Source organism: Roseovarius sp., assembly GCF_027019125.1.
Classification (GTDB): domain Bacteria; phylum Pseudomonadota; class Alphaproteobacteria; order Rhodobacterales; family Rhodobacteraceae; genus Roseovarius.
The window spans coordinates 54,739-141,729 of sequence record NZ_JALUXE010000028.1; the positions used below are offsets into that span (position 1 = coordinate 54,739).

At 61.8% G+C, this 86,991-nt stretch carries 93 protein-coding genes and 2 pseudogenes (1 of these 95 only partly in view); 41 read left to right on the plus strand and 54 right to left on the minus strand.

Annotated elements, in window-relative coordinates:
• Window positions 1-595, plus strand: partial view of a DmsC/YnfH family molybdoenzyme membrane anchor subunit gene (locus MVC20_RS11765; protein WP_297541569.1) — the 3' portion only. It extends 278 nt beyond the left edge of the window; 595 of the gene's 873 nt are visible here — the last part of the coding sequence; its start codon lies beyond the left edge, outside the window; its stop codon occupies window positions 593-595.
• A gap of 18 nt (window positions 596-613) precedes the next feature.
• On the opposite strand, the gene MVC20_RS11770 is transcribed toward MVC20_RS11765, so the two are convergent.
• Both MVC20_RS11770 and MVC20_RS11775 read right to left on the minus strand, forming a co-directional pair.
• Window positions 614-1,195 (minus strand): DUF1523 family protein, encoded by a 582-nt coding sequence (locus MVC20_RS11770; protein WP_297541570.1) that lies wholly within the window; start codon window positions 1,193-1,195, stop codon window positions 614-616.
• An 11-nt stretch (window positions 1,196-1,206) separates the two neighbouring features.
• Window positions 1,207-1,473: a hypothetical protein gene (locus tag MVC20_RS11775; protein ID WP_037270428.1), complete on the minus strand. Its 267-nt coding sequence runs from the start codon at window positions 1,471-1,473 to the stop codon at window positions 1,207-1,209.
• 103 nt (window positions 1,474-1,576) lie between these two features.
• Between MVC20_RS11775 and MVC20_RS11780 the strand changes: the two genes are divergently transcribed.
• Both MVC20_RS11780 and MVC20_RS11785 read left to right on the plus strand, forming a co-directional pair.
• Entirely contained in the window at window positions 1,577-2,392 is an 816-nt protein-coding gene (locus MVC20_RS11780) for a cyclase family protein (protein ID WP_297541573.1), read from the plus strand.
• 106 nt (window positions 2,393-2,498) lie between these two features.
• Window positions 2,499-3,308 (plus strand): polyhydroxybutyrate depolymerase, encoded by an 810-nt coding sequence (locus MVC20_RS11785; protein ID WP_297541575.1) that lies wholly within the window; start codon window positions 2,499-2,501, stop codon window positions 3,306-3,308.
• Between the two features lie 77 nt (window positions 3,309-3,385).
• On the opposite strand, the gene MVC20_RS11790 is transcribed toward MVC20_RS11785, so the two are convergent.
• From MVC20_RS11790 to MVC20_RS11800, 3 genes are all read right to left on the minus strand, one after another.
• Window positions 3,386-3,628 (minus strand): hypothetical protein, encoded by a 243-nt coding sequence (locus MVC20_RS11790; protein ID WP_297541577.1) that lies wholly within the window; start codon window positions 3,626-3,628, stop codon window positions 3,386-3,388.
• Window positions 3,629-3,785: 157 nt separating this feature from the next.
• Window positions 3,786-4,664 carry a phosphotransferase gene (locus MVC20_RS11795; protein WP_297541579.1) on the minus strand — a complete coding sequence of 293 codons (879 nt, stop codon included), beginning with the start codon at window positions 4,662-4,664 and terminating at the stop codon, window positions 3,786-3,788.
• Window positions 4,665-4,797: 133 nt separating this feature from the next.
• A complete protein-coding gene (locus tag MVC20_RS11800) occupies window positions 4,798-5,757 on the minus strand; it encodes a DUF808 domain-containing protein (RefSeq protein WP_297541581.1) in 960 nt (319 codons plus the stop codon).
• A gap of 234 nt (window positions 5,758-5,991) precedes the next feature.
• Between MVC20_RS11800 and MVC20_RS11805 the strand changes: the two genes are divergently transcribed.
• From MVC20_RS11805 to MVC20_RS11825, 5 genes are all read left to right on the plus strand, one after another.
• On the plus strand, window positions 5,992-6,483 hold the full coding sequence (locus tag MVC20_RS11805; protein WP_297541583.1) for an Lrp/AsnC family transcriptional regulator: 492 nt from the start codon (window positions 5,992-5,994) through the stop codon (window positions 6,481-6,483).
• A 159-nt stretch (window positions 6,484-6,642) separates the two neighbouring features.
• On the plus strand, window positions 6,643-7,785 hold the full coding sequence (locus MVC20_RS11810; RefSeq protein WP_297541585.1) for a glycine cleavage T C-terminal barrel domain-containing protein: 1,143 nt from the start codon (window positions 6,643-6,645) through the stop codon (window positions 7,783-7,785).
• A 29-nt stretch (window positions 7,786-7,814) separates the two neighbouring features.
• Window positions 7,815-8,264 (plus strand): OsmC family protein, encoded by a 450-nt coding sequence (locus tag MVC20_RS11815; protein ID WP_037270146.1) that lies wholly within the window; start codon window positions 7,815-7,817, stop codon window positions 8,262-8,264.
• A 21-nt stretch (window positions 8,265-8,285) separates the two neighbouring features.
• A complete protein-coding gene (locus tag MVC20_RS11820) occupies window positions 8,286-9,086 on the plus strand; it encodes an enoyl-CoA hydratase (protein WP_297541587.1) in 801 nt (266 codons plus the stop codon).
• A gap of 3 nt (window positions 9,087-9,089) precedes the next feature.
• Window positions 9,090-10,736 (plus strand): acyl-CoA synthetase, encoded by a 1,647-nt coding sequence (locus MVC20_RS11825; protein WP_297541589.1) that lies wholly within the window; start codon window positions 9,090-9,092, stop codon window positions 10,734-10,736.
• Here MVC20_RS11825 and MVC20_RS11830 read toward each other — a convergent pair.
• From MVC20_RS11830 to MVC20_RS11865, 8 genes are all read right to left on the minus strand, one after another.
• Window positions 10,733-11,584: an ATP-binding cassette domain-containing protein gene (locus MVC20_RS11830; protein WP_297541591.1), complete on the minus strand. Its 852-nt coding sequence runs from the start codon at window positions 11,582-11,584 to the stop codon at window positions 10,733-10,735. The two genes, MVC20_RS11825 and MVC20_RS11830, sit on opposite strands and share 4 nt — an antisense overlap.
• Window positions 11,581-12,420, minus strand: a complete 840-nt coding sequence (locus MVC20_RS11835) for an ABC transporter ATP-binding protein (RefSeq protein WP_297541593.1) — start codon at window positions 12,418-12,420, stop codon at window positions 11,581-11,583. Before MVC20_RS11835 ends, MVC20_RS11830 begins: the two co-directional genes overlap by 4 nt.
• 4 nt (window positions 12,421-12,424) lie before the next feature.
• Window positions 12,425-13,342 (minus strand): ABC transporter permease subunit, encoded by a 918-nt coding sequence (locus tag MVC20_RS11840; protein WP_297541595.1) that lies wholly within the window; start codon window positions 13,340-13,342, stop codon window positions 12,425-12,427.
• The gene (locus tag MVC20_RS11845) at window positions 13,339-14,346 is read right to left on the minus strand and encodes an ABC transporter permease subunit (protein ID WP_297541597.1); all 1,008 of its coding nucleotides are present in this window, start codon (window positions 14,344-14,346) and stop codon (window positions 13,339-13,341) included. The genes MVC20_RS11840 and MVC20_RS11845 overlap by 4 nt, the downstream gene beginning before the upstream one ends.
• Before the next feature lie 71 nt (window positions 14,347-14,417).
• Window positions 14,418-15,962, minus strand: coding sequence for an ABC transporter substrate-binding protein (locus MVC20_RS11850; protein ID WP_297541743.1), 1,545 nt, complete (start codon window positions 15,960-15,962; stop codon window positions 14,418-14,420).
• A 127-nt stretch (window positions 15,963-16,089) separates the two neighbouring features.
• On the minus strand, window positions 16,090-16,713 hold the full coding sequence (locus MVC20_RS11855; RefSeq protein WP_297541599.1) for a helix-turn-helix domain-containing protein: 624 nt from the start codon (window positions 16,711-16,713) through the stop codon (window positions 16,090-16,092).
• Window positions 16,714-16,853: 140 nt separating this feature from the next.
• Window positions 16,854-17,972: a Xaa-Pro peptidase family protein gene (locus MVC20_RS11860; protein WP_297541601.1), complete on the minus strand. Its 1,119-nt coding sequence runs from the start codon at window positions 17,970-17,972 to the stop codon at window positions 16,854-16,856.
• 181 nt (window positions 17,973-18,153) lie between these two features.
• On the minus strand, window positions 18,154-19,143 hold the full coding sequence (locus tag MVC20_RS11865; protein WP_297541603.1) for a LacI family DNA-binding transcriptional regulator: 990 nt from the start codon (window positions 19,141-19,143) through the stop codon (window positions 18,154-18,156).
• A gap of 143 nt (window positions 19,144-19,286) precedes the next feature.
• Here MVC20_RS11865 and MVC20_RS11870 point away from each other — a divergent pair, with 143 nt between their 5' ends.
• From MVC20_RS11870 to MVC20_RS11890, 5 genes are all read left to right on the plus strand, one after another.
• Window positions 19,287-20,807: a tripartite tricarboxylate transporter permease gene (locus MVC20_RS11870; RefSeq protein ID WP_297541605.1), complete on the plus strand. Its 1,521-nt coding sequence runs from the start codon at window positions 19,287-19,289 to the stop codon at window positions 20,805-20,807.
• Window positions 20,804-21,259 (plus strand): tripartite tricarboxylate transporter TctB family protein, encoded by a 456-nt coding sequence (locus MVC20_RS11875; protein ID WP_297541607.1) that lies wholly within the window; start codon window positions 20,804-20,806, stop codon window positions 21,257-21,259. The genes MVC20_RS11870 and MVC20_RS11875 overlap by 4 nt, the downstream gene beginning before the upstream one ends.
• Before the next feature lie 48 nt (window positions 21,260-21,307).
• Entirely contained in the window at window positions 21,308-22,267 is a 960-nt protein-coding gene (locus tag MVC20_RS11880; protein ID WP_297541609.1) for a tripartite tricarboxylate transporter substrate binding protein, read from the plus strand.
• A gap of 72 nt (window positions 22,268-22,339) precedes the next feature.
• Window positions 22,340-23,749, plus strand: coding sequence for an aldehyde dehydrogenase family protein (locus MVC20_RS11885; RefSeq protein ID WP_297541611.1), 1,410 nt, complete (start codon window positions 22,340-22,342; stop codon window positions 23,747-23,749).
• Entirely contained in the window at window positions 23,746-25,263 is a 1,518-nt protein-coding gene (locus MVC20_RS11890; RefSeq protein ID WP_297541613.1) for an AMP-binding protein, read from the plus strand. The genes MVC20_RS11885 and MVC20_RS11890 overlap by 4 nt, the downstream gene beginning before the upstream one ends.
• A 29-nt stretch (window positions 25,264-25,292) precedes the next feature.
• Here MVC20_RS11890 and MVC20_RS11895 read toward each other — a convergent pair whose 3' ends face one another.
• From MVC20_RS11895 to MVC20_RS11925, 7 genes are all read right to left on the minus strand, one after another.
• Window positions 25,293-27,146, minus strand: coding sequence for a heavy metal translocating P-type ATPase (locus MVC20_RS11895; protein WP_297541615.1), 1,854 nt, complete (start codon window positions 27,144-27,146; stop codon window positions 25,293-25,295).
• Between the two features lie 123 nt (window positions 27,147-27,269).
• Window positions 27,270-28,067, minus strand: coding sequence for a phosphodiesterase (locus MVC20_RS11900; protein ID WP_297541617.1), 798 nt, complete (start codon window positions 28,065-28,067; stop codon window positions 27,270-27,272).
• A gap of 2 nt (window positions 28,068-28,069) precedes the next feature.
• Window positions 28,070-28,879, minus strand: a complete 810-nt coding sequence (locus MVC20_RS11905) for a carbohydrate ABC transporter permease (RefSeq protein ID WP_297541619.1) — start codon at window positions 28,877-28,879, stop codon at window positions 28,070-28,072.
• Window positions 28,876-29,769, minus strand: coding sequence for a sugar ABC transporter permease (locus MVC20_RS11910; protein ID WP_297541621.1), 894 nt, complete (start codon window positions 29,767-29,769; stop codon window positions 28,876-28,878). The genes MVC20_RS11905 and MVC20_RS11910 overlap by 4 nt, the downstream gene beginning before the upstream one ends.
• Window positions 29,770-29,843: 74 nt before the next feature.
• Window positions 29,844-31,100 (minus strand): ABC transporter substrate-binding protein, encoded by a 1,257-nt coding sequence (locus MVC20_RS11915; RefSeq protein WP_297541623.1) that lies wholly within the window; start codon window positions 31,098-31,100, stop codon window positions 29,844-29,846.
• Between the two features lie 42 nt (window positions 31,101-31,142).
• Window positions 31,143-32,177, minus strand: coding sequence for an ABC transporter ATP-binding protein (locus MVC20_RS11920; protein ID WP_297541625.1), 1,035 nt, complete (start codon window positions 32,175-32,177; stop codon window positions 31,143-31,145).
• Window positions 32,177-32,953, minus strand: a complete 777-nt coding sequence (locus MVC20_RS11925) for a DeoR/GlpR family DNA-binding transcription regulator (RefSeq protein WP_297541627.1) — start codon at window positions 32,951-32,953, stop codon at window positions 32,177-32,179. Before MVC20_RS11925 ends, MVC20_RS11920 begins: the two co-directional genes overlap by 1 nt.
• 298 nt (window positions 32,954-33,251) lie before the next feature.
• Between MVC20_RS11925 and MVC20_RS11930 the strand changes: the two genes are divergently transcribed.
• Window positions 33,252-34,136: an HAD-IIA family hydrolase gene (locus MVC20_RS11930; protein WP_297541629.1), complete on the plus strand. Its 885-nt coding sequence runs from the start codon at window positions 33,252-33,254 to the stop codon at window positions 34,134-34,136.
• A 39-nt stretch (window positions 34,137-34,175) separates the two neighbouring features.
• On the opposite strand, the gene MVC20_RS11935 is transcribed toward MVC20_RS11930, so the two are convergent.
• Both MVC20_RS11935 and MVC20_RS11940 read right to left on the minus strand, forming a co-directional pair.
• A complete protein-coding gene (locus MVC20_RS11935) occupies window positions 34,176-34,931 on the minus strand; it encodes a class II aldolase and adducin N-terminal domain-containing protein (protein ID WP_297541631.1) in 756 nt (251 codons plus the stop codon).
• Window positions 34,928-35,372 (minus strand): annotated as a pseudogene (locus tag MVC20_RS11940) (glyoxalase). Before MVC20_RS11940 ends, MVC20_RS11935 begins: the two are co-directional and overlap by 4 nt.
• Window positions 35,373-35,446: 74 nt before the next feature.
• Between MVC20_RS11940 and MVC20_RS11945 the strand changes: the two are divergent.
• Together MVC20_RS11945 and MVC20_RS11950 are read left to right on the plus strand one after the other, a co-directional pair.
• Window positions 35,447-36,910 (plus strand): AMP nucleosidase, encoded by a 1,464-nt coding sequence (locus MVC20_RS11945; RefSeq protein ID WP_297541633.1) that lies wholly within the window; start codon window positions 35,447-35,449, stop codon window positions 36,908-36,910.
• A gap of 132 nt (window positions 36,911-37,042) precedes the next feature.
• Complete coding sequence (locus MVC20_RS11950) at window positions 37,043-37,330, plus strand: HU family DNA-binding protein (RefSeq protein ID WP_037270194.1); 288 nt, start codon at window positions 37,043-37,045, stop codon at window positions 37,328-37,330.
• Between the two features lie 103 nt (window positions 37,331-37,433).
• Here MVC20_RS11950 and MVC20_RS11955 read toward each other — a convergent pair whose 3' ends face one another.
• On the minus strand, window positions 37,434-38,417 hold the full coding sequence (locus MVC20_RS11955; protein ID WP_297541635.1) for an NAD(P)H-quinone oxidoreductase: 984 nt from the start codon (window positions 38,415-38,417) through the stop codon (window positions 37,434-37,436).
• A 16-nt stretch (window positions 38,418-38,433) separates the two neighbouring features.
• Window positions 38,434-39,123, minus strand: a complete 690-nt coding sequence (locus tag MVC20_RS11960) for a COQ9 family protein (protein WP_297541637.1) — start codon at window positions 39,121-39,123, stop codon at window positions 38,434-38,436.
• 106 nt (window positions 39,124-39,229) lie between these two features.
• Between MVC20_RS11960 and rpsU the strand changes: the two genes are divergently transcribed.
• Window positions 39,230-39,436: a 30S ribosomal protein S21 gene (gene rpsU / locus MVC20_RS11965; RefSeq protein ID WP_008207378.1), complete on the plus strand. Its 207-nt coding sequence runs from the start codon at window positions 39,230-39,232 to the stop codon at window positions 39,434-39,436.
• A gap of 115 nt (window positions 39,437-39,551) precedes the next feature.
• Here the strand turns inward: rpsU and MVC20_RS11970 are convergent, their stop codons facing one another.
• The 8 genes from MVC20_RS11970 to MVC20_RS12005 form a co-directional block, all read right to left on the minus strand.
• Entirely contained in the window at window positions 39,552-39,740 is a 189-nt protein-coding gene (locus MVC20_RS11970) for a hypothetical protein (protein ID WP_297541639.1), read from the minus strand.
• A gap of 105 nt (window positions 39,741-39,845) precedes the next feature.
• Entirely contained in the window at window positions 39,846-40,565 is a 720-nt protein-coding gene (locus MVC20_RS11975; protein ID WP_297541642.1) for a gamma-glutamyl-gamma-aminobutyrate hydrolase family protein, read from the minus strand.
• The gene (locus MVC20_RS11980; protein ID WP_297541644.1) at window positions 40,562-41,515 is read right to left on the minus strand and encodes an amidoligase family protein; all 954 of its coding nucleotides are present in this window, start codon (window positions 41,513-41,515) and stop codon (window positions 40,562-40,564) included. Before MVC20_RS11980 ends, MVC20_RS11975 begins: the two co-directional genes overlap by 4 nt.
• A gap of 4 nt (window positions 41,516-41,519) precedes the next feature.
• A complete protein-coding gene (gene rlmN / locus MVC20_RS11985; RefSeq protein ID WP_297541646.1) occupies window positions 41,520-42,698 on the minus strand; it encodes a 23S rRNA (adenine(2503)-C(2))-methyltransferase RlmN in 1,179 nt (392 codons plus the stop codon).
• 115 nt (window positions 42,699-42,813) lie between these two features.
• Complete coding sequence (gene speB, locus MVC20_RS11990) at window positions 42,814-43,782, minus strand: agmatinase (RefSeq protein ID WP_297541648.1); 969 nt, start codon at window positions 43,780-43,782, stop codon at window positions 42,814-42,816.
• Complete coding sequence (locus tag MVC20_RS11995; RefSeq protein ID WP_297541650.1) at window positions 43,779-44,528, minus strand: NlpC/P60 family protein; 750 nt, start codon at window positions 44,526-44,528, stop codon at window positions 43,779-43,781. Before MVC20_RS11995 ends, speB begins: the two co-directional genes overlap by 4 nt.
• Window positions 44,525-45,904 (minus strand): leucyl aminopeptidase family protein, encoded by a 1,380-nt coding sequence (locus tag MVC20_RS12000; protein ID WP_297541652.1) that lies wholly within the window; start codon window positions 45,902-45,904, stop codon window positions 44,525-44,527. The genes MVC20_RS11995 and MVC20_RS12000 overlap by 4 nt, the downstream gene beginning before the upstream one ends.
• 79 nt (window positions 45,905-45,983) lie before the next feature.
• Entirely contained in the window at window positions 45,984-46,364 is a 381-nt protein-coding gene (locus MVC20_RS12005) for a hypothetical protein (RefSeq protein ID WP_297541654.1), read from the minus strand.
• A gap of 152 nt (window positions 46,365-46,516) precedes the next feature.
• Between MVC20_RS12005 and MVC20_RS12010 the strand changes: the two genes are divergently transcribed.
• Window positions 46,517-47,167 (plus strand): carbonic anhydrase, encoded by a 651-nt coding sequence (locus MVC20_RS12010; RefSeq protein WP_297541656.1) that lies wholly within the window; start codon window positions 46,517-46,519, stop codon window positions 47,165-47,167.
• A gap of 44 nt (window positions 47,168-47,211) precedes the next feature.
• Here the strand turns inward: MVC20_RS12010 and MVC20_RS12015 are convergent, their stop codons facing one another.
• The 10 genes from MVC20_RS12015 to MVC20_RS12060 form a co-directional block, all read right to left on the minus strand.
• The gene (locus tag MVC20_RS12015) at window positions 47,212-49,410 is read right to left on the minus strand and encodes a 3-hydroxyacyl-CoA dehydrogenase NAD-binding domain-containing protein (protein ID WP_297541658.1); all 2,199 of its coding nucleotides are present in this window, start codon (window positions 49,408-49,410) and stop codon (window positions 47,212-47,214) included.
• 3 nt (window positions 49,411-49,413) lie between these two features.
• A complete protein-coding gene (locus tag MVC20_RS12020) occupies window positions 49,414-49,893 on the minus strand; it encodes a cupin domain-containing protein (protein ID WP_297541660.1) in 480 nt (159 codons plus the stop codon).
• Entirely contained in the window at window positions 49,893-51,104 is a 1,212-nt protein-coding gene (locus MVC20_RS12025; RefSeq protein ID WP_297541662.1) for an acetyl-CoA C-acetyltransferase, read from the minus strand. The genes MVC20_RS12020 and MVC20_RS12025 overlap by 1 nt, the downstream gene beginning before the upstream one ends.
• Before the next feature lie 15 nt (window positions 51,105-51,119).
• The gene (locus MVC20_RS12030; RefSeq protein WP_297541664.1) at window positions 51,120-51,755 is read right to left on the minus strand and encodes a glutathione S-transferase; all 636 of its coding nucleotides are present in this window, start codon (window positions 51,753-51,755) and stop codon (window positions 51,120-51,122) included.
• Entirely contained in the window at window positions 51,752-51,991 is a 240-nt protein-coding gene (locus tag MVC20_RS12035) for a hypothetical protein (protein WP_297541666.1), read from the minus strand. Before MVC20_RS12035 ends, MVC20_RS12030 begins: the two co-directional genes overlap by 4 nt.
• Window positions 51,988-53,139: an acyl-CoA dehydrogenase family protein gene (locus MVC20_RS12040; RefSeq protein WP_297541668.1), complete on the minus strand. Its 1,152-nt coding sequence runs from the start codon at window positions 53,137-53,139 to the stop codon at window positions 51,988-51,990. The genes MVC20_RS12035 and MVC20_RS12040 overlap by 4 nt, the downstream gene beginning before the upstream one ends.
• Before the next feature lie 27 nt (window positions 53,140-53,166).
• Window positions 53,167-53,379 carry a hypothetical protein gene (locus tag MVC20_RS12045; RefSeq protein ID WP_037270221.1) on the minus strand — a complete coding sequence of 71 codons (213 nt, stop codon included), beginning with the start codon at window positions 53,377-53,379 and terminating at the stop codon, window positions 53,167-53,169.
• A gap of 27 nt (window positions 53,380-53,406) precedes the next feature.
• Window positions 53,407-55,185 (minus strand): acyl-CoA dehydrogenase C-terminal domain-containing protein, encoded by a 1,779-nt coding sequence (locus MVC20_RS12050; protein ID WP_297541671.1) that lies wholly within the window; start codon window positions 55,183-55,185, stop codon window positions 53,407-53,409.
• Between the two features lie 34 nt (window positions 55,186-55,219).
• Window positions 55,220-55,621 (minus strand): MerR family DNA-binding transcriptional regulator, encoded by a 402-nt coding sequence (locus tag MVC20_RS12055; protein ID WP_297541673.1) that lies wholly within the window; start codon window positions 55,619-55,621, stop codon window positions 55,220-55,222.
• Between the two features lie 171 nt (window positions 55,622-55,792).
• Window positions 55,793-56,161, minus strand: coding sequence for a MerR family DNA-binding transcriptional regulator (locus MVC20_RS12060; protein WP_037270440.1), 369 nt, complete (start codon window positions 56,159-56,161; stop codon window positions 55,793-55,795).
• A gap of 118 nt (window positions 56,162-56,279) precedes the next feature.
• Between MVC20_RS12060 and MVC20_RS12065 the strand changes: the two genes are divergently transcribed.
• From MVC20_RS12065 to MVC20_RS12090, 6 genes are all read left to right on the plus strand, one after another.
• The gene (locus MVC20_RS12065; RefSeq protein ID WP_297541676.1) at window positions 56,280-56,702 is read left to right on the plus strand and encodes a PaaI family thioesterase; all 423 of its coding nucleotides are present in this window, start codon (window positions 56,280-56,282) and stop codon (window positions 56,700-56,702) included.
• Window positions 56,702-57,211, plus strand: a complete 510-nt coding sequence (locus MVC20_RS12070) for a PaaI family thioesterase (RefSeq protein ID WP_297541678.1) — start codon at window positions 56,702-56,704, stop codon at window positions 57,209-57,211. Before MVC20_RS12065 ends, MVC20_RS12070 begins: the two co-directional genes overlap by 1 nt.
• Window positions 57,204-58,556, plus strand: coding sequence for an MATE family efflux transporter (locus MVC20_RS12075; RefSeq protein ID WP_297541680.1), 1,353 nt, complete (start codon window positions 57,204-57,206; stop codon window positions 58,554-58,556). The genes MVC20_RS12070 and MVC20_RS12075 overlap by 8 nt, the downstream gene beginning before the upstream one ends.
• Window positions 58,557-58,611: 55 nt before the next feature.
• On the plus strand, window positions 58,612-59,034 hold the full coding sequence (gene arfB / locus MVC20_RS12080) for an alternative ribosome rescue aminoacyl-tRNA hydrolase ArfB (RefSeq protein ID WP_297541682.1): 423 nt from the start codon (window positions 58,612-58,614) through the stop codon (window positions 59,032-59,034).
• A 93-nt stretch (window positions 59,035-59,127) separates the two neighbouring features.
• A complete protein-coding gene (locus MVC20_RS12085) occupies window positions 59,128-60,249 on the plus strand; it encodes a beta-ketoacyl-ACP synthase III (RefSeq protein WP_297541684.1) in 1,122 nt (373 codons plus the stop codon).
• A 113-nt stretch (window positions 60,250-60,362) separates the two neighbouring features.
• Window positions 60,363-60,821, plus strand: a complete 459-nt coding sequence (locus MVC20_RS12090; protein ID WP_297541686.1) for a phage regulatory CII family protein — start codon at window positions 60,363-60,365, stop codon at window positions 60,819-60,821.
• A gap of 16 nt (window positions 60,822-60,837) precedes the next feature.
• On the opposite strand, the gene MVC20_RS12095 is transcribed toward MVC20_RS12090, so the two are convergent.
• Together MVC20_RS12095 and MVC20_RS12100 are read right to left on the minus strand one after the other, a co-directional pair.
• The gene (locus MVC20_RS12095; RefSeq protein ID WP_297541688.1) at window positions 60,838-61,413 is read right to left on the minus strand and encodes a HupE/UreJ family protein; all 576 of its coding nucleotides are present in this window, start codon (window positions 61,411-61,413) and stop codon (window positions 60,838-60,840) included.
• Between the two features lie 139 nt (window positions 61,414-61,552).
• On the minus strand, window positions 61,553-62,950 hold the full coding sequence (locus MVC20_RS12100; RefSeq protein ID WP_297541691.1) for an aminotransferase class III-fold pyridoxal phosphate-dependent enzyme: 1,398 nt from the start codon (window positions 62,948-62,950) through the stop codon (window positions 61,553-61,555).
• A 425-nt stretch (window positions 62,951-63,375) separates the two neighbouring features.
• Between MVC20_RS12100 and MVC20_RS12105 the strand changes: the two genes are divergently transcribed.
• The 3 genes from MVC20_RS12105 (at window position 63,376) to MVC20_RS12115 (ending at window position 66,529) form a co-directional block, all read left to right on the plus strand.
• Window positions 63,376-64,374: an ABC transporter substrate-binding protein gene (locus MVC20_RS12105; protein ID WP_297541693.1), complete on the plus strand. Its 999-nt coding sequence runs from the start codon at window positions 63,376-63,378 to the stop codon at window positions 64,372-64,374.
• An 83-nt stretch (window positions 64,375-64,457) separates the two neighbouring features.
• Entirely contained in the window at window positions 64,458-65,267 is an 810-nt protein-coding gene (locus tag MVC20_RS12110; RefSeq protein ID WP_297541695.1) for an ABC transporter ATP-binding protein, read from the plus strand.
• Window positions 65,264-66,529, plus strand: coding sequence for an ABC transporter permease subunit (locus tag MVC20_RS12115; protein ID WP_297541697.1), 1,266 nt, complete (start codon window positions 65,264-65,266; stop codon window positions 66,527-66,529). Before MVC20_RS12110 ends, MVC20_RS12115 begins: the two co-directional genes overlap by 4 nt.
• 39 nt (window positions 66,530-66,568) lie before the next feature.
• On the opposite strand, the gene MVC20_RS12120 is transcribed toward MVC20_RS12115, so the two are convergent.
• The 4 genes from MVC20_RS12120 to MVC20_RS12135 all read right to left on the minus strand — a co-directional run bounded on the left by MVC20_RS12120 (window position 66,569) and on the right by MVC20_RS12135 (window position 68,864).
• The gene (locus tag MVC20_RS12120; RefSeq protein WP_297541700.1) at window positions 66,569-67,414 is read right to left on the minus strand and encodes a DUF1989 domain-containing protein; all 846 of its coding nucleotides are present in this window, start codon (window positions 67,412-67,414) and stop codon (window positions 66,569-66,571) included.
• Between the two features lies 1 nt (window position 67,415).
• Window positions 67,416-67,631 carry a hypothetical protein gene (locus tag MVC20_RS12125; protein WP_037270251.1) on the minus strand — a complete coding sequence of 72 codons (216 nt, stop codon included), beginning with the start codon at window positions 67,629-67,631 and terminating at the stop codon, window positions 67,416-67,418.
• A 4-nt stretch (window positions 67,632-67,635) separates the two neighbouring features.
• A complete protein-coding gene (locus MVC20_RS12130) occupies window positions 67,636-68,142 on the minus strand; it encodes a peroxidase-related enzyme (RefSeq protein ID WP_297541702.1) in 507 nt (168 codons plus the stop codon).
• Window positions 68,143-68,282: 140 nt separating this feature from the next.
• A complete protein-coding gene (locus MVC20_RS12135; protein WP_297541704.1) occupies window positions 68,283-68,864 on the minus strand; it encodes a DNA-3-methyladenine glycosylase I in 582 nt (193 codons plus the stop codon).
• A gap of 107 nt (window positions 68,865-68,971) precedes the next feature.
• On the opposite strand from MVC20_RS12135, the gene MVC20_RS12140 reads away from it, so the two are divergent.
• From MVC20_RS12140 to phbB, 3 genes are all read left to right on the plus strand, one after another.
• Window positions 68,972-69,808, plus strand: coding sequence for an EAL domain-containing protein (locus MVC20_RS12140; protein ID WP_297541705.1), 837 nt, complete (start codon window positions 68,972-68,974; stop codon window positions 69,806-69,808).
• A gap of 141 nt (window positions 69,809-69,949) precedes the next feature.
• Window positions 69,950-71,125, plus strand: coding sequence for an acetyl-CoA C-acetyltransferase (locus tag MVC20_RS12145; protein WP_297541706.1), 1,176 nt, complete (start codon window positions 69,950-69,952; stop codon window positions 71,123-71,125).
• 169 nt (window positions 71,126-71,294) lie between these two features.
• Window positions 71,295-72,017 carry an acetoacetyl-CoA reductase gene (gene phbB, locus MVC20_RS12150; protein WP_297541708.1) on the plus strand — a complete coding sequence of 241 codons (723 nt, stop codon included), beginning with the start codon at window positions 71,295-71,297 and terminating at the stop codon, window positions 72,015-72,017.
• Between the two features lie 45 nt (window positions 72,018-72,062).
• Here phbB and MVC20_RS12155 read toward each other — a convergent pair whose 3' ends face one another.
• Complete coding sequence (locus MVC20_RS12155; protein ID WP_297541710.1) at window positions 72,063-73,100, minus strand: LacI family DNA-binding transcriptional regulator; 1,038 nt, start codon at window positions 73,098-73,100, stop codon at window positions 72,063-72,065.
• A gap of 136 nt (window positions 73,101-73,236) precedes the next feature.
• On the opposite strand from MVC20_RS12155, the gene MVC20_RS12160 reads away from it, so the two are divergent.
• The 9 genes from MVC20_RS12160 (at window position 73,237) to MVC20_RS12200 (ending at window position 81,131) form a co-directional block, all read left to right on the plus strand.
• Window positions 73,237-73,416: a hypothetical protein gene (locus MVC20_RS12160; RefSeq protein WP_297541711.1), complete on the plus strand. Its 180-nt coding sequence runs from the start codon at window positions 73,237-73,239 to the stop codon at window positions 73,414-73,416.
• A 26-nt stretch (window positions 73,417-73,442) separates the two neighbouring features.
• Window positions 73,443-74,591 (plus strand): TRAP transporter substrate-binding protein, encoded by a 1,149-nt coding sequence (locus MVC20_RS12165; protein ID WP_297541713.1) that lies wholly within the window; start codon window positions 73,443-73,445, stop codon window positions 74,589-74,591.
• Window positions 74,592-74,697: 106 nt separating this feature from the next.
• Window positions 74,698-75,204 (plus strand): TRAP transporter small permease, encoded by a 507-nt coding sequence (locus MVC20_RS12170; RefSeq protein ID WP_297541715.1) that lies wholly within the window; start codon window positions 74,698-74,700, stop codon window positions 75,202-75,204.
• A gap of 12 nt (window positions 75,205-75,216) precedes the next feature.
• Entirely contained in the window at window positions 75,217-76,542 is a 1,326-nt protein-coding gene (locus tag MVC20_RS12175; protein ID WP_297541717.1) for a TRAP transporter large permease, read from the plus strand.
• 9 nt (window positions 76,543-76,551) lie between these two features.
• The gene (gene hisD, locus MVC20_RS12180; RefSeq protein WP_037270270.1) at window positions 76,552-77,859 is read left to right on the plus strand and encodes a histidinol dehydrogenase; all 1,308 of its coding nucleotides are present in this window, start codon (window positions 76,552-76,554) and stop codon (window positions 77,857-77,859) included.
• Window positions 77,852-78,610, plus strand: coding sequence for an SDR family oxidoreductase (locus MVC20_RS12185; RefSeq protein ID WP_297541719.1), 759 nt, complete (start codon window positions 77,852-77,854; stop codon window positions 78,608-78,610). Before hisD ends, MVC20_RS12185 begins: the two co-directional genes overlap by 8 nt.
• Window positions 78,607-79,590, plus strand: a complete 984-nt coding sequence (locus MVC20_RS12190; RefSeq protein ID WP_297541721.1) for an alcohol dehydrogenase catalytic domain-containing protein — start codon at window positions 78,607-78,609, stop codon at window positions 79,588-79,590. The genes MVC20_RS12185 and MVC20_RS12190 overlap by 4 nt, the downstream gene beginning before the upstream one ends.
• Window positions 79,591-79,605: 15 nt before the next feature.
• The gene (locus MVC20_RS12195; protein ID WP_297541723.1) at window positions 79,606-80,010 is read left to right on the plus strand and encodes a universal stress protein; all 405 of its coding nucleotides are present in this window, start codon (window positions 79,606-79,608) and stop codon (window positions 80,008-80,010) included.
• 8 nt (window positions 80,011-80,018) lie between these two features.
• On the plus strand, window positions 80,019-81,131 hold the full coding sequence (locus MVC20_RS12200) for an alpha-hydroxy acid oxidase (protein WP_297541725.1): 1,113 nt from the start codon (window positions 80,019-80,021) through the stop codon (window positions 81,129-81,131).
• Between the two features lie 17 nt (window positions 81,132-81,148).
• On the opposite strand, the gene MVC20_RS12205 is transcribed toward MVC20_RS12200, so the two are convergent.
• Both MVC20_RS12205 and MVC20_RS12210 read right to left on the minus strand, forming a co-directional pair.
• On the minus strand, window positions 81,149-82,273 hold the full coding sequence (locus MVC20_RS12205; protein WP_297541727.1) for a transporter: 1,125 nt from the start codon (window positions 82,271-82,273) through the stop codon (window positions 81,149-81,151).
• Window positions 82,274-82,597: 324 nt separating this feature from the next.
• A complete protein-coding gene (locus tag MVC20_RS12210; RefSeq protein ID WP_297541729.1) occupies window positions 82,598-83,026 on the minus strand; it encodes a hypothetical protein in 429 nt (142 codons plus the stop codon).
• A 398-nt stretch (window positions 83,027-83,424) separates the two neighbouring features.
• Between MVC20_RS12210 and MVC20_RS12215 the strand changes: the two genes are divergently transcribed.
• Entirely contained in the window at window positions 83,425-84,189 is a 765-nt protein-coding gene (locus tag MVC20_RS12215) for a Hint domain-containing protein (RefSeq protein ID WP_297541731.1), read from the plus strand.
• A 2-nt stretch (window positions 84,190-84,191) separates the two neighbouring features.
• Here the strand turns inward: MVC20_RS12215 and MVC20_RS12220 are convergent, their stop codons facing one another.
• A complete protein-coding gene (locus tag MVC20_RS12220) occupies window positions 84,192-84,692 on the minus strand; it encodes an Lrp/AsnC family transcriptional regulator (protein ID WP_297541733.1) in 501 nt (166 codons plus the stop codon).
• Window positions 84,693-84,892: 200 nt separating this feature from the next.
• Between MVC20_RS12220 and trxB the strand changes: the two genes are divergently transcribed.
• Complete coding sequence (trxB, locus tag MVC20_RS12225) at window positions 84,893-85,837, plus strand: thioredoxin-disulfide reductase (RefSeq protein ID WP_297541735.1); 945 nt, start codon at window positions 84,893-84,895, stop codon at window positions 85,835-85,837.
• A 45-nt stretch (window positions 85,838-85,882) separates the two neighbouring features.
• Here trxB and yghU read toward each other — a convergent pair whose 3' ends face one another.
• Window positions 85,883-86,746 carry a glutathione-dependent disulfide-bond oxidoreductase gene (gene yghU, locus MVC20_RS12230; RefSeq protein WP_297541737.1) on the minus strand — a complete coding sequence of 288 codons (864 nt, stop codon included), beginning with the start codon at window positions 86,744-86,746 and terminating at the stop codon, window positions 85,883-85,885.
• Window positions 86,747-86,862: 116 nt separating this feature from the next.
• A pseudogene (locus tag MVC20_RS12235) lies at window positions 86,863-86,991 on the minus strand (S-(hydroxymethyl)glutathione dehydrogenase); the annotation flags it as partial.

Here is an 86,991-nt window from a genome sequence, read left to right on the forward strand (position 1 = left end):
CGGCGCAGGTCTTGTATTCCTTGACGAACGTATGGCGCTTTTGGGCTGGTGTGGCGCAGCGCTCGCTCTTGGCACCGTGTTCACCACGTCGATGATCTATGCCCAACTGAAAACCGTGCCACGCTGGAGAACCCCCCTGACACCCGCGCTCTTGATTGCGATTTCACTGGCCGGCGGCGCGCTTTTGGCGGGGCAGGTCAGCGCGGCGCTGATCCTGATCCCGATCGCAGGGGTCCTGCAAATCCTGTGGTGGGTGCGCGGCGACGGGGCCTTTGCCGCCTCGGGCACGGATATGGCAACAGCAACGGGCCTTGGGCATATCGGCACGGTGCGCGCCTTTGAGCCACCCCATACCGGGCCCAACTACCTCTTGCGGGAATTGGTCTTTCAGGTTGGGCGCAAACACGCGCTGAAACTGCGCGGCATTGCCTTTGGTCTGGGCTATGCCGTGCCTGTCCTGCTCTTGCTTGTGCCCTTTAGCCATGCTCTGGCCTTGGTCGCTGTCCTCGCCCATGTCGCCGGGGTCGCGGCGTCACGCTGGCTGTTCTTTGCCGAGGCAGAGCATGTCGTGGGTCTCTACTACGGCAAGCGCTGAGGTCGAATGGGCGCGGTTTTAACCGCGCCCGACGCCCCATTCCGTGTCACCCTGTTCCTGGCGCCCGTTCCAGAACCGCCGCCAGCGAACCCGGATGGCCCAAGCTGATGCGGCGAGCAACAGGAGGATCACGATCTTGACCCAAGGGATGATCTGCACATCCGGCCCCGCGACCGGCCAGATGCTGACGGCATTGGGATAGATGGAAAAGAACTCGTTCCGCCAGCCATAATGGCGCACGACGACCCATTGGGCATTCTCGGCTGATTTCTTGGACATCATGTCCGAGGCTTCGGCCTGCAAATTCGAGGTGTCGAACTTGAAATAGGGCGGCCAGCCCCAGCCCGTATCCTCGTTGCGATAGATCATCGGCTTGTCATTGGCACGGAAGGTCTGGATGAAGAACACATCCCGTTCGGTCGCTGTCGGGTCCTCTCCGGTATCCGCATTCGACCAGAAGAGCGCATTATCCCCCGGATTGACCCGCTTTTCATAGGTATCCGTGATCCGCACCACATCATGCTGCGGCAGCGTGTAATGCAGAAATGCAATCACGCCGGTCCAGAACAGACCCCAGAATACCCATTTGACATAGACCATCATCGGCCCCCTTACATGAAGTTCGTCAGATATATGATGACCACCACTGTCACCACCGGAACGATATAGACCAGCCAGATCAGCCGCTTGCGCAGCGATTGCTCATATTGCGCCATACCGGTCTCTATATAGGTATTCCTGTCGCCGGGACGACCCGCCTCTTCCCAATCGCGCTCCATTTTCCGTCGCCGCACGGAACGCGAATACCAGGAGATCGCCAGATAGAGCACCGTCAGAGCGATCAATCCAAAAATCAGCAAGCGCATCAGCGCCACCATGGCATGTTCCTTGTTTTCAGGTTCCGACCAAAGCCGCCCCTTGCATAACGCAGAATCATGCTAGGCTGCACCCCATATGCACCGAAACCCGAAAGGACATGCCATGTGTGACGCCTGTATCATCAACGCGGTCAAGGACAGGATGCTGTCGCGCCGCGGCTTTTTCACCGCCGCGGCAGGAGTCGGGGCAGCGGCCGCATTGTCCCCTCTTGGCGGCACGCCCGCCATGGCGAATGGACATGCCAAGGTCGAGGACCTGACCCATACCTATGACGCGGATTTTCCCACCTATTTCGGCGCGCCCGGCATCTCGACAGAGCAGAATTTCAACTTTGCCGAAAACGGCTTCAACCTGATGACCCTGACGGTGAACGAGCACACTGGCACCCATGTGGATGCGCCGCTGCATTTCTCGGCGGATGGCGCATCGGTCGATGAAATCGCCGTGGGCGATCTGGTCGCGCCGCTCTGCGTGGTGGATATTGCCGCACGCGCGGCACAGGACGCCGACACGATGCTCACCCCTGACGATCTCAAGGCGTGGATTGCCACCCACGGCCCGATCCCCGACGGCGCCTGTGTGGCGCTGCATTCCGGTTGGGGTGCCAAAACCGGCACCGACGCCTTCCGCGGCTTTGATGGCGAGAAACAGCATTATCCCGGCTTTCACATCGAGGCGGCGCAGATGTTGATCGAGGAAACCGGTGCCCGCTCGATTGCCAGCGATACACTGTCGCTCGACCACGGCCCCTCGGCCGATTTCGCGACGCATTACGCCTGGTTGCCAACGGGCCGGTTCGGCATCGAATGTCTGGCCAATCTCGACAAGGTGCCCGCCGCCGGGGCGACCATCGTGATCGGCGCGCCCAAGCACCGCGGCGGCTCTGGCGGGCCCGCACGCATCTTTGCGTTGATCTGACCTGTGCGGCCCCGACATGGATCGTCGGGGCCAAACCTGACACCCTTGTGACATGACATTTCAGGCACGGTGCGTAGTCTGGTTTCAGTCACGTGTCGGAGATGCCATGCGTTCCCTGTTCTTCCTGCTGTGTTTTCTCTGTCCGGGGCTGCTGCACGCAATCGAGACAACCGAGGATCGCTGTCACGCCGAACTGCCCTGTCCCTTGGGGGACCGTTCCTATCACGTGCTAGAGCCTGATGGCTGGGATGGGTCGTCGCCCTTGCCGGTTCTATTGCATTTTCATGGGTGGATGCGGCAAGGCACGGTCGTGGTCAAACATCCCCGCGTCGCGGGTGCCACACGGCGACGCGGCGTGCTGTTACTGGCCCCCAATGGCGAGGGCAGAACGTGGAACTTCTGGACCTCCCAAACCGATGATGTGGCCTTTGCCGCCGCCGTGATCGAGGATGCCGCCAAACGCTATCCGATAGACCGCGCCCGCATCTTTGTCTCGGGCTATTCCTACGGATCCGCGATGGCTTGGCGTTATGTATGTGAGAACGGCAACGGCGTTTCCGCTCTGCTGGCGGTATCGGGCACCCTGCGCCAATCAGAACGCTGCCAACAGGCCCCTCAAGAGATTCGTCACGTGCACGGCACCTCAGATACCGTCATGGACTTTCCGTTCGGTCCGGAGGGCGAGACCACATGGCCTGTCAAACTCTGGCGGGACAGGCTGGGATGTGCAGAACCCGGCGAGGGGCGTGGAGACTGGAGCGCGACTGAACCGCTCAGCTTTCAGCGCATCACATGGGAGGACTGCACCGAAGGCCGCGTAGTGCTTGATGTGCACAGCCGTGGCCATTTCATCCCGCGCGGTTGGATCGCCAGGCAATTGGACGAGCTGCTGGCCTTGCCTCCGTCCTACCCTTGAAACAGCAAAAAACGGGCAATTCTGCCCGTTTTCTGTATTTCGCATGTTGATTGCCGCTGAAAACGGCGCGACCAATATCAGTTCGTGGTCGTCGTGGAGGACGAACCGTCGCCACCCGAAGCAGCAACTGCGCCAACAATGATTGCACCTGCAATAACAGCCACAGTGGTGCCAGTGGTCAGGCCCAAGCCGAGACCAGCGGCCTGACCCTGCGTCGACACGAAGGGGTCAGCATTGGTTTTTGCTTCTTCTGCCAGCACAGGAGCTGCAGCAGAGACTGCCAGAGCAGCAGCGGCGGCAAGCGTCGAAATCTTCTTCATTTTATTCTCCTATCCATTATGGACCATGACATCCCAAAAGGACTTAGGTCTGCTTATGCCATAGCTCAAGGCTCAATGGAACCCGAATTTTCGCCATGCGCCCATTCTCGCCGCCTAGAGATATAGTTGCAACGGCCTGATTAATTTTTATGCAATTTCAGAAGCATACGGCGCTCATTGCGGCGATTTCCGCCTCTGTTCCTTCGCCAGCAGCGCAATCACCGCGCGAATCGAGCCAGAGACAATAGGCCGCCATGCGCCAATGGTAGAATGCTGCAAGCGATTGGTAGCGCCGGGCAATCTCCGGATCGGGATAAGATGCCAGAAATCTCTGACGCTCGTTCTCCGACAACGGCGCACCGCGATAAGCCATTTGCATCGCCGGGGACAGAAACAGGGCGATATCCTCACACGGGTCGCCAATCGCCGGACATTGCCAGTCTATAAGCCGCCAATCCCCCGGGTTTCCAACGATATTTCCAGCAACGGGATCGCCGTGCAGCAAGCACTTTCGCCCGACAGGCGGAATCACCCCCGAGGGGCGAAAACTCAGAATGCGCTTGGCTTTGAGAGGGGGACAGTGGGACAGGATGTATTCTGTCTGGCGCACAAGCCCCTCACTCCCATCTGGCACCGCGCGCAAATTCCCCGGGCCTGCCATGCGATGGACCCGGTACAAAAGTGCGGCAATCTCTGACACGCCCGTCTGCCAGCTTTGACCGGGGACATGCTCATAGATCACGCAATGCCCCTCTGCGGTGGCAAAGTCATCCAACCACCTTGGGGCAAGGTTCTGATTTTCCAAATGCCGGAGACAGGTAACCTCTGCATTTGCATCATTGGGAAACAAGGGATTGTCCGAAACATTGCCAAAGAGCTTGACGACGATGGACAGGTCCTCGGCCTCGACTTTCCAGCTTTGGTTCGTGCGTCCGCCCAAGAGCCGTGTCCAGAGCGCATCGGACACGGCAAACCCGCGCCGCAATAGCGCGCCCTGCAACCCGAATTGCGTCGTCTCAGCCGAGTCTTGTCTCAAAAGCTCTCACCGTAAAACCAAGGAAGGTTGAACAAGGCTAGAAGGAAGCAGGTGATCCCACAAGACACGGCGTTCTGGGCACCTCGAGGGATCGAGACACCAGTGACCTGCTTTTGACGGACGTGCAACAGAGTCACGATTTCTCGGGAAAGAGCCAGTCGGAAACCGGAACAATTGCTCGGATGACAATCGGGATCAGCGCAAAACCAGCAATCAGGCCGAGAATACCGTCGAGCCCCGCCGTCACCGCCCAAGAGACAAGGCCGGGCATCGTGCCAGCCGCCTCTGCCGCCCATGTCGCGGCAAGCTTGATCTGCTCATACGGCAGATGCCAGCCAAGTTCATGCAGACCATGCACCAGAATGCTGCCTCCGACCCACAACATCGCAACCGTTCCGATGGCGCCGATTCCCGTCAATACACCCGGCATGGACCGGACAATACCCCGCCCGAACGCGCGCGTGGGGGAAAAACGCCCGGTCGTACTCAGATGCAGGCCGATGTCATCAGCCTTTACCAGTAGGGCAACGGCACCATAAACCAGCGCGGTGATGCCTATGGCAACCAGAGCCAGGGCCGTGGCCTGTATCCAAAAGGTGCCAATGTCGATCTGTGACAGGGCGATGGTCATGATCTCTGCGGACAAAATGAAATCGGTCTTGATTGCCCCTTTCACACGCTGCTCTTCAAGATGTGCCGCCTCAAGTGTTTCGGCCTCCTGCGGGCCGTGGTCCTTGTGTGGCACGATCAGATGCCAGACCTTCTCGGCACCCTCGAAGCACAGATAGGCCCCGCCGATCATCAATAGAGGCGTCAACACCCAAGGCAGGAACGCATGCAGCAAAAGCGCTGCAGGCAGCAGGATCACCAGCTTGTTGAAGAACGAGGCGCGCGCGATTTTCCAGACGATCGGCAACTCGCGCGCCGCAGGCAGGCCGGTGGCGTATTTCGGTGTGACAGCGGCATCGTCGATGATCACACCGGCGGCCTTGGTGCCGGCCTTGCTCGCCTGTGCAGCCACATCGTCGAGTTGCGACGCGGCCAGCTTGGCGATAGCGGCCACATCGTCGAATAGCGCCAGTAATCCGCTCATGACTTTCTCCGCATGTGGTTGGGCCGCCGGTTCCTGACCTCTACCAAGGAACAGGCCCGACATTCAACGATCACGCGCCAGACCGGGACCAGGGCAAGGCAATCCTCGTCGTTTTTGGCGAGAAAGATGTTGCAATAGGGCTAGGACGTGCGGATATGCGCGATACATTCGAATGGTGCGTGCAACGCGCTGCGCGATGACCCATCGCCATCTTGTGACAAAGGGTTCCAGGGGATGAAACGGCTCGGGCTTGATGCAACGGATATCCGCATTCTCAATGCGGTCCAACAGCATGGCCCCCTGAGCAAGACTCGGCTGGCTGAGATTGCCAATATCTCGCCGACCCCGTGTTGGGCACGTCTTGACCGTTTGAAAGCGGCGGGCTTTATCCGCGGGTATCACGCGGATATCGTGCTCGAGAAGATCTGCGATTTTACCGAGGTGGTCGTTACCGTCTCGCTCACACATCACCGCAAGGCGGATTTTGACCGGTTCGAGGGGTTCGTCCGCGGGCGCGACGAGATCACCGAATGTGTCGCCACCGGCGGCGGCATGGACTATGTGATGCGCGTCATCTGCCCCAGCCTTGCGCGGTTCCAGACCGTGATGGACGCCATGCTTGCCGGTGACTTGGGCATCGACCGCTACATGACCTACATCGCCACGCGGCGAGTCAAATCCGGTCAACCGAGTCTCGCGCTTCTCACGGCAAAAGACGGCAAGTGATCCAAACGACCGCGTAGTCTGTCCGCGATTGAAAATCAGCCTGTTCAGTCTGCGCGGATCGTTTTTTCAGACCAAATTCCGGTGCCGTTTGGCCCTAGAAGATCGCCAGTTTCAGACAGTCCGCCGCGGTGGCGTGACGGAACAGCAAGGGCGAAAACCATGATGCAAGCAGACGACTTCGGCTTTGGCACCCAGATCCGTAAATCCCCCTATTTCGACGCCACCGTGCGGTGGGGAGCCAAGGGATTTTCGGTTTACAATCATATGTATATCCCGCGTGACTTTGGTGATCCGGAGCAGAACTTCTGGACCCTCGTGAACGACGCCATCCTCTGCGACGTGGCCGTAGAGCGCCAGGTCGAGATCACCGGCCCCGACGCTGCACGCTTTGTCCAGATGCTGACGCCGCGCGACCTGTCGAAAATGGCCGTTGGCCAGTGCAAGTACATCCTGATCACCAATGCAGAGGGCGGCATTCTCAATGACCCGATCCTGCTGCGTCTGGCCGAGAACCACTTCTGGATTTCGCTGGCCGATAGCGACATCCTTCTTTGGGCGCAGGGTGTGGCGGTGCATTCCGGTATGGATGTGACCATCGGCGAACCGGACGTGTCCCCCCTGCAATTGCAAGGGCCGAAATCGGGCCTGATCATGCAAGAGCTCTTTGGCGAGAGCATCCTCGATCTGAAATACTACTGGATGCGCGAAGTCGAACTGGACGGGATGCCCTTGATCGTATCGCGCACTGGCTGGTCGAGCGAATTGGGCTATGAGATTTACCTGCGGGATAGCGCCCATGGCGATGCCCTGTGGGAACGGATCATGGCGGCAGGCCTGCCCTTTGGGCTCAAACCCGGCCATACCTCCTCGATCCGTCGCATCGAGGGTGGCATGCTGTCCTATCATGCCGATGCCGACATCAAGACGAACCCCTACGAGTTGGGTTTGGACCGTCTGGTCAATCTCGACATCGAGGCAGAGTTCATCGGCAAGGCCGCGCTGCGCCGCATCCGCGACGAGGGCCCCAGCCGCAAGCAGGTCGGCCTGATCATCGACGGCGCACCGCTCAAGGGGCCGAACACCACCTTCTGGGCGATCAATGTGTCGGGCGTGCAGGTCGGCAAAGTCACGTCAGCCGTCTACTCACCGCGTCTGGAGCGTAACATCGCATTGGCCATGGTCGCGGCAGAACATGCCAATATCGGTGCCAAGGTCGAGGTTGTGACCGGTAAGGGACCCGTGCGCGCCGTGATGGTGGAGCGCCCCTTCTACGACCCCAACAAGAAAATCGCCGCCGCCTGAGCGCGCCCAACCAAGACGAGTCCTGATCCATGTCCGACCTCGCAATCGAGCTGCATTGGCAGCGCGCCGAACCTGTGCTGCACACTGGCAAATACTCCAACGCCCATACCGTGCAGTTCAACAACCACCATGATGTGCAAGTGGATGCCGCCCCGGATTGGGGCGGTGATCCCGCCCACACCAATCCTGAGCAGGCGCTCGCCTCGGCGCTGTCCAGTTGCCACATGATGACCTTTCTTGCCCTTGCGGCCAAGGCCGGCTGGCCGGTCGCCAGCTATCACGACTATGCCGTGGCCCATCTGGGTAAGAACCCCAAGGGGCAAATGTCCGTCACACGGATTGATCTGCATCCGGTCGTGCGGTTCGACACCGGCTTTGCGGTTGAAGACGCGCAGCTGGCAGAAATGCAGGACCGCGCGCATCGCTACTGCTTTATCGCCAACACGCTCGCCGAGAGCGTGGAGATCAACATTCTCTGACCTCTGAAAGGACGAGACCCCGTGCCAAAAAGCGATATCCTTCTCTCTGAGCTCGACGGCGAAGGCATCCTGCGCCTGACGCTGAATGACGCAGGACGCCGCAACGCGCTGTCCGAGGCAATGCTGGCAGACCTGGGTCGCGCCTTTGCGGAGGCCGGGAATGATCCCGCGGTGCGGGTCATCGTTCTTGCCGCAAACGGGCCCGCGTTCTGCGCGGGCCATGACCTCAAGGAAATGACCGCGGGGCGGGCCGGAGCGGACCGGGGTCGCGCCTATTTCACCAGGATCATGGCGCTCTGTTCCGGCGTGATGCAGGCCATCGTGAACTGCCCCAAGCCGGTGATCGCCGAGGTTACGGGCATCGCCACCGCAGCAGGCTGTCAGTTGGTGGCAAGCTGCGATCTGGCGATTGCGGCGGATACGGCGCAGTTCAGCACGCCAGGGGTGCATATCGGCCTCTTCTGCTCGACCCCGATGGTGGCCCTGTCGCGCAACGTGGCGGGCAAACATGCGATGGAGATGCTGCTGACGGGCGATATGATCCCAGCCGCGCGTGCGGCGGAAATGGGGCTTATCAATCACGCCGTAGCACCTGATGATCTGCAGGCCGCCACGATGGCCATGGCCCGCAAGATTGCATCGAAATCAAGCATGACCCTCGCCACCGGCAAGCGCGCCTTTTACGCGCAACGCGAGATGACCCTGTCCGATGCCTATTCCTACGCCTCCGCCGTGATGGTGGACAATATGCTGGCGCGCGATGCCCAAGAGGGCATCGGTGCCTTTATCGAGAAACGCGCGCCCCAGTGGCAGGATGCCTGAGACATGAGCACGAACCCCTACAACACGGATCTTGATCGCAACCCCGCGAACCATCAGCCGCTGACGCCGCTGACGTTTCTCGAACGCGCGGCGACGGTTTTCCCGGATCACATCGCAATTGTGCATGGCTCCCTGCGCCGCAGCTATGCAGAGTTCTACCGGCGCTCGCGCCAGCTCGGCTCGGCGCTGAGCGCGCGGGGGATCGGGCGCGGGGATACCGTGTCGGTCATGCTGGCAAACACGCCCGCAATGCTGGAATGTCATTACGGCGTGCCGATGTGCGGCGCGGTGCTGCATTCGATCAACACACGGCTAGACGCGGGCATCATCGCGTTTCAACTCGATCACGCCATGTCACAGGTCGTGATCGTGGACCGCGAATTCATGCCCCTGATGCAAGAGGCGCTGTCGCTTGCAACAGCCACCCCGCTCCTCATCCAATATGATGATCCGGAGTTCGCGGCACCGGGCATCGCGCCCGAGGCAGAAGATTACGACGCCTTCTTGTCGACTGGCGATCCGGCCTATGACTGGCTGATGCCAGAGGATGAATGGGACGCGATTTCGATCAATTACACATCCGGCACCACAGGCGACCCCAAGGGTGTGGTCTCGCATCACCGGGGTGCGTATCTCTTGGCACAGGGCAATGCGCTGACCACCTCCATGGCCAAACATGCGGTCTATCTGTGGACCCTGCCGATGTTTCATTGCAACGGCTGGTGTTTCCCTTGGACGCTCTCGGCCATCATCGGCACGCATGTCTGCCTGCGCCAAGTGCGCGCCGAACCGATCTGGGAGGCGCTCGCCCAAGAGCGCGTGACGCATCTTTGCGGCGCGCCGATTGTGATGTCGCTGATGATTTCCGCCCCCCAGAGCGTCAAACGGGCGCTCGATCACAGAGTTCAATTCTTCACCGCCGCGGCACCGCCCCCGGAAAAGCTCTTGGCCGATATGAAGGAGGCAGGGTTCGACGTGACCCATCTCTACGGGCTGACCGAGACCTATGGCCCGGCGGTTGTCAATGACTGGCACGACGGTTGGTCTACCCTGTCATCTGCGGAACAAGCAAAGCTCAAGGCGCGCCAGGGTGTGCGATATCTGGCGCTCGAGGGTCTCGACGTGCTGGACCCCGAAACCATGGCCCCGGTGCCCCGCGACGGCGTGACCATGGGCGAGGTGATGTTTCGCGGCAATGTCGTGATGAAGGGCTATTTCCGCAACCCGAAAGCCACGCAAGAGGCCTTTGCCGGGGGCTGGTTCCATTCCGGAGATTTGGGCGTGCGGCATCCGGACGGATACATTCAACTCAAGGACCGCTCCAAGGATGTGATCATCTCGGGCGGCGAGAATATATCCTCTATCGAGGTGGAAGAAGCGCTCTATCGTCACCCGGCTGTGGCTGTGACGGCCGTGGTCGCCATGCCGCACGAGAAATGGGGCGAAACCCCTTGCGCCTTTGTCGAACTGGCCGAGGGGCAGGCGGCAGATTCGGAAACCCTGCGGGCCTGGTGCCGCGAGCATCTGGCCCCCTACAAGGTGCCGGGCCGCTTCGTGTTCACCACCATTCCCCGCACCTCGACGGGCAAGATCCAGAAGTTCCTGCTACGCACACGCGCAAGGGAACTGGCGGTGCCCGAAGTGGTCTAACCTGCCCGTGCCGCCTTGCGGCGTTCAACCCGCGCGCGGATAGCCGCGACATCGGTCACCGGTGTCGCGGCAAAGAGCGCACGGGTATAGGGGTGTTGCGGATCGGCAAAAAGCGCCTCACGGCTGCCCTGCTCGACCGCCTCACCCTTTGAGATCACCATCACCTCATCGGCAATATAGCGCACAACCGAAAGATCGTGGCTGACAAACACATAGGTCAGGTCGAACTCGTCTTGCAAATCGGCCAAGAGGTTGAGCACCTGCGCCTGCACCGAAAGATCGAGCGCCGAAACCGGCTCATCCAGCACAAGCAGCGAGGGGTTTAGCATCAGCGCGCGGGCAATCGCGATGCGCTGTCGCTGACCACCCGAGAACATATGCGGGTAGCGGTTGAAATGCTCGGGCTGCAAGCCGACCTTCCTGATCATCGCCTCGGCCCGGTCTCGCCTTTCCGAGGCGGGCATATCGGTGTTGATCACTAGGGGTTCCATCAGCACATTGCCGATCTTCTGGCGGGGATTGAGGCTTCCGTAGGGGTTCTGAAAAACCATCTGCACCTTGGAGCGCAGGGCAGGCCCAAGGCGTTTTCGAGAAAGATCGACTGTGTGGTCGTCAATCCGCAATTCTCCGCCCGACGGCGCGTCAATCAGCGCGATAATGCGCGCGAGGGTGGATTTACCGGAACCGCTCTCGCCAACGATGGCAAGGGTCTTGCCCTTGTCGACAGCAAAGTCGATGCCGTTGAGCGCGCGCACCTTGCCTGCGCGGGCAAAGAGACTGCCGGGCACCGCGTAATCCTGCACAATACCGCGACCTTCGACGACGGGGGCGATCGGACTTGCGGTCATCGGGCGACCTCCTGCGAGAAGAAGTCTGAAACGGTGGGCAGACGATCACCTGTTGCGTGCTCTGGCAGGGCCGAGAGCAGCGCGCGGGTATAGGGATGCTGAGGAGACTCGAACAGCGAGAGCACGTCGGCCTCTTCCATCTTCTTGCCTTGATACTGCACCACCACACGGTCGGCGGTTTCGGCCACCACGCCCATGTCATGGGTGATCAGGATCAGCGCCATGCCGAAATCCTCTTGCAGTTTCATCAAGAGATCGAGGATCTGTTTCTGGATGGTCACGTCGAGGGCCGTTGTCGGCTCATCCGCGATCAAAAGGCGCGGGTTCGAGGCGATTGCCATGGCGATCATCACCCGCTGGCATTGCCCGCCTGACATCTGGTGCGGATAGGCGTCGATCTTGGTCTCGGGGTTCGGGATGCCCACGGCGCGAAAGAGCTCCAGGGCCCGCGCACGCGCGTCCCTGCGCGACAACCCAAGGTTCAGGCGCAGCACCTCTTCGATCTGAAACCCCACGGTAAAAGACGGATTCAGCGAGGCGATAGGTTCCTGAAAGATCATGGTGATCTCGCGCCCGATGAGGTGACGCCGCTCTGCATCCGAGAGATTGGAGATGTCGCGCCCGTCATAGGTCATCTCATCAGCGGTAATTGTGGCGGTATCGGGCAATAGACCCATGACCGCCAGCATCGACACCGATTTGCCAGAGCCGGATTCCCCCACGATAGCCAGAACCTCGCCCCGGTCGACATGCACGTCGATCCCGTCAACGGCGGTAAAGCTGCCGGTTGCGGTGGCGAATTTGACGGTGAGGTTCTTGATGTTCAAAAGCGCCATATCGTCAACTCCGCTTCAGCTTGGGGTCGAGCGCATCACGCAGCCCGTCGCCCATCAGGTTGATCGCCAGCACCGAAATCAGAATGGCAAGACCGGGAAAGGTGACGACCCACCAAGCGCGCAGGATGAATTCGCGCGCTTCGGCCAGCATTGTCCCCCATTCCGGCGCGGGCGGTTGTGCCCCCATGCCGAGAAACCCGAGTGCAGCAGAATCGAGCACCGCCGAGGAAAACGACAATGTGGCCTGAACGATCAGCGGCCCAAGACAATTGGGCAGAATGGTCTTGAACATCAGGCGCAGGTTGCCCGCCCCCGCCACGCGGGCGGCAGTAACATATTCGCGCTTCATCTCGGACATCACGGCGGCACGGGTCAGACGGGCGAAATGCGGCTGATAGACGATGGCGATGGCGATCATCGCATTCGTCAGCCCCGGCCCCAGCACCGCCACCAGCACAAGGGCCAGAAGAAGCGAGGGGAAGGCCAGAATGACATCCATCATCCGCATGATCACATTGTCGATCCAGCCGCCAAAGAACCCCGCCAGCAACCCGATGATGATCCCCCCCACCAGCGCGACGGAAACCACGACAATACCGATAAAGAGCGAGTATTGCGCCCCAAAGATCAGGCGCGAGAGCATGTCGCGCCCGACCGCATCGGTTCCCAGCAGAAATTGCGCGCTGCCACCTTCGGCCCAGACCGGAGGCATCAACAAGGCCTCACGATATTGCGTCGTGGGATCATGCGGCGCGAGCACGGACGCGAACACAGCCGTCAGAACCAGCAGCACAAAGACCACCAGCCCGACCACAGCGCCGCGGTTCTGGCTGAAGTAGAACCAGAACTCGGCCAGCATGCGACGGCGGATCGCGGCATCGGACAGCTTCACCGGGGCGGCAAGGTTGGGTGTCTCGCTCATTTCACACGAATCCTCGGGTTGATCAGGCCATAAGTCAGATCGACCAACAGGTTGACGATCATCACGAGCGCCGCGATGAGCAGAAGGCCGGATTGCACAACCGGATAATCGCGCCGGGAAATGGAATCGATCATCCATTTGCCGATGCCGGGCCATGAAAAGATGGTCTCGGTCAGAATGGCACCGGCCATCAGCACCCCGATTTGCAGACCGATGGTCGTGACCACCGGCACCATCGCATTGCGCAGCGCGTGGATGCCGATCACGCGGTATTGCGGCATCCCCTTGGCGCGGGCGGTGCGGACGTAATCCTCGCCCATGACCTCAAGCATGGCAGAGCGGGTCTGACGGGCGATAACCGCAAGCGGAATCGTGGCCAAGACCAGAGATGGCAAGATGAGATGGCTCAGCGCCGAGGCAAATGCCCCCTTTTGCCCCGAAAGCAGGCTGTCGATCAGCATGAAGCCGGTGACATTGGGGAAATAGTACAGCAGGCTGATACGCCCCGACACAGGCGTCCAGCCGAGGATCCCTGAGAAAAAGATGATGAGAAGCAGCCCCCACCAGAAAATCGGCATGGAAAAACCCACGAGCGCGAGCGTCATGGAAATCTGGTCGAACCAGCTCCCGCGCTTGATGGCGGCAAACACGCCCACAGTCACGCCGATCACCGTGGCGATGATGATGGCGCACAGGCCCAGTTCGACAGTCGCGGGAAAGAGGGTCAGGAATTCATCCAGCACAGGTTTCTTGGTCACAAGCGAATTGCCCATGTCCCCCTGCAAGAGCCGCCCGAGAAAATCGAAATACTGCATCACGATGGGCTGATCATAGCCCAGTTGCGCGCTGAGTTCCGCATGCCGTTCGGGCGTCACACCCCGCTCGCCCGCCATCAAGAGCACCGGATCGCCGGGCAGGATGCGCACAAAGCTGAAGGCGATGATGGTGATCCCGATAAAGGTCGGGATCAGGTAAAGAAGCTTGGACAGGATGAATCGGATCATGCGCCGCTTTCCTTTGAAAACGCGCGAGGGCTGTGCCCCCGCGCGTCCGGTTTCAGATCAGACTGATCCGCTCATTCGGCAATGTCGACAGTCTCGAAGGTGAAGTCGCCCAAGGGGCTCATCACAAAGCCCGACACCTTGTTCGACATCGGCACATATTGGGTCGAATGCGCGATGGTGAACCACGGGGCCTGGTCCTTGAAGATCACCTGCGCCTGCTCATAGAGCGCGGTGCGTTCTGCCGGATCGGCGGTGATCTTGGCATCCTTCAGCAGCTTGGAAAAATCCTCGTTGCACCAGAACGCGCGGTTGGCACCGCCAGGCCCGGCGGAATCGCAGGACAGGAGCACCGACAGGAAATTGTCTGGATCGCCATTATCCCCGGTCCAGCCCAACATCACCGCGCCATCGCGCCCTGCTTCCATCGACTTTTGCAGATACTCGCCCCACTCATAGGACACGATCTCGACCTTGACGCCGACCTTGGACAGATCCTCTTGCATCAACTCGGCAGAGCGGCGGGCATTGGGCATGTAGGGACGCTGTACCGGCATCGCCCAGATTTTCATCGAGAGGTCGCTCACGCCCTCTTCCTCGAGAATCTTCTTGGAGGCTTCGGGATCATAGGGGTCGTCGACAATGGAGTCGTTATAGGACCACATGGTCGGCGGGATCGGGTTCTTGGCCGGGGCGGCCGCCCCCTGGAACACGGCATCGACGATGGCATTCTTGTTGATCGCCATGTTCAGCGCCTTGCGGACGCGGGCATTGTCGAACGGCGCGACTGTGGTGTTATAGGCAAGATACCCCACGTTCAGACCGGCCTGCTCATCCAGTTTGAGGTTGGGATCGGCTTTGATGGTCTCGATATCCGCTGGGGCCGGATAGGGCATCAGGTGGCATTCACCAGCCTTGAGCTTTTGCAGACGCACGGCGGCGTCCGGGGTGATGGCAAAGACCAGATCGTCGATGATCGCGCCTTCTCCCCAATAGTCGGCGTTCTTCGTGTAGCGGATCACCGCGTCTTTTTGATAGGCCACGAACTTGAACGGGCCGGTGCCAATGGGCAGGTTGTTCAGATCTTCCTTGGTCCCTGCGGCATCGAGCGCATCGGCATATTCCTTGGACACGATCGAGGCGAAGGGCATCGCGATATTGGCGAGGAAAGGCGCCTCGGGCTGGTTCAAGGTGAACTTGACCGTATAGTCGTCGATCTTCTCGATGGATTTGATCAGGTCAGGCATCGCCATGGAGGTGTAATACTCGTAGGTCACACCCGCGATATACTGATGCCACGGATGGTCGGCAGATCCTTGACGCTCGTAAGAGAAAATCACGTCATCAGCGTTGAAGTCGCGGGTGGGCGTGAACTTTTCGTTGGAGTGCCATTTGACACCCTCGCGCAGGTGGAAAGTGTATTCCGTACCGTCCTCAGACACGTCCCAGCCAGTCGCAAGGCCGGGCACGACCTCGGTCGTGCCTTTCTTGAACTCGGTCAGGCGGTTGTAGATCGGATGCGCCGAGGCATCGAACGTGCCGCCTGCGGTAAAGGGCGCAGGATCAAACCCCTCTGGCGAGGCTTCGGAGCAATAGACAAAGGTTTTGGCCTCGGACATCGTGGCAGTCAGCGCCAGTGCAGAAGCGCAGAGCAGTAGGTGTTTCACGTAAGGTCTCCTTGTTGGATTTGGTGAGGAATACGCCGGTTGTCCCGGCTGGTGCCCGAGCCGCATAGAGCGATGCTGATCAGGGGATGTCTGGTTTTAATGTGTCCGTGCCGGCGCGCGGCACATAGGACGAAGGGGTCGCGCCATGCAGCATCTTGCCGGTCCAGAGCAGTCGCGCCCAGGTGTCGCTGACGTTCGACCATGAATGGGGATGCTGGCCCAGATAATGCATGCTGTCCCCGGCACGGAGCAGAAACTGCTGCCCGTTGACCACTTGCAAAATCTCGCCGTCGAGCACGAAAATCAGCTCTTCACCGGAATGTTGCACGGTCTCGGACTCATACGCAGGCGGGACATTGAGAATGAACGACGTAAGTTCATGCCCCGGAAATTCCGCCCCGATCTGTTCATAGATGATCGAGGTGCCGGAAATCGAGAACTTCGGACGCGTGGCTGCGCGTGTCACGCTATCCGCCTGTCGTGGTGTGGCAATGAAATGGTCGATGCTGACATCAAGCGCGGCCGCAATCTCGGCCAGCGTGCCAAGGGTGGGCACCGCATTGTCGCGTTCGATCTGGCTGAGGTAGCTCACAGATACTCCACATACATTGCTGAGATCCTGCAAGGTCATCGACAAGAGTTGCCTGCGTTTTCTTATGCGACGCCCCAGGGCGAGTGGCGCGCCGGCAGGTGTATTGGTCATCGGCGTCCTTGGGTCAGAAGGCGTTTCTTGGGCCTAACCTCAGACGAATTGCAGAGCCATTGCAACAAAAATTTTTTCTTGTGAAAAAATTTTTGCCACCGAATCGGACCTATATGCTCGCATCCGATACGTGTTGTGATCTATTCTCCAGCCACCGGACGCACGATCAAATCGCGCGGCATGTTCGAGAATATCTCGGCCCCCTCGGGACGCAGGATCACGATCTCCTCAAGCCGCATGCCAAAACGCCCCTCCAGATAGATCCCCGGCTCAATGGAAAACACATTCCCGGCTTCAAGCCGCGTTTCGGATGTCGCCGTGATGTAGGGCGGCTCGTGAATGTCGATGCCAAGACCATGGCCGGTGCGATGCAGGAATCGGTCGCCATAGCCTGCGGCGGCAATCACATCGCGCGCGGCCTTGTCGACTTCGCGCGCCAAGGCTCCGGGCCGGGCCGCAGCAAGTGCTGCTTGAACGGCCTGATCGACCACGCTGAAAATCTCGGCATAGGTGGCATCCGGCGTGCCGAAATAGCCGCAACGCGTCATGTCTGAGGGGTAGCCATTCAAGCGGCAGCCGGTATCGAGCAACACGGGCATGTCGCGTTCCAGCCGCGTTGCGCCGGGCGTGTGATGCGGAAACGCCCCGGACGGGCCAAAACAGACAGAGCAGAATTCCAGCGTCGCGCCATTCGCGCCATAGAAATCCTGAATGATCTGAACCAGGTCGCGCTCGGTCATCCCCTCGCGAAGCGCATCAAACGCGGCCTGAACCGCCCGGTCATTGAGAAGATGCGCGGCCTTGATCGCTTCGAACTCGGCGGCGTCCTTGCAGGCGCGCAGAGCACCCACCGTATCTTGCGTAAAGCGCCGACGCGGGGCTTCAAGATGGTCCAGCAGCAAGAGCGCGAAATCCGTCCGCATGGTTTCATCAAGCACAACCGAGAGGCCGGGACGGTTTGCATTGCAGGCGCTCAGAATGTCCCGCAGAGCCGCATGCGGACCTTCGTCATCCCGCCACATATGAAACGGCCAATCGGTTGATTGCCGCGCCGAGGCGGAATTGAGCGAGGGCATGAGAAACCCGGCGTAATCCTGTGTGACCAGCAGCATCACGGGCCGTTCGTCGCCATGCGGATGCACCCCCGAGAGCCACGCCATATGGCTCGACGGTCCAAGGACCACCAGGTCAGAGCCAGTTGCCTCCATACGGGTGCGTAGGGCGGCGAGGCGGGATTGGGCAAGGGGAAAGGCGGTCATGATGGCTCCTGCCGGTTGAGAAGGTTAGCGCAAGGAGAGAGCCGGGCCCGAAGCGACGAATCATCCCTGATCTTCGCGACAGTAAAAGACAATCCGAGGGCTCACACCCTCCTCTTGGTATGGCGTATATCGGCTCGGAAATACGAACGCACGGCCTCTTCTCGGAGTGGCGGGAGGCATCTCATAGGGGGCGCGCAGTGCCGCGCACGATACATTCGAGCGGACAGCAGATACGGAAATGATCCTCGCTCGCCCCCGTGATAAGATCGGTAAACCGCTCTCCGGCAATCTCGCCGATACTGCGGGCGGGAATGCGGATCGTGGTCAGGCCCGGCTCCATCTCGGCGGAGCCTTTGAAGTCGCCGATACCGATCACCGAAATATCCTCGGGAACGCGCAGACCGCAGCTTTGCGCGCCATAGATCACCCCTTGGGCAATCACGTCATTGCCGCACAAGAGCGCGGTCGGGCGATGCGCCCGGCGCAAGAGATCCTGCGCCACCTGTTTGGCCTGCGCGATGCTATAGGAGGCCTCCCATTGCCAATCCGCAATCAGGGGGACGCCCGCAGCCGACAGCCGGTCCCGCGCGCCCCATAGGCGGGCACTGGCCCGGTCATTGCCATCCGGGCGCGGAAAGACCAGCCCGATGTCGCGATGTCCAAACCCAAGCAGATGATCGGCGGCAATGCGCCCCGCCTCGCGATTGTCCGCCCCGACACAAGGCAACAGCGAGTCGGGCGCATAATTCCAGAGCGCCATCGCGGGCGTGCCCTGCTGCTCCAACAACCGGAGGCTGGCGTCCGAATGTTCGAACCCGACCAACGCAATGCCATCCACCCGATGTTCCATCAGTTTGCGCATCATCGCATATTCGCGATCAAGGTCATATGAATGCGACGCGATGAGCAATGTAAAACCGGCCCGGTCGATGGAATCGGAAAAAGACTGGATCACTTCGGCAAAGATCGCATGGTCGATGGTCGGCACGATCAATCCGATGGTGGCATTACGCCGCCCATGCATCGACTGAGCGGCGCGATTGCGGATATACCCCAGCTTTTCGACCGCGCGGGTAATGCGTTTACGAGTGGCCGGGCTGACCAGACCGGGATGGTTGAAACTGCGCGACACCGTCGAAGGTGAAACCCGCGCGGCCTTTGCCACAGCCATGATATCGACCTTTTCATTCATTTTGTCAGACACTTAAACCACCATTCCATGGATTTTATGAAAACATTTGCATTACTATTTTCATCACTTACCGTTAGACTTCAACCGGCGGTATTGCCCGGAACCGCAACGGGAGGTGCGCGTTGGAGTTCATCTACTACTTCGGAGAGGTCTTTACGCCGATATCCTTCATGCTGCTTGTGGGCGGCACCATCGGCGGGCTGATCCTGGGGGCAACCCCCGGTCTCTCGCCGACCATGGCGGTGGCGCTGCTCATTCCGTTCACCTTTCGGCTTGAGCCTGCGCATGGCCTGATCCTGCTCGGGGCGGCCTATACCTCGACCGTTGCAGGCGGCGCAGTCAGCGCGATCCTGCTCAAGATACCAGGGGCACCTGCCAATATCGCAACCACGCTGGACGGGCATACGATGGCCACGCAGGGACGTGGCGCGGAAGCGTTGCAACTTTCCTTTCTGTCCTCGGCAGCCGGGGGCGTCTTTGGCGTTCTGCTGTTGATATTTCTCACGCCGATGCTGGCAAAATGGGCGCTGGCCTTCGGGCCGTCGCATCTCTTCTGGCTGGCCATTCTGGGTGTGACGGTGATTGGCACGCTGGACACCAACTCTGTAGTCAAGGGTCTGCTCTCGGGCTGCATGGGGATGTGGCTGGCCACCATTGGGTTTGACGACATCATGGGCGCGCAACGCTTTATCGTGCATCCGTCGCTGGCGGGGGGGATCAGCATCGTGCCTGCCTTGATTGGCCTTTTTGCAATCCCGCAAGTGCTCGCGATGTTCGCGCGCGGACGTCAGCCGGTGGGCAGTGATGTGATCGCAGTGCAAAAACACCCCATCGGCAAGGCGATGCGCGAGATGACCCGTCGCTGGCGTGCGCTCGGCATCGGCACCGCCATTGGTTCCATCATCGGCCTCATTCCGGGCATCGGGGGACAGATTGCCGGGCTCGTCGCCTATGATCAGGCCAAGAAATTCAGCTCCGAGCGTCAGAATTTCGGCAAGGGCCATTCCGAGGGCGTGATTGCCGCGGAAAGTGCCAACAACGCCATGGTCGGCCCCTCTCTGGTGCCCCTGCTTACGCTTTCAGTGCCCGGCAGCCCGACGGCGGCGGTTCTCCTGGGCGGCCTGCTGATCCACGGAATCTTTCCGGGGAGTGACCTTTTTGACAACCACCCGGATGTCGCCTGGACCTTCATCAACTCGATGCTGATCGGGCAGGTGTTGATGTGCATCTTTGGCCTTTACGTGGCGGGCCTTGCCGCGCGCGTGGCACAGGTGCCGCAATATGTGATGGCTGCGGTGGTTCTGGGGCTGGCTGTATTTGGCTCGTACTCTGTCCAGAACTCGATGGGCGATGTCTATGTGATGGCCGCATTGGGCATCGGCATGTTCTTTCTGGAACGGTTCGGCTTTACCGCCGCACCGCTCGTGCTGGGTCTTATCCTTGGGCCGATCGCCGAGGCCAATTTTACCCAAGGCTCGATGATCGCCGACGCCACCGATGGGCGGTTCAGCTATTTCTTCGGCGGCACGCTGAATATCGTGCTGATCCTTATCGTGATCGCCTCTGTCGCCTATTTGGCCTGGATGGAAGTTCTGCAACGTCGTCAGGATCGGGCCGATCAGGCCAATGAGGCCAAGGCATGAGACAGTGGCAGCATATCATCCCATCCGGCGCCATTGCCGCACTTGGCCTTTGGGTCTGCTATGTCAGCTTTACCCAGAAACCGACGCAGGCTTTTCTATTTCCCCGGCTGATTTCCAGTGTCTTTGTCATTCTGGCACTCTGGACCTTTGGCCGGGCGCTCTTGGGCCTTTCGCGTGCCGGCACCGGGATCGGCAGAACGATGTTTCTGAATATCCTGCCGGGGCTGCTGGTGGCGGCTGTCTATATCTTCTGGGCGGCAGAGGCGCTCGGGTTCTATAGCGGAAGCGCCCTCGCCTTTTTCACGCTGCTCAGCCTCTACGATCCCGCGTCCCACGGCGAAGTCAAAAGTTGGGTCCGCCGGATCGTGATCACGGCCGGGTTCATCCTCGTGATGTATCTGCTCTTTGCCAAGCTGCTCAGCGTTTTCACACCGCGTGGCCTGTTTTTCTAAAACTGCCGGAACAATCCGGACATTCAAAAACCAAGGGAGGAAAAGACCATGACCAAGATACTCAAAGGGCTGGCGACGGCCCTATTGCTCGCGGCGGCCCCAGCTGCGGCGCAGGACTATCCGGACCGCCCCGTGATGATGATGGTCAGCTACGGCGCGGGTGGGGCCACCGATTTTCAGGCACGGATCGTGACCATGACCGCCGGAAACGAGGATGCGCTTGGCCAGCCCATCGCCATCATCAACAAGCCCGGCGCCGGCGGGCGCGTTGGCTGGAACTGGCTGGCCACACAGGCCGAGGCGGATGGCTACACCCTGGGTGCCTACAACATTCCCCATTTCATCGCGCAATCAATCGAAGGTGGTGTCGAATACAGCGTGGATAGCTTTGAGCCGATTGCCAATTGGGGCGCGGACCCAGCAGTCTTCATCGTCGGTGCCGACAGCCCGTTCAACTCGATGCAGGATGTGGTGAACTGGGCCAAGGAGAATCCCGGAAAACTGACCTTTTCCGGCGCCGGTCTTTTCGTGGGCCATCATATCGCGGCCCTGCAGCTCGAAGCTGCCGCAGATGTCAAACTTGCCTATATCCCCAACAACTCAGGCGGGGCGGGTGCCATGAAGGCCGTGATCGCCGGAGAGGTCATGGGCGGTGTCAACAACCTGTCAGACGCTTATCGCGCCGCGAATGCGGGCAGCGTCAAGATTCTGGGTGTGTTCGATACCGAGCGCAGCAGCTTCCTGCCCGATGTGCCCACCTTGCAGGAGGCCGGGTATGACATTGACAACGCCAGCGTGAATTACCGTGGCATCATGGTCCCCAAAGGCACGCCCCAAGAGATCATCGACAAGCTGGCAGCCGTGATGCCCGCCATGTTCGGCAATCCCAGTGTCATCAAACAGATGGAGGCAGGCGGATCGCCGATCAAGATCATGACGCGGGACGAAGTGATCGAGATGTGGGCCGCCCGCCAGAAAACCCTGGAGAAGCTTTTGGCAGGGCTTTGATCCTGCAGCAAAGCCCGCATCGGCAGGGCAGCCCCGGGCATGCCCTGCGACCAACCCGACAAGGAACACCACATGAGCGTTGAAGGTGATATCGCCGCCGTCGAAGACGTGATGGCCAAGGCGCGAGCCGCACAACGGGCCTACGAGACTGGCGGGTCGCAAGAACTCTATGATCGCACCGCAGAGGCTGTGGCCTGGGCCATCATGGAGCCTGCCCGCAACCGCGCCCTGGCGGAGCTCTCGGTGGCCACCACCGGCATCGGCAATGTGCCCGACAAGATCACCAAGAACCACCGCAAGACGCTCGGGCTGATGCGCGACATCGCCGGGGCCAAGACCTTTGGTGTCATCCGCGACGATCCCGCAACCGGCATCACTGAAATCGCCCGCCCGATCGGGGTCATCGGTGCCGTGGTGCCCTCGACCAACCCGGGGGCAACCCCGGCCAACAACATCATCAACGCCCTCAAATGCGGCAATGCCATCGTGCTTTCGCCCTCACCCAAGGGGGTGCCCACCTGTGAGCGATTGCTAGAGCATATCCACGCCGAATTTGCCAAGATCGGAGCAAATCCCGATCTGGTGCAAATGGTGCCCGCGCCCGGATCCAAGGCCAAGACGCAGCGCATGCTGGAATTGTCCGACCTGGTGGTTGTGACCGGCAGTCAGGACAACGTGCGCCGCGCCTATACCTGCGGCACACCCGCGATTGGCGTGGGCGCAGGCAATGTCACCGTGATCGTGGACGAAACCGCCGATCTGGCCGCCGCTGCCGCCAAGATCGCAGCGTCCAAGACCTTTGACAACGCGACGTCCTGCTCATCGGAAAATGCGGTTGTCGTGGTGGATGCTGTCTATGAAGATTTTGTCGCGGCATTGGCTCGTGAAGGCGGCGCACTGGTTCCCGAGGCGGACTCAGCCGATCTCGTGGCACGACTTTGGCCCGACGGCCATCTCAATCGCGCAGTGATCGCACAGGATGCGCCGCGCATGATCGAGGCGCTTGGCCTCTTGGGGAAAGTGCCCCAGGCGACGCGCTTTGTAGCGGTCGAAACGCGGGGGATCGGGCCAGAGCATCCGCTTTCAGGTGAAAAACTGAGCCTTGTTCTGGCGCTCTACCGCGCCGCGGACTTCACGGATGCAACCAGGATCGTTGCACGCATCCTCAGCCATCAGGGGGCAGGTCATTCCATAGGCCTGCACAGCACCGACGATGCCCGCGCGCGCCACCTTGGGGCCACGCTCCCGACCTGCCGGGTGATCGTCAATCAGGCGCATTGCTTTGCGACAGGTGGCGCCTTTAACAACGGCATGCCCTTTTCCCTCTCGATGGGATGCGGCAGTTGGGGGGGCAACTCCATAGACGACAATCTCAACTGGCGGCATTTCCTGCAAACCACCAAGATCGTTCGGGAAATTCCACCGCGAGAGCCCACGCTCGACGAGATTTTCGGCGAGTATTGGCAGGTGGCCGGACGATGAAGCTCCGCCGCGACACGCCCCCCGAAGGCACACTGCGGGACTGGGTCGATGCCCGCGCCGAGGCCGGTGGCATGGCGCTGTCCTTTCCAGATGAAGGCACGGCGCTGGATTGGCCCGGTTTGCGCAGCCGCGCACGGGCGATCGCTGCCCTTTTGACAGCACGGGGGATCGCCAAAGGGGAAAGTGTCGCCATCCTGCACCCTAACGGGCAGGCGGCGATCGAGGCGATTTATGGAACGCTCTACGGTGGCTTTCGCGCCACGATGATCAATCTCGTCGCCGGGGCAGAGGCGATTGGCTACGCGCTCGACCATTCAGGGGCGCGGGTGGCGCTTGTTCATCCGACCCAAAAGAGCGTCTTCGATAACGTAAACCCCGATGGGCGCATTGCCATGGTGGACATGGCCGAGACCGCGCCAGAAGCCGTCCTGCATCCCGTAACCCCGGATGACCATGCTTTGCTGATGTATACCTCGGGCACAACGGGGCGCCCCAAGGGGGTTGTGCACACCCAAGCCAGCCTTTTGGCCGGGGGGTGGACCACGACCATCGCCCATGACCTCACACCCGAAGATACGGGGCTTTGTGTCTTGCCCGTCTATCATATCAACGGACTTTGTGTGTCGGTCATGGGCTCGCTCGTGTCAGGGGGGCAGTTGGCCATGTGCGCGCGGTTCTCTGCACGCCGGTTCTGGGCGCAGGCTTCTGAAACAAGGGCCACTTGGTTTTCGGTCGTGCCGACCATCGTATCGCATCTGTTGCATGGGGAAACTGGACCAGACCCAGAGACCCGCAGACGGCTCCGGTTCGGGCGCTCCGCTTCCTCCCCTCTGCCGGTCGAGGTGCATACGGCGTTCGAGGCCCGGTTCGATGTGCCCATCGTCGAGACGATGGGCCTTACAGAGACTGCGGCGCAGATCCTCTCGAACCCACTTCCGCCCGGCCGGCGCAAGATTGGCTCTCCGGGTATCGCCTATGGCAATCTGGCCGAGGTGGCAGGGCCGGATATGCGCCCGCTACCTCCGGGGGAAGAGGGCGAAATCATCGTCAAAGGCCCAAACGTCATGCTGGAATATCTGCGGAATCCCGAGGCCACGCGCGACAGCTTCACACCGGATGGCTGGCTGCGCACCGGCGATCTGGGACGCAAGGATGCAGAGGGCTATTTCTTTGTCACGGGGCGCCTCAAGGAACTGATCATAAAGGGCGGCGAGAATATCGCGCCGCGTGAAATCGACGAAGTGCTCTACGCGCATCCCGATGTGGTCGAGGCGGCGGCCTTCTCTTGTCCTTGCCCGCGCTACGGCGAGCGGGTCGAGGCGGCAGTCGTCCCAAGACCGGGCTCGACACTGACGGCCGAGACCCTTTTGACGCTCTGCAAGGACCGTCTCGGGACGTTCAAAAGCCCGGATCACATCCATTTTCTAGACGAGTTGCCCAAAGGGCCGTCGGGCAAAATTCAGCGTGTCAGACTCAAGAGCCTGCTGGCTGGGGACCTGGAACGCAATTCCTGACGACATTCTGAGATTTGGATGAGAAACGATCACACACGCAGCGCGTCACTGGGGGAGATACGCAAAGCGCGCAGAGCATTCAGAATGACGGCAACGTCAATCACCTCTTGCAAGAGGGCACCCTCAACCGGGCTGAGGTAGCCATAGGCAGCAGCGATCATGCCCACCACCGAAAGACCGATCCCGACGACAACGCTTTCAACCGCGATCCGGCGTGCCGCATGGGCAATCTCGATCCCCGACCCCAGCCGGTCGATATGGTCCACCAAAAGCACCACATCCGCCGCCTCGGCAGATGCGGCGGCCCCCCGCGCGCCCATGGCAACACCGACATCGGCAGCACTGAGAGCCGGCGCATCATTCACGCCGTCTCCCACCATCATCACCGGACCGCGCTTGCGTTCGGAAAGAACAAGCAGCACCTTTTGATCCGGCGTAAGACCGGCCCGTACCCCATCAAGGCCCAACCCCTCCGTCACGCGTTCTGCAACATCGGCGCGGTCGCCGGTCGCAAGCAGGATACGGCGCACCCCTTCGCGCCTCAGCCCGTTCAGCATCGCGCCGGCGCCGTCGCGCAGCGGGTCGGACATCACCAGATGTCCTGCCATTTGACCGTCAATTGCGACGGCAACCAAAACCGATCCGGCGGCCATGCCGGACGCATCGCCAGACACGCGCCCGACACGCCCCGCGACAAAGCCGTCCCCCCCAACGATGACGGATCGCCCGTCGACGCGGCCCACCACCCCCTCACCGGGCAGTTCCACCACCTCTGAGGGCACGGGCAAGCGCAGACCTTCTGCTTTTGCCGCCGCAACGACGGCTTGCGCCACGGGATGCTTCGAGGCCTGATCAAGGGCTGCGGCCATGCGCAGGATGTCTTGCTCGCTCGTGTCACCGTAACAGGCGATGGACACGATTTTTGGCCGACCATCCGTCAAGGTGCCCGTCTTGTCGAGGATCAAGGTATGAATGCGCGCCATCGTCTCCAGCGGTCCCGCTCCCTTGATGAGCACGCCGAAATGGGCGGCGCGCGAGAGGCCAGCCACCAATGCCACCGGAACAGCCAGGATCAAGGGACAGGGCGTGGCCACAACCAGCACCGCGACCGCGCGGATCGGATCGCCCGTGAACCACCACGCAGCAAAGGCGATGCTGACCGTCACCGCGAGAAAACCGAGAGACCACTTGTCAGCCAGCCGGGACATGGGCGCCTTGGACGCCTGCGCCTCGGCGACCAGCCTGACAATTCCGGCATAAGTGCTGTCCTTGGCCGGGCGCAGCGCCGTGAGGTCAAACGCCTCGCCCGCATTGGTGGCCCCGCTCATCGCCTCGGCCCCGCGCATCAGGCGCACCGGAAGGGATTCACCCGTCAGCGCCGACGTGTCGACAAAACCGGTCTCCGAGGCCAGAGTTCCATCAACCGGCACCACGTCACCTTGCCGGATCAGCAACCGATCGCCCGGTGCGATTTCGTCAATGGGAATATCCTCGAGCCCGTTGTCGCGATGCCGCGTCGCGGTTCGCGGCACGCGAGACAGTAGCGCATGCATCTCTCGCCGCGCGCGGCCCTCGGCGAAGCTTTCAAGAAAGGTGCCCCCCGAATACATCACCGCGACCACCGCCGCTGCAAGAGTTTCGCCAAACGCAAGCGCCGCCGTCATGGAGAGCGCCGCAACGATATCGAGGCCCACCTCGCCCCGGCTGAGGCTGCGCAGAATCTCGATCACAAGCGATGCAAGCGCGGGCACGACCCCGGCAATCCAGACAAGGTTTGCGATGCGGGCCTGATCCGCAAGATAGAAGGCAAGTCCAATGACAAGACCGGCTACCGCCAGCAACAGCAGCGCGGTCTTGAGGCGGTCCGATCCGGTTTGTTCCATGCGACCTCGTTCTCCCCGGCGACGCACCCACCTTGCGTAGCCCGCATGATCACTCAGGTCATTGAGACCGTCCAGCCCGAGTTTTACAGCAGGAAAGCTGCGGCTCCAGAAAGGACGACGCGCTCAGAACGCGAAAGGCCCATCCCCATAGCGCAATGGCAGTTCGGTCCAGACCCCACCCACCCCCGTGTCGATCACGGCGCATCCCGTTGGTCCCGTCAGAAACCCGACCGGTGCCTCTTTGCGCACGTCCAGCGCAAAGGCACTGCAACAGGACGGGGCGGTCACGACCGGATGTCGCCCCAAAAGACCATGATAGACACCATGCACATGCCCGGCCAACACCCGGACCGGCGCATCGTGTTGATCCAACACCGAACGTAAAGCGTCAGGGTTCTCAAGACCGATGGCATCCATGAAACCTATGCCGGTTCGCAGCGGCGGGTGATGCAGAGCAACAAGCGTCTGCCTGCGTCCCGCCGCGGACAAGGCCTCGGACAAGAGCACGAGACTTTCATCGCGCAGAGCACCGCCGCCCTGACCCTCGATCAACGTATCAAGGCCGATAACGCGCGTGTCTCCGATATCCGCGACCCAGTCGATCTGGCCTGTTGGCCTTATCTCTGGCAGGTCGGAAAACGCAGCCCTGAACGCTTCTCGTTCATCGTGATTGCCCGGCACCACCAGCAATCTCTGCCCCAGTCGCCCGAGTTGCTCGCGTGCAACTCTGTAACTCTCGGCGCTGCCATCATCACTGATGTCGCCGGTCACAAGGACGGCATCCACGGGTCCGATGGCTTCAAGCCGGTGAATGAGCGTGTCTACAGCCCCCCGAAAAAGACGGGCAGTGTCGAGTTGACCCGAGACCAGCAGACCCTCTGGCACAATATGAAGGTCGGTCAGGTGAAGAAACCGCGCCATGTTTACTTGATCCCCGCGCGCAAGAAGGCCTGTACGAACTGTCTTTGAAAGACAAGGAAGGCGACCAGCAATGGTGCAACTGACATGATCGTTGCCGCCGAAATCACGCTGATGTTCACGCCGTTCTCGGGCGCGCCAAAGATCGAAAGCCCCACTGTGAGCGGTCGGGTATCCGGCGAATTGGTGACAATCAACGGCCATAGGAAGTTGTTCCAATGGGTCGAAACCGATACCAGCGCATAGGCCAGATATGTGGGCCGCGCGAGCGGCACATAGACCCGCCACAGGATACCGAACCAGCCGCAACCCTCGACGCGCGCCGCCTCGTGCAGTTCGATCGGCACGCCCTTGAACGCCTGACGCATGAGGAAAATGCCAAAAGCAGATGCCATATAGGGCATGCCCACCCCAAGGATCGTATCGAACAGCCCGAGACGCGAAATCATCACGTAATTCTCGACAATCAAAACTTCGGGCAGAATGAAAAGCTGCATCAACACCAGAAGAAACACGATGTCACGCCCCGGAAAGCGCACCTGCGCAAAGGCAAAACCCGCCAGCGTTGTCACGAAGAATTGCCCGATCAGGATGACCGTCACCAAGAGGAAGGTGTTGAGAAAATACCGCAGCCAAGGCGCACCGGCCCAAGCGGTGCGGAAATTGTCCAAGGTCCAAGGCGCGGCAATGTTGAAGTTCACCGCATCTGACGTGGTGTGAAACGCCGCCCAGACGGCGAAGACCAGCGGCGAGATCCAGATCACCGCCAGCAGCAGCGCGCCAAAGGTTTCGATATGTCGCGTAAGGCCGCTCATTGGTAATGGGTCCGCTTGTCAAGGATGGTGAACTTGACGCCCGCCACCACGCCCAGCACCAGCAGGATCAGGATCGTCATCGCCGCCGCCTGCGGCGCGTCGAAGAACGCAAAGGCCATTTCCCAGATGTAGTAGAGGATAAGCTTCGAGGCGTCGTTCGGCCCGCCCTTTGTCAGGATGAAGAGGTGATCAATCAGTTTGACCGAGTTGATCAGCGCGTTGACCATGATGAAGAGCGTGGTCGGCATCAGGAGCGGCAGCACGATCCGGCGCGTGTAGGTCAGGCGGCTTGCCCCTTCGATATCGGCAGCCTCCTTGAGGTCCTCTGGAATGGTCTGAAGCGCGGCGAGATAGAAGATCATGAAAAACCCCGCCTCTTTCCAGATCGTCACGATGATCACGGCCCAAAGGGCCGTTTCCGGCTGGCCAAGCCAATTGACAGAGGGCAGCCCAAAGAGGGCCCCGATCTGATCCAGAACCCCCAATCCCGGCGTGTAAAAGAACAGCCAGAGATTAGCAGCGGCGATCATCGGCAGCACGGTGGGCGTGAAATAGGCGGTCCGGACAAAACCGCGCGCCGGGATCTTGGAATTGGCCCACAGGGCCATGCCAAGGGCAATCGCGATGGAAACGGGGATCGTGGCGCCCGCATAGATCAGGTTGTTCGTGACCACCTTCCAAAAGGTCGGATCGGTGAAGAGATCCGCGTAGTTTTCCGTGCCAACGAATTCGCTGGGTTTGCGCCGCGTTTCCCGGCTGAAAAGGCTGGTCCAGAGAGTCGCCAGCGACGGGTAAAAGGCAAAGGCCGTCAGCAAAATCGCGGCAGGGGATAGCAGAAGCCATCCGTAAATCGCCTGTCTGCGGCGTTCGATATTCACATGCTGCGCCATGTTCGGCCTTTTTAGCGGTCAATGTCGACGCCGGACCACGCCCGACGCCGACAAAAGGGACGTCCGATCAGAATTTACCGGTAGTCTTTCAACAGCCGCTCGGCGGCCTCCTGCGCCTCGGCCAGGGCATCGGCCGGCGCCTTGCTGCCCGTCAAGGCCGCCTGAATGGCGTTGTTGAGGCCATCGCGCACGCGCGCCGTCTCGAAGGTCGAGAATTCAGCGACGGCGTTTTCAAGCTGGTTGCGCGCGACAAGAGCCGGCGGGAACTCTGCTGTATAGGCCTTGAGCGCTTCGGTGTCATAGGAGGCCGGAGAGACGCCCATGTAACCGGTGGCAATCGACCATTCTGCGGCCTGTTCGGGCGCGGTCATGAACTCGATCAGCTTGAGCGCTGCAGCCCGCTCTTCTTCAGTCGTGTCCTGAAAGACATAGAAATTGCCCCCACCGGTGGGCGAGCCGGGCCGCACATTCGCCGGAAGCACAGACACCCCGAAATCAAAGCTGGCTTCTTTCTTGACCGCCGTCAGGTTGCCGGTCGAATGCCACATCATTGCCGTCTGACCTTCGAGAAAGGCCTGACGCAGCGTGCCCCATTCCACCGTCCCTTCGGGCATGATGCCATGCTCGGTCGAGAGCGATTTCCAGAATTCCAAGGTCTCGACAACCGCGGGGTCGTCGAAATAGGTCTCCAGCCCGTCACTGGACATCAGTTCCTTGCCATTCTGAATGGCGAGCGCCTGGAACATCCAATAGGGATAGCCGGTCGAGGGGATCATCAGACCATAGGTGCCATCTTTGGTCAGAGCCTTACCCATGCTCACCATCTCGTCCCAGGTGGCCGGGGGCGCCTCGGGATCAAGACCTGCGGCACGGAACATATCCTTGTTGTAATAGGCCACGATGGTCGAACGCTGGAACGGGATACCCCATGTCTTGCCCTCGATCCGGCCGTTGGCCATCAATGCGGGATAAAAGCTGTCGAGCCAGCCTTGGTCCACACCTTCGATATCCTCAAAGGCGACAATCTTTTCCTGCTCGATCAGGTCATAGGCGTCGATGGAAAACAGCACCGCCAATTGCGCGGGCTCACCCGAGGCCATGGCCGAAAGCGCGCGCACGCGCGTGTCATCGTAATTGCCCGAATAGATCGCGTTGACCTTGATATCCGGGTTGGCCTCTTCGAATTTGGCGACGATACCATCCACGACCTCGGTCAGCGCACCGCCAACCGCAATCGGGTAATACATCGTCAACTCGGTCTGCGCCGCGACCGGAGCGGCGGTCAGAGCGGCCAGGGCACTTGCTAACGTCATGTTTCTGATAGTGTTCATGATTTTCTCCCAGGAATTATACATGGTCGTTCAAACGTGACATCAAACCGTCACGCCATTCGGATGCCGAAGCCTGTTTCCCTCTGCGTCGAAGAAATGCAGGTCCTCATCGGCAAAATCTATTTCGAGGTTCTCGCCCGCCGGAATGTGTCGCAGGCCCGGCATCGAAATCGTAAGCCCGCGCGCGCCCGGATGCGTCAGACCCACAAAGGTCTCCGATCCCAGGAACTCACACTCTGAAACCCGGCATTTCAGCCGCCCCTTGCCAGCCTCAGCCAAGCGTAGGCTCTCGGCGCGCAGGCCGATCATGGTCGCGCGTTCGAAACCCGGCAGCATCGCACTGTCGATCAGCGCCATCGGCGGTGCGCCGACGAACTCCGCGACAAAGGTATTGGCTGGGCGGTAATAGAGATCCTCGGGCGCGCCGGATTGCTGGATGCGCCCATCCCTCATCAGCACGACATGATCGGCCATGCTCATGGCTTCGGTCTGATCATGGGTCACATAGACAACGGTGATGCCCAGATCGAGTTGCAGCTTCTTGATGTCCTTGCGCACAGACGCGCGCAGCTTGGCATCGAGGTTCGACAGTGGCTCATCCATCAGGCAAAGCGGTTGGTTCGCCACGATAGCACGGGCAAGGGCCACGCGCTGTCGCTGCCCGCCCGATAATGCGCCCGGCTTGCGTGCCTCGTACCCCAAAAGCCCGGTAATCTCGAGCGCGCGCTTGAGCTTCTCGCGCCGCTCGGCGGCCGGCACGCGGCGCACTTTGAGGCCAAACACCACGTTCTCGGCAACGCTCAGATGCGGAAAGAGCGCGTAGGATTGAAACACCATCGACAGATTGCGCTCTGACGGCGCGGCTGTGGTCACGTCCTTGCCGTCGATGATGATCCGCCCCTCGTCCGGCAACTCCAACCCCGACAGCAGCCGCAGCGTGGTCGATTTCCCGCACCCGGACGGACCAAGCAGCGCAACAAACGACCCACGCGGGATGGACAGGGAAACGCCCTCGACACCAAGCTGCCCATTCCAGCGCTTGGCGACATTCTGCACCTCGACGAACGTATCAGGCATCACTCGGCATCCTCTGCAAAGGTGATGCGGTCGCCAAGTTGCTCGACCAGCCCGTCAAACGGCGCGGCTGGCGGACGGTCGCATATGATGTGGTCGATCCGTGCGATATTGCCGCCAACGGCAGGGGCAAGGCGCCCGAACTTGCTGTGGTCGATCACAAGGATGGATTTCCGCGCGTTCTGCCACATGCGGTGGGTGGCGCGCACTTCGGCCTGATGAAATTCCAGCAACTCGCCCTCCGCTCCGATTCCCGCCGTTCCAAAGAGGGCGAATTCAGCGCGATAGCGATCAAAGAACTCGACCACCTCCTCGCCCACGAAATCGCGGTCCGGCAGGCGAAGCTCGCCACCCGGAAGGATGATGCGGTTGGAAATCTCTTCACTCAGCGCCATCGCCGCGCTGAGATTGTTGGTGACGATGGTCAGTTCCTTCTTGCGATGCAGCGCCCGCGCCACGCTGAGAACGGTCGATCCGATAGAGATGAAAACGGTGGAACCATTCGGGATCAGCGCCGCCGCGGCATTGGCAATCGCGCGCTTGCCCACGAGATTCGTACCGGCCCGCTGATCGAACGGTGTGTTGCGCCGCCCCTCGGCCAGCTCGATACGCCCGTGCGACCGTTGCAGCGTGTCGCCATCGCAGAGGATATCGAGATCGCGCCGGATCGTCTGCATCGACACGCCAAACATCTCGGCAAGCGCGCCCACGCTCACCCCTCCCTGTTCCTGAACGACCTGTTGAATGAGGTCGTGTCGCCTGCTTTTCTTGGACGCCATTTCAGCCCCGTTAGTTTTGGTCGATTGTTGGACACGAAATGCAACAAAGCAACATTTTTCTACTCGAATCGCTTGCCGATTTTCGCCAACCCTTGCGCCATCTGATAAGAATCCTCTGTCCCGGTGGGGTTTTCCGTTGCGCCCCCTGCTATCGCGGATATGTGACAGAGGTATGAAATGTCGCTTTGTTGTTTTGACTTTAATTTTTTTACTTACGTTGTAAGTTTTCCCCAAGCTGGAGGTCGCTCCAGCGCTGCGGCACACGCAGTTTGACCAAGCCAAGGGACCAGCCAAGCCGATGGATACTGCCGCAACCGTTTTCGACCGCTACGAGGCTGTGCGCCATCGCCTGCCTTCGGCCAGCCCTCCGGCCAGCACATCGCAAATCGCATCGCTGCACGATATTGCGGCCCATGCCGATGCCTTTGTCTTTGACGCCTACGGTGTGCTGAATATCGGCGAGGCGGCAATTCCCGGTGCCGCGCAACGTCTGCGGGAATTGCGCGAAATCGGGTGTCAGATTCGCATTCTCTCCAACGCGGCCAGCTACACCCATGCCGGGGCCGTGACCAAGTTTCAGAAACTGGGCATGGGGGTAAAGGACCACGAGATCATCACCAGCCGCGACGCGACATTGGCGCATCTGGACGAGCGTTTGTGGGGATGCATCGCCGCGCCACAAGACAACCTGTCCGACATCACGGCCCCCACACGGCGCCTCGTGGATGATCCCACAAGCTATGATCAGGTCGAGGGGTTCTTGTTCCTCTCGACCGAAGTCTGGTCTCTGGACAGACAGGCTTTGCTCGAATCCGCGTTGTTAAAGCGGCCAAGGCCCGTGATCATCGCCAATGCCGATCTGGTTGCCCCACGCGAACACGGGTTCTCTCTGGAACCCGGTTACTTCGGGCATCAACTCGCGGATCGCGGCATTCAGGATGTGCGGTTCTTTGGCAAACCATTTCCCGCGGTCTATGAGATGGCCGAGGCCTCGCTGCCCAACCTCTCACCCGAGCGCATCGTCATGTGCGGTGACACCTTGCACACGGATATTCTCGGAGCCGCATCACGGGGCTGGCAGACAGTCCTCGTGGAAAAGGACGGTCTCTTTTCGGGCCAAGACACCGGCGCCTATCTTTGCCAAGCCAACCTCTTTCCGACGTGGCGCCTGTCGCGCATCTGAGACAGGCGCAAACGCGCAAACCACGCCGGCCAAAGGAGGTTATTGCGCGTAATCCGAACCCTCAGCGTCCAGAATTGCCTTGAGTTCCGACAGGTGGCGCTCTGCCTGACCGGGGTAATCATCGAGTTCCTGCGCTGTCTTTTCTGCAACCGCGTCGGACAGCACCCGCAAGGGACGCCCGGTTTGCAAGGCGCGAATATAGGTCTCGGCGGCACGCTCGAAGTAATAAAGCCTGTTAAACGTGTCCGCGACGCTGTCGCCGATCACCATCACACCATGATTGCCCATGATCAGAACCTTGTGTTTCGGGTTGGTCAAAAGCCGCGCGCAACGCGCACCTTCATCTTCGAATGCCAGCCCGCCATAGCTCTCATCCACCACATGCCGATTGTAGAAGGTGGCGCAATTCTGGTCGATGGGCGGCAAACGGCTGTCGGCGAGGCTGGCCAGAACCGTAGCGTGAATGGAATGCACGTGCATGGCGCAACGGGCATGGGCGCAATGCCGGTGCAGACCGCCATGCAGGCCCCAGGCGGTCGGATCAGGCGCATTCGGACCCTCCAGCGTTTCGGGATCATTGGCATCCACGACGATGAGGTCACTGGCCCGGATACGGGCAAAATGCATCTGGTTGGGGTTCATCAGGAACCGCGTGCCGTCCTCATTGATCGACAGGCTGAAATGATTGGTCACCGCCTCGTGCATGTTGAGGCGCGCCGTCCAGCGAAAGGCAGCCGCAAGATCGACGCGCTCTTGCCAGTGGTCCATGTTGGGGCGCAGATTGGTCACGGTCATGTCGTAGTCCTTTCAATCTCGGTAAGGGGCCGCGAAGCGACCCAGGCATAACCATCAGGGCAGAGGATGCAGCATTCGCGCAGCCCATGGGGTTTGTTGGTGGGGGGGTTGAAGGATCATGCCGCCGGCACCCGTCGCGCGGGCGGCGGCAATGTCTGGATCTGTGTCGAAGAGGTGAATCGATGCCCCGGCCCCACGCGGCGGGCTCTCGGGCACAAGGCCAAGGATCGGATTGGCGGCATAGGTGTGATCTGCGTGGAGTTGCATCACCTGATCGCCATAGACCATGATCGCAAAATCCGCGCTGACCCGGTGGGCGATCATCTGAAAGACGCGGACGAGAAACGCCGCCTCGGCGCGCACATCACGCACCAAGAGGTTCAGGCCAAGCCCGCGCAGGCCCGCGCCGAAATCCTGTGGTGAAACGCTCTCGTAATCCATTGACGCCCCTTTGACCGCAGCTTGATCATGCCCCCGGCGCGTGTCAACCTGAGACCATGGCGCAGGAGACAGGCATGAACATCCACACCCCCGACCGGATTGCCCCCGAGGCGTTCACAGAGGCGCGCGCGGCGGTGGACCGGCTCTGCCAGCTTTACGCGGCCAGCACGGACTTTCTCTGTGAGGCCTTCGCGCGGGCTCTGGCCGGGGATCTGCCGCAGGGCCGCGTGCGCGCCTTTTATCCCGAAATTCGCCTGACCACCGCGACCTATGCCAAGGTCGACAGCCGGCTCAGTTTCGGCCATGTTTCCAATCCCGGCATCTATGCCGCAACCATCACGCGCCCGGACCTCTTTCGCGCCTATCTGGAACAGCAGATCGGCTTGCTCTTGGTCAACCATGGCGTCGGGATCACGATCGGGCACTCAGACACGCCAATTCCCGTGCATTTCGCGGTGGCGGCGGATGCGGCCCTCAGCGTGCCGCAAGAGCGCGCGGCCGAGTTTACCCTGCGCGATTACTTCGACGTGCCGGACCTTGCGACCACCAATGATGATATCGTCAATGGCACTTGGATACCGGGGCTGAATGGCGCGGCCCCCCTTGCCCCCTTTACGGCGCAACGCGTTGATTATTCGCTGGCGCGGCTCACGCATTACACCGCGACCGATCCCTGCCACTTCCAGAACTACGTTCTGTTCACCAATTACCAATTCTATGTCTCAGAGTTCGAGACCTACGCCCGTAGGATGTTGGCCGACAGGACAAGCGGCTATACCGCCTTTGTCAGCAGCGGCAATTCAGAGATTACCGGGCCGGACGACCCCCTACCCACCCCTGAGCGGTTGCCGCAGATGCCCGCCTATCACCTCAAACGGGCGGATGGGTCCGGGATCACGCTGGTCAATATCGGGGTGGGTCCCTCCAACGCCAAGACCGCGACCGACCACATCGCCGTTCTGCGCCCGCATGCCTGGGTTATGGTGGGCCATTGCGCGGGTCTGCGCAATTCGCAGTCCTTGGGTGATTTCGTGCTGGCCCATGCCTATCTGCGCGAGGATCGCGTGCTCGATGCCGATCTGCCCGCCTGGGTGCCGATCCCCGCGCTTGCCGAAATCCAGATCGCCCTGCAAGAGGCGGTGGCGGCAGAGACGCAGCTGGAAGGGTTCGACCTCAAGCGCGTCATGCGCACCGGGACCGTGGCCAGCGTGGACAACCGCAACTGGGAACTGCGCGAGCAATCCGGCCCGGTGCAGCGCCTCAGCCAATCGCGCGCCATCGCGCTCGACATGGAGAGCGCGACGATCGCCGCCAACGGGTTCCGGTTCCGGGTGCCCTATGGCACGCTGCTCTGTGTCTCGGACAAGCCTTTGCAGGGCGAATTGAAACTGCCCGGCATGGCTTCGGAATTCTACAAATCCCAGGTCTCTCGCCACCTTATGATCGGGATTCGCGCGATGGAATCACTCCGCCGGATGCCGCTCGAACGCATCCACAGCCGAAAATTGCGCAGTTTTGAAGAGACGGCCTTCCTTTGACCCAACGGAAATCCGCACAAAATCCGGCAAAAGGGCTTGCTTTTGCCCACTAGTCGTTGTGTTTAGCCACATCATAGCGTTTAATCGCGCGCATGAGGCCCAAGGGACGGGCAGTTGCAAGGAGACCATAAAATGGCAAAACCCATGACCAAGACCCAACTTGTCGCCGCTCTGGCCGATGACATGGGCAGTGACAAGAAGACCGCAGGCGCGGCTCTGGACGCCGTGATCGCGATCATCACCCGTGAAGTGTCCGCAGGCGGTGCCGTCACCCTGCCCGGAATTGGCAAGATCTATTGCCGCGAGCGCCCCGAGCGTATGGTGCGCAACCCTGCCACCGGCGAGCAAATGAAGAAAGAGGCCGACAAGGTGGTCAAGATGACCATTGCCAAGGCGCTCAAGGACAGCGTCAACGGCTGATCCCCGGCCCGCTGGCGCGAATGACGCAAAGCCAGCCTGTGCCAGAGACCAGAAGGGCCGCCCAATGGGGCGGCTTTTTATTTTGCCTGACCGCTTGATCGGCTCACGCCACCCTGAGGACGATCTTGCCAATATGCCCGCTCGATTCAAGCCGGGCATGGGCCGCCGCAGCCTCGGTCAGGGGAAATTCGGAATCCATCACCGGGGCGACCTTTCCCGCCTCCAGCAGCGGCCACACATGGGCACGCAGGCTCTCGGCGATCCGCGCCTTGGCCAGATCGCTTTGCGGACGCAGGGTGCTGCCGGTGATCGTCAGGCGGCGCATCATCACCTGAGAGAAGTTCAACTCGATATTGGGTCCCTGGAGGAAAGCAATCTGCACCAGACGCCCATCCTCGGCCAATGCGTTGACATTGCGCGGCAGATACGCACCACCGACCATGTCGAGAATGAGATTGGCCCCACCTTCGGCACGCAACACCTCGACGAAATCCTCCTCGCGATAGTTGATCGCCCTCTCCGCCCCAAGATCCATGCAAACCTTGCATTTCTCGGCCGAGCCCGCGGTGGTAAAGACCCGCGCGCCAAAGCTATGGGCGAGCTGAATGGCGGTCGTGCCAATCCCGGAAGAGCCGCCATGCACCAGAAAACGCTCGCCGCCCTTGAGCGCGCCGCGCTGAAAGACATTGGACCAGACCGTATAGAAGGTTTCCGGCAGGCAAGCGGCCTCTTTTAGGCCGAGGCCACGCGGCACGGGCAAGCAATGCGCGGCAGGCGTGGCCACGTATTCGGCATAGCCCCCGCCGGGCAAAAGGGCGCAAACCTGATCGCCAAGCGCCCACGCACGGACGCCCGCCCCAAGCGCCACGATTTCCCCCGCCCCTTCGAGCCCCGGCAGGTCAGAGGCCGTCGGTGGCGGCGCATAGAGCCCGGCACGCTGCAGGGCATCCGGGCGGTTGACCCCGGCATAGGCCAGCCGGATCACCACCTCGCCCGCGCGCGGCACAGGCATCGGCCGTGTCGTCGGCCGCAACACTTCGGGGCCGCCCGCCTGCGTGATTTCGACGGCCTGCATGGTTCGTGTCATTTTATTGTCCCTGCTTTCAGTTCAGCCCGTTCCAGCGGCCTGGCATCCCGGTCTGCGCCCGTCCCTGTGGCGCACGGATACGTCCCACAAGGCTGAGAGGCCCCGCCAAAAGACCAGCGACGAACCGATTGTCACGGGCCTGTGCCTTGAGCTTTTCGAATTGCATCACGCCCTCGATGCGACGATCCAGAAACTCCCATGTGCGGGTTTGACCCTCGCTGTCATCGCCCAGCCAATACAGCACGGTCGCCCCATAGACGCCGGAAAGCGTGGCGCGTTTCGTATACCAGTTCACATCCTGGGATGTGTCGCCAAGCGCGGTCCAGATGTGATCGGCGGTTTGCCAGAGGGCACGCGCACCATCGGCGGCATAGGGTGGCAGGGAAAAGAGGGTCATGCCCCGGCGGACAAGTTCGCGATCCTCGACCACCTCAAGCCGGGCACGCACGGCAAAGGCCACGCGGTCGCGGAACCGCAAGCTGCCCAGATCGGTTTCGGCCAGTCGTTTGAGCATAGCGGCATCGCCCGCCGCATGATAGGCAAGCGCCAGGTCCACCGCGCCACGTGGGCAGATGGCAGCCACGAGGCCGGGCGCAATCCCGGCATCTTCGGCCGCGAGGCGCAGGGTGGTTTCGCTCCAGCCATCAAAGGGCACATGCATCGCTGCAGCCGAGAGCAGACGGGTCATCAGATCGGGTTCGGACATCGGCGTTTCTCCTTGCGGCGCACCCTAGACAAATCCGGGACGCTTTGCTATACGGCGCCTTCCTGCAATCTATTGCAACTTTAACTTAGGAAGGTGGTGACACCACATGCAGGTTAGTGTTCGCGACAACAATGTCGATCAGGCGCTCCGCGCTCTGAAGAAAAAACTGCAGCGCGAAGGCGTTTTTCGTGAAATGAAGCTCAAGCAACATTTCGAAAAGCCGTCCGAGAAGAAAGCGCGCGAGAAGGCCGAAGCGATTCGCCGTGCCCGGAAACTGGCGCGCAAGAAAGCGCAGCGCGAAGGCATGCTCTAAGAGCGTTCTCCGCAGTTTTTTGCGGCACGTTTGACGACCCCCGGGCAGATGCTTCGGGGGTTTGTCGTTTTTGATGGCCGTTGGCCTATCGGGTGCTTGGCAGAAAGAACCGCGATCAGCTCAGCTGGCAGAGCGGCGCATCCTGACGGATCGAGGTGACAAAGCGGCCCTCTGCGGTGTCGCGGATGCCATAGCCATAACCGCGCAGGCGATGTTTCCATTCGCGCTCGGACAGGGCAAGGTGACGTTCGCGCATCACGAGATTGCGAATTTCTGTGCTGCTGTCAGTCTGGTTCAGGTTCATTGTTTCTATCCCTGTTAAAATTTGCCTCTGACCTCAGGGATAGGTGACGGATGTGGCGGTAATCGTGCCGGATTATGGCAGTGCCGGGGAATTGTTGCGACGGGTTCAACGCGCCGCGGCATCGACACCGGGCAATTGCGCTGCATGGTCACGGCGCGCGGCGGCCGCTGCAATGAGCGCGCGAAAGATGCCCATTTGCCGATGCGCATAAAAGAGATGCTCAGGATGCCATTGCACGCCCAGGGCAAAAGGCTCTGTCACCCGCTCGATTGCCTGAATCATGCCCCCGCCGTCCCGTGCCGCGATGCGCAACCCCTCGCCCAAACGGTCCACGGCCTGCGTATGCAGGGCGTTCACCTTCATCGGCCTTGCCCCGGCGAGCTTTGCCAGGCGCGTGCCACGAACGATCTGCACGGTCTTGCGCGGGAGCACGGTGCGGATATGGTCGCTGGCGTGATAGGTCGCATAGGCATCCTGATGCAGCGTGCCACCAAGAGCGATGTTGAGCATCTGACTGCCGCGACAGATGCCCAAGACAGGCTTGAAATGCTCGAACGCTGAGAGCACCAACTTGCGCTCCAACGCATCTCGGTCAGGATCAAGGCGCGCGGATTTCACAAGCCGCCCGCCATAGAGGTCCGGCGAAATGTCATCCCCGCCACCGATGATAAGCCCGTCTACGGTGGTAATGTCGGCGACACGCCCCGCCTGCCACCGCAGGGCACGCCCGCCCGCCAGCCAGACATTGAGGGCAATGAGCGGAAAGATGCGCCACCCTGACCGGCGCGAAACAGTAACCCCGATTACGGGGCGGCGTGCGTTCATGTGCGAGCCAACCCCGCCGATTGCAGGATTCGACCCGCGCGATTGGCCCAGCTTTGACGCGAAAGGGTCAGCAGACCGTGATCGTCCAGCCATGCCTGTGACAGCCGTTTGAGCAGCGCCGTGTCGGCAGCCACCCGTTCCACCGTGAGCCAGCGTTGCCATTCATCGGCAATGGACCAGTCGGCTTCGTCGATCCGGCAATCGGGCAGACGGAAATGAAAGGTCGGGCGCGCAGAGGTCTTGTCGGTGATGGACGCCCTGATCCGCGCTGCATCGAAATGCGCAAAGAGCGGCAGCATGTCGAGACCACGATTTCGGCTGGGGGTGAGTTCGAGATAGAGACCTGTCACATGGTCGCGGCTGGCACCCGGTCCGGCCTTGATCAGCGCGCGAGTGAAATCTATCGGATAAGGATCGGTGAAGGGCAACACGCGACGTGACTCGTCAATCGGGTTGGACGCCCGCAACCAGTCTTCGATCAGGGCATAGGCCAGCAAGGGGCGCACCGTATCCGCGTCGGCGTCGCTGGCCATCTCGATGTTGAGATGCAGTCCAAAGCCAAAGAACCAGCCTGCGCCGCTACCCAAGGCCCCCGCATCCCGCAAGGCATTGCGCAGATCGTCAAGGCGGCCGAGGCCCTCCATGTCGAGTGGCGCGGTGACGATTTCGACCGGCACAACGTCGCGCCCCAGATCGAGCGTCAGATCGCGCAGCTTGCTCTGCTGGGCGTTGCGCAGGAAAATGTCCAGATAGATGTCGATCTGCCCGATCCGACTGTTTTCGACACGCCAGATATGGCTGTCGACCTGGGATGCGGTGCCATCCAGCGTGGTCGCACAGAGGCGCGCCACGTTCTCTACGGGCAAGCCACCAAGCTCGATCTCGACCCCGACAAGGCGGGGATCACCCTTGGCGTTCGTCGGCTGCGGCAGAGAGGGAAAGGCGGTCATGGGCCTAATGCCCCACCTCTGCCTCAATCTGAGCCCGGGATTTACGCGCGCGCTCGGTGGCAGATTTGAGCTGGCCGCAGGCGGCCATGATATCCTCGCCCCGTGGCGTGCGGATCGGGCTGGCATACCCGGCCTTGTAGATGATGTCGGCGAAACGCTCGATCCGCTCCCAATCGCTGCGCTGATAGGGGCTTCCGGGCCATTCGTTGAAGGGAATGAGATTGATCTTGGCCGGAATGCCCTTGATCAGTTGTACGAGACGGCGGGCATCGGCGTCACTGTCATTGACCCCTTTGAGCATGACATATTCAAAGGTGATGCGCTCGGAATTCGACAGGCGCGGATAGTCGCGCAGCGTCTCGAGCAGCGTGGCGATGTTCCATTTCTTGTTGATCGGCACCAGCGTGTCGCGCACCTCGTCGGTGGTGGCGTGAAAGCTCACGGCCAAGAGACAACCGATTTCCTCTGCCGTCTTGGCAATCTCAGGCACCACACCAGAGGTCGAAAGTGTGATGCGGCGGCGCGAGAGGGAAATCCCCTCGCCATCCATGGCGATCTTCATCGCATCGCGCACGTTGTCGAAATTATAAAGCGGCTCGCCCATGCCCATCAGGACGATGTTGCTGATGAGGCGCGGACGTTCGCCCGCAGGCTCGCCCGGTTTCGGCCATTCATTCAGGTCGTCGCGCGCCAGCATCACCTGCCCGATGATCTCACCTGCTGTAAGGTTGCGGACGAGTTTCTGTGTGCCGGTGTGGCAAAACGAACAGGTGAGCGTGCAGCCCACCTGAGAAGAAATGCACAGCGTGCCGCGATCGGTTTCGGGGATATAGACCACCTCTACCTCGTGACCGCCCGCGATGCGCACCAGATACTTTCGCGTGCCATCCGCGCTGACTTGCTTGCTCACGACTTCGGGGATCGCCACCACGAAGTTTTCGGACAATTGCGCACGATAGGCTTTGGCCAGATTGGTCATGGCATGGAAATCGCGCACGCCCCATTGATAAATCCATTGCCAGATCTGGTTGACCCGCATCTTGGCCTGCTTTTCCGGCGTGCCATGCGCGATCAGCACCTCGCGGAGCGCCTCACGCGTGAGCCCGACAAGGTTCACGGGCCCCTCGGGCAACTTGCGGGGGATTGTCAGAACATCCTGTGTGATCGGGGCGGTTTGGGTCATGGGCCTGTCGCAGTTCGGGCTGGGATATGATCCCATATAGGATTCGCGCACGGATTCCAAAGGGTTTGGCAGAGAGCGCCGCCAAACCCCGCGTTATCCAAGGCCTGCCGTGGTCTCATGCCCTGGCGTGTTGGCCCGCCATGACGCAGAGAAGCTCAAACATGATCGACGCGCCGAGAAACGCCGTGCCGCCAGAGGTGTCAAACGGCGGCGACACCTCCACCAGATCGGCGCCGATGATATTGACCCCTTCTAGCCCGCGCACCACCTGCAACGCCTGATAGCTGTTGGGGCCGCCCACCTCGGGTGTGCCGGTGCCGGGCGCAAACGTGGGATCAACAAAATCGATGTCGTAGCTGACATAGGTTTCGCCCGCGCCCGCTATCTCGCGCGCCTCGGCCATCACATCCTCGGGGCCGCGTGCGTGGAATTCCTCGATCAGGATCAGGCGGATACCGACGGCCGCCGCGAAATCGCGATCCTCGGTGTCATACATGGTACCGCGTAGCCCGATCATCACCACGCGCTTCGGATCGAGCAGCCCTTCCTCGACGGCGCGCCGGAACGGGGTGCCGTGGGTATACATCGTACCGCCGAAATAGGAGTGATAGAGGTCGGTATGGCTGTCGAAATGGATCATGCCGACGGGGGCCCGACGGGCGAGCGCGCGCAACACCGGCAAGGTCGAAAGGTGATCGCCACCTGCCGTCAGGGGAGTGATGCCGGCCTCTGTCACGCCATCGTAGAACTCGGTGATCCGGCGCATGCTGTCCATGATATCCGCCGGGTTCGGCCCCACATCCCCCAGATCGGCGCAATTCACCGCCTCGAACGGGCGCATGCCGGATGTCGGATGCTGCGCGCGGATCATGGTGGAGGCATCGCGCAACTGGCGGGGGCCGTGGCGCGGACCGGGGCGATTGGTGGTGCCACTGTCCCACGGCACACCGATCACGCCGATCTGCACCTCGTCAAACCTTGCATGCCCTGTGGGCACATAGGGCAGGCGCATGAAGGTGGGCACACCGGCAAAGCGCGGGAGTTCGAACCCGGACACCGGATGAAAGAAGGGATCGGAGGTCATGATAATCCTTTCAGGCGTTTGCGAGAGGTGACGGCGCCGTCGCCCTGCGCCGCGATGCGGGCGATGGCATCCGCGATGGGTTCATGGGCCACGGCCATGTGATGCGCGTTGGCATGGAGGAGCGTGCCGGGATCAGACACCCACGCCACATGCCCGCGCCAAAAAAGAAGATCGCCGCGTCGGAGCGGCGCAGTATCTGACAGGTGTTCCCCCAGCCCTTGCTCTTGCGGGCCACTGTCACCGGGGCAGGCGATGCCGCAGGCCAGGCATCCTGCCTGCACCAGACCAGAGCAGTCGATCCCGAAACTCGAATTGCCACCCCAAAGATAGGGGGTGCCAAGATAAATCTCGGCCACGGCGACAGGATCGGCCGCATGCACAGCCAGAGCCGTCAGATGCGCCCGCGGGACATAGCCTTGCGATGTTTCGGCAAAGCGTCCCTCGTCAGAAAGCACCTCAAGACACGCACCGTGACCAAGACTGAACAGCTCACGGGCCTTGAAATCCGGCTTGGGGTAGACATGCGTCGCGCGGGCGCTGACGCGGTGTGTGACGATCCCCTCTGTCAGCGCCGCCATGGGCACAAATCCCGGATAGCCGTCGCGGGCGGCGCGGACCTCTGCCCAGCCATCCGTGACGCCGGTCACGGTCACGGCCTCTCCCATCAAAAGTTGCCTGTCGCGCGGACCATCCGGGCAACGCAAGAGGTCAACGAGAGGCATGGCAATGAGGCGGCTTGCGGTCACAGCCCCAGCACCTCGGGTATAGCCTCCAGCAATGCGCGGGCGCCCATGCCGACACCGCCCTTGGGGCGGGCGGGGGCAGCCGTCGGCGTCCAGCCGTAGATGTCGAAATGGCTGTAGTTCAGCCCACCCGCAAAGCGCCGCAGGAAAAGCGCAGCGGTGATCGAGCCTGCAAAGCCCCCCGAAGGCGCGTTGTCGAGATCGGCAATCCCCGGCTCGATCATCGCCTCGTAGGGGGTATGGAAGGGCAGACGCCAGACCGGATCGGCCACGCGCGCCGCTGCGGCCTCAAGTGCCTCGGCAAAACGGGCATCGTCGGTGTAATAGGGCGAAAGATCCGGCCCAAGCGCCACACGCGCGGCCCCGGTAAGCGTCGCCATCGAGATCATCAGATCAGGCGCATCCTCGGCCCCAAAGGCCAGAGCATCCGCCAGAACCAACCGCCCCTCGGCATCGGTGTTGTTGACCTCGACCGTCAGCCCGTTGCGCGCGGTCAGGATGTCGCCGGGACGAAAGGCATTGCCTGCAACCGCGTTCTCCACCGCCGGGATCAGCACGCGCAATTGCACCGGCAGACCGAGCGCCATGATCATATGCGCCAGCCCCAGAACCGTGGCCGCCCCGCCCATGTCCTTTTTCATCAACCCCATGGAAGAGCCGGGCTTGAGATTGAGCCCGCCGGTGTCGAAACAGACCCCCTTGCCCACAAGCGTCAGTTTGGGCCCCGTCTTGCCCCACCGCATATCCATGAGGCGCGGGGGCACGGCAGAGGCGCGTCCGACGGTGTGGATCAGCGGAAAATTCTGCGCCAGCAGGTCTTCGCCCCGCACGCAGGTCACGTGTGCGCCGTTCTGTTCAGCGATGGCAACGCAAGCGGCCTCAAGGGCATCGGGGCCAAGATCATTGGCCGGGGTGTTGATGAGATCGCGGGTCAGCGCCTCACCCGCCGCAATGATCTCCAGCCGCGCGGCGTCAATACCCGCGGGTGCGACCAGCCGCGCCTTGGCCGGGGACTGGGCGCGATAGCGCTCGTAGGCGTAGTGCGACAAAAGCCAGCCCAAGCACTCGGTCTCGGCCTGATCCTCGGGCAGACCTACGACCCGATAGGTGCCTGCGGGCAAGGCCGCAGCGATCCCCGCCAGATGAAACCGGCCCCGCGCACGCGTCGCTGCCGTTCCATAACCGCCCAAGGCCATGGCAATGCCACCTGCCGTATCGGGCACGATCAGCACACGCCCAAGCGCCCCTGTGAACCCCATTGCACGCACCCAAGCTGCAATTTCGGGGCCCTGTTCGGCCAGCCAACCCTCAAGCATCTCCTCCGCCACAAGGTGCAGTGGCAAGGCGGGCGTTTCGGGGGCGGCGAATCTGAGGCTCATTCTGTCGGACCTTCTGGCAGGAATATTGCGCGCCAGCCTAGCCACGATTGCGCCGCCTGCAACCCGTCATTTGACCCGGTCACAAGGGCAGGTCGGACATATCCCAGATTTCGCAAAGCGAGCGCTCACCGATCCGCAGCAGCCGCGCAAAGGTCGCGGCAAGGGCATTGGCATCACCTGCGTCGATAGAGCCGGTTACATCCCCCGCCACCCGCGCCAGATGCAGCATACCGATCTGATCCGCGATGGCGATCAGGCTGCGCGTGCATTTGCGCAGATCAGCTATTTGCCCCTCACGGTAAAGCCGCTCGGCATGGGTAAGCCGCGCCGCCAGTTCCTCGAGCGCGCGACACACCACATCCTCGGCATTTGCCTCACCCAATTGCAAGTAGAGTGCCGCAAGCCGATGCGCGTCGAGCCGCACCTGCTCCTGTTGTTTCAGCAATGTCACTTGGTCCACATTCTCACCCACATTGTCAGTTTGCCCCCACGGCGCGGGCAGAATGACACTGTCGCGGTTCCCAAATGGTTTCCGGCGGCGCAAATTGTCACTCGAATTCGAGGCGAATCCCGACTATTGACCAGTCGATTGCCCAAACCCCGGGAGAGACCATGGAACATGCCCGCCCCCTGCCCGCCTATCTGGTGCACCGCTTTCATGGCTGGAAGGCCACGAGCTATACCGAGAACCAGTCATGGTATCGGCATCTGGCGCAGCAGGGTCAGCACCCCCGCGCCATGGTGATTTCCTGCTGCGACAGCCGGGTGCACGTAACGTCGATCTTTGGCGCGGATCAGGGAGAGTTCTTTATCCACCGCAATATCGCCAACCTCGTCCCGCCTTATGTGAGTGATGGTGCCCAGCACGGCACCTCGGCGGCGGTGGAATATGCGGTGACGGCGCTTAAGGTGGCGCATGTCATCGTGATTGGTCATTCTGCCTGCGGCGGGGTCAAGGGCTGCCTTGATATGTGCTCGGGCCATGCACCGGAGCTGGAAAAGCAGACCAGCTTTGTCGGGCGGTGGCTCGACATCCTGCGGCCCGGATATGAGCGGGTCAGGGATATGGCAGATGCCGCAGCCCAGATGAATGCGCTGGAAAAACAGGCGGTGGTGATCTCGCTCGAAAATCTGATGACGTTTCCGTTCGTGGCCAAGGCCGTGTCAGAGGGCGCGCTTACGCTTCACGGGCTGTGGCACGAAATAGGCTCCGGGGCACTGGAACAATATAGCGGCAATCAGGACGCATTCGTGCCGCTTTGAGTGAAACCCCCGGCACGCAATCTGGGCGCCGGGGGTTGCTGACTTCAGGCTGCGGCCGCCTGCCCGCCAAAGCGCCCATAAAAGCTTTGGGTCTTGTCTGCCATCTCTCGCAGCAGTTTGGGCGTTGTGAAACGCGGACCGAATTTCTCGGCCAACTGGTCGCAACGCTCTGCGGCATAGGGCGTGCCGATGATGTCGAGCCAGGCAAACGGCCCGCCCGACCAAGGCGCAAAGCCCCAGGCCAGAATTGCGCCCACGTCGCCTTCGCGGATGTCCTCGAGCACACCCTCCTCCAGCGCACGCACCGCTTCGAGGACTTGCGCAAACATCAGGCGATGCTGAACCTCATGCAGATCGGGCTGCTCTGCGGCGCGGGGGTACTTGGTGGCCAGACCAGGCCAATAGCCCAACCGCTTGCCCTTTTCGTCATAGTCAAAGAACCCGGCCTTGGACTTGCGCCCCAGACGCCCCTCGCCTTCCATGTAGAAGATCACCTCGTCGACAGCGGCATCCGGATAGGCATCGCCCATGGCCGCCTTGGTGGCGCGGGCGATTTTCGCACCCAGATCAATCGAGGTTTCATCGACCAGCTGCAGCGGCCCCACCGGGAACCCAAGCTGCCGCGCGGCATTGTCGATGAGCGCGGGTGCCACGCCCTCGGCCACCATCCGCAGCCCCTCGTTGATATAGGGAATGATGCAGCGGTTGCAGTAGAAGAAGCGCGCGTCATTGACCACGATCGGCGTCTTGCGGATTTGCCGGACGTAATCCAGCGCCTTGGCGACAGCGCGCGGGCCGGTTTTCGCACCTTTGATGATCTCGACCAGCATCATCTTTTCCACCGGCGAGAAGAAGTGGATACCGATGAAGTTCTCGGGGTTGTCCGAGGCTTTCGCAAGTTCGGTGATCGGCAGAGTGGACGTATTGGTGGCAAAAATGCACTCTTTGTCCACAACCTTGAGCACCTCTTTGGTAACTTCGGCCTTGACCTTCGGGTCCTCGAACACCGCTTCGATGATCAGGTCGCAGCCCTTGAGCGCCGCGTAATCGGTCGTCGCGGTTATGAGGTCCAGCGTCGCCGCCTTCTTTTCTGCCGTGGCCTTGCCACGCTTGATGCCCTGATCCATGAAATCGGCAGTATAGGATTTGCCCTTGTCCGCCGCCTCTTGTTTCTGGTCGATCAGCACGACCTGCATGCCCGCCATGGCGGAGACAAGAGCGATGCCCGCCCCCATCATGCCCGCGCCCATCACGCCGACCTTCTTGACCTTTTGATCGGGCACGTCGGGGCGGTTGGCGCCCTTTTCCAACGCCTCCTTGTTGATGAAAAGCGAGCGGATCATGGCACTGGAACTTGGGTTCATCAGCACATTGACGAACCAGCGCGCCTCGATCTTGAGAGCGGTGTCAAAGGGCACGAGTGCGCCTTCATAAACCGCTGACAAAAGCGCCTTGGCCGCCGGGAACGCACCTTGGGTCTTGCCATTGACCATGGCCGACGCGCCGACGAATGTCATGAAACCCGCCGGGTGATAGGGCGCGCCGCCGGGCATCTTGTAGCCCTTGTCATCCCAGGGCTTGACGATCACGGGGTTGCTCAGAACCCACTCGCGCGCTTTCTCGATCAGTTGATCGGCGGGCACCACCTCATCGACCACGCCGGCGGCCTTGGCCTTTTTCGGGTCGTTCAGCTTGCCTTCAAGCAGGAGAGGCGAGGCCGCCATCGCGCCCAACTTGCGCACAAGACGTGTTGTGCCGCCCGCGCCGGGGAATATCCCGACCATGATCTCGGGCAGGCCGATTTTGGCCGAGGGGTTGTCGGCGGCAAAGATGCGGTGACAGGCAAGCGGAATTTCAAGGCCAATACCAAGCGCCGTGCCGGGCAGAGCCGCGGCAATCGGCTTGCCGCCCTTGTTGGTCTTGGGGTCCATGCCCGCGCGCTCGATCTTGCGCAGGATGGCATGCATCCCCATCACCCCGTCAAAGAGCCCCTTGGCGGGATTGTCGCCCGCGTCATCGCGCATCTTGGCGATGATGTTGAGGTCCATGCCCCCCGCGAACGAGCCCGGCTTGCCCGAGGTGAGGACCACACCCTTGACGCTCTCATCCGCCAAGGCCTTGTCAATCAGCGCCTCAAGGTCAAGAAAACCCTGGCCGTTCATCACGTTCATCGACTTGCCAACGGTGTCCCATGTGATGATGGCAACGCCGTCACCGTCGATTTCCATTGTAAAATCAGTCATATCTTACTCTCCGATCTGGTCAGCCGTCAGCGGACTGCCATCTTTGCGGGTAAAGGTGTAACCGGCCGCGTCCATCGACACCTTCATGTCGATGTCGCTGTAATATCCGGTCTCTGTTTCGGTTCGTGTGCCCACCACCAGAAAAAAAGCGGGCGCCTCGGTCTTGTTCACTAAGTGATGGCCATTGGCCTCGCCTGCCGGGAAAGTGGCACAATCCCCAACCTGCATCATGTGCTCGCCCTGATCGTCAATCAGGGTGCAGGTGCCTTCCGTCACCATCACGAACTCGTCCTGCTGCATGTGGTAATGACGCAAGGACGAGATCGCACCGGGATCAAGCCGTACGAGGTTGACGCCGTATTGGTTGAGCCCGCCTGCATCGCCCAAGGCCTGGCTGCTGCGCCCGGCCATGGCCGCGGCCAGCTTGCCGGGATAGCTTGAGCCGCCCTTGAACGGGATCTTGGAAAGGTCCAGCTTTGGCATCAGACGCGCTCGATGATCGTGGCGGCCCCCATGCCGGATGCGATACAGAGCGTGGCAAGACCCGTGCCTTTGCCCGTGCGCTCCAACTCATCCAGCAGCGTGCCGATGATGATGGCGCCCGTGGCCCCGAGCGGATGGCCCATGGCGATTGCGCCGCCGTTCACATTGACCAGACCGGGGTCGACCTCGAAGGCCTGCTGAAAGCGCAGAACAACGCTGGCGAAGGCCTCGTTTACCTCGAAGAGGTCGATGTCGGAGATCGCCATCCCGCTGTCGGCGAGGATTTTCTGCGTGGCAGGCACCGGGCCGGTCAGCATGATCGTGGGATCGGTGCCGATCTTGCAGGTCTGCACGATCCGCGCGCGGGGCTTGAGGCCCCACTTTTCACCAAACTCCTTGGACCCAATGAGCACACCCGCCGCGCCATCGACGATGCCCGAGGAATTGCCCGCGTGGTGGATATGGTTGATCCGCTCCAGATGGGGATACTTCATCTTGGCGATGGCATCAAAACCCGGCATCACCTCGCCCATCGCCTGAAAGGCAGGGGTCAGGGCACCGAGCGTCTGCATGTCAGTGCCGGGGCGCATGTATTCGTCATGGTCCAGAATGGTCAGCCCGTTCTGATCCTGCACCTCGATGATGGAGTTCGCGAACCGCCTGTCATCCCAGGCCGCCTTGGCGCGGCGCTGCGACTCCATCGCGAGCGCGTCCGCCTCATCCCGGCTGAACCCGTATTCGGTGGCGATGATGTCCGCGGAAATACCCTGCGGGACGAAATAGGTCTCCATCGCAATCGACGGGTCTACGGCAATCGCCGCACCGTCGCTGCCCATGGCAACGCGGCCCATCATCTCGACCCCGCCTGCAATATAGGCGTCACCGGCCCCGCCCTTGATCTGGTTGGCGGCAAGGTTCACCGCCTCCATGCCAGAGGCGCAAAAGCGGTTGATGGCAAGGCCGGGAATGCTCTCATCCAGATCAGAGGCGAGCACGGCAGTCCGCGCAAGGCAGCCGCCCTGCTCCATCACCTGCGTGACATTGCCCCAGATCACGTCCTCGACGGCATGACCATCGAAACCGTTGCGGGACTTGAGCGCATTGAGCACCTGCGCCGAGAGGCGCGCAGCCGTGACCTCGTGCAGCGCGCCATCCTTGCGGCCCTTGCCGCGCGGCGTGCGCACGGTGTCGTAGATATAAGCGTCAGACATATCGGTCTCCTTCGTTCAGGCGCGGTCAGCGGGGCTGCCGGGCATCAGGTCATAGGGGTGTTTCCAGCCGGGCGCGGCGCTGATGTTGCTCAGCCACCGGTCGATATTGGGCCACTCGGCGCGGTCAAAGCCGAAGGGTTCGGGATAAAAGAGATACCCACAGCAGCTCAGATCCGCATTGGTGATCGCGTCTCCCACGATCCAGTCGCGCCCCTCAAGATGGGTGTCGAGGGTGGTATAGGCGGCCTTGAGACGACCTTGGGAAAAGGGGATCACCGCCTCCGGGCGCTTGTCCTCGGGCAGGAAGTTCATCAAGAACCGCGTCATGCCGGCCTGAGAGCTGAGCTTGTGATTGTCCCAGAACACCCAGCGCATCACCTCGCGTGCCTCCTCGGGCGTGGTTCCGCCGAACTTGCCGGTCTTCTCGGTGATATACATCTGCATGACACCCGATTGAGTCAGCGTCACGTCGCCATCGACCAACACCGGCACCTCGCCCATGACGTTGATCTTGCGGAACTCTGGCGTGCGGGTCTCACCTCCGAAGAAATCGACATAGACCGGTTCCCATGCCAGTCCGCTCATTTCCAGCGCAAGCGCCGCCTTGTAGGCGTTGCCGCTTTCGCCCATGCAATAGAGTTTGATCGTCATGCTCCCGCTCCTGATGCTCGCGTGAGTTTCAAGTATTTTTGCCAAGAAGAAGCAGGGAATTCACCCACCCTCAACGTGAACACGGTTTCATTGCCGGTGCGCAAAGGGCCGAAGCGCCGATGACCGCCCATGGAAAGATTCTGCTCTCTCGCCGGTTTGCGCAGCACCGGGCCTTCTTCTTGGCGAAAATACTCTCGCCGAAGGCATCCTGAAAGCAAGGTCGGGCACAGGATCATGCGGTTTTCTCCGACGCGAAGCCACGCGCGATCAGCTCTTTCATGATCTCGTTGGTGCCGCCATAGATGCGCTGCACGCGGGCATCGGCCCACATTTCTGCGATGTCGTATTCCTGCATATAGCCATAGCCGCCATGCAGTTGCAGACAATCATCCAGCACCTCGCCTTGGCTATCAGTCAGCCAGTATTTGGCCATCGCGGCCTTCTCTACGCTGAGGTCGCCGCGCATATGCTCATTAATGCACGCATCCAGAAACGCGCGGCAGACGGCGGTCTTGGTCTGGCATTCAGCCAGCTTGAAGCGGGTATTCTGGAACTGAAGAACCGGGCCACCAAAGGCCTGACGCTCCTTGCAATAGGTGATCGTGCGCTCTACCGCGCCCTCCATCGCCCCTTGCGCACCGCAGGCGATGATCAGGCGTTCCTGCGGCAATTGCTGCATCATCTGATAAAAGCCGCGCCCCTCTTCGCCGCCAAGGATGTTTTCTGGCGGGATCTCGACGTTGTCGAAGAACAGCTCGGACGTGTCGCCCGCGTGCATCCCGACCTTTTCAAGGTTGCGCCCGCGCGTGAAACCCTGCGCGCCTTCGGTTTCCAGAACCACCAGCGAGATGCCCTTGGCCCCCTCCTTGGGGTCGGTCTTGGCCGCGACGATGATCAGCTCGGCATGCTGGCCGTTGGTGATAAAGGTCTTTTGCCCCGAAAGCCGATAAGCGTTGCCATCCCGGATGGCGCGGGTCTTGATGCCCTGCACATCCGATCCGGCGGCAGGCTCGGTCATGGCGAGCGCGCCGACCATCTCGCCCGAGACCATCTTGGGCAGCCATTTCTGCTTTTGCGCCTCGGACCCATAAGCGAGAATATAATGTGCGACGATGCCGGAATGGATGGGATTGCCCCAGCTTGCCAGATTGGCGCGGGCCTGTTCGATGCAGATGACTGCTTCATGCCCGAAATCGCCGCCCGCGCCGCCATATTCCTCGGGGATGGACGGGCAGAGCAGGCCAAGGGCCCCCGCCTCAAGCCAGCAGTCGCGGTCCATGATCCCCGCCTTGCGCCAACGGGCAAAATGCGGCCGCCATTCCTCGGTGATGAACTTGGCGGTCATGTCCGAGAGCATCCGGTGCTCGTCTGTCATCCAGGTCATGGCCGGGCCTCCCTTCCCTTTGCCGCCTTAGCGTTTGCGTGCCTCAAGTTCGGAATTGAAGAGCCTGAGACGGTGCGCAAAGGTTTCTTCATTGATCACGCTGTCGAAATTCTCGAAGAGAAAAGACAGCGCCTCGCCCTCATCCAGCCCCGAGTCCTGCGCAAATCGGCGCAAGCGGCGGTAGCCATCCTCGGTCATCGCCGCATTGAAGCGGCGCGTGAGGCGAAAGCGTTTCGGCATCTGTCCCTCCTTCTTCGCGGTCTCTCCTCAGAACGCTTCGGCCTCAAGAGCCATGACCGTGTCGGCACCGCTCTGGATACGTGCCAGATGCAAGGCCGTCGCGGGCAGGCGGCGCTTCATGTAGAAGCGGCCCGTCGCCAGCTTGGTCTTGTAGAATGCCTCATCCGAGGTGCCGGCATCGAGCGCCGCGTGGGCCGCCTTCGCCATCCGCGCCCACATCAGGCCAAGGCAGACATGACCGAAGAGGTGCATGAAGTCATAGGAGCCAGCGAGCGCCGCATTGGGATTCTTCATCCCGTTCTGCATGAAGAACATGGCAGAGGCTTGCAAATCCTTGGACGCAGCCTTGAGCGGATCAAGGAAATCGGCCTTGAGCGCTTCGTTGCCCTCGTTCTCCTTGAGGAAGGTCTTGACCAGTTCGAAGAAGGCCATGACGTGTTTGCCGCCGTCCTGTGCCAGCTTGCGGCCCACAAGATCGAGCGCCTGAACGCCGTTGGCCCCTTCGTAGATCATGGCAATGCGGGCGTCGCGGGTGAACTGCGACATGCCCCATTCCTCGATATAGCCGTGGCCGCCGTAAATCTGCTGCGCCAGCACGGTCATGTCGTAACCTTCGTCGGTGAGAAAGCCCTTGATCACCGGCGTCATCAGCGAAATCAGACCTTCGGCAGCGGCATCATTACCACGATGCGAACGGTCGATGAGTTCCGCGCCCCAGAGCATGAAGGCGCGCGCACCCTCGATAAAGCTCTTTTGATCCATCAGCGAGCGACGGATGTCGGGATGCACGATCAGCGGGTCGGCGGGCCCGTTGGCATTCTCCGCACCGGTCACGGCACGGCCCTGGAGCCGGTCCTTGGCATAGGCCAATGCGTTTTGATAAGCGACCTCAGCCTGCGCCAGACCCTGCATGCCGACGCCGATCCGCGCCTCGTTCATCATGGTGAACATCGCCCGCATGCCCTTGTGCTCTTCACCCAAGAGCCAGCCGGTGGCCCCGTCATAGTTCATCACACAGGTGGAATTGCCGTGAATCCCCATCTTTTCCTCGATCTTGCCGCAGCTCACGCCATTGCGGTCGCCGAGACTGCCATCCTCTTTGACGATGAATTTCGGCACGATGAAGAGCGACACGCCCTTGATCCCCTCGGGGCCACCGGGGATCTTGGCCAGAACGAGGTGGATGATGTTGTCGGCCATGTCATGCTCGCCGGAAGAGATAAAGATCTTCTGCCCGGTGATCTTGAAGCTGCCATCACCTTGCGGTTCGGCCTTGGTGCGCATGAGGCCCAGATCGGTGCCGCAATGCGGCTCGGTCAGGTTCATGGTGCCGGTCCACTCACAGTTGGCCATTTTCGGCAGGTAGGTGGCCTTTTGATCGTCGGTGCCATGCACAAGGATCGCCGAGGCCGCGCCATGGGTCAGACCCTGATACATGGTAAAGGCCTGATTGGCGGCCGAGAACATCTCGCCCACGGCAGTGCCGAGGATATAGGGCATGTATTGCCCGCCGAATTCCTCGGGCAAGTCGAGTGCTGTCCAACCACCTTCTTTCATCTGTTCAAAGGCCTCTTTAAAGCCCTTCGGCGTGCGCACCACACCGTTTTCCAACACGCAGCCCTCGGTATCGCCCACGGCATTGAGCGGCATCAGCACCTCAGAGGCAATCTTGCCCGCTTCTTCCAGAACGGCCTTGGTAAAGTCGGGCTCAAGCTCGGCATAGCCGGGCGTGCTCTGTTCGGACACGTTCAGAACCTCGTGCAGCACAAATTGCATGTCACGGGTGGGGGCGGTGTAACTTGGCATATGTCTCTCTCCCTAAAACAGGTGCCGGACCGGATTACTCGGCGGCTTTTTGGCTGGTCTTGAGCGAGGCCAGCATGCGCTCGCCCCATATCATCTGTTCGCGCAGCTCAGAGATTGCGGCCTCCAGCTCGTCGCGCTGTTTCTCCATCTCGGCCAGACGCGTGCGCGCAACATCGTAGGCGCGGGCAATCTGGCTGTGCTGCTGATCCCCTTTGTCATAGAGATCGAGCAATTGGCGCAGGTCCTCGAGGCTGAAACCGAAACGCTTGCCGCGCTGGATCAGTTTCAGCCGGGCCCGGTCACGCCGGGTAAAGAGCCGCTTCTGCCCGACCCGGCGGGGCGAGAGCAGTTCCTTGGCCTCATAGAAGCGCAGGGTGCGGGGCGTTACATCGAACGCCTCGCACATCTGGCGAATGGTCATCATATCGTCGGTCATCGGTTTACCCATGTCACAGCGCATTTGCCGACAATCTGCGGATCATGGGCCATGGTTACAACAGCCGGATGGCTTTACGTAACCACTACGTCGCGTCACTTTTAAGTTGACGTAAGATAAGGCAAGGTAAGCAGGGCGATGCGGAAATATTCTTGCCCTCGCGTCAGCCTTTTACCCGAGACTCGCGGCGGTATCGTCGCGCAGTTTCTTGAGTTCGGCCATTGCTTCGTCAATCTGACGGCGCTGTTCGGCCAATTCCGCAAGCTGCCGGTCGGCCAGGTCTATCCAACTGCGCATCTGCGCATTGGTGCCCTCTTTCTCGTAGATGAGAAGCCATTGCCGGATCTCTTCCAGCGCAAAACCGAACTTGCGGCCGCGCAAGATCAGCGTCATGCGCGCACATTCGCGCGGGCCGTACCATCGCGCGCGGCCATCGCGCTCAGGCTCCAGAAGTTCGATATATTCATAATATCGCAGGGTGCGCGGCGTCACATCATAGGTCGCGCACATTTCCTTGAAGGACAGTTTCTTATCCGACATGGTCAGCCCTCCCGTTGTGCAGACGTTAGGACCAAGACGCGGCCCTTGCAACCGGTGCTCTTGCAGCTTGGGCAGATTAGGGATCATAAAGGGCGCATCACGATCCGCGGGGAACAGCATGACCGACGCCAAGACCAAGATCGCACAGCAGTTCATGCAGGCCCTGCCCCATGCCCGCGCCCTTGGCATGCGGCTGGTCTCTATGGGGGATGGTCAGGCCGAGATCGAGATGGATTACGATCCACGCTTTGTCGGCGACCCCGAAACCGGGGTGATTCACGGCGGGGCGGTTTCGGCCCTGATGGATACGTGTTGCGGGGCGGCGGCCATGAGCCATCCGGCCTCGCCCGGCGGCACCGCCACCATTGACCTGCGCATTGATTACATGCGCCCGGCAACACCGGGGCAGCGCATCCGCGCCCATGCGGACTGTTACCACATCACGCGATCCGTGGCCTTTGTCCGGGCCAAGGCGATGGATGAGGATGAGGCGCGCCCGGTGGCGACGGCCACAGGCACCTTTACCGTGGAGGGCAAATGATGGCCCGCCCCCGTCCCGAACCCGTGCAGGTGGTCAAGCAGCGGCGCGATGCGGCGCTGAAGGCCTTGGTCGAAGGGGTGCCCTATATCGGCTTTCTCGGGGTGCAGTTCGATCGGCGGGGGGATGAGTTGACCGCCCTGATGCCCTTCGAGGAAAAGTTGATCGGCAACCCTCTGTTGCCCGCGCTGCATGGCGGGGCGACGGCGGCGTTTCTCGAAATCACCGCCATCATCGGACTGAGCTGGGGGATGCTCTGGGAAGAGATCGAAAGCGGCGCGTTCGACCCTGAGGCGATTGTCGGCGGCAAGCTGCCAAGATTGCCAAAAACCATTGATTTTACAGTGGATTACTTGCGCTCCGGCCTGCCGCGCGATGCCTATGCGCGGGCACAGGTCAACCGCTCTGGCCGGCGCTATGCCTCTGTGCATGTCGAGGCGTGGCAGGACAATCGCAGCCGTCCCTTTGCCCAGGCGACCGGGCATTTCCTGATGCCGCGTCGCGATGGCTGAGGTCGCGCGGGCGGTCACGCATGCCCGTGTCCTTAAAATTGCGCTGCCCATCGTGATTTCCAATGCCACGGTGCCGATCCTCGGCGCGGTGGATACTGGCGTGGTCGGGCAGTTGGGGGCGGCGGCACCGATAGGCGCGGTGGGCATTGGCGCCGTCATAATTACCGGAATTTATTGGATTTTCGGATTTCTCCGGATGGGCACCACGGGGTTGACAAGCCAAGCGCAGGGGGCCGGTCAGGCGGGCGAGGTCGCGGCGCTCTTGACGCGGGCGCTGTTGATCGGCTTTGCCGGTGGGCTGGCCTTTATCGCCCTGCAAGTCCCTGTTTTCTGGGCCGCTTTTCAGATTTCTCCGGCCAGCGAAGAGGTAGAAACCCTCGCCCGGGAATACATGGCAATCCGGGTCTGGAGCGCCCCGGCGATGATCGCGCTCTTTGGCATGACCGGGTGGCTGATCGCACAGGAACGCACACGGGCGGTTCTACTGCTGCAACTGGTGATGAATGGCATAAATATCCTTTTGGATCTGTGGTTTGTCCTGGGGCTCGACTGGGGTGTCGCGGGCGTCGCGCGGGCGACGGTGATTGCCGAATGGGGCGGTTTGGCGCTTGGCTTCTGGTTTTGCCGCGATGCGTTTGCCGTGCCTGCATGGTGCGACTGGCCAAGGGTATTTGACCGGGAGCGGTTGAAAAACATGGCCTCAGTCAACGGAGATATTCTGCTTAGATCATTGATGTTGCAGATTATTTTCATCTCTTTCCTGTTCTGGGGCAGCGATTTTGGCGATGTCACGCTGGCGGCAAACCAGGTGCTGTTGCAGTTCCTGAGCATTACCGCACATGCGCTGGATGGGTTTGCCTTTGCCGCCGAGGCGCTGGTGGGGCAGGCGTTTGGCGCGCGTTCTGTGGCGCATCTGCGGCGGGGGGCGCTGTTGACGAGCATCTGGGGCGTCGTGGTCTGTGTCGCATTGGCCATTGCCTTTGCCAGCTTTGGCGGGGTGCTGATCGATCTCATGGCCAAGGCCCCAGAGGTTCAGATAGAGGCGCGCAACTATCTGATATATATGACACTTGCGCCCATTCTCGGGCTGGCGGCCTATATGCTGGACGGGGTATTCATCGGGGCCACGCGCACCCGCGACATGCGCAACATGATGGCGCTGAGCCTCTTGGTCTATGTCGCCGCAGCACTCGCACTGGCCCCTTCGATGGGCAATCACGGCCTGTGGCTGGCGCTTTTGATCAGTTTCGTGGCGCGTGGCGTGACGCTGGCGCTGCGCTATCCGGCGCTGGAACGGGCGGCGCAGGGGTTTACAGACCTTACAAAATCCCCCTCGATTTCGTAAGGTCGCGGTGCCGGTTTGCCGCGCCTGACGGCTGCGGACTGACGGAACGGGAACCATGCTGCATATCACCGATCAGATCGCCATCCAGGACTGGGAATTGACCGAGCAGTTCATCCGCGCCTCGGGGCCGGGCGGGCAGAATGTCAACAAGGTGTCGAGCGCCGTCGAATTGCGGTTCGAGGCCGAGCGGTCGCCCAACCTGCCCGCTCCGGTCAAGACGCGGTTGCGCCGGCTGGCCGGGCGGCGCTGGACCAAGGAGGGGGCGGTCGTGCTGCAATGCGACGAGACCCGAAGCCAGACCCGCAACCGGGAAATCGTGCGCGAGCGTTTGGCCGATCTCATCCGCCAGGCCCTGATCGCGCCGAAACGACGGGTGGCGACCAAGCCGACACTGGGATCCCAGAAACGCCGCCTTGCCGCAAAGAAGCAGCGTGGCGCGGTCAAGGCGCTGCGCGGTCAGGTCGAGGGGGAGGAGTGAGCGCGCGAAACCCTGCGCAGAGGTGGCGCGACGTCGCGCTTGACGCGGCGGCAGGACTGGGGTGATCTGGCCAAATCTTTGAGGAGAACGACAATGGGTTTGCCCGCAATCACGGGAACGGGCGTGTTCACGCCATCCGAGGTGATCACCAACGAGGAACTGGTCGCAGCCTTCAACGCCTATGCCGAAGCGTTCAATGCGCGCCACGCGTCAGAGATCGCTGCGGGGGAGATCGAAGCCAAGGGCATGTCCTCACCCGAATTCATCGTGAATGCGTCGGGGATCGAGCGGCGGCATGTGATGGACAAGAGCGGCGTGCTCGATCCCGAGGTGATGCATCCGCTGTTGCGGCAGCGTCGGGATGACGAGCCGGGGATCATGGCGGAAATGGCGATGGATGCCTGCGCGCAAGCGCTTGCTCAGGCCGGGCGCGAGGCGTCAGAGGTCGATCTGATCATCTGCGCCGCCTCGAACCACGAGCGGCCCTATCCGGCCATTGCCATCGAGATACAGCAGCTTTTGGGCGCGGGGGGCTTTGCCTTTGACATGAATGTCGCCTGTTCCTCGGCCACCTTCGGGATTCAGGCCGCCGCCGACATGATCCGGGGCGGGTCTGCGCGGCGGGCGCTGGTGGTCAGCCCCGAAATCTGTTCCGGGCATCTGGAATGGCGCGACCGCGATTGTCATTTCATCTTTGGCGATGTCTGCACCGCAGTTCTGATCGAGGCGGTGGAAGAGGCCAAGGGGCCGCATTTCGTGATCCGCTCCACGCGCTGTGCCACGCAGTTTTCCAACAATATCCGCAACAACAACGGGTTTCTGCGGCGCACCCGCCCGGACGGGCTGGCGGACCGGCGCGACATGCAATTCGTGCAGGAGGGGCGCAAGGTGTTCAAGGAGGTGTTGCCGATGGTTTCGGCGCATATTCTGGCGCATCTGGAGGCCGAAGGCGTGGTGCCCGATGAATTGCGGCGGCTGTGGCTGCATCAGGCGAACAAGGCGATGAACGATTTCATCGGACGCAAGGTGCTGGGCCGGGTGCCGGAGCCCGAGGAGCAGCCGAATATCCTGCAGGATTACGCCAACACATCCTCTGCCGGGTCGATCATTGCCTTTTCACAGTACTCCGATGACCTCAGACCCGGCGATCAGGGTTTGATCTGTTCGTTCGGGGCGGGCTATTCGGTGGGATCGGTGCTGGTAGAGCGCGGCTGACCCGAGGGCAAACCCTTGGGAATGTTTTTGAAACTGACAAAGGGCGGCAAAGCCGCTATGGGACCTCCGGGTATGGGTGGCCTCAGAAATGACGGCCAGTTTGGGGAATGCGTATGTCGACGACGGGAAGTTACCTGAAAAAGCACACCGAAGCCTTGGTCAAGGATGTGGGAATCGAGGCGGCCTGCCAATTGACGGGCAAGTCCAAGGCCACGCTGGGGCGCTATTATTCCGACCATGACGAGCACGCAGACCGCTTCATGCCGGTGGATACCGTGGCCGCGCTGGAGGCCGCCGCGCGCTATCCGCATGTCACAAGCGCGCTGGCCGAGCTGCGCGGTGTCAGCCTGAGCCTGATCGCCGAGCGGCGCAATACGCAAGAGAGGGCCAATGTGAACAGCGATGTGATCGCACTGTCACAGCGCTTTGCGATGCTCATGGCCGAGTATCAGCAGAGCATCGCGGATGGGCGCATCACCGTGAATGAGGCCAAGCGTCTGTTGCGCGAAACCACGCAGTTGCAGCAAGTCTTGATCGAGATGAAGCTGCATCTTGAAGAAGAGGTCTCTTGACGCCGCTGGCGCGAGATCAGGCAAACGCGATATAGGCCCCGGCCAGGGCGGTAGCCCCGCCCATCAGGCGGAGCGGCAGCGCGCTGGCATTGCGGGTTTCGCGCGCGGCGGTGAAGGCGATCAGCAATCCCGCCACATGCAGGAGCGCCGTGGCGATGCCAAAGCCTGCGCCGAATTGCAACGCCTGCGCCTGACCCAGTTCGCCACCATGGGCGTGACCGTGAAAGAGCGCGAAGAGCGACACGAGGATCATGGCCAGCCCCGGCGCGGGGCGCAGGGCAAAGGCCACGACAAGGCCGAGCGCCATGATCGAGGCGAGGATCATCGGTTCGACCAGAGGCAGGGGCAAGCCGAGCAGCGCCGCCAGAAACCCGAGGATCATGGCAAGGACAAAGGCGCTGGGCACGGTCCAGAGCGCGCGGCCGCCGATTTGCGCGGCCCAGAGGCCCACGGCGATCATCGCCAGCACGTGATCGAGACCAAAGAGCGGATGCGTCACCCCGGCGAGGAAGGAGCCGTATTCGCCCTCGGGCAGATGCGCAGCCGCAGGGCTGGCGGCGAGGATCAGGAACGGGGCGAGGAGGTGTTTCATCGGGTGGTCCTTACTTGGTCAACCGGCGCCTCGGGGTGAGTCGCGCCTGCGGGGCAGGATGTAGGCGCTTGGGATGGGGCGCAACAAAAAACCCGGCACGCGGGTGCGCGCCGGGTCAGGTGGGGAAATCCGAAAAGGATCAGCCAAAGACGCGGGTCAGGGCCTCGTCCGTGGCGGAAATCAGGTGGTTGATGTCGTCCTTGGTCGCAATCAGCGCGGGCGAATAGCACAGCGTGTTGTTGAAACCGGGGATCGAACGGTTGGTGGCACCGATGATGACGCCCTGCGCCATGCAGTCGGCGACAACGGCCTGAACCCGCTTTTCATCCATCGGTTCCTTGGTGGCGCGGTCGGCAACCAGTTCGGCCCCGAGAAACAGACCCTTGCCGCGCACATCGCCGATGACGGCATGCTTGTCCTTGAGCGCGCGCAGCTGGTCGAGCATGTAGTCGCCCATCGCCACGGTATTGCCCAGAAGATCCTCTTCTTCGATGATCGCCATGTTTTCCAGCGCCGCAGCGGGACCGGCGGTGCAGCCGCCAAAGGTCGAGATGTCGCGGAAATAGTTCAGCGGATCGGTGGTGTCGTCCTTGAACATGTCGAACACGCGCTCGTTGGTGACACAGCAGGCGATGGCGGCATAGCCAGAGGCCACGCCCTTGGCCATGGTCACGAAATCGGGTTCGACCCCGTAATGCTGATAGCCGAACCAGGTGCCGGTGCGCCCGACGCCGCAGACAACCTCGTCGATATGCAGGAGGATGTCGTATTTGCGGCAAATCTCTTGCACGCGGGGCCAGTAGCCCTCGGGCGGGGTGATGACGCCACCACCGGCAGTGACGGGTTCGAGGCAGAGCGCGCCGATGGTGTCGGGCCCTTCGGCCAAGATCACCTCTTCGATCGCATTGGCAGCGGCGAGGCCGTATTCTTCGCCCTCCAGATCCCATTGCGCGCGGTATTCAAGGCAATGCGGCACCCGCACGAAACCGGGGGTATAGGGGCCATATTGCGCGTTGCGCTGATCCTGACCCCCCGCCGAGAGGCAGGCGATGGTGGTGCCGTGATAATCGCGGTCACGATAGAGGATCTTGTGCTTCTTGCCGCCATAGCGCTTGTGCGCGATCTGGCGAACCATCTTGAACGCCTTTTCGTTCGCCTCGGAGCCGGAGTTGGTATAGTAGACCCGGCTCATTCCCGGCATTTTCGAGATCAGCTTTTCAGAGAAAAGCGCGCCGGGGATCGAGCCTGCGGAGCCTGCGAAATAGGGCAGTTTGATCAGCTGGTCGCGCACCGCGTTGGCGATGCGTTCGCGGCCATAGCCCACGTTCACGGTCCAGACGCCGCCCGACACGCCGTCGAGATGCTCCTTGCCCTTTTGGTCCCAGACGCGCATGCCGCGCCCTTCGACGATGATGCGCGGATCGGCCTTGGGGTCGGTGCCGCTCCAGGGCGCGTGTTGAATCAGGTGATGCCAGACATGCGCGCGGTCGGCCTCGACCACGTGGGAAATGTCGTTGTCGCGAAGTTTGCCGTCCATGGCGATGCTCCATCAGGTTGAGGCCCGGCGCAGGGCGCGGGCCGTCTATCTATATCACGGGTTATCCTAGCCGCATATCAGCCGAGAATCCCAGCAGATCGTTAGGGCCAGAGCATAGCATTACATAGGTCCAGAATTGCCTGTCGCTGCGCGAGTCTGCGAGTAACTCCATGGTCTGTTTCAGTTTTTCATCAACGGGGGTAAAGGCGGCGTTTGTTTCAGGCTATTCGAAAACCTCTTTTCGGAAATACTGAAATGATCTTAGCTCTGTTATAATTGCGTTGATCGGCGTCTGTGGATCGGGTTCACTCTGGGCTGTTGCCTGTTCCCGGAGCATACTCGAGCCAGAGGACCGGGACGCAGGATAAACCCGCCGAAACGTGCGGGTAAGACAGAAAACGACTGTAACCAACGGGAGAAAACAGATGAGCATGAAAAGCAAACTGATGTCGGCGGTGGCTGGCGCGGCCTTTCTGGCGGGGGCCGGGGCGGCAAGCGCGGAAGAGATCACCGTGGCCTATTTCCTCGAATGGCCGATGCCGTTCCAGTATGCCAAGGAAATGGGCACCTACGACAAGGAAATGGGCGTCAAGGTCAACTGGCGTGCGTTTGACACCGGCACCGCGATGAGCGCTGCGATGGCATCGGGTGACGTGCATCTGTCGGTGAGCCAGGGGGTTCCGCCCTTCGTGGTGGCCACCAGCGCCGGGCAGGATTTGCAGACCCTCGACGTGGCCGTGAGCTATGCCGACAACGACAACTGTGTCGTCGCCTCGGCGCTGGAAATCGACAAGACCAACGCGGCCGAACTGGCCGGCAAGAAGGTCGCCGTGCCGCTGGGCACCGCCGCGCATTACGGGTTCCTCAAGCAGATGAACCATTTCGGCGTGGATATTGCCAGCATGGACGTGGTGAACATGGCCCCGCCAGAGGGGGCCGCCGCCATCGCGCAGGGCGCGGTCGATATGTTCTGCGGCTGGGGCGGTTCGCTGCGTCGCGCGCTGGAACATGGCAACGTGCTGTTGACGGGCGCGGAAAAGGAAGAACTGGGCATTCTGGTATTTGACGTGACCTCGGGCCCGGCGGCCTTTGTCGCGGAAAACCCCGATCTGGTGGCCAAGTTCCTGAAGGTGACCGCAGATGCCAACGCGATGTGGGCCGATCCGGCCAATCGCGACACGATGCTGCCGGTCATCGCCAAGGATAGCGGCATGGATCTGGAGGCCACGGCAGCGACGATCGACACCTTCGTGTTCCCCACGGTCGAAGCGCAGTTGAGCGCCAAATGGCTGGGTGGCGGCGCGCAGGAGTTCATGAAGGGCGTGGCCGAGGTCTTTGTCGAGGCAGGCAGCATCGACTCGGCGCTGGCCACCTATGAGAACAACGTCAACACCGGACCGCTGGCCGCTGCCAACGGCATGTAATTCCGCCTGACGGAGTGAATGAGGCCCGCCCCGTGCGAACGGGCGGGCCTTTGCCCAACCAACCAGAGAAACAAGGGGTGGGGATGTCGACACTTTCCATCGAAAACATCTCGATGCGGTTCGATCTGCCGAATGGCAGCCATGTGCAGGCGCTCAAGAATGTCTCGCTCGAGATCAAGACCGGCGAATTGATGAGCGTGCTGGGGCCGTCGGGCTGTGGCAAGACCACGCTACTCAATATCCTTGCCGGGTTTCTGGCCCCGTCAGAGGGGCAGATCACGCTGAACGGGCATCGGGTGACGGGCCCGGATGCCGAGCGCGGCATGGTGTTTCAGCAAGGCGCGCTCTTTGAATGGATGAGCGTGCGCGACAACGTGAGTTTTGGCCCGCGCATGGCAGGCAAGCGGGAAAAGGAATGGGCCGGCACCGTTGATCATCTGCTCGATGTCGTGGGCCTGCGCGATTTCAAGGAAAAGGCGGTGTACGAGCTGTCGGGGGGGATGCAGCAGCGCGTGGCGCTGGCGCGGTGCCTCGCGAATGACCCCGACGTGATCCTGATGGACGAGCCCTTGGGGGCGCTCGATGCGCTGACGCGCGAGAAGATGCAAGGCTTGGTCCTGAAGCTCTGGAAAGAGACCGGCAAGACCATCATCCTGATCACCCATTCGGTCGAAGAGGCGCTGCTCCTGGGTGAGCGGCTGTTGGTGATGGCACCGCGACCGGGGCGGGTCCACAAGGAATATCGCCTGCCCTTTGCCGAGATGGGGGCGGGCCGTGATCTGCGCGAGGTCAAGAAAGTACCTGATTTCGCCGCCAAGCGAGAGGAAATCCTGACGATGATCTGGGACATGGAAGAAGAGATCATGGGCCGGGCAGAGGAGGCGGGCGCATGATCATCCTGATCATCTATGTGGCGATTTTCGTGAGCGCATTCTTCATCGTGCGGCTTGGCGTGCGCAAGTTCCGGCAGATGAACGATTTCACCTCGCTCAAGACGGTGACCTTCGGGGATGAGAGCGCGGTGCGCCCGGATCGCTGGGCAAGCGTGATTTCGGTGATCACGATCTTTTTGATCTGGGGCGCGTTCACGGGCAGCAAATGGGTGCCCATCCATGCGCCGGGGCCATTCATCGGCGACACCGAATTCACCTATACGCTGGAGGCCCCGGACGGCACGCGCGACGATGCAACCGTGATGGTGCGGGTGTTTACCGTGGGCGAGACGGTCGAAGACCCGGTGATCGAACCGGGCGAAGGGATTGCCAAGAATGACGTGCTGACGGTGGGCGCGTGGCGGTCGCAGCTCTTGCTGATGGACAAGAATGATGAGGTGACACGCGATCAAGGGGCCAAGGTGATCGCGATTGATGGCAAGCCGGTGAGCACCGGACAGACCGTCGCGGTGGCCGATGGCACCGTGGCCGTGACCGCCAAGGGATCGCTGAATTTCGCCCCTGCCAAGGGGATGCAGATGGAGTCCATATGGCTCCCCGCGCCCGAGGCGGTGGTGTCGCGCCTTATCGAAGTGTCGAAGCAGGGCTATCAGAACTTCACCCTTTTGGAGCATCTCTATTGGTCGCTGTTCCGCGTGATCGTGGGTTTTGCCCTGGGCGCGCTGGTGGGGATACCGCTGGGCTATGCCATGGGGCTGAGTGACTGGTTCCGCGGGTGGTTCGATCCGATCGTCGAATTCATGCGCCCGGTGCCGCCTCTGGCGCTGATTCCGCTGGTCATCATCTGGGCCGGGATCGGCGAGAGCGGCAAGATCATCCTGCTGTTTCTGGCCGCGCTCTGGATCATGACGATTTCAGCGCGGGCGGGTGTATCGGGCGTGGCGATTTCCAAGGTCCATGCCGCCTATTCGCTGGGCGCAAGCAAATGGCAACTCATGCGGCATGTGATCGTGCCCAACTCGCTGCCCGAGATTTTCACCGGCGCGCGCGTCGCGATGGGGGTCTGTTGGGGCACGGTAGTGGCCGCCGAACTGGTGGCCGCCGAAAAGGGCGCGGGCATGATGATCATGGTCGCCAGCCGCTTTCAGCTGACCGACATTGTGCTGATGGGGATCATCCTGATCGGGATCATCGGCTATGGCATCGACATCCTGATGCGTAAGGCCGAAAACTGGCTGGTGCCGTGGAAGGGCCGCGTCTGAGGTAAGGGGCGGGCAGGGCTAACCCCCTGCCCTTTCCTTTTACCGCCCGTGGCTGCCGTCATAGCCATTGCGCGCAGGGCTCTGCCAACCGGAGAGCGCGCCGGGCGCGGGGGCGAACACCTCGACCAGCATCGGGTAACAGGCCGCCGTGTCGCTGGTATGCTCGGACGAGCAATCGCCGCCGGGACAGGCGCTCAAGCAGCCCAGAATGTCGATCTCGGCAAAGAATTCCAGATAGTCGCCGGGGCGCACGGGGCTGGCCTTCATGAAATATTGGCCCGTGTCGCGGGTGAATCCGGTGCACATGAAGACGTTGAGCACGTCGTGTACATGCGGTTCCGCCTCGGCCAAGGACACGCCCAATTCATCCGCCAGGGCGCGGGTCAGGTTGGAATGGCAGCAGTGGTGATACTGCACCCCCGACAGGAGGTTGCCGGTATAGGGATCGCAGCGGGTGCCGATCACGTCATGCACCGAGCCGCCAAACTCGTCGATGCCATACCAGCCCAGGCTATCCCCGGTGATCGTGGCCATCGGGCGCAGATGCGGGAAAGAGGACCAGAGCCGCTCGCCCGTGGTGACATGGGTGCCATGGAGCGCGCGGGTCTTGCCGGAATAGAACCGCTCGGTCAGGTCAGCCGCGTTCCAGAGGTTGAGATCGCCCACTTGCGGGCCATCCACGCTGGTGATGCGAAAGAATTGCCCCGCCTCGGCGCGAAAGCAGGCCGCCTCGCGCGGGGGGACCAGCACCTCTGACACCTTGATCGCCCCGGCGCGGGCGGCGGCGTAGAGCGCCAGATCGGGCACGGGCAGCGTGTCATTGGGATAGCAGATCACGGGCGGCACGGCGCGGCGGGCGGCGGCATCGGCGGGGCTATGGCTCATCTCAGTCCTCTGGAACGTCGCGGGGATTTACCGCGCAATCCAAAGGCGGTTTGCCGGTGGATGTAAAGACCTGCGCACCGCAAGCCATGCAGCGGTAATAGGATTGCCCGTCACGATCCTGCCTTCGATCCGCGCGCCAGCGGCACGACCGCGTGCGCCGGTTGGACAGGATCAGCACCAGCACGAAGGCGATGATCAGCCCTGCGACAACCAGCATGGGTTTACCCTTTGACCATGGCCTCGACCATGGCGCCAAAGCGGCTGTAGGTGGCGGCCTGATCCTCGGGCGTGGTGCCGGTCGCGGGATGCCCGTCGGGCGCCTCGGCATAGTCGAAATTCACGCCCGTCCCCTCGATGATCCGGTTCATCATGTTGAAGAGCGCGCAGACCTGCACCGCCTCGTAGAGCGCCGCCTCGGACCAGCCCGCGTCATAGACCGCCTGCGCGTCGCGCGCCACGAGCTTGCTGGGCAGGGTGTTGAGCTTGGCCACATAGGCCAGAAGCGGGCGCAGTTTTTCGTCGATCGGGGCGGTGTCGACATCCGCCATCAGCGCGTCAATGAGGCCCGCGTCGATGCCGAACACCTCGGCATAGGCGCGATGTGCGCCCGCGCAAAAGGTGCAGGCGTTGAGGGCCGAGACATAGGTGGCGATCAGCTCGCGCTGGCCGATGCTCAGCTCTCCGTCGCTGCGCAAGAGCCCGTCGGTATACTCCATCAGCGGGCGCACGTTGCGGGAAAGCGCGCGTAGAGGTCCATCAGATGCGCGGGATCGGGAAGGCTGGGCAATAGGGGCATCGGTTTCTCCTGTGATGGCGGGACCATCGGACAGGATGGCACGAATGAAAAGCCTTCGCTGGGGCGACGCGATCACAATGCGGTGCGCGCGCCCATCCGGGCCACGGGCGCATGACAGGGGCAGGTGACGAGGTGATCGTTGACCATGCCCACCGCCTGCATGAAGGCATAGGTGATCGTCGGGCCACAGAATTTGAAGCCGCGTTTCTGCAAATCCTTTGAAAGTTTTACAGAAATATCGGTCTGCGCGGGCACCTCGGACAGAGAGCGCCATTGGTTCTGAATGGGCTGACCGCCGACATGGCCCCAGAGGTAGCGGTCAAAGCCTTCGTTGGCTTCGATCTCGGCCCAGGCCCGGGCATTGCCGATGGTCGCCGCGATCTTGCCCCGGTGGCGGATGATGCCCGGATCGGCCAGGAGGCGCGTCACCTCATCCTCGCCCCAAGTGGCGATGACATGCGGGTCAAACCCCTGGAACGCCGTGCGAAAATTCTCGCGCTTGCGCAGGATGGTGATCCAGCTCAGCCCCGCCTGAAAGCCGTCGAGAATGAGCTTTTCCCAGAGCGCACGACTGTCATATTCAGGCACGCCCCATTCGGTGTCGTGATAGGACAGATACAGCGGATCGTCACTGACCCAGCCACAACGCTCCATGGTTGCCCCCTCTGAACCGGCGCCCGCGCGCGTGCAGTCAAATGCGCGGCTTAAGCGATCCTTAAGCCATCTGCGCCAGTTTGAGAACAGGCGTTCCGGAGGGGCAAATGGGACAGAAACACAAATGGGCCGATATTCCAGCGGGGTTCGATACCCCGCTGTCCTATGCCGTGTCAGCGCGGGACCGTTCCGTGATCGACATGGTCAATCAGGCGGTGAAGCACAAACAGGTGCTGCTGGCCTATCAGGCGGTGGTGCCCGCGCGGCAGCAGGACAGGCCTGCGTTCTACGAGGGGCTGATTCGTGTGCTCGATGCCACGGGCCGGGTGATCCCCGCCAAGGATTTCATCACCCAGATCGAGGTGACGGAAACCGGGCGGCTCATTGATTGTCTGGCGCTGGAAAAGGGGCTGCGCACGCTGATCACCTATCCCGATCTGCGGCTTGCCATCAACATGTCTGCGCGATCCATCGGTTACTCACGCTGGACGCGCACGCTGAAAAAGGGGCTGAGCGACGATCCTACCATCGGCGAGCGGCTGATTCTGGAGATCACCGAAGGCTCGGCCATGCTGGTGCCCGAGCTTGTGACCGGCTTCATGAAAGAGTTGCAGGCCAAGGGAATAAGCTTTGCACTCGATGATTTCGGGGCGGGTTACACCTCGTTCCGGTTTCTCAAGGAGTTCTATTTCGACATTCTCAAGATCGACGGGCAATTCGTGCGCGGCATCGCCACGGACCCTGACAATCAGGTGCTGACCGCGACCCTGGCCAGCATCGGGCAACAATTCGACATGGTGACAGTGGCCGAAAGCGTCGAAAAGCCGGAGGATGCCGCCTATCTCGCGGCGTTGGGAATTGATTGTTTGCAAGGTTACTACTTTGGCGCGCCCACGGTGCGGCCCCCCTGGATTGACAGCGCCCTTGACCGCGCCACCGCTTGAATGTGACACTCCGTCCGTTGCCGCAGTGCGGCATCTAAGATATGACGCCGCGTAACGGCGGAGGTGACAGAGGGGAGGTGCATGAAAATGTGACACCCCTGTGCCATGCTCCGATCGGGCAAATCCTGGTGGAGGACATAGATGACCAATGTAGTAATCGCATCCGCAGCGCGCACCGCTGTGGGTTCCTTTGGAGGCGCGTTCGCGAATACGCCGGCGCATGATCTGGGCGCAGCCGTGCTTGAGGCGGTGGTTGCCCGCGCGGGTATTGAAAAGGGCGAAGTCTCCGAGACGATCCTGGGTCAGGTGCTGACCGCCGCACAGGGCCAGAACCCGGCGCGTCAGGCGCATGTGAAGGCGGGGCTGCCGCTCGAGTCCGCTGCCTGGAGCATCAACCAGGTCTGTGGCTCGGGTCTGCGGGCCGTGGCACTGGGCGCGCAGCATATCCAGCTGGGCGACGCCGCCATCGTTTGCGCCGGTGGTCAGGAAAACATGACGCTGAGCCCCCATGCCGCCTATCTGCGCGCCGGTCACAAGATGGGCGACATGACCTATATCGACACGATGATTCGCGACGGTCTGTGGGATGCGTTCAATGGCTATCACATGGGTCAGACCGCCGAGAACGTGGCCGACCAGTGGCAGATCACCCGCGAGATGCAGGATGAATTCGCCGTGGCCAGCCAGAACAAGGCTGAAGCCGCGCAGAAAGCCGGCAAGTTTGACGACGAGGTGATCGCCTTTACCGTCAAGACGCGCAAGGGCGACATCATCGTCGACAAGGATGAATACATCCGTCATGGCGCGACGCTTGACGCCATGCAAAAGCTGCGCCCCGCCTTTACCAAGGATGGGTCGGTCACGGCCGCCAATGCGAGCGGTCTGAATGACGGCGCGGCGGCAACCCTCTTGATGAGCGCGGATGAGGCCGAGCGTCGGGGCATCGAACCTCTGGCGCGGATCGCATCCTATGCCACCGCCGGGCTTGATCCGTCGATCATGGGCGTGGGTCCGATCCATGCCAGCCGCAAGGCGCTGGCCAAGGCCGGGTGGAGCGTGGCCGATCTCGACCTCGTCGAGGCGAACGAGGCCTTTGCCGCGCAGGCCTGCGCGGTCAACAAGGACATGGGCTGGGATCCGGCCATCGTCAACGTCAACGGCGGCGCGATTGCGATTGGCCACCCGATCGGCGCCTCGGGCTGCCGGGTGCTGAACACGCTCTTGTTCGAGATGAAGCGGCGCGGGGCCAAGAAGGGTCTTGCCACGCTCTGCATCGGTGGCGGCATGGGCGTTGCCCTCTGCGTCGAGCGTCCGTGAGGCGCGCGGGCGCGGTCTGAGACAGGATCAAGGGCACCCCGCACGGTGCCCTTTTTCATGCTGCATCAAAAATAGCCGCATTGCAGAAAATTTATCGCGCAACAATATTGCGCAATACGATCCAAACCGATAACCAAGTTTCAACGCACCAGCCAGATTGGAGGATATCATGGCAAGAACCGCACTCGTCACCGGGGGCTCCCGTGGAATCGGCGCCGCCATTTCCAAGGCGCTCAAGGAGGAGGGCTATACCGTCGCCGCAACCTATGCCGGCAATGATGAGGCAGCCGCCAAATTCACCGAGGAAACCGGCATCAAGACCTACAAATGGAACGTGGCGGACTATGACAGCTCCAAGGAGGGGATCGCCCGCGTCGAGGCGGAACTGGGCCCGATCGACATCGTGATCGCCAATGCCGGCATCACCCGCGATGCGCCGTTCCACAAGATGACGCCGCAACAGTGGAAAGAGGTGATCGACACCAACCTGACAGGCGTGTTCAACACCGTCCATCCGGTCTGGTCGGGCATGCGCGACCGTGGCTTTGGGCGGATCGTGGTGATTTCCTCGATCAACGGGCAAAAGGGCCAGTTCGGTCAGGTCAACTATGCGGCGACCAAGGCAGGCGATCTGGGCATCATCAAGTCGCTGGCCCAAGAGGGTGCCGCCAAGGGCATCACCGCCAATGCGATCTGCCCCGGCTATATCGCCACGGAAATGGTCATGGCCGTGCCCGAGGCGGTGCGGGAAAAGATCATCGGCATGATTCCGGCAGGTCGTCTGGGCGAGCCCGAGGAAATCGCGCGCTGCGTGACCTTCCTAGTGTCCGAGGATGCCAGCTTTATCAATGGCTCGACCATTTCGGCCAATGGTGCGCAGTTCTTTGTGTGAGTGACGCGTTACTGTCAGGAAAAGCCCGCCCGGTGGCGGGCTTTTTCATGTCCGGGGGGCGGCGAGCGTGCCGCGAAAACAAAGCTTTGTCTCAAGACAGACCGGCGCCGGGGCTGCTCCGCCGCCCACCATCCCGACCAGGAGTTGCGCCGCGGCACGGCCCATTTCACGGTGCGGGACATGCACGGTGGTCAGGGCCGGATCGACCACGGTGGCAAGTTCTATATCGTCAAAGCCGGTGATCGACACCTGCCGAGGCACATCAAGCCCAAGCTGGCGCGCCATCTGCAAGGCCCCGACCGCGAGCACGTCATTACCGCAGATCACGACGGTCGGGGGTGTGGGCAGCGCCATGAGGCGCGCCATCGCCTCGGCCCCGTTGGCGATGCTGTAGGGGGTTTCGATCAGGTCCAGCGCGGCGGGGTCAACGCCATGGTCGCGCAAGGCATCGCGCACCCCGGCAATCCGGTCGCGGGCGCGGTCATTGCCCGCCGCATGTGCGGAAATCATGCCGATGTTCCGGTGCCCGAGTTGCAGCACCTCTTGTGCCAACCCCGCCATGGCGCGGCGATTGTCGAAACCGATCGAGGCGCGCGCCTGCGCCGGATCAAAGGCCCAGGAAACCAGAACCGGCACGCCGCGCTGTTCGAGAAAGGCGTAGATGCCGGGATCGCGGTCATGGCCGATGAGCAAGAGCGCATCCGCGCCGCGCGCCACAAGGGTGCGAATCTGATCCGCCTCGATCTCGGGGCTGTAGGAGGAGGAGGCGACCAGAAGTGTCTGGCCGCTGAGGTGCAATTCCTCCTGAAAGGCCTGGATGGCGCGGGCAAAGATTGCGTTCTCCATCGTCGGGATAATCGCGCCGATGATGCCGGTGCGCCGCGCGGCCAAGGCGCGCGCGCCGAAATTGGGGGAATACCCAAGGGCCGCGACGGCGCTCAGGACCCGGTCGCGCGTGGCCGTCTGCACCAGCGCCGGAGAGTTGAGGCACCGCGAGACGGTGGCGGTGGACACCCCCGCCGCGCGGGCGACATCGGCCAGCGTGGGCAGGTTGGGAGCGGTGTCTGAGAGTCGTCGATTCATCCTGTGGCCCGGAGCATTTGTGTCGAACTCTGCCCGTCTGTAACGGGATTTCAGAAATATAACAGCTTGCGTGAAAATATGTAAGCGCTTACATTTCTCTCGAATCGTCGGCAAATCCGGCGAGAGGGAGGGCCGCATGTTCCTGTTTGCCGCATTGATCCTGTTCGGCGTCTTTGGCGCGAATGTGGCGTTGGGGGCCTTTGGCAATGCCGCGTTCCTGACAGGAGTGGGCGAGATGCTGCTGCTTTTGGCGGCGGTCGTCACCTTTGTCGTCGCCACGTTGAGGAGCGAGGCGGCACGCAAGCGCGGAAAATAAAACCAAATCTCAGGGAGGAGATAGGAATGAGCGAAGAGAGCAAAGAGCTTGCGTCCGAGGAGCGGCGCAATTTCCTTAAACTGGCAACCACCGGCAGCTTTACCGCCGCGGTTGTCGCGGCGGCGGCGGGCACGCTGTCGTCGTCCGAGGCAAGCGCCCAAACCGCCAATGAAGAGCGCGAGCGCGAGGCGGCGGCGGATCACGTGATGACGCTGGCCACGGAATATGTGGTGGGCACCACGCGCAGCTATCCGATGATGCAACTCGACGTGAAGGAGAACCTGCAGAACGCCTCGAACGGCAAGATCTACGTCAAGCTCGCACCCGGCGGGCAATTGGGCGTGGGCTCGGCGCTGGCGCAGAAGGTGCAGGGCGGCACGATCAACGCCGGGCAATTCTCGCTCTCGAATTTTGCCCCGTTCGCCCCGGCAGTGGACCTGATCAATATGCCCTATTTCTGCGGGGCCAATCAGCGTTTCGTCAATCTCGTGACATCGGACATCTGGAAAACGGAGGTCAATGCGCTGGTCGAGGCGCGGGGATTCAAGCCGATGTTCTATTTCTGCATCGACCCGCGTGTGATGGCCGTGCGCAAGGGCGGCGGCGGGCCGATCATGACACCTGCGGATTTGCAGGGGGTCAAGTTCCGGGTGCCCGGTTCGCAGATGTTGCAACAGTTCTACCGCATGGGCGGTGCCAATCCGACGCCGGTCGCCTGGGGTGAAACGCCTTCGGCCATCAAGCAGGGTGTGGCCGATGCGCTCGACCCTTCGGTGGGCGCGCTCTATGCCTTTGGCTTCAAGGATATTCTGAGCCACGTCACCTTTACCCAGGCGGTGCCGGACAGTCAGACCTATGCCTGCAACCTCGAATGGTTCAACAGCCTGCCCGCCGATGTGCAGGAGGCGATTGAATGGGCGTCCGAGATGAGCTTTCACCAGAACCTTGCCAAGGTGCCCTCGGCGCGCACCTTTGCCATGGCGGAGATGAACAAATCCGGCGTGGAATTCCATTCGCTGAGTGATGATCAGATGGCCGAGTGGAAAGACACCGTGGGCTATCAGCGCTCGGAGTGGGACAGCTTCAAGACCGAGCTGGCCGGGTCAATGGAGACCTTTGACAAGCTGGTCGAAGCGGCGGGCACCAAGGGCAAATACTACGTCCACGACGCCTGAGCCATGAGCGACCGGGCGCGTGCATGACCGCCGCGCCCGGCCTATGCAATGAGAACGACAGAACGGCCGGGGCCGCCATGCGCGCCCCGAACCGGAGAGGTTTGACATGCTCAGCACACTCGACCGCAATCTGGAGCGATGGGCGCTTCTGATCTTTTACATGATGCTCGTCGTCACCATGGCGATCGAGGTGATCCGGCGCGAGGTATTCGCCTATTCCTCGGTCTGGGGCGAAGAGATCGTGCGCTATGCCTTTATCTATCTCGCGTGGATCGGGGCGGCGGCGGCGGTGCGCGAGCGCGCGCATATCCGCATCGACGTGATCATGCATTATGTCGGGCCGCGCATGAAGGCGGCGCTTTACATCCTGGGTGATCTGGTGATGGCGGCGGTGGCTGTCGTGGCGCTCTACTGGTCGTGGGAGACTGTGATGGTCTCGGCCAAGTTCGGCTCGGTCAGCGCCGGTCTGCGGGTGTCGATGGTGTGGTTCCTTCTGGCGGTGCCGGTGGGCTTTGGCCTCATGCTGTTGCGGCTTGTGCAATCCTTCCTGCGCGATCTGCGCGCCCTTCGTGACGGGACCCCCGTGCACGAAGGCAATCAGCTATTCGACTGAGGGGCGTGCGTCATGTGGAATACATTTGCGCAAACCGTCGAACTGGGCTGGGATTTTTACGGGCCGGTGATCCTGTTCGTGGTGCTGGTGGCCTTGGCGGTGCCGGTCTGGGCGGCGATCGGATCGGCGGCGATTGTCATGCTGATGTGGTCGGGCGCGCTGCCGCTCAGCCTTGTGGGCGAGAGCCTGTTTGACGGGATCGACGCCTTTGCGCTGACGGCTGTGCCGCTCTTCATCCTGACCGGCGACGTGCTGGTGCGCACCGGCCTCAGCCGCAAGTTCCTGAACGTGGCAGAGGCGCTGACACAGTTTGCCAAGGGCGGTTTCGGCTCGGCTACGGTGCTTGTCTGCGGGATGTTCTCGGCCATCTCGGGGTCGGATGCGGCGGGGGCGGCGGCGGTCGGCCGGATGACCATCGACCGGCTGGTCGAAAGCGGATACCCGCGCCCCTATGCCTGCGCGCTGGTGGCGGCTGGGGCCTGCACCGGCATCCTCATCCCGCCCTCCATCGCCTATATCATCATCGGTCTGGTGCTGGGCATTTCCGCCTCGACCCTGTTCATGGCCGCACTCATTCCGGGGATGCTGATCCTTGTGTCGATCCTGATCACCAATATCGTGGTCAATCGCATCTATGGCTATGAGGGCGGCGGAAATATCAGCTTTGGTGACTATTTCGCAAATCTGGGCCGCGCGATTGCCTCGGGCTGGTATGCCTTCATCGTGCCGGGGATCATTTTCTATGGCATCTTTTCGGGACGGCTCACGCCGACCGAGGCGGGGGCCACGGCGGTTGTCGTCACGGTGATCCTTGGCTTTATCCTTGGTACGCTCAAGCTGGCGGATTTTCCGGCCATGCTCATCAGTTCGGCCAAGGTCAACGGGGTGATCCTGCCCATTATCGCATTTTCGCTGCCGCTGGCACAGGCGCTGGCGATCATGGGCGTGCCGCAGGGCTTTGTGACCGCAGTCACGGGTCTGACCGACGATCCGACGCTGCTCATCCTCCTGATGATCCTGATCCTGATTGCGGCCGGCTGCGTGATGGAGACGACGCCCAACATCGTCATCCTCGCGCCGATCCTGAAACCGCTGGCCGACAATATCGGCATGAATGAGATCCAGTTCTGCGTGATGATGATCACCGCGCTGGGTGTGGGATTCATCACGCCGCCGCTTGGCCTCAACCTCTTTGTCGTGTCGGGCATCACCGGCGAATCCATCCTGCGGATCGCGTGGCGGGCGGTGCCCTTTGTCTTCTTCATGCTGATCGTGGTGCTGCTGATTGCCTATATCCCGGCGATTTCGACCACGATGCTCCCCGAAATCTACAGATAGGACGCTCCAATGACCCGGGAATACCTCAAAAAAGCAACGCTGACCTCAACCTCGCACGCGAGCGATGTGCACGAGACCGTGCAGGGCATTCTGGCCGACATCGAGGCGGGGGGCGACAAGGTGGCGCTGGACTATGCCGCCAAGTTCGACCGCTACGAGGGCAACATCATCCTGACGCCCGAAGAGATCGCCGCCGCCACGGCACTGGTGCCGGAAAAGCTCAAGCGCGATATAGAATTCGCCCATTCCAATGTGCGCCGCTTCGCGGAGGCCCAGCGCGAAACGCTGCGCGACATCGAAATCGAAGTGGTGCCGGGGCTGATTGCCGGGCAAAAGAGCATCCCCGTCCATGCCGCAGGCTGCTACGTGCCGGGCGGGCGCTATAGCCATATCGCCAGCGCCATCATGACCGTGACCACCGCCAAGGTGGCCGGCTGCAAGCATATCGTCGCCTGCTCGCCGCCCCGCCCCGGCGTGGGCGTGGCCCCGGCGATCATTTATGCCGCGCATATCTGCGGGGCCGATGTGATCATGGCCATGGGCGGCGTGCAGGGTGTGGCCGCGATGACCTTTGGTCTCTTTGGCCTGCCCCCGGCCAATATCCTTGTCGGCCCCGGCAATCAGTTCGTGGCCGAGGCCAAGCGCATCCTCTTTGGCCGCGTGGGCATCGACATGATCGCAGGCCCGACCGACAGCCTTATCCTCGCGGATGGCACCGCCGATCCGATGGTGGTGGCCACGGACCTGGTGGGACAGGCCGAGCATGGCTATAACTCGCCCGTCTGGCTGGTGACGGACGACCGCCCGCTTGCCGAAGAGGTCATGCGCCTTGTGCCCGATCTCATCGCCGATCTGCCAGAGGTGAACCGCGACAACGCCGCCGCCGCGTGGCGCGATTATGCCGAGGTGATCCTCTGCGCGGACCGCGAGGAAATGGCGGCCACCTCGGACGATTACGCGCCCGAGCACCTGACGGTGCAGGCCGAGGATCTGGATTGGTGGCTGGGGCGGTTGACCTGCTATGGCTCGCTTTTCCTCGGCGAGGAAACCACTGTGGCCTTTGGCGACAAGGCGTCAGGCACCAACCATGTGTTGCCCACCTCGGGCGCGGCCAGCTACACCGGCGGCCTCAGCGTGCATAAATACATGAAGATCGTCACATGGCAGCGCGCCACCCGTGAAGGGGCCAAGCCCGTGGCCGAGGCCACCGCGCGGATTTCGCGGCTGGAGGGAATGGAGGGCCATGCCCGCACCGCAGACATTCGCCTGCGCAAGTATTTCCCCGACGAAACATTCGACCTGACCGCCAATGGCTGAACGCGGGCTATTCGACGTCGCAGGCCGGGTGGCGCTGGTGACAGGGGCCAGTTCCGGCCTTGGTCGGCGGGCGGCCACGGTTCTGGCACAGCACGGCGCGCAGGTGGTCGGCGTGGCCCGCCGCGCCGATGCGCTGGCGGGATGGCAGGCCGAGGTGGGGGACAAGGGCGCCGTAATCGCGCAGGATCTGGCAGAGCGCGACGGCCTTGCCGATCTGGCGCGGCGCGCGGCAGAGCCGTTTGGCGCACCGGACATCGTGATCCATGCGGCGGGCATCAACACCCGACAGGCGGCCGACGAGGTGACGCCCGAGGGCTGGGATGTGACGCTGGCGCTGAACCTCACCGCGCCGTTTTTCCTGAGCCAGCATCTTGTGCCCGCGATGCGGGACAAGGGCTGGGGCCGGATCGTCAATTTTGCGTCGCTGCAATCGTTCCGCGCCTTTCCCGGCGGCATCGCCTATGGCGCAAGCAAGGGCGGCGTGGCGCAGATGACCCGCGCCATGGCCGAGGCGTGGTCGCGCCACGGCATCTGTGTCAATGCGCTGGCCCCCGGTTTCGTGCGCACGGAATTGACCGCGCCGGTGTTTAACGACCCCGAACGCGCGGCACGCAATGCGGCGCAGACCTGTATCGGGCGCAATGGCGAGCCCGAGGATATGGATGGGCCGCTGCTCTTTCTGTGCTCTGAGGCCTCTGGCTATGTCACCGGCCAAATCCTGATGCTCGACGGGGGGTTCACCGCGAAATGAAGGCTTTAGTCTATACCGGGCCAGAGGCGTTAGAGTATCGCGAGATGGCGGACCCTGAACCAAGAGAGGGCGAGGCGCTGATCCGCGTCGAGAGCGTGGGCATTTGCGGCTCTGACATGCACGCCTATCTGGGCCATGACGAACGCCGCCCCGCACCGCTGGTTCTGGGCCATGAGGCGGCGGGCGTGGTGCTGAGCGGGACCATGCAGGGCGCGCGCGTGACGGTCAATCCGCTGGTGACATGCGGCACCTGTCCGGCCTGCCGGTCGGGGCGCGACAACCTGTGCAGCACGCGGCAAATCATTTCCATGCCGCCGCGCGAGGGGGCCTTTGCCGGGCTTTTGGCGATGCCCGAGCGCAATCTGGTGCCTCTGCCCGATCATGTGACCACCCATCAGGCGGCCCTGGCGGAACCGATTGCCTGCGGCTGGCATGCCGTGCGGCTGGGGCGGGCGGTGCTGGGCGATGGCCCGCACCGCGCGCTGGTGCTGGGCGGCGGCGCGATTGGTCTGGGCGCGGCGCTGAGCCTGGCCGCGCAGGGCATCAGGGATGTCACGATGATCGAGCCGCACGCGGCGCGACGGGCGTTTCTGGACCTGCGCTGCGATCAGAGAACGCTTGCGCCCGACGCGCTCGACCCGGCGGAGCAGTTCGACATCGTGGTCGATGGTGTGGGCTATGAGGCCACGCGCGCGCAGGCCTCGGCCCATGCGCGCCCGGGCGGCGTGATCGTGCATATCGGCTTGGGGCAGGCAACGGGCGGTTTGGACATCCGGCGCATGACGCTGCAGGAAATCACCTTTATCGGCACCTATACCTATACCGCGCAGGATTTTCGCGACTGCGCGCAGGCGATGTTCGAGGGGCGCCTGGGCGCGCTCGACTGGATCGAGGAGCGGGCGCTCAGCGAGGGCGCGCGCGCCTTTGCCGATATTCGCGGCGGTCGCGTGACCAGCCCCAAGATCGTCCTTGTCCCCTGAAGAGGAGTAAGACCCATGTATCGCAAAATCATTGTCGGCCTGTCGCTGGAACATGGAATCAGCGAGAGTGCGCTGGAAATTGCCCGCGCCCTGCGCGCCGAAGGCGGCGAGATCATCGCGCTGCATGCCTATGAGCCGGTCCAAAGCTCGGTGCGCGCCTATCTCGATGAAGAGGTGGTCGAAGGTGCCTACAGCCGGGCGCAGGCGCTCTTGGTCGAGCGGGTGAAAGGCGCCCCCGATGTGACCCCGGTCATGCTGCGCGGTCATTCGGGGCGGGCGATCACCGATTACGCCGAGAAACATGGCGCGGATTGCATCATCGTCGGCTCGCACAAACCGGGCCTGAGCGATTTTCTTCTGGGGTCCACGGCCGCGCGGGTGGTGCGGCATGCACCCTGCGCCGTGCATGTGCTGCGCTAGGGGGCTGCATGGGGGCCGATGCCATCCATTCCGCCGAGGATGCCCGCCGCCTGGCGCGGCGGCACCTGCCGTGGATGGTGTTCGACTATATCGACGGGGCGGCGGGCACGGAACATGGCGAGGCGCTCAATCGCGCGGCGCTGCGCGGTCTGCGGCTGAAACCGCGCGTTTTGCGGAATGTCACCACGCGGGATTTGTCCTGCGATGTGTTCGGACATGCGGCGCGGGTGCCGTTTGGAATCACGCCCATGGGCATGTGCAACCTCAGCACGCCGGGGGCGGACCTGATGCTGGCGCGACTGGCGGCACGGGATCGCGTGCCCTTGGGTGTCTCGACCGTGGCCTCGACCGCGCTGGAACGGATGATCGAAGTGGCCGAGGGCCATGCCTGGTTTCAGCTCTATTTCAGCGGCGATGGCAGCGGCACCATGGCGCTGGTCGAGCGGGCACGCGCGGCGGGGTATCAGACCCTTGTCGTCACGCTCGATGTGCCGGAGGTGGGCCGACGCCCGCGCGAATTGCGCCACGGGTTCAAGATGCCGTTCAAGATCGGCCCCCGGCAATTCGTCGATTTCGCGCTGCATCCGCGCTGGTCGCTGGGCACACTTTGGCATGGCAAGCCGGAGATGGCGAATTTCCGGCAGGGTGGATTTGACCGCACTGCCAGCCGGGCGGCGGCGGATTGGTCCTATCTCGACCGGCTGCGCGCGGCCTGGCCCGGCAAACTGGTGATCAAGGGGGTTCTGGACGTGGAGGATGCCGTGCGGCTGCGCGCCGCCGGGGTCGATGCGATACAGGTGTCCAGTCACGGGGGCCGACAACTCGATGCCGCGCCAGAGCCCATTTTGATGCTGGCCGAGATACGCGCGGCGCTTGGGCCGGACTTTCCCCTGTTCTTTGATTCCGGGCTTCGGTCGGGCGAGGATATCGTCAAGGCACATGCGATGGGCGCGAATTTCGCCTTTCTCGGGCGGCCGTTGCTCTATGCTATGGCGGCGGGGGGCGAGCGCGGTCTCAACCGGCTGTGGGAGGTGATGACCGAAGAGATCAGCCTGACGCTGGCGCAACTGGGACGCAGGGATATGTCCGGCCTTGCAGATACGGTGCGGCGCGCGGCCTGAACCGCGCGCCAAGAGCGTCAGAACGCGTATTGCCAGCCAAGCGTTGTGGTCCAGTCGGTTTCAAGCTGGAGACCGTTCAGATCCTGATAGACCGGCGCGCCGATCTCGAGCGCCAAACGGTGGCCGCGCAACGCCCCCTTTTGCGCCACGAGATTGACCCCGGCAAAGAGCGTCACCGTCTCGCCGCCGTAATTGTCGGGGTTGAGGGTGGGCGACGGGCCGACCATGCGGGAATCGCGCCCGCTGATGTCGCCCACGCTCCTGGCCTCGATGCGGCCTGAGAGGCTGATCCACGGTTTGGGCTGATAGCTGGCCCATGTGGTCAGCGCCACCTCGTTGCCCAAGTGATAGCCGTTGTTCTTGCCGGTGCGGATCACGCCGGTCAGTTGCGCCCCCCAGCCGGTATTGCCCGACCGCGCGCTATAGGTGATGCCGGGCAAGAGATCGAAGGTGCCGGACCCAAGCTGCATCCCGTAGGGCATGCGCATATTGGCAAAAGTGCCGGCGGGCGTCAGGACGGTTGCCCGTTCTGTCGTGGACCCGGTGGGCAGGCTCACACCGAAATTCAGGTGCAGCTTGTGATTGCCCCAGTCCTTGAGGCCGTAGAGCGCGGAAACCTTGAGATCGCCCCAGCCTTCGGATTGGGTGTTGAACGTGCCCAACCGCACGGTCCCGGCAGGCCCGGCAAAGGTGATGTGATCCATCTGCTTGGTGATATAGGGCAGCATCGCCATCAGGGTGATGCGGTCATTCGGGGCATACATCGCGCCGAACATATGCATATCCATCGTCATGCTGGTGGGCACGATGCGGATATTGGGCGGCTGGCCCGGCAGGCCAAAGAACGCATTGGGCGTCACCGCCACCTGTTCGGGGCTGAGGCCGTTGGTGCCACTGCGATAGCCCTCCATATCCATGTGCATGAAGCGATAGGACAGCATCACCTCACCGGTCTTGTGGCGGTGTTCGCCCATCACACCGATGGGGGCATGGCCATCGGCGCGCAGCGGCGGCAGGTCGGTCACGCTGACCCGCAGCCCGTCCTTGGGCGGCGTGTCACCGTCATGCGCCATGGCGGGCGCGGTCAGGCATAGGCAGAGCGCGGCGCAAAATGCACCGGCACGCAGGAAAACCTGTGTCATGGTCTTGGTCTCTTTTATTTGTGGATGCGCGTCGGGCGGGGCACCAATAGGCCCTCGAACATAACGACGTCGATCAATTGGGGAATTACGGTCTCACTCAGAGGTCATTCGGCGGGCCAATCGGGGCTGGCATGGGCCACATCGGGCCTGATGCTGCGGTGCTTGTCCCGCCATCTGGCCCGCTGGAGACGGCCCGGATGGCGGTAAGCATGGCGAAACGATCATGCGAGGGTGTATTGCCCTGTCACCGAAGTTCCCGCTGGAGTGGCCCCTCGCCGTTTAACGGCGAGACGCACGGGGTGGACCCGGTGGCACGCATGCCAGCTATCCCAGGGCCACCACGGGCGGCGCGCGCGGGCTATACCCGGCGGGCAGGTCGCCCGCCGCCGCGCGCATATCGTCGAACACACGGACGACACGCGAAAAACTGAAATGCCGCGCCTCGGGCGCGATGCGCACCTCTGTCAGCGCCGCTTGCGACTTGAAGAAAGGACAGGGCGTATTGAGATGCGGGCCGTCATGCTCGGCCTCGGCGGCAGGCGTGGACAGCGCGCCGGGATGTTCCTCGACCAGACAGAGTTCGCCCCCAAGGGCGGCGGCCTCAAGCTTGATCTGCTCTTGCACATGCAGGTTGGAGCGGGCGGCATCCGCCAATTCGTGCTGGCAATCGACGGCGGCGGCGGTGGCAACCCGAACGCTGAGCAATAGCACAAGAAGCGCGGGCCCAAGGCCAACCCCTCTTAGTCTGCGCATCCAGCGTCCAAATCTCATTTTCACCAATCCCGTGGGCCCAAGGCCAACGTCACCATTTGAAATGGGTTTCATGACTGCGCGACTCATGATCCGCGCGTGGTTCAAACATTCTAATTTTAGAATACTGTCAGGATCGTGATTGCGTCAAGCGGCACGACAAGGCCGAAAGTGATTCGCTCACATGCCTTGGAATTATGGCAAGCGGATTGGGCGCTGCGGCGACAATCCCGGCGCTTTGCACTCACTGCCCACGGTCGGCGAACAATTATACCGAAAATTTGACGCAAAGCCCGTCCTTCCCGCATATTGATCCTACTAAACAAACAGATTTGTCCATCTGTCGTTGTCGGTGGGGGCCGACGCGGTTGTGACATCCTTGAATTCGAGGTGACACAGCAATGAGCATCCCCCGCCTGACGGCCAACGCCGCCTATGCGACGCCTGTGCGCAGCATTCCCGCGCGCCCTGAACCCTCTCGCTTGCCGATGCGGCATTACACGAACCTCTGGCTGACGGCCGATGGGGGCATCGAAGAGCGCGACCAGATGGCCCCGGCGCTCCCGCTCTTTGACGCGGCACATTCCGCATTCGCGCGCGGCACGCTGATCACCACAACGCGCGGGCCGGTCGCCGTCGAAGACCTGCTGCCCGGTGATCTCTTGCAGACCTCTGCGCATGGGCCGCTGCCGGTGCTCTGGATTGGCCGGATGACGCTGCAGCCCGAGGATATTGCCAGCCGTTCGGTCAAGCTGACGCGGATCATGGCCGAGGCCTTTGGCATCGCACGGCCGATGGCCGATCTGCTTGTGGGTCCGGGCGCGCGTATTCTCACCCGCCCGCGCGATCTGCGCGCCAGCATCGGGTCGGATCACGTGCTGAGCCCCGCGCATGTGCTGGCCGATGGAATGCACGCCTTTGGCGTCACCCCGCCGCGTGCCGTGACCTTTTATCACCTGTGGCTGCGGCGGCATGCGCTGATCACGGCCAACGGCCTGGAAGTCGAGAGTTTTCACCCTGGTGCCGGGTTCGAGCGAGACGTGGGACCGAGTATGTTGTCGCTCTTCCTGTCGTTCTTTCCGCAAATTCGGGAGCCGCATCAATTTGGCCCACTGGCGCATCTGCGCCTGCCGCTCGATGCGCCCGATACGCTGAGCGTCGCCTGAGATCAGGCCGACTGGCTGAGCCGCGCCTCGAGAATTTCAAAGGGCACGCCGGGCTCGTCCTTGGCCCCGCGAATGACAAGCGATGTCTTGACGCTGGCGACATTATCGGCGGCGGTCAATTCCTCGGTCAGAAAGCGCTGAAAGGTGCTGAGATCGGGGGCCACGCATTTGAGGATGAAATCCACCTCGCCGTTGAGCATATGGCATTCGCGCACCAGCGGCCAGGCGCGGCAGCGCGCCTCAAAGGCGCTCAGATCCGCCTCGGCCTGGCTCTGCAACCCGACCATGGCAAAGACCTGCACCTCGAACCCCAGTTCGCGGGGGTCCACATTGGCGTGATAGCCGCGGATATAACCCTGTTCCTCGAGCGTGCGCACCCGGCGCAGGCAGGGCGGCGCCGAAATACCCACACGCTTGGCCAGTTCCACATTGGTCATCCGGCCATCAGCCTGCAGCTCCGCCAGAATCTTGCGATCTATGGGATCAAGACGGGACGCGGCCATTTGGGGGGACTCCTTGTTCGATTTCGCGATTGTTATAGCATCATGGCCTGCATGCGCAATTATGTTTCGCTGATGCGCAAGATCATTTCCCGAATAACGCCCAGGGCAGGCGGTGCATATCCGCCCTGCAAGGGGTTACATGCCCCGCGTCAGAGGGCTATATCATGCGCCAAATCCGCAGATCACATGAGAGAACGCCCATGTCCGACACCCGTCATACCAAATGCCTGATCATCGGTTCCGGCCCTGCCGGCTATACCGCAGGCGTCTATGCCAGCCGCGCCATGCTCTCGCCCATTCTCGTGCAGGGGATCGAGCCGGGCGGGCAGTTGACCACCACGACCGAAGTCGAGAACTGGCCCGGCGACACCGAGGTGCAGGGGCCGGACCTGATGGTACGGATGCAGACGCATGCATCGGCCATGGGCTGTGAAATCATCGGTGACATCATTTCGTCGCTCGATCTGGACAGCCGCCCCTTTGTGGCCAAGGGTGACAGCGGGACCACCTATACCGCCGATGCCGTGATCCTCGCCACCGGCGCGCGCGCCAAATGGCTCGGCCTGCCATCGGAAGAGGCGTTCAAGGGCTTTGGCGTCTCGGCCTGCGCCACCTGCGACGGGTTCTTTTATCGCGGGCAGGAAATCGTGGTGATCGGCGGCGGCAATACCGCCGTGGAAGAGGCGCTCTTTCTGACCAATTTCGCCTCGAAGGTCACGCTCATCCATCGCCGCGACGAACTGCGCGCCGAAAAGATCCTGCAAGACCGGTTGATGAAGAACCCCAAGATCGAAACGCTTTGGTTTCACACGCTGGATGAGGTCTTTGGCAGCGACAACCCCAAAGGGGTCGAGGGCGTGCGCGTCCGCCATGTCGAAACCGGCGAGATCACGGAAATCCCCTGCAAGGGCGTGTTCATCGCCATCGGCCACGCGCCCGCCAGCGAGTTGGTCAAGGACAAGCTCGAGCTGCACAACGGCGGCTATGTCAAGGTCGTGCCGGGCAGCACCCGCACCTCGATCCCCGGTGTCTTTGCTGCGGGTGATCTGACCGACCACGTCTATCGTCAGGCGGTCACTTCGGCGGGCATGGGCTGTATGGCCGCCCTCGATGCCGAGCGTTGGCTGGCCGAAAACGAGGGCTGAGACCGGCGCACTGCGGCCCTGTCAGCCAGGGCCGCAGCGGCGGGATCATCCGCCGATCTTGTCTTGCGTGCGGGTCTCGAAATCCGAGGCCGAATGGCGTTCGTGCAATTGCATTTCCGGCTCGCCAAAGCTGCGGTTGACCATGCGGCCCCGCTTGACGGCCGGGCGCGCGTCGATCTTTTCCGCCCAGGCCATGACGTGCTTGTAGCTGGCCACATCCAGAAACGTCGCCGCATTATAGAGCCGCCCAAGGCAAAGCTGGCCATACCAGGGCCAGATCGCCATATCGGCAATCGTATATTCATCGCCCGCGATATAGGGCCGCTCCGCCAGTTGCCGGTCGAGCACGTCTAGCTGGCGCTTGGCCTCCATCGCGAAACGGTCGATGGGGTATTGCCATTTCTCGGGCGCATAGGCGTAGAAATGGCCAAAGCCACCACCCAAGTAAGGCGCGCTGCCCATCTGCCAGAATAGCCAGTTGAGCGTTTCGGTGCGCGCAGGGCCACTCTTGGGCAGGAAGGCCCCGAATTTCTCGGCCAGATGCATCAGGATCGACGCGCTCTCGAACACGCGCAGGGGCGTGTCGCCAGTGTGATCCAGCAGCGCCGGGATCTTGGAATTGGGGTTGACCGCGACAAAGCCAGAGCCGAACTGATCGCCCTCGCTGATATTGATGAGCCAGGCGTCATATTCCGCCGCATGGCCCGCCGCGAGCAGTTCCTCGAACATCACCGTAACCTTGACGCCATTGGGTGTCGCCAGAGAATAAAGCTGAAACGGATGCTGGCCGCGCGGCAGATCCTTGTCATGGGTCGCGCCTGAAATGGGGCGGTTGATCGCGGCGAATTGCCCACCAGAAGGGGCCTCCCATGTCCAGACGTCGGGCGGGGTATAGGTGCTGTCACTCATGTCGTGATCCTCTCAATCGGGTCTGGCGGCAAATGTAAGCCTTGGCATGCCCCCCGCAATGCAAAACGCCGCACAGGGGACTGTGCGGCGCTGCGCGGTCTGCTGCCGTCGTGGGATCAGTAGACCACCACGCTGCGGATGCTTTCCCCGGAGTGCATGAGGTCGAAGCCCTTGTTGATGTCGTCGAGCGGCATGGTGTGGGTGATCATCGGGTCGATCTCGATCTTGCCCTGCATGTACCAGTC

Bases quoted from the DNA above. Each gene is read 5' to 3' on its own strand.
- MVC20_RS11920 (WP_297541625.1), bottom strand. From the start codon at position 32,177: ATGCCTGATACGTTCGTCGAGGTGCAGAATGTCGCCAAGCGCTGGAAT.
- MVC20_RS12190 (WP_297541721.1), top strand. From the start codon at position 78,607: ATGAAGGCTTTAGTCTATACCGGGCCAGAGGCGTTAGAGTATCGCGAG.
- arfB (WP_297541682.1), top strand. From the start codon at position 58,612: ATGCTGCATATCACCGATCAGATCGCCATCCAGGACTGGGAATTGACC.
- MVC20_RS11785 (WP_297541575.1), top strand. From the start codon at position 2,499: ATGCGTTCCCTGTTCTTCCTGCTGTGTTTTCTCTGTCCGGGGCTGCTG.
- MVC20_RS11830 (WP_297541591.1), bottom strand. From the start codon at position 11,584: ATGACCGCAAGTCCGATCGCCCCCGTCGTCGAAGGTCGCGGTATTGTG.
- MVC20_RS12015 (WP_297541658.1), bottom strand. From the start codon at position 49,410: ATGACTGATTTTACAATGGAAATCGACGGTGACGGCGTTGCCATCATC.
- MVC20_RS11865 (WP_297541603.1), bottom strand. From the start codon at position 19,143: ATGGCTGTGGCAAAGGCCGCGCGGGTTTCACCTTCGACGGTGTCGCGC.
- MVC20_RS11900 (WP_297541617.1), bottom strand. From the start codon at position 28,067: ATGGCGCGGTTTCTTCACCTGACCGACCTTCATATTGTGCCAGAGGGT.
- MVC20_RS11875 (WP_297541607.1), top strand. From the start codon at position 20,804: ATGAGACAGTGGCAGCATATCATCCCATCCGGCGCCATTGCCGCACTT.
- MVC20_RS12085 (WP_297541684.1), top strand. From the start codon at position 59,128: ATGGGTTTGCCCGCAATCACGGGAACGGGCGTGTTCACGCCATCCGAG.
- MVC20_RS11905 (WP_297541619.1), bottom strand. From the start codon at position 28,879: ATGAGCGGCCTTACGCGACATATCGAAACCTTTGGCGCGCTGCTGCTG.
- phbB (WP_297541708.1), top strand. From the start codon at position 71,295: ATGGCAAGAACCGCACTCGTCACCGGGGGCTCCCGTGGAATCGGCGCC.
- MVC20_RS12120 (WP_297541700.1), bottom strand. From the start codon at position 67,414: ATGAGCCATAGCCCCGCCGATGCCGCCGCCCGCCGCGCCGTGCCGCCC.
- MVC20_RS12075 (WP_297541680.1), top strand. From the start codon at position 57,204: ATGGCTGAGGTCGCGCGGGCGGTCACGCATGCCCGTGTCCTTAAAATT.
- trxB (WP_297541735.1), top strand. From the start codon at position 84,893: ATGTCCGACACCCGTCATACCAAATGCCTGATCATCGGTTCCGGCCCT.
- MVC20_RS11780 (WP_297541573.1), top strand. From the start codon at position 1,577: ATGTGTGACGCCTGTATCATCAACGCGGTCAAGGACAGGATGCTGTCG.
- MVC20_RS12055 (WP_297541673.1), bottom strand. From the start codon at position 55,621: ATGACCGACGATATGATGACCATTCGCCAGATGTGCGAGGCGTTCGAT.
- MVC20_RS11805 (WP_297541583.1), top strand. From the start codon at position 5,992: ATGAAACGGCTCGGGCTTGATGCAACGGATATCCGCATTCTCAATGCG.
- MVC20_RS12025 (WP_297541662.1), bottom strand. From the start codon at position 51,104: ATGTCTGACGCTTATATCTACGACACCGTGCGCACGCCGCGCGGCAAG.
- MVC20_RS11915 (WP_297541623.1), bottom strand. From the start codon at position 31,100: ATGAACACTATCAGAAACATGACGTTAGCAAGTGCCCTGGCCGCTCTG.
- MVC20_RS12010 (WP_297541656.1), top strand. From the start codon at position 46,517: ATGGAACATGCCCGCCCCCTGCCCGCCTATCTGGTGCACCGCTTTCAT.
- MVC20_RS12165 (WP_297541713.1), top strand. From the start codon at position 73,443: ATGAGCGAAGAGAGCAAAGAGCTTGCGTCCGAGGAGCGGCGCAATTTC.
- MVC20_RS11935 (WP_297541631.1), bottom strand. From the start codon at position 34,931: ATGACCGTGACCAATCTGCGCCCCAACATGGACCACTGGCAAGAGCGC.
- MVC20_RS12060 (WP_037270440.1), bottom strand. From the start codon at position 56,161: ATGTCGGATAAGAAACTGTCCTTCAAGGAAATGTGCGCGACCTATGAT.
- MVC20_RS12185 (WP_297541719.1), top strand. From the start codon at position 77,852: ATGGCTGAACGCGGGCTATTCGACGTCGCAGGCCGGGTGGCGCTGGTG.
- MVC20_RS12210 (WP_297541729.1), bottom strand. From the start codon at position 83,026: ATGCGCAGACTAAGAGGGGTTGGCCTTGGGCCCGCGCTTCTTGTGCTA.
- MVC20_RS11845 (WP_297541597.1), bottom strand. From the start codon at position 14,346: ATGATCCGATTCATCCTGTCCAAGCTTCTTTACCTGATCCCGACCTTT.
- MVC20_RS11955 (WP_297541635.1), bottom strand. From the start codon at position 38,417: ATGACACGAACCATGCAGGCCGTCGAAATCACGCAGGCGGGCGGCCCC.
- MVC20_RS12110 (WP_297541695.1), top strand. From the start codon at position 64,458: ATGTCGACACTTTCCATCGAAAACATCTCGATGCGGTTCGATCTGCCG.
- MVC20_RS12105 (WP_297541693.1), top strand. From the start codon at position 63,376: ATGAGCATGAAAAGCAAACTGATGTCGGCGGTGGCTGGCGCGGCCTTT.
- MVC20_RS12100 (WP_297541691.1), bottom strand. From the start codon at position 62,950: ATGGACGGCAAACTTCGCGACAACGACATTTCCCACGTGGTCGAGGCC.
- MVC20_RS12175 (WP_297541717.1), top strand. From the start codon at position 75,217: ATGTGGAATACATTTGCGCAAACCGTCGAACTGGGCTGGGATTTTTAC.
- rlmN (WP_297541646.1), bottom strand. From the start codon at position 42,698: ATGACCCAAACCGCCCCGATCACACAGGATGTTCTGACAATCCCCCGC.
- MVC20_RS11910 (WP_297541621.1), bottom strand. From the start codon at position 29,769: ATGGCGCAGCATGTGAATATCGAACGCCGCAGACAGGCGATTTACGGA.
- MVC20_RS12140 (WP_297541705.1), top strand. From the start codon at position 68,972: ATGGGACAGAAACACAAATGGGCCGATATTCCAGCGGGGTTCGATACC.
- MVC20_RS11890 (WP_297541613.1), top strand. From the start codon at position 23,746: ATGAAGCTCCGCCGCGACACGCCCCCCGAAGGCACACTGCGGGACTGG.
- MVC20_RS12030 (WP_297541664.1), bottom strand. From the start codon at position 51,755: ATGACGATCAAACTCTATTGCATGGGCGAAAGCGGCAACGCCTACAAG.
- MVC20_RS11815 (WP_037270146.1), top strand. From the start codon at position 7,815: ATGTCCGACCTCGCAATCGAGCTGCATTGGCAGCGCGCCGAACCTGTG.
- MVC20_RS12205 (WP_297541727.1), bottom strand. From the start codon at position 82,273: ATGACACAGGTTTTCCTGCGTGCCGGTGCATTTTGCGCCGCGCTCTGC.
- MVC20_RS12200 (WP_297541725.1), top strand. From the start codon at position 80,019: ATGGGGGCCGATGCCATCCATTCCGCCGAGGATGCCCGCCGCCTGGCG.
- hisD (WP_037270270.1), top strand. From the start codon at position 76,552: ATGACCCGGGAATACCTCAAAAAAGCAACGCTGACCTCAACCTCGCAC.
- MVC20_RS11855 (WP_297541599.1), bottom strand. From the start codon at position 16,713: ATGACCAATACACCTGCCGGCGCGCCACTCGCCCTGGGGCGTCGCATA.
- MVC20_RS11810 (WP_297541585.1), top strand. From the start codon at position 6,643: ATGATGCAAGCAGACGACTTCGGCTTTGGCACCCAGATCCGTAAATCC.
- MVC20_RS12050 (WP_297541671.1), bottom strand. From the start codon at position 55,185: ATGCCAAGTTACACCGCCCCCACCCGTGACATGCAATTTGTGCTGCAC.
- MVC20_RS11770 (WP_297541570.1), bottom strand. From the start codon at position 1,195: ATGGTCTATGTCAAATGGGTATTCTGGGGTCTGTTCTGGACCGGCGTG.
- MVC20_RS12020 (WP_297541660.1), bottom strand. From the start codon at position 49,893: ATGCCAAAGCTGGACCTTTCCAAGATCCCGTTCAAGGGCGGCTCAAGC.
- MVC20_RS12045 (WP_037270221.1), bottom strand. From the start codon at position 53,379: ATGCCGAAACGCTTTCGCCTCACGCGCCGCTTCAATGCGGCGATGACC.
- MVC20_RS12155 (WP_297541710.1), bottom strand. From the start codon at position 73,100: ATGAATCGACGACTCTCAGACACCGCTCCCAACCTGCCCACGCTGGCC.
- MVC20_RS12220 (WP_297541733.1), bottom strand. From the start codon at position 84,692: ATGGCCGCGTCCCGTCTTGATCCCATAGATCGCAAGATTCTGGCGGAG.
- MVC20_RS12145 (WP_297541706.1), top strand. From the start codon at position 69,950: ATGACCAATGTAGTAATCGCATCCGCAGCGCGCACCGCTGTGGGTTCC.
- speB (WP_297541648.1), bottom strand. From the start codon at position 43,782: ATGACCTCCGATCCCTTCTTTCATCCGGTGTCCGGGTTCGAACTCCCG.
- MVC20_RS11885 (WP_297541611.1), top strand. From the start codon at position 22,340: ATGAGCGTTGAAGGTGATATCGCCGCCGTCGAAGACGTGATGGCCAAG.
- MVC20_RS12035 (WP_297541666.1), bottom strand. From the start codon at position 51,991: ATGATCCTGTGCCCGACCTTGCTTTCAGGATGCCTTCGGCGAGAGTAT.
- MVC20_RS11980 (WP_297541644.1), bottom strand. From the start codon at position 41,515: ATGACCGCCTTTCCCTCTCTGCCGCAGCCGACGAACGCCAAGGGTGAT.
- MVC20_RS11970 (WP_297541639.1), bottom strand. From the start codon at position 39,740: ATGAACCTGAACCAGACTGACAGCAGCACAGAAATTCGCAATCTCGTG.
- rpsU (WP_008207378.1), top strand. From the start codon at position 39,230: ATGCAGGTTAGTGTTCGCGACAACAATGTCGATCAGGCGCTCCGCGCT.
- MVC20_RS12040 (WP_297541668.1), bottom strand. From the start codon at position 53,139: ATGACCTGGATGACAGACGAGCACCGGATGCTCTCGGACATGACCGCC.
- MVC20_RS12135 (WP_297541704.1), bottom strand. From the start codon at position 68,864: ATGGAGCGTTGTGGCTGGGTCAGTGACGATCCGCTGTATCTGTCCTAT.
- MVC20_RS11790 (WP_297541577.1), bottom strand. From the start codon at position 3,628: ATGAAGAAGATTTCGACGCTTGCCGCCGCTGCTGCTCTGGCAGTCTCT.
- MVC20_RS12115 (WP_297541697.1), top strand. From the start codon at position 65,264: ATGATCATCCTGATCATCTATGTGGCGATTTTCGTGAGCGCATTCTTC.
- MVC20_RS12070 (WP_297541678.1), top strand. From the start codon at position 56,702: ATGGCCCGCCCCCGTCCCGAACCCGTGCAGGTGGTCAAGCAGCGGCGC.
- MVC20_RS11835 (WP_297541593.1), bottom strand. From the start codon at position 12,420: ATGGCGCTTTTGAACATCAAGAACCTCACCGTCAAATTCGCCACCGCA.
- MVC20_RS11850 (WP_297541743.1), bottom strand. From the start codon at position 15,962: ATGTCCGAGGCCAAAACCTTTGTCTATTGCTCCGAAGCCTCGCCAGAG.
- MVC20_RS11775 (WP_037270428.1), bottom strand. From the start codon at position 1,473: ATGGTGGCGCTGATGCGCTTGCTGATTTTTGGATTGATCGCTCTGACG.
- MVC20_RS11975 (WP_297541642.1), bottom strand. From the start codon at position 40,565: ATGAACGCACGCCGCCCCGTAATCGGGGTTACTGTTTCGCGCCGGTCA.
- MVC20_RS11880 (WP_297541609.1), top strand. From the start codon at position 21,308: ATGACCAAGATACTCAAAGGGCTGGCGACGGCCCTATTGCTCGCGGCG.
- MVC20_RS11860 (WP_297541601.1), bottom strand. From the start codon at position 17,972: ATGACCGCCTTTCCCCTTGCCCAATCCCGCCTCGCCGCCCTACGCACC.
- MVC20_RS11840 (WP_297541595.1), bottom strand. From the start codon at position 13,342: ATGAGCGAGACACCCAACCTTGCCGCCCCGGTGAAGCTGTCCGATGCC.
- MVC20_RS12215 (WP_297541731.1), top strand. From the start codon at position 83,425: ATGAGCATCCCCCGCCTGACGGCCAACGCCGCCTATGCGACGCCTGTG.
- MVC20_RS11800 (WP_297541581.1), bottom strand. From the start codon at position 5,757: ATGAGCGGATTACTGGCGCTATTCGACGATGTGGCCGCTATCGCCAAG.
- MVC20_RS12095 (WP_297541688.1), bottom strand. From the start codon at position 61,413: ATGAAACACCTCCTCGCCCCGTTCCTGATCCTCGCCGCCAGCCCTGCG.
- MVC20_RS12090 (WP_297541686.1), top strand. From the start codon at position 60,363: ATGTCGACGACGGGAAGTTACCTGAAAAAGCACACCGAAGCCTTGGTC.
- MVC20_RS12195 (WP_297541723.1), top strand. From the start codon at position 79,606: ATGTATCGCAAAATCATTGTCGGCCTGTCGCTGGAACATGGAATCAGC.
- MVC20_RS12170 (WP_297541715.1), top strand. From the start codon at position 74,698: ATGCTCAGCACACTCGACCGCAATCTGGAGCGATGGGCGCTTCTGATC.
- MVC20_RS12160 (WP_297541711.1), top strand. From the start codon at position 73,237: ATGTTCCTGTTTGCCGCATTGATCCTGTTCGGCGTCTTTGGCGCGAAT.
- MVC20_RS11950 (WP_037270194.1), top strand. From the start codon at position 37,043: ATGGCAAAACCCATGACCAAGACCCAACTTGTCGCCGCTCTGGCCGAT.
- MVC20_RS12000 (WP_297541652.1), bottom strand. From the start codon at position 45,904: ATGAGCCTCAGATTCGCCGCCCCCGAAACGCCCGCCTTGCCACTGCAC.
- yghU (WP_297541737.1), bottom strand. From the start codon at position 86,746: ATGAGTGACAGCACCTATACCCCGCCCGACGTCTGGACATGGGAGGCC.
- MVC20_RS11925 (WP_297541627.1), bottom strand. From the start codon at position 32,953: ATGGCGTCCAAGAAAAGCAGGCGACACGACCTCATTCAACAGGTCGTT.
- MVC20_RS12065 (WP_297541676.1), top strand. From the start codon at position 56,280: ATGACCGACGCCAAGACCAAGATCGCACAGCAGTTCATGCAGGCCCTG.
- MVC20_RS11960 (WP_297541637.1), bottom strand. From the start codon at position 39,123: ATGTCCGAACCCGATCTGATGACCCGTCTGCTCTCGGCTGCAGCGATG.
- MVC20_RS11825 (WP_297541589.1), top strand. From the start codon at position 9,090: ATGAGCACGAACCCCTACAACACGGATCTTGATCGCAACCCCGCGAAC.
- MVC20_RS11895 (WP_297541615.1), bottom strand. From the start codon at position 27,146: ATGGAACAAACCGGATCGGACCGCCTCAAGACCGCGCTGCTGTTGCTG.
- MVC20_RS11930 (WP_297541629.1), top strand. From the start codon at position 33,252: ATGGATACTGCCGCAACCGTTTTCGACCGCTACGAGGCTGTGCGCCAT.
- MVC20_RS11945 (WP_297541633.1), top strand. From the start codon at position 35,447: ATGAACATCCACACCCCCGACCGGATTGCCCCCGAGGCGTTCACAGAG.
- MVC20_RS12125 (WP_037270251.1), bottom strand. From the start codon at position 67,631: ATGCTGGTTGTCGCAGGGCTGATCATCGCCTTCGTGCTGGTGCTGATC.